This window comes from Klebsiella sp. I138 (genome assembly GCF_051131765.1).
Lineage (GTDB): Bacteria > Pseudomonadota > Gammaproteobacteria > Enterobacterales > Enterobacteriaceae > Klebsiella.
Map to the genome: position 1 here is coordinate 2813644 of NZ_CP180447.1, position 115343 is coordinate 2928986.

The 115343-nt window shown below is 55.0% G+C and carries 105 protein-coding genes, 1 other RNA gene, 1 pseudogene and 1 other annotated feature (2 of these 108 only partly in view); of the genes and pseudogenes, 52 read left to right on the forward strand and 55 right to left on the reverse strand.

Annotated elements, in window-relative coordinates:
• Positions 1–193, forward strand: partial view of an SPFH domain-containing protein gene (locus ACMYSK_RS13130; protein ID WP_434635949.1) — the 3' end only. It extends 725 nt beyond the left edge of the window; only the last 193 of its 918 coding nucleotides appear in the window; its start codon lies off the left edge, out of view; the stop codon is at positions 191–193.
• Positions 190–654, forward strand: coding sequence for an NfeD family protein (locus ACMYSK_RS13135; protein ID WP_434635950.1), 465 nt, complete (start codon positions 190–192; stop codon positions 652–654). The genes ACMYSK_RS13130 and ACMYSK_RS13135 overlap by 4 nt, the downstream gene beginning before the upstream one ends.
• Here the strand turns inward: ACMYSK_RS13135 and cueR are convergent.
• On the reverse strand, positions 651–1061 hold the full coding sequence (cueR, locus tag ACMYSK_RS13140; protein WP_434635951.1) for a Cu(I)-responsive transcriptional regulator: 411 nt from the start codon (positions 1059–1061) through the stop codon (positions 651–653). The genes ACMYSK_RS13135 and cueR overlap by 4 nt on opposite strands.
• 292 nt (positions 1062–1353) lie before the next feature.
• Between cueR and ACMYSK_RS13145 the strand changes: the two genes are divergently transcribed.
• The 5 genes from ACMYSK_RS13145 (at position 1354) to copA (ending at position 8258) form a co-directional block, all read left to right on the forward strand.
• Complete coding sequence (locus tag ACMYSK_RS13145; RefSeq protein ID WP_434635952.1) at positions 1354–2748, forward strand: MFS transporter; 1395 nt, start codon at positions 1354–1356, stop codon at positions 2746–2748.
• Between the two features lie 106 nt (positions 2749–2854).
• Positions 2855–3892: a LacI family DNA-binding transcriptional regulator gene (locus ACMYSK_RS13150; RefSeq protein WP_434635953.1), complete on the forward strand. Its 1038-nt coding sequence runs from the start codon at positions 2855–2857 to the stop codon at positions 3890–3892.
• 10 nt (positions 3893–3902) lie between these two features.
• Positions 3903–4886 (forward strand): nucleoside hydrolase, encoded by a 984-nt coding sequence (locus tag ACMYSK_RS13155; protein ID WP_434644092.1) that lies wholly within the window; start codon positions 3903–3905, stop codon positions 4884–4886.
• A 61-nt stretch (positions 4887–4947) separates the two neighbouring features.
• Positions 4948–5661 (forward strand): MgtC/SapB family protein, encoded by a 714-nt coding sequence (locus tag ACMYSK_RS13160; protein WP_434635954.1) that lies wholly within the window; start codon positions 4948–4950, stop codon positions 5659–5661.
• A 95-nt stretch (positions 5662–5756) separates the two neighbouring features.
• On the forward strand, positions 5757–8258 hold the full coding sequence (gene copA / locus ACMYSK_RS13165) for a copper-exporting P-type ATPase CopA (RefSeq protein ID WP_434635956.1): 2502 nt from the start codon (positions 5757–5759) through the stop codon (positions 8256–8258).
• Between the two features lie 93 nt (positions 8259–8351).
• On the opposite strand, the gene ACMYSK_RS13170 is transcribed toward copA, so the two are convergent.
• The 5 genes from ACMYSK_RS13170 to ACMYSK_RS13190 are packed head-to-tail and all read right to left on the reverse strand — an operon-like array spanning position 8352 to position 13673.
• Complete coding sequence (locus ACMYSK_RS13170) at positions 8352–9533, reverse strand: phospholipase D-like domain-containing protein (RefSeq protein WP_434644095.1); 1182 nt, start codon at positions 9531–9533, stop codon at positions 8352–8354.
• Between the two features lie 58 nt (positions 9534–9591).
• Positions 9592–10239, reverse strand: coding sequence for a MotA/TolQ/ExbB proton channel family protein (locus tag ACMYSK_RS13175; RefSeq protein ID WP_434635957.1), 648 nt, complete (start codon positions 10237–10239; stop codon positions 9592–9594).
• A gap of 19 nt (positions 10240–10258) precedes the next feature.
• A complete protein-coding gene (locus tag ACMYSK_RS13180) occupies positions 10259–12499 on the reverse strand; it encodes a TonB-dependent receptor family protein (protein WP_434635958.1) in 2241 nt (746 codons plus the stop codon).
• 36 nt (positions 12500–12535) lie between these two features.
• On the reverse strand, positions 12536–13264 hold the full coding sequence (locus tag ACMYSK_RS13185) for an energy transducer TonB (protein WP_434635959.1): 729 nt from the start codon (positions 13262–13264) through the stop codon (positions 12536–12538).
• Position 13265: 1 nt separating this feature from the next.
• A complete protein-coding gene (locus tag ACMYSK_RS13190; protein ID WP_434635960.1) occupies positions 13266–13673 on the reverse strand; it encodes an ExbD/TolR family protein in 408 nt (135 codons plus the stop codon).
• Positions 13674–13996: 323 nt separating this feature from the next.
• On the opposite strand from ACMYSK_RS13190, the gene ACMYSK_RS13195 reads away from it, so the two are divergent.
• Positions 13997–14791, forward strand: coding sequence for a TraB/GumN family protein (locus ACMYSK_RS13195; protein ID WP_434635961.1), 795 nt, complete (start codon positions 13997–13999; stop codon positions 14789–14791).
• Positions 14792–14992: 201 nt separating this feature from the next.
• Entirely contained in the window at positions 14993–15472 is a 480-nt protein-coding gene (gene ybaK, locus ACMYSK_RS13200) for a Cys-tRNA(Pro)/Cys-tRNA(Cys) deacylase YbaK (protein WP_434635962.1), read from the forward strand.
• Between the two features lie 149 nt (positions 15473–15621).
• Here the strand turns inward: ybaK and ushA are convergent, their stop codons facing one another.
• Entirely contained in the window at positions 15622–17274 is a 1653-nt protein-coding gene (ushA, locus tag ACMYSK_RS13205; protein WP_434635963.1) for a bifunctional UDP-sugar hydrolase/5'-nucleotidase UshA, read from the reverse strand.
• Positions 17275–17437: 163 nt separating this feature from the next.
• On the opposite strand from ushA, the gene ACMYSK_RS13210 reads away from it, so the two are divergent.
• Complete coding sequence (locus ACMYSK_RS13210) at positions 17438–18658, forward strand: MFS transporter (RefSeq protein ID WP_434635964.1); 1221 nt, start codon at positions 17438–17440, stop codon at positions 18656–18658.
• A gap of 353 nt (positions 18659–19011) precedes the next feature.
• Positions 19012–20688, forward strand: a complete 1677-nt coding sequence (gene ybaL, locus ACMYSK_RS13215) for a YbaL family putative K(+) efflux transporter (RefSeq protein WP_434635965.1) — start codon at positions 19012–19014, stop codon at positions 20686–20688.
• Positions 20689–20781: 93 nt separating this feature from the next.
• On the opposite strand, the gene ACMYSK_RS13220 is transcribed toward ybaL, so the two are convergent.
• From ACMYSK_RS13220 to ACMYSK_RS13260, 9 genes are all read right to left on the reverse strand, one after another.
• On the reverse strand, positions 20782–22086 hold the full coding sequence (locus ACMYSK_RS13220; protein ID WP_434635966.1) for an inosine/guanosine kinase: 1305 nt from the start codon (positions 22084–22086) through the stop codon (positions 20782–20784).
• Positions 22087–22149: 63 nt separating this feature from the next.
• Complete coding sequence (gene hemH, locus ACMYSK_RS13225; protein ID WP_434635967.1) at positions 22150–23112, reverse strand: ferrochelatase; 963 nt, start codon at positions 23110–23112, stop codon at positions 22150–22152.
• 127 nt (positions 23113–23239) lie between these two features.
• Positions 23240–23884, reverse strand: a complete 645-nt coding sequence (adk, locus tag ACMYSK_RS13230) for an adenylate kinase (protein WP_434635968.1) — start codon at positions 23882–23884, stop codon at positions 23240–23242.
• A 208-nt stretch (positions 23885–24092) separates the two neighbouring features.
• Positions 24093–25967: a molecular chaperone HtpG gene (gene htpG, locus ACMYSK_RS13235; RefSeq protein ID WP_434635969.1), complete on the reverse strand. Its 1875-nt coding sequence runs from the start codon at positions 25965–25967 to the stop codon at positions 24093–24095.
• A gap of 111 nt (positions 25968–26078) precedes the next feature.
• Entirely contained in the window at positions 26079–26684 is a 606-nt protein-coding gene (recR, locus tag ACMYSK_RS13240; RefSeq protein ID WP_434635970.1) for a recombination mediator RecR, read from the reverse strand.
• Positions 26684–27016, reverse strand: a complete 333-nt coding sequence (locus ACMYSK_RS13245) for a YbaB/EbfC family nucleoid-associated protein (RefSeq protein ID WP_052283815.1) — start codon at positions 27014–27016, stop codon at positions 26684–26686. Before ACMYSK_RS13245 ends, recR begins: the two co-directional genes overlap by 1 nt.
• Positions 27017–27073: 57 nt before the next feature.
• Complete coding sequence (dnaX, locus tag ACMYSK_RS13250) at positions 27074–28990, reverse strand: DNA polymerase III subunit gamma/tau (RefSeq protein ID WP_434635971.1); 1917 nt, start codon at positions 28988–28990, stop codon at positions 27074–27076.
• Positions 27680–27744, reverse strand: a sequence feature (DnaX frameshifting element). Its footprint overlaps the gene before it by 65 nt.
• A gap of 289 nt (positions 28991–29279) precedes the next feature.
• The gene (gene apt / locus ACMYSK_RS13255) at positions 29280–29831 is read right to left on the reverse strand and encodes an adenine phosphoribosyltransferase (RefSeq protein WP_004099669.1); all 552 of its coding nucleotides are present in this window, start codon (positions 29829–29831) and stop codon (positions 29280–29282) included.
• Positions 29832–29981: 150 nt separating this feature from the next.
• Positions 29982–30359 carry a DUF454 family protein gene (locus ACMYSK_RS13260; RefSeq protein ID WP_434635973.1) on the reverse strand — a complete coding sequence of 126 codons (378 nt, stop codon included), beginning with the start codon at positions 30357–30359 and terminating at the stop codon, positions 29982–29984.
• 69 nt (positions 30360–30428) lie between these two features.
• Here ACMYSK_RS13260 and priC point away from each other — a divergent pair, with 69 nt between their 5' ends.
• Positions 30429–30956 carry a primosomal replication protein N'' gene (gene priC, locus ACMYSK_RS13265; RefSeq protein WP_434635975.1) on the forward strand — a complete coding sequence of 176 codons (528 nt, stop codon included), beginning with the start codon at positions 30429–30431 and terminating at the stop codon, positions 30954–30956.
• 14 nt (positions 30957–30970) lie between these two features.
• Entirely contained in the window at positions 30971–31147 is a 177-nt protein-coding gene (gene rsmS, locus ACMYSK_RS13270) for a pleiotropic regulatory protein RsmS (protein ID WP_434635976.1), read from the forward strand.
• A 50-nt stretch (positions 31148–31197) separates the two neighbouring features.
• Here the strand turns inward: rsmS and mscK are convergent, their stop codons facing one another.
• Positions 31198–34542 (reverse strand): mechanosensitive channel MscK, encoded by a 3345-nt coding sequence (gene mscK, locus ACMYSK_RS13275; protein ID WP_434635977.1) that lies wholly within the window; start codon positions 34540–34542, stop codon positions 31198–31200.
• Between the two features lie 133 nt (positions 34543–34675).
• Positions 34676–35326 (reverse strand): multidrug efflux transporter transcriptional repressor AcrR, encoded by a 651-nt coding sequence (gene acrR / locus ACMYSK_RS13280; protein ID WP_434635978.1) that lies wholly within the window; start codon positions 35324–35326, stop codon positions 34676–34678.
• 142 nt (positions 35327–35468) lie between these two features.
• On the opposite strand from acrR, the gene acrA reads away from it, so the two are divergent.
• The 5 genes from acrA (at position 35469) to maa (ending at position 41682) form a co-directional block, all read left to right on the forward strand.
• Positions 35469–36662 carry a multidrug efflux RND transporter periplasmic adaptor subunit AcrA gene (gene acrA, locus ACMYSK_RS13285; protein ID WP_434635979.1) on the forward strand — a complete coding sequence of 398 codons (1194 nt, stop codon included), beginning with the start codon at positions 35469–35471 and terminating at the stop codon, positions 36660–36662.
• 22 nt (positions 36663–36684) lie between these two features.
• Entirely contained in the window at positions 36685–39831 is a 3147-nt protein-coding gene (gene acrB, locus ACMYSK_RS13290) for a multidrug efflux RND transporter permease subunit AcrB (protein ID WP_434635980.1), read from the forward strand.
• Between the two features lie 515 nt (positions 39832–40346).
• A complete protein-coding gene (tomB, locus tag ACMYSK_RS13295) occupies positions 40347–40721 on the forward strand; it encodes an Hha toxicity modulator TomB (protein ID WP_434635982.1) in 375 nt (124 codons plus the stop codon).
• 26 nt (positions 40722–40747) lie between these two features.
• Positions 40748–40966 (forward strand): HHA domain-containing protein, encoded by a 219-nt coding sequence (locus ACMYSK_RS13300; protein ID WP_004858783.1) that lies wholly within the window; start codon positions 40748–40750, stop codon positions 40964–40966.
• 149 nt (positions 40967–41115) lie between these two features.
• Complete coding sequence (maa, locus tag ACMYSK_RS13305; RefSeq protein ID WP_434635983.1) at positions 41116–41682, forward strand: maltose O-acetyltransferase; 567 nt, start codon at positions 41116–41118, stop codon at positions 41680–41682.
• Here maa and ACMYSK_RS13310 read toward each other — a convergent pair.
• Positions 41654–41758 (reverse strand): annotated as a pseudogene (locus ACMYSK_RS13310) (hypothetical protein); the annotation flags it as partial. The gene maa and the pseudogene ACMYSK_RS13310 overlap by 29 nt on opposite strands.
• Before the next feature lie 20 nt (positions 41759–41778).
• Between ACMYSK_RS13310 and ACMYSK_RS13315 the strand changes: the two are divergent.
• Positions 41779–42249 (forward strand): YlaC family protein, encoded by a 471-nt coding sequence (locus ACMYSK_RS13315; RefSeq protein WP_434635984.1) that lies wholly within the window; start codon positions 41779–41781, stop codon positions 42247–42249.
• On the opposite strand, the gene ACMYSK_RS13320 is transcribed toward ACMYSK_RS13315, so the two are convergent.
• On the reverse strand, positions 42224–43675 hold the full coding sequence (locus ACMYSK_RS13320; RefSeq protein ID WP_434635985.1) for a PLP-dependent aminotransferase family protein: 1452 nt from the start codon (positions 43673–43675) through the stop codon (positions 42224–42226). The genes ACMYSK_RS13315 and ACMYSK_RS13320 overlap by 26 nt on opposite strands.
• Before the next feature lie 100 nt (positions 43676–43775).
• On the opposite strand from ACMYSK_RS13320, the gene ACMYSK_RS13325 reads away from it, so the two are divergent.
• Complete coding sequence (locus ACMYSK_RS13325; protein WP_434635986.1) at positions 43776–44486, forward strand: GNAT family N-acetyltransferase; 711 nt, start codon at positions 43776–43778, stop codon at positions 44484–44486.
• Here ACMYSK_RS13325 and ykgO read toward each other — a convergent pair.
• From ykgO to ACMYSK_RS13340, 3 genes are all read right to left on the reverse strand, one after another.
• Entirely contained in the window at positions 44483–44623 is a 141-nt protein-coding gene (gene ykgO / locus ACMYSK_RS13330; protein ID WP_003859006.1) for a type B 50S ribosomal protein L36, read from the reverse strand. The genes ACMYSK_RS13325 and ykgO overlap by 4 nt on opposite strands.
• A 2-nt stretch (positions 44624–44625) precedes the next feature.
• A complete protein-coding gene (locus ACMYSK_RS13335; protein ID WP_434635987.1) occupies positions 44626–44886 on the reverse strand; it encodes a type B 50S ribosomal protein L31 in 261 nt (86 codons plus the stop codon).
• Positions 44887–45004: 118 nt separating this feature from the next.
• A complete protein-coding gene (locus ACMYSK_RS13340; protein WP_434635988.1) occupies positions 45005–46078 on the reverse strand; it encodes a LacI family DNA-binding transcriptional regulator in 1074 nt (357 codons plus the stop codon).
• Positions 46079–46346: 268 nt separating this feature from the next.
• Between ACMYSK_RS13340 and ACMYSK_RS13345 the strand changes: the two genes are divergently transcribed.
• Positions 46347–47618: a maltoporin gene (locus ACMYSK_RS13345; RefSeq protein WP_004858775.1), complete on the forward strand. Its 1272-nt coding sequence runs from the start codon at positions 46347–46349 to the stop codon at positions 47616–47618.
• 131 nt (positions 47619–47749) lie between these two features.
• On the opposite strand, the gene ACMYSK_RS13350 is transcribed toward ACMYSK_RS13345, so the two are convergent.
• The 6 genes from ACMYSK_RS13350 to ACMYSK_RS13375 form a co-directional block, all read right to left on the reverse strand.
• Positions 47750–48064: a glucose PTS transporter subunit EIIB gene (locus ACMYSK_RS13350; protein ID WP_434635989.1), complete on the reverse strand. Its 315-nt coding sequence runs from the start codon at positions 48062–48064 to the stop codon at positions 47750–47752.
• A gap of 69 nt (positions 48065–48133) precedes the next feature.
• Entirely contained in the window at positions 48134–50191 is a 2058-nt protein-coding gene (locus tag ACMYSK_RS13355; protein WP_434635990.1) for a beta-galactosidase, read from the reverse strand.
• Between the two features lie 31 nt (positions 50192–50222).
• A complete protein-coding gene (locus tag ACMYSK_RS13360) occupies positions 50223–51425 on the reverse strand; it encodes a glycoside hydrolase family 53 protein (protein WP_434635991.1) in 1203 nt (400 codons plus the stop codon).
• A 4-nt stretch (positions 51426–51429) separates the two neighbouring features.
• The gene (locus ACMYSK_RS13365; RefSeq protein ID WP_434635992.1) at positions 51430–52281 is read right to left on the reverse strand and encodes a sugar ABC transporter permease; all 852 of its coding nucleotides are present in this window, start codon (positions 52279–52281) and stop codon (positions 51430–51432) included.
• A 10-nt stretch (positions 52282–52291) separates the two neighbouring features.
• The gene (locus ACMYSK_RS13370; protein WP_434635994.1) at positions 52292–53599 is read right to left on the reverse strand and encodes a carbohydrate ABC transporter permease; all 1308 of its coding nucleotides are present in this window, start codon (positions 53597–53599) and stop codon (positions 52292–52294) included.
• Positions 53600–53719: 120 nt separating this feature from the next.
• Positions 53720–54952, reverse strand: coding sequence for a maltodextrin ABC transporter substrate-binding protein (locus ACMYSK_RS13375; RefSeq protein ID WP_434635996.1), 1233 nt, complete (start codon positions 54950–54952; stop codon positions 53720–53722).
• Positions 54953–55306: 354 nt separating this feature from the next.
• On the opposite strand from ACMYSK_RS13375, the gene ACMYSK_RS13380 reads away from it, so the two are divergent.
• Together ACMYSK_RS13380 and ACMYSK_RS13385 are read left to right on the forward strand one after the other, a co-directional pair.
• Positions 55307–56416 carry an ABC transporter ATP-binding protein gene (locus ACMYSK_RS13380; protein ID WP_434635997.1) on the forward strand — a complete coding sequence of 370 codons (1110 nt, stop codon included), beginning with the start codon at positions 55307–55309 and terminating at the stop codon, positions 56414–56416.
• A gap of 262 nt (positions 56417–56678) precedes the next feature.
• Positions 56679–58238 carry an EAL domain-containing protein gene (locus ACMYSK_RS13385; protein ID WP_434635998.1) on the forward strand — a complete coding sequence of 520 codons (1560 nt, stop codon included), beginning with the start codon at positions 56679–56681 and terminating at the stop codon, positions 58236–58238.
• 52 nt (positions 58239–58290) lie between these two features.
• Here ACMYSK_RS13385 and ACMYSK_RS13390 read toward each other — a convergent pair whose 3' ends face one another.
• Both ACMYSK_RS13390 and ACMYSK_RS13395 read right to left on the reverse strand, forming a co-directional pair.
• Positions 58291–58644 carry a DUF1428 domain-containing protein gene (locus ACMYSK_RS13390; RefSeq protein WP_434635999.1) on the reverse strand — a complete coding sequence of 118 codons (354 nt, stop codon included), beginning with the start codon at positions 58642–58644 and terminating at the stop codon, positions 58291–58293.
• Between the two features lie 62 nt (positions 58645–58706).
• The gene (locus ACMYSK_RS13395; RefSeq protein WP_434636000.1) at positions 58707–59351 is read right to left on the reverse strand and encodes a YczE/YyaS/YitT family protein; all 645 of its coding nucleotides are present in this window, start codon (positions 59349–59351) and stop codon (positions 58707–58709) included.
• Positions 59352–59438: 87 nt separating this feature from the next.
• Between ACMYSK_RS13395 and ACMYSK_RS13400 the strand changes: the two genes are divergently transcribed.
• A complete protein-coding gene (locus ACMYSK_RS13400) occupies positions 59439–60866 on the forward strand; it encodes a PLP-dependent aminotransferase family protein (protein WP_434636001.1) in 1428 nt (475 codons plus the stop codon).
• A 133-nt stretch (positions 60867–60999) separates the two neighbouring features.
• Here ACMYSK_RS13400 and ACMYSK_RS13405 read toward each other — a convergent pair whose 3' ends face one another.
• The 3 genes from ACMYSK_RS13405 to ffs form a co-directional block, all read right to left on the reverse strand.
• Entirely contained in the window at positions 61000–61215 is a 216-nt protein-coding gene (locus ACMYSK_RS13405) for a hypothetical protein (protein WP_434636002.1), read from the reverse strand.
• Entirely contained in the window at positions 61212–61469 is a 258-nt protein-coding gene (locus ACMYSK_RS13410) for a hypothetical protein (RefSeq protein WP_434636003.1), read from the reverse strand. The genes ACMYSK_RS13405 and ACMYSK_RS13410 overlap by 4 nt, the downstream gene beginning before the upstream one ends.
• Positions 61470–61857: 388 nt before the next feature.
• Positions 61858–61954: signal recognition particle sRNA small type (gene ffs, locus ACMYSK_RS13415), an RNA gene on the reverse strand.
• Between the two features lie 351 nt (positions 61955–62305).
• Here ffs and ACMYSK_RS13420 point away from each other — a divergent pair.
• Positions 62306–62713, forward strand: a complete 408-nt coding sequence (locus tag ACMYSK_RS13420) for a dTDP-glucose pyrophosphorylase (protein WP_434636004.1) — start codon at positions 62306–62308, stop codon at positions 62711–62713.
• 64 nt (positions 62714–62777) lie between these two features.
• Positions 62778–63089: an MGMT family protein gene (locus ACMYSK_RS13425; RefSeq protein WP_434636005.1), complete on the forward strand. Its 312-nt coding sequence runs from the start codon at positions 62778–62780 to the stop codon at positions 63087–63089.
• A gap of 59 nt (positions 63090–63148) precedes the next feature.
• Here the strand turns inward: ACMYSK_RS13425 and ACMYSK_RS13430 are convergent, their stop codons facing one another.
• Positions 63149–63661 (reverse strand): YbaY family lipoprotein, encoded by a 513-nt coding sequence (locus tag ACMYSK_RS13430; RefSeq protein ID WP_434636006.1) that lies wholly within the window; start codon positions 63659–63661, stop codon positions 63149–63151.
• Between the two features lie 219 nt (positions 63662–63880).
• Between ACMYSK_RS13430 and tesB the strand changes: the two genes are divergently transcribed.
• Entirely contained in the window at positions 63881–64744 is an 864-nt protein-coding gene (tesB, locus tag ACMYSK_RS13435) for an acyl-CoA thioesterase II (RefSeq protein ID WP_434636007.1), read from the forward strand.
• A gap of 65 nt (positions 64745–64809) precedes the next feature.
• Here the strand turns inward: tesB and amtB are convergent, their stop codons facing one another.
• The 5 genes from amtB to ACMYSK_RS13460 all read right to left on the reverse strand — a co-directional run bounded on the left by amtB (position 64810) and on the right by ACMYSK_RS13460 (position 70755).
• Positions 64810–66096 (reverse strand): ammonium transporter AmtB, encoded by a 1287-nt coding sequence (gene amtB, locus ACMYSK_RS13440; RefSeq protein ID WP_434636008.1) that lies wholly within the window; start codon positions 66094–66096, stop codon positions 64810–64812.
• Positions 66097–66129: 33 nt separating this feature from the next.
• On the reverse strand, positions 66130–66468 hold the full coding sequence (gene glnK, locus ACMYSK_RS13445; RefSeq protein WP_004858743.1) for a P-II family nitrogen regulator: 339 nt from the start codon (positions 66466–66468) through the stop codon (positions 66130–66132).
• A 242-nt stretch (positions 66469–66710) separates the two neighbouring features.
• On the reverse strand, positions 66711–68489 hold the full coding sequence (locus ACMYSK_RS13450) for a SmdB family multidrug efflux ABC transporter permease/ATP-binding protein (protein ID WP_434636009.1): 1779 nt from the start codon (positions 68487–68489) through the stop codon (positions 66711–66713).
• On the reverse strand, positions 68482–70254 hold the full coding sequence (locus ACMYSK_RS13455) for a SmdA family multidrug ABC transporter permease/ATP-binding protein (RefSeq protein WP_434636010.1): 1773 nt from the start codon (positions 70252–70254) through the stop codon (positions 68482–68484). Before ACMYSK_RS13455 ends, ACMYSK_RS13450 begins: the two co-directional genes overlap by 8 nt.
• A 42-nt stretch (positions 70255–70296) precedes the next feature.
• Positions 70297–70755: an Lrp/AsnC family transcriptional regulator gene (locus ACMYSK_RS13460; protein ID WP_434636011.1), complete on the reverse strand. Its 459-nt coding sequence runs from the start codon at positions 70753–70755 to the stop codon at positions 70297–70299.
• A gap of 115 nt (positions 70756–70870) precedes the next feature.
• Between ACMYSK_RS13460 and ACMYSK_RS13465 the strand changes: the two genes are divergently transcribed.
• Positions 70871–71923, forward strand: a complete 1053-nt coding sequence (locus tag ACMYSK_RS13465; protein ID WP_434636012.1) for a PLP-dependent cysteine synthase family protein — start codon at positions 70871–70873, stop codon at positions 71921–71923.
• 44 nt (positions 71924–71967) lie between these two features.
• Here the strand turns inward: ACMYSK_RS13465 and cof are convergent, their stop codons facing one another.
• Positions 71968–72786, reverse strand: a complete 819-nt coding sequence (cof, locus tag ACMYSK_RS13470) for an HMP-PP phosphatase (protein WP_434636013.1) — start codon at positions 72784–72786, stop codon at positions 71968–71970.
• 195 nt (positions 72787–72981) lie between these two features.
• Here cof and ACMYSK_RS13475 point away from each other — a divergent pair, with 195 nt between their 5' ends.
• Together ACMYSK_RS13475 and queC are read left to right on the forward strand one after the other, a co-directional pair.
• Complete coding sequence (locus ACMYSK_RS13475) at positions 72982–74682, forward strand: SgrR family transcriptional regulator (RefSeq protein ID WP_434644097.1); 1701 nt, start codon at positions 72982–72984, stop codon at positions 74680–74682.
• A 66-nt stretch (positions 74683–74748) separates the two neighbouring features.
• Entirely contained in the window at positions 74749–75444 is a 696-nt protein-coding gene (gene queC, locus ACMYSK_RS13480; protein ID WP_434636015.1) for a 7-cyano-7-deazaguanine synthase QueC, read from the forward strand.
• Between the two features lie 119 nt (positions 75445–75563).
• On the opposite strand, the gene ACMYSK_RS13485 is transcribed toward queC, so the two are convergent.
• From ACMYSK_RS13485 to bolA, 9 genes are all read right to left on the reverse strand, one after another.
• Positions 75564–75965, reverse strand: a complete 402-nt coding sequence (locus tag ACMYSK_RS13485; RefSeq protein WP_434636016.1) for a YbgC/FadM family acyl-CoA thioesterase — start codon at positions 75963–75965, stop codon at positions 75564–75566.
• A 108-nt stretch (positions 75966–76073) separates the two neighbouring features.
• Positions 76074–76430, reverse strand: coding sequence for a helix-hairpin-helix domain-containing protein (locus tag ACMYSK_RS13490; RefSeq protein ID WP_434636018.1), 357 nt, complete (start codon positions 76428–76430; stop codon positions 76074–76076).
• 148 nt (positions 76431–76578) lie between these two features.
• Entirely contained in the window at positions 76579–78453 is a 1875-nt protein-coding gene (gene ppiD, locus ACMYSK_RS13495) for a peptidylprolyl isomerase (RefSeq protein WP_434636019.1), read from the reverse strand.
• A gap of 213 nt (positions 78454–78666) precedes the next feature.
• On the reverse strand, positions 78667–78939 hold the full coding sequence (gene hupB, locus ACMYSK_RS13500) for a nucleoid-associated protein HU-beta (RefSeq protein WP_002444653.1): 273 nt from the start codon (positions 78937–78939) through the stop codon (positions 78667–78669).
• 207 nt (positions 78940–79146) lie between these two features.
• Positions 79147–81501 carry an endopeptidase La gene (gene lon / locus ACMYSK_RS13505; RefSeq protein WP_434644100.1) on the reverse strand — a complete coding sequence of 785 codons (2355 nt, stop codon included), beginning with the start codon at positions 81499–81501 and terminating at the stop codon, positions 79147–79149.
• 184 nt (positions 81502–81685) lie between these two features.
• The gene (gene clpX, locus ACMYSK_RS13510; RefSeq protein ID WP_434636020.1) at positions 81686–82960 is read right to left on the reverse strand and encodes an ATP-dependent protease ATP-binding subunit ClpX; all 1275 of its coding nucleotides are present in this window, start codon (positions 82958–82960) and stop codon (positions 81686–81688) included.
• Positions 82961–83092: 132 nt separating this feature from the next.
• Positions 83093–83716: an ATP-dependent Clp endopeptidase proteolytic subunit ClpP gene (clpP, locus tag ACMYSK_RS13515; protein ID WP_123755699.1), complete on the reverse strand. Its 624-nt coding sequence runs from the start codon at positions 83714–83716 to the stop codon at positions 83093–83095.
• Positions 83717–84076: 360 nt separating this feature from the next.
• Complete coding sequence (tig, locus tag ACMYSK_RS13520) at positions 84077–85375, reverse strand: trigger factor (RefSeq protein WP_434636021.1); 1299 nt, start codon at positions 85373–85375, stop codon at positions 84077–84079.
• A gap of 342 nt (positions 85376–85717) precedes the next feature.
• Positions 85718–86035, reverse strand: a complete 318-nt coding sequence (bolA, locus tag ACMYSK_RS13525) for a transcriptional regulator BolA (protein ID WP_434636022.1) — start codon at positions 86033–86035, stop codon at positions 85718–85720.
• Between the two features lie 427 nt (positions 86036–86462).
• On the opposite strand from bolA, the gene ACMYSK_RS13530 reads away from it, so the two are divergent.
• The 7 genes from ACMYSK_RS13530 (at position 86463) to cyoE (ending at position 93828) form a co-directional block, all read left to right on the forward strand.
• Entirely contained in the window at positions 86463–87041 is a 579-nt protein-coding gene (locus tag ACMYSK_RS13530; protein ID WP_434636023.1) for a lipoprotein, read from the forward strand.
• Between the two features lie 43 nt (positions 87042–87084).
• Entirely contained in the window at positions 87085–88560 is a 1476-nt protein-coding gene (ampG, locus tag ACMYSK_RS13535) for a muropeptide MFS transporter AmpG (RefSeq protein ID WP_434636024.1), read from the forward strand.
• A 480-nt stretch (positions 88561–89040) separates the two neighbouring features.
• Entirely contained in the window at positions 89041–89988 is a 948-nt protein-coding gene (gene cyoA / locus ACMYSK_RS13540; protein ID WP_434636025.1) for a cytochrome o ubiquinol oxidase subunit II, read from the forward strand.
• Positions 89989–90007: 19 nt separating this feature from the next.
• Positions 90008–91999, forward strand: a complete 1992-nt coding sequence (gene cyoB, locus ACMYSK_RS13545) for a cytochrome o ubiquinol oxidase subunit I (protein ID WP_434636026.1) — start codon at positions 90008–90010, stop codon at positions 91997–91999.
• A complete protein-coding gene (locus ACMYSK_RS13550) occupies positions 91989–92600 on the forward strand; it encodes a cytochrome o ubiquinol oxidase subunit III (RefSeq protein WP_041144312.1) in 612 nt (203 codons plus the stop codon). The genes cyoB and ACMYSK_RS13550 overlap by 11 nt, the downstream gene beginning before the upstream one ends.
• The gene (locus ACMYSK_RS13555) at positions 92600–92929 is read left to right on the forward strand and encodes a cytochrome o ubiquinol oxidase subunit IV (RefSeq protein ID WP_434636027.1); all 330 of its coding nucleotides are present in this window, start codon (positions 92600–92602) and stop codon (positions 92927–92929) included. Before ACMYSK_RS13550 ends, ACMYSK_RS13555 begins: the two co-directional genes overlap by 1 nt.
• An 11-nt stretch (positions 92930–92940) precedes the next feature.
• Positions 92941–93828: a heme o synthase gene (cyoE, locus tag ACMYSK_RS13560; protein ID WP_434636028.1), complete on the forward strand. Its 888-nt coding sequence runs from the start codon at positions 92941–92943 to the stop codon at positions 93826–93828.
• A gap of 51 nt (positions 93829–93879) precedes the next feature.
• Here cyoE and ACMYSK_RS13565 read toward each other — a convergent pair whose 3' ends face one another.
• Positions 93880–94638 (reverse strand): IclR family transcriptional regulator domain-containing protein, encoded by a 759-nt coding sequence (locus ACMYSK_RS13565; RefSeq protein WP_434636029.1) that lies wholly within the window; start codon positions 94636–94638, stop codon positions 93880–93882.
• A gap of 152 nt (positions 94639–94790) precedes the next feature.
• On the opposite strand from ACMYSK_RS13565, the gene ACMYSK_RS13570 reads away from it, so the two are divergent.
• The 9 genes from ACMYSK_RS13570 to ACMYSK_RS13610 all read left to right on the forward strand — a co-directional run bounded on the left by ACMYSK_RS13570 (position 94791) and on the right by ACMYSK_RS13610 (position 105745).
• Entirely contained in the window at positions 94791–95612 is an 822-nt protein-coding gene (locus ACMYSK_RS13570; RefSeq protein WP_434636030.1) for a shikimate dehydrogenase family protein, read from the forward strand.
• Positions 95609–97309, forward strand: coding sequence for an FAD-dependent oxidoreductase (locus ACMYSK_RS13575; protein WP_434636031.1), 1701 nt, complete (start codon positions 95609–95611; stop codon positions 97307–97309). Before ACMYSK_RS13570 ends, ACMYSK_RS13575 begins: the two co-directional genes overlap by 4 nt.
• Complete coding sequence (locus ACMYSK_RS13580) at positions 97299–97619, forward strand: NIPSNAP family protein (protein WP_434636032.1); 321 nt, start codon at positions 97299–97301, stop codon at positions 97617–97619. Before ACMYSK_RS13575 ends, ACMYSK_RS13580 begins: the two co-directional genes overlap by 11 nt.
• Positions 97620–97629: 10 nt before the next feature.
• Complete coding sequence (locus ACMYSK_RS13585) at positions 97630–99333, forward strand: FAD-dependent oxidoreductase (protein ID WP_434636033.1); 1704 nt, start codon at positions 97630–97632, stop codon at positions 99331–99333.
• 66 nt (positions 99334–99399) lie between these two features.
• The gene (locus ACMYSK_RS13590) at positions 99400–100218 is read left to right on the forward strand and encodes a sugar phosphate isomerase/epimerase family protein (RefSeq protein WP_434636034.1); all 819 of its coding nucleotides are present in this window, start codon (positions 99400–99402) and stop codon (positions 100216–100218) included.
• 10 nt (positions 100219–100228) lie between these two features.
• Complete coding sequence (locus ACMYSK_RS13595) at positions 100229–101587, forward strand: MFS transporter (protein ID WP_434636035.1); 1359 nt, start codon at positions 100229–100231, stop codon at positions 101585–101587.
• Complete coding sequence (locus ACMYSK_RS13600; RefSeq protein ID WP_434636036.1) at positions 101584–102603, forward strand: Gfo/Idh/MocA family protein; 1020 nt, start codon at positions 101584–101586, stop codon at positions 102601–102603. Before ACMYSK_RS13595 ends, ACMYSK_RS13600 begins: the two co-directional genes overlap by 4 nt.
• A gap of 442 nt (positions 102604–103045) precedes the next feature.
• Positions 103046–104224, forward strand: coding sequence for a Gfo/Idh/MocA family protein (locus tag ACMYSK_RS13605; RefSeq protein ID WP_434636037.1), 1179 nt, complete (start codon positions 103046–103048; stop codon positions 104222–104224).
• 156 nt (positions 104225–104380) lie between these two features.
• Positions 104381–105745 carry an MFS transporter gene (locus ACMYSK_RS13610; protein WP_434636038.1) on the forward strand — a complete coding sequence of 455 codons (1365 nt, stop codon included), beginning with the start codon at positions 104381–104383 and terminating at the stop codon, positions 105743–105745.
• 72 nt (positions 105746–105817) lie between these two features.
• Here ACMYSK_RS13610 and ACMYSK_RS13615 read toward each other — a convergent pair whose 3' ends face one another.
• Positions 105818–106309, reverse strand: coding sequence for a YajQ family cyclic di-GMP-binding protein (locus ACMYSK_RS13615; protein ID WP_434636039.1), 492 nt, complete (start codon positions 106307–106309; stop codon positions 105818–105820).
• A gap of 198 nt (positions 106310–106507) precedes the next feature.
• On the opposite strand from ACMYSK_RS13615, the gene panE reads away from it, so the two are divergent.
• Together panE and yajL are read left to right on the forward strand one after the other, a co-directional pair.
• Positions 106508–107419: a 2-dehydropantoate 2-reductase gene (gene panE / locus ACMYSK_RS13620; protein WP_434636040.1), complete on the forward strand. Its 912-nt coding sequence runs from the start codon at positions 106508–106510 to the stop codon at positions 107417–107419.
• Entirely contained in the window at positions 107382–107975 is a 594-nt protein-coding gene (gene yajL, locus ACMYSK_RS13625; protein ID WP_434636041.1) for a protein deglycase YajL, read from the forward strand. Before panE ends, yajL begins: the two co-directional genes overlap by 38 nt.
• Positions 107976–108041: 66 nt before the next feature.
• Here the strand turns inward: yajL and thiI are convergent, their stop codons facing one another.
• Positions 108042–109490 carry a tRNA uracil 4-sulfurtransferase ThiI gene (gene thiI / locus ACMYSK_RS13630; protein ID WP_434636043.1) on the reverse strand — a complete coding sequence of 483 codons (1449 nt, stop codon included), beginning with the start codon at positions 109488–109490 and terminating at the stop codon, positions 108042–108044.
• Between the two features lie 302 nt (positions 109491–109792).
• Between thiI and xseB the strand changes: the two genes are divergently transcribed.
• The 4 genes from xseB (at position 109793) to ACMYSK_RS13650 (ending at position 113856) form a co-directional block, all read left to right on the forward strand.
• On the forward strand, positions 109793–110035 hold the full coding sequence (xseB, locus tag ACMYSK_RS13635; RefSeq protein ID WP_434636044.1) for an exodeoxyribonuclease VII small subunit: 243 nt from the start codon (positions 109793–109795) through the stop codon (positions 110033–110035).
• Positions 110036–110935 (forward strand): (2E,6E)-farnesyl diphosphate synthase, encoded by a 900-nt coding sequence (ispA, locus tag ACMYSK_RS13640; protein WP_434636045.1) that lies wholly within the window; start codon positions 110036–110038, stop codon positions 110933–110935.
• A 16-nt stretch (positions 110936–110951) separates the two neighbouring features.
• Positions 110952–112814, forward strand: a complete 1863-nt coding sequence (gene dxs, locus ACMYSK_RS13645; protein ID WP_434636046.1) for a 1-deoxy-D-xylulose-5-phosphate synthase — start codon at positions 110952–110954, stop codon at positions 112812–112814.
• 67 nt (positions 112815–112881) lie between these two features.
• Positions 112882–113856, forward strand: a complete 975-nt coding sequence (locus ACMYSK_RS13650; protein ID WP_434636047.1) for an aldo/keto reductase — start codon at positions 112882–112884, stop codon at positions 113854–113856.
• A 51-nt stretch (positions 113857–113907) separates the two neighbouring features.
• On the opposite strand, the gene pgpA is transcribed toward ACMYSK_RS13650, so the two are convergent.
• Positions 113908–114375 carry a phosphatidylglycerophosphatase A gene (pgpA, locus tag ACMYSK_RS13655; RefSeq protein ID WP_434644103.1) on the reverse strand — a complete coding sequence of 156 codons (468 nt, stop codon included), beginning with the start codon at positions 114373–114375 and terminating at the stop codon, positions 113908–113910.
• 28 nt (positions 114376–114403) lie between these two features.
• Positions 114404–115343, reverse strand: the 3' portion of a protein-coding gene (thiL, locus tag ACMYSK_RS13660) for a thiamine-phosphate kinase (RefSeq protein ID WP_434636048.1). The gene runs 35 nt beyond the window's last position; only the last 940 of its 975 coding nucleotides appear in the window; the start codon falls outside the window, past its right edge; it ends in the stop codon at positions 114404–114406.

Genomic DNA, 115343 nt, shown 5'->3' on the forward strand with positions numbered 1-115343 from the left:
CATTGCCAGCGGCGACATTCAGGCGATTAACTACTTTGTTGCCCAGAAATATACCGATGCGCTGCAGAAAATTGGCTCTGCTAACAACAGCAAAGTGGTGATGATGCCGCTCGATGCCAGCAGCCTGATGGGGTCAATCGCCGGTATCAGCGAGCTTATTAAAGAAGGTTCTGGCGAACGGAAAAAATCATGATCGCGCTCATTCTCGCCCATCCGCATATTTTCTGGCTGAGCCTCGGCGGGCTGCTGCTGGCGGCGGAAATGCTGGGCGGCAATGGCTACCTGCTGTGGAGCGGCGTCGCCGGCGTGGTCACCGGGCTACTGGCCTGGGCCCTGCCTTTTGGTTGGGAGTGGCAGGGAACCTTGTTTGCCGCATTGACCCTGCTGGCCGCCTGGCTGTGGTCGCACTGGCTGCGCAGGCAGGTGGCGCGCCAGAAACCGGCTGACGCGCAGCTCAACCAGCGAGGGAAGCAGCTGATCGGCCGCGTCTTCACCCTGGAAAATGCGCTGGTCAACGGGCATGGTCACGTGCGCGTCGGAGACAGTTCATGGCCGGTGATGGCCGATGAAGATCTTGCCGCAGGCAGCCACGTTGAGGTGCTGGCCGTCGAAGGTATTACGCTGCGGATCCGGGCCGCGGCGCCGCGACGCTAAGCCTGTGCCTTGCGATGGCAGCAGCCGGATAGGTTGTCGATAATCGGGCAGTCTGCGCCGTCATCGCCGGGACAGGATTCTGCCAGCGCCAGCAGATGCGTGCGCATATTTTGCAGCTCGCTGATATGGCGTTCAATATCCGCAACTTTTTCCAGCGTTCTGCGCTTAACATCCGCACTGTGCCGCGACGGGTCGTTAAACAAAAAGATCAGTTCGCGGCACTCTTCAAGATTAAACCCGACCTGACGCGCCTGGCGCAGTAAGGTCAGCTCATCCAGATGCCGCTGGCTGTAGCTACGATAGCCATTTTCGCTACGCAGTGGCGGCGTAACCAGCCCCTTCTCCTCATAAAAACGGATTGCTTTACTGGTTAAGCCGGTTTTTTTTGCCACATCGCTGATATTCATTTTTCCTCCGCCGGTTGACCGCCTACAGAGCATCATTATAACCCACTTCCCTCCATCGCCTACCGCTCGATACCTTAGAATCCCCCTCCTTTCACCGTAGTGCGTCCGGGGCATCATTTTCTGTAACAATCGACTGTTATAAGTGATCGCTTTCGCAGTTTTGACTCTTTTAACTTTTAATTCTACGCGGGTAGATTTATTAATCTGCGAGAAAAATACAATATCTACGCGAGTAGAACACGAAGAGTTAAAACCTGCGGCTTTTGCCGACAGCTTACTTCAAGGAGTTCTTATGAACACGCATTCATCCTCTGTTCCCCTGACTGACGGCCAGCAGGCTGCCCAGGAGCGCCTGGAAACCCCTGAGGGGCGCCGCGAATTCTGGCGAGCGACATTTTCCTGCTGGTTAGGTACGACGATGGAATATGCCGATTTTGCCCTCTATGGGCTTGCCGCCGGTATTATCTTTGGCGATGTCTTTTTCCCGCATGCCACCCCTGTCATGGCGCTTCTCTCCAGCTTTGCCGCCTATTCCGTTGGTTTTATTGCTCGCCCCATCGGCGCGTTGCTGTTTGGCTGGATAGGCGACCGCCACGGGCGGAAAATTGTCATGGTCGTCACCATCGGTCTGATGGGATTCTCAACCATGTTAATCGGCTTAATACCCAGCTACGCCCAGATTGGCGTATGGGCACCGGTGTGTCTGGTTATTCTGCGATTCTCTCAAGGACTGGGGGCCGGTGCAGAACTCTCAGGCGGCACGGTGATGCTCGGTGAATACGCCCCTGTGAAGCGCCGCGGACTGGTCTCTTCCATTATTGCTCTTGGCTCCAACAGCGGCACTTTACTGGCCTCTCTGGTCTGGCTCATCGTCTTGCAAATGGACAAAGATGCTTTGCTCAGCTGGGGATGGCGTATTCCCTTCCTTTGCAGCATTCTTATCGCCGCAACGGCGCTTTTCATTCGCCGCCATATCCGTGAAACACCGGTCTTTGAGCGTCAAAAAGCGCTTCTCAAGGCCGAACGTGAAAAATCGTTGCGCCGCGGCCAGGAACTGAAACAGCACGACACCCGCAGCTTTTGGCGGCGCACCCGTGCGTTCTGGACGATGGTCGGCTTACGCATTGGTGAAAATGGCCCGTCCTACCTCGCTCAGGGCTTTATCATTGGCTATGTCGCCAAGGTTCTGATGGTTGATAAATCGGTCCCGACGGTGGCGGTATTTATCGCGTCGATTCTGGGGTTTGCCATTATTCCACTGGCGGGCTGGCTTTCCGATCGCTTCGGCAGACGCATCATCTATCGTTGGTTCTGTCTGTTACTGATCCTGTACGCGTTTCCGGCCTTTATGCTTCTCGATTCCCGCGAGCCGTGGATTGTTATCCCCACTATTATTACCGGCATGGGGCTCGCTTCGCTGGGTATTTTCGGTGTCCAGGCAGCCTGGGGCGTTGAGCTTTTTGGCGTGACAAACCGCTATACCAAAATGGCCTTCGCCAAAGAGCTGGGCTCAATTATGTCGGGTGGTACTGCGCCGCTGGTAGCTTCGGCGTTGCTCTCGTTCTACGGACACTGGTGGCCGATCGCAGTCTATTTTTCACTGATGGCCGCCATTGGTCTGGTGACGACCTTTTTCGCCCCGGAGACGCGCGGACGGGATCTCAATTTACCCGAGGATGCAATTTGAGCGAGGAGAACGATGGATGCGCGTTCTTTACCAAAGATTTTTGGGTTACAACACCTTATGCTGTGCAGAAAAGAAAATGCTCTGAACTCAACCAGGTAGGTGCCCCGTGACCCAATCACATTCACATTCACAACGCGTAACACGTTCCGATGTCGCAAAAGAGGCGGGTACATCTGTCGCTGTCGTGAGTTACGTGATTAATAACGGTCCGCGCCCGGTCGCTGAAGCGACTCGACAGCGCGTGTTGCAGGCGATTAAGAAAACCGGTTACCGGCCCAATGGTATCGCCCGCGCTCTGGCCTCGGGGAGCACGCAAACCTACGGGCTGGTGGCCCCGGACATCTCGAACCCGTTTATTGCCTCCATGGCGCACGCCCTGCAGCGTGAAGCGTTCGCTGACGGTAAAGTTCTCCTGCTGGGGGATGCAGGTGACAACAGCGGACGTGAGCGTGAACTGATCAACAACATGCTTAATCGCCAGGTCGATGGTCTGATTTATACCAGCGTTGACCGGCATCCGTATATTGAACTGATTGAGCAAAGCGGCACGCCCTGCGTGATGTTGGATCGCGTCGATGCGGGATTAAACGTCAGCGTTATTCAGGTGGATGAACAGCTGGCGGCCTGGCAGGTGACAAAACATCTTATCGATCACGGCTACCGCGATATCGGCATTATCTGCGGCCCGCGTGAAATGCTCAACACCCAGGATCGTATTCGGGGATGGCAGCTAGCGCTGGAAGAATCGTCGCTCGCAGTCACCCCGGCCTGGATTTTTTCAACCAACTATACGCGGGCTGGAGGCTACGAAGCGACAAAGCGAATGTTGCAGGGTAAGCCTCCGCGCGCGCTGTTCGCCACCAATGAGCAGCAAGCGCTCGGCTGCTTACGCGCGCTGGCAGAACACGGGCTGCGAGTTCCCCAGGATGTGGCGCTGGTCTGCTTTAACGCAACACAAGAATCGGCTTACAACGTCCCTTCTTTAACGGCCGTCCGCCAGCCCGTAGACAAAATGGCCCGGGCGGCGATAGACATGCTGAAAAACTGGGATGGGAAAGTTCGCCGCGTTGAATTTGAGTTTTATTTACGAGTGGGAGAGTCGTGTGGCTGCCAGGGACATGAAGTACAACCTGAGACAAGATGAAAATAAAACCATGCGCGTGATTATCGACTGCGATCCAGGGAATGGCGTTCCGGGTGCCAATATCGATGACGGTCTGGCACTAGCCCTGGCGATTGCCGCACCGCAAATCACCCTGGAAATGATCACTATTGTGGCAGGCAATACGCCGGTAGAAACTGGCTACGCCGTCGCCAAAGGCCTCGTCCAGCAGTTAGACATTCCCGTACCGGTCTATCGCGGCGCCGCCCGAGCCCTCAGAGAAGACCCGCAGCCCTGGCGCGAAAAACTCGATCATGGCGTGGATCGCTCTGGTTTACGCCAGCTTTGGTCGGACGTCCCCACCCCGCCTACGTACCAGGCCGTGCAGCCTCTGGCACCTCAGGCCATCGGCGAGCTAATCTGCAACCATCCCGGCGAGATAACGCTGATTGCCACCGGGCCACTCACAAATGTAGCGATGGCGCTGCAACTCTATCCCGAAATCGTTCATAAGGTTAAAAACATCGTGATCATGGGAGGAGTGTTCAACGTTGCGGGCTATATAAAGGACACAAACTTTGGTTTGGATCCTGAAGCAGCACACGGTGTACTTACCAGCGGTGCGCCTATCACACTGGTTCCGATGGATGTCACCACGAAAACGCAAATGCTCCATAGCGATCTGGATCGTCTGACGGCGGTAAAAAACGCGCTGAGTTGTTATCTGGCCCAGACTATTCGTCCGTGGATCACCTACTCGATGCAGACCCGCAACCTGCCCGGCTGTTGGATCCATGATGCTTTAACCGTTGCCTGGTTACTTGATCCGACTATGGCGACGACGACAGAAGATTACCTCGACGTCTCCCTGGAAGGTATGACTCGCGGTATGACCTGCCGCTATGGGCGTGACGGTCTGCGCCTGGACGTCGGCATTCCCGAGCCGCAAGGCGCGACAATACGCATTCTCGAAACTATCGATAACAACCATCTTCTGGCGCTGCTCGAACACTATATTCACCGGTACAGCGCCTGACATTCCAGCGCTGGCAAGAGGAATATCAGGTGCTTCGCGGGCAGTTTTTTGCGGAGGAAAAATGAATACGTTGGCGGTCATCTTATCCGGCGCAGGGGAATCTATTTTTATTACGCTATGCAAAATTGGCGTGGCTTTTATTCTTGGCGGCATCATTGGCCTGGAGAGAGAATCAAAAGGTAAACCGGTTGGCTTTAAAACCTGCGTGATTATTTCCGTGGCCAGCTGCGTCCTGACGATCGTCTCGATCCAATCAGCAGAGTATTACGCTGAGATCTCCGCCAATATCCGGAGCGACCCGATGCGCCTGGCGGCACAAATCATCAGCGGCGTCGGATTTCTCGGCGCGGGCGTGATCCTCCACCGCCGGGATGATGCAATATCCGGGCTGACGACAGCGGCAATAGTATGGGCTTCCGCAGGAGTAGGCATTACCAGCGGCGCCGGTTTTTATCTTCATGCCCTTCTCGCCACGGGATTATTCCTGCTGGCAATCAAGCTCAGTTATCTCGTCATCTTTTTACAAACTAAAAATCAGTCACCCGGTAAAGTGAAAATACGCATCATTCTTGATGAAAAATCTGGTCTGAAAACCCTAATAGAGGGTATTACCCAGCAAAAAAACATTATCGAAACCATCACGATTCGCGATGTCAAAAAAGGAAAAATAGAGGTCAACCTCAAAGTGATCGTTAGAAAAAAAATGACCTTACCCGAACTGTACAGCCACCTTTCCTCTCTGGAACATGTCTGCGCGATTGCGCTGGAACACTAATAACACCCACCTCAAACAAACGCCTTGACCTTCCCCTTGCTGGAAGGTTTAACCTTTATCACAGTTAGCTCATCCACGTAATAAAGGAGTTTGTTATGTCACAAACTATCGACCTGACGCTCGACGGCCTTAGCTGCGGTCACTGCGTCAAACGCGTCAAAGAGAGTCTGGAACAGCGCCCTGACGTTGAACAGGCAGATGTCACCATCACCGAAGCACACGTGACCGGTAGCGCCAGCGCTGAGGCGTTAATCGACACTATCCAGAAAGCCGGATATGGCGCGGAGCTCAGCCACCCAAAGGCTAAACCGCTGGCAGAATCAACAATCCCGTCGGAAGCACTGACAGCGGCCTCTCCTGAGCTTCCGGCAGCCCATGACGAAGATGACAGTCAACAGCTGCTGATCAACGGCATGAGCTGCGCCAGCTGTGTCTCCCGGGTACAAAACGCGCTCGCCGCGGTGCCGGGAGTGGTACAGGCACGGGTCAACCTGGCGGAACGCACTGCGCTGATTATGGGCAGCGCGTCCGCCGCAGAATTAGTTCAGGCGGTGGAGAAGGCAGGCTACGGCGCAGAAGCGATCGAAGATGACCTGGAACGCCGCGAACGTCAGCAGGAAACCGCCATCGCCACCATGAAGCGCTTTCGCTGGCAGGCGATTGTCGCCCTGCTGGTGGGTGTGCCGGTCATGGTCTGGGGGATGATCGGCGACAACATGATGGTCAGCGATGATAACCGTTCGCTGTGGCTGGTTATCGGTCTGATTACCCTGGCGGTGATGGTCTTTGCCGGTGGCCATTTCTATCGTAGCGCATGGAAAAGCCTGAAAAATGGCACCGCCACCATGGATACGCTGGTAGCGCTGGGAACCGGGGTGGCATGGCTCTATTCCATGAGCGTTAACCTGTGGCCGCAGTGGTTCCCGATGGAGGCCCGGCATCTCTACTATGAAGCCAGCGCAATGATTATCGGCCTGATTAACCTCGGTCATATGCTGGAAGCCCGCGCCCGCCAGCGCTCCTCAAAAGCACTGGAAAAACTGCTCGACCTGACGCCGCCGTCGGCGCGGGTTGTCACCGAGGAGGGTGAAAAAAGCGTACCGCTGGCCGAGGTTCAGCCGGGAATGACCCTGCGTTTGACCACCGGTGACCGGGTTCCGGTTGATGGCGTCATAAGCCAGGGAGAAGCCTGGCTGGATGAAGCCATGCTGACCGGCGAGCCGATTCCACAACAGAAAACAGATGGCGACACGCTCCATGCGGGCACCGTAGTCCAGGACGGCAGCGTACTGTTTACCGCCAGTGCCGTCGGCAGCCAGACGACCCTTGCCCGGATTATCCGCATGGTGCGTCAGGCGCAAAGCAGCAAACCGGAAATCGGCCAGCTGGCGGATAAAATCTCCGCCATCTTCGTGCCCGCCGTAGTGGCTATCGCTCTGTTCAGCGCCGCAATCTGGTACTTCTTCGGGCCGGCACCGCAAATTGTCTACACTCTGGTGATCGCCACCACGGTGCTGATTATCGCCTGCCCTTGTGCTCTGGGCCTGGCAACGCCAATGTCGATAATCTCCGGCGTCGGTCGCGCGGCGGAATATGGCGTACTGGTTCGCGACGCCGATGCGCTCCAGCGTGCCAGCCAGTTGGATACGATTGTCTTTGATAAAACGGGCACCCTGACCGAAGGTAAACCGCAGGTTGTGGCGGTGAAAACCTTCGCCGGCGCCGATGAAGCCACCGTGCTGCGCCTTGCCGCCGCGCTGGAACAAGGCTCCAGCCACCCGTTGGCGCGGGCAATTATTGAGAAAGCCGCCGATAGCCAGCTGCCGATAGTCAACAACTTCCGCACTCTTCGCGGGCTGGGCGTGAGCGGCGAGGCCGAAGGCCATACTCTGCTGCTCGGCAACCAGGCGCTGCTCAATGAGCAAAAAATCGCCACCGCGGCCGTGGAAAGTGAAATCGCTATTCAGGCATCGCAGGGAACGACGCCGGTGCTGTTGGCAGTCGACGGTCAGGCTGCTGCGCTATTCGCCATTCGCGACCCATTGCGTAGCGACAGCGTCACCGCACTGGCTCGTCTGCACCGCCAGGGCTATCGTCTGGTGATGTTAACCGGGGATAACCCAACGACCGCCAACGCTATTGCTAAAGAGGCGGGCATCGATGAAGTTATCGCCGGCGTGCTGCCGGACGGCAAAGCCGATGCGATTAAACGTCTACAAAGCCAGGGGCATCAGGTGGCAATGGTCGGTGACGGCATCAACGATGCGCCGGCGCTGGCCCAGGCCGATGTCGGGATTGCGATGGGCGGCGGGAGCGACGTTGCCATTGAGACGGCGGCCATCACCCTGATGCGCCATAGTCTGAACGGCGTGGCGGATGCGCTGGCGATTTCTAAAGCCACGCTGCGCAACATGAAGCAGAACCTGCTGGGCGCCTTTGTTTACAACGCCCTGGGGATCCCGATTGCGGCCGGGATCTTATGGCCGTTAACCGGGACCCTGCTTAACCCGGTGGTAGCCGGAGCAGCCATGGCGCTTTCATCGATTACCGTAGTCAGCAACGCAAACCGGCTCCTGCGCTTTAAGCCGAAATCATAAACCGGGAAGTATCCCGGAACACAGTCATCCTGTATTCCGGGCTACCTGACCGCAATGACCCTGTAGCCCGGTCAGCCAACGCTACCGGGGGATTTAGTGCTCACGGCCCGGATGCGGAGTCGGATAATCAAAATCAATCTTTATCGGCTCCGCATAACGGCTGTTCCACAGCTGGTCGTAGAGCGCGTCTATTCGCTGCGCCATTTGCACATTATTCAGCACCAGCTCAAGGTTGCGCGAATTATCGAAGTATCCCCCACTCCAGTTACTGGTGCCGACCCACGCCGTCGCACCATCGATGGTCATCAACTTGCTGTGAACCACCCTGGCATACGGGATAAACCCAAGGCTGGCAGGAGGAATCGTCACCACCTTCAGCTGAACATTAGGCACCAGAGAGAGGCTCTTTAACCAGAATACATCCGGTTTTTTCAGATTCCAGTCGGCGACCATCAGTTCAACCTGCACCCCGCGAGCTGCCGCGCTACGCAAGGCGTTATCAACAGGAGCATAAAAAGGACGGCTCCCCTTTTCCCCCCACGATAGCGGCGCGTAGTCCATCACCTGTACCCGGATCCGCGACTTCGCGTTATCCAGCAGGCGCGGGAGTTCAACTTGTGAATCAATGACCCCTCGCGGGTTATAATCGCGCGGGCTGGCCACCAGATAATTCCCGTGCGGAACCGAATCAGGAGCCTGCCAGGCCAACTTCGGCACCGGCTTATCCTCCGCAAGCAGGGCCTGTGCCTGCCAGTCCTGCTCGAAAATAGCCTGAATTTGCCGTACCGTTTGCGCATCGCTGATGCGTAAACCGGTTTCCTGAATCTGTTCCAGCGCACGCCAGTCAAAATTCTGGCTTCCCACAAAGGCTTCTTTGCCATCCACCAGCAAATATTTGGCGTGGACAATACCGCCGGTCAACTGGTGAAACGGAATAATACGCAGTTCAAGGTTCGGGATCGTTTTCAGCGCGGCCAGCGTGTCTGGCGTTGAAAGATCAACGCCCTTCTTCTCCATCAGAAAGCGAATTTTCACCCCGCGCGCTCCGGCGGCCCGCAGATGCTTCAGCACGCCGTCTAGCAAAGAGCCTTTTTCATTCGCCACATAAAACTGCGCCAGATCGATATGGCTCTGCGCCGCGTCAAACATCTGCTGCCAGACCTCTGCCGCATTGCGCAGGTCATTATCCTGTAGCGTGGTTTCCTGCGGGGCGTTGTACACCAGTTCGTAGCCCGGTATGGAGAATTCCGCCAGCGCCGGCAGACTTAACAACATCCAGCCGCCCGCCAGCCCGTTAATCAGGCGGCCTCCCGGCCGCGCACGTCGACGATGCTCAGGCATAGCGCTGCGCCTCGCTGCCTTCCCAGCGGCGGTTACCCTGCTCCGGGCGGCTGACCGGACTTCCGGCACGAATAAGCAGCACCTTCAACAGTTCATTAATGCGCTCCATACGGCTCTGCAGGTAGTTATTGCCCATCAGACACAGCAGCGCTATCGCGATCCCCAGCCCCGTCGCGTACAGCGCGGTACCCATTCCGGCGGAAACCATGCTGGCATCAGAAACACCAGAAGCAGAGAGTGCCTTAAAAGTATCCATAATCCCCAGAATCGTCCCCAGCAGCCCCAACAGCGGCGCGGCGGTCACCACGGTTTCAAGCATCCACAGCCCTCGCGACATCTGCGGTTTACTCAACAGATACTGAGCGTCAATCAGGTCGCTCATCGCTTCCCGGTCTTCCGCCACCAGCTTTTTCTCCAGCACTGGCTGAATAATGGTCAACGGCAGGCTATTGCGCCCGGTCAGCGATGCCGGCAGGTCCGCCACGCGGCGGATGTCCGGCGTCAGCGCTTTCTCAAAGCGCAGAGCCTGTCGCTGAGCCCACGAAAAGTAGAGTCCGCGTTCAACCAGTATCACGACGGCGATCGCCAGCGCAGCATACATGACGTAGAAAATAAGGTCGTGAATCAGATTGGCATCCATCAAAGTGCCCTCCGGTTAGTTAAAAGGTTGCTTCCAGCGAAACGCTAAAGGTGCGCTCTTCGCCGACGTTGTAATAGGGGGTGCTGGCCTTCACGCCGTCGTAAGGCGCCGCGTTAAAGGTCGTCGAACGTACTGAGGTCAGATACTCTTTATCGAACAAGTTATCGATGCCAAAACGTAGGGTGGCGCTTTTAACAATCTTTTTGTCCACCGGCAGATGAACGCCCGCGGCGACGTCAAATACCGTGCGACCACCGATTTTTTCGTCGTTGGTCAAATCGCCGTAGAACGAACTGACATATTTGCCACCGAAGCTGCCGTAATAGAGGCCATCGTCATAGCCCAGCGACATGTTGATCATATTTTTCGGTACGTTAGGCACCGTTTTGCCCGCCGTTGGCAGCGGATTACCACCGTTGCTGACAATGTCGTCCTGCTGTTCGGAATGGGTATAGGTATAAGAGGTGTAGTAGTTGAAGTTGTACGGCAGCTTACCGCTCCACTCCAGCTCCATGCCTTTACTTTCGACGCTACCGATATTCATCATTTCGTAGTCACCGTCAGCGTTGGTGGTCGAAATCTGACGGTCGGTATAGCGCATATAGAAAAGCGTCGCGCTCATTAGCATATCTTCACGCTGGAAACGCCAGCCCAGTTCATGGTTCCAGCTCAGCTCTGGTTTGGTGCTGATGGAGTCGCCCACGTTGTAGAGCACATAGTTGGGCGGCGTACGCATGTTGCGGGTCAGGTTGTAGAACAGCTGGTTTTCCATATCCGGCTTATAGCTGATGCTAAAGTTCGGCAGAAATTCATGGTAGGTGGCCTTACGCTTTTCCGGGGCGTTATACAGGCTGCCTTTGTTATCACCAATACGTTCAACGTACTGATATGCAAGCCCTCCCACCAGCGTCCAGTCAGGTGTGACAAACCAGGTATCCTGCAGCCATACTTTTTGCGCCGGAGTAATGGTGTACTGGTTACGACCCTGCACCGTGTTGCCGTTGGCATCTTTTACCTGATCGGATCCTCCAGGTGTGCCGGAGACGTTCGCGGGGTTGCCATCATCCTGAATGCCGATAAACGGCTGAGTCTGCGACTGGCGCGCACGCTCATACCAGTAGCCGACATCGAGGCTGTGCTCGTCGTTAATATCCCACTTCAATTTCGTGGTGACGCCCGGTCGCCAGGTCTGAGTCCATGAAGGCCGATAGTAAGTATTGGAGCTTAAGTTGCTCAGATCGTACTGCCCGGCTTTATCGGAGGTGTTAGAGAGCACCGAGGCCGTTTGACCGGTAAAGCTACCGCCGTTACCCCAGTAGTAATAGGGCTGAACGGTCAATGCGAGGTTATCGCGCAGCTGCAATCGCTGTGAGAAAGAGAGTGTGAAGGTTTCAAACGGGTTACGGTTGAGCTTGTAGTATTTGCTCAGTTGACCTTTGTTGTTATAGACCGGCGTGGTCGAGTAATCCTGACGCGGATCTTCTTCGAACTGCGCTTTGCTTAAGGTATTGTAATTGCTGTTATCCTGACGGTTATACTTCATGATCAGATTACTGCTGTTGCCGTTACCATCCTCGTACAACGAGTTCATTTCGAACTTATCGGAATAGTTACGCCCTTCCCCACGCCATTTTTTGGCTTCAGTGTGCGAGTAAGAGAGCCAGTTGCTGAAACCGTTATACTCACCGGTTTCCAGACGGGCGAAAGTTTTACTGAGATTATGGCTGCCCAGAGTTTGCTTGACGAAGCCGCCGAACGCCTTTGACGGGCGCTTAGTGACGAGGCCGATGTTACCGCCGCTGGAGCCGATATGCGGACCGTCAGCTTCGGAAGAGCCCTGGGTGACAAAGATCTGCTCAAGGTTTTCCGCATCACCTAACAGGTTGGGATAAACCGCGTAGTTACCCGAGTCGTTAATCGGAATGCCGTCCATCGACAGGCCGATTTGATCCGAGTTCATCCCACGCATGGTGTAGTCGATACCGCTCAGGCCACTGGCATCATTGCTGTTGACGTTCATCCCCGGCGTATACTTGAGCATGTCGATGGCATTGCTGGCACCGGGCGCTTTCTCCATCGCTTCTTTCGTCAGGGTGGAGCGCGCTTTACTGCTGTCTTCCTGCACCATCAAACCGCCGCCGAGCGATTGCCCTTTGACGTTAATCTCACCAACATCGCTGCTTTCCGCTGCCAGCGTTGAACCCGATAACACTGCCGATACCACAGCTAACGCAATCCCAGAGTAATTAAACTTTTTCATTTCTTTTCCTATCAAAAACAAATGATTAAATAGGCTTTATGGCGCCTGATAATTAAACGTCGCGGTAAATTTTTTGGTTCTTTGTCCGGCAAAAGCTTCTTCAGGGAAGGGCTTCAGCTGGCTGATACTTTGTAAGGAGCTGAGCGCAGCGCGATTGAGCAACATGCTCGGGGCCTTGTTGGCAATACCGGAGGCCAGCACCCTGCCGCTGCGGTCAACTTCCAGCCAGACCTCAACATTGCCCTGCGGGCGCTCCAGCGAAGCCTGCCGGCCGCTCGGGTAGCGTTTACGCTGCTCCAGCTCACGGCGCAGCGCCTGCAGATAGCCGTTTTCCACCGCCTGCGCGTTGGCTTTCGGCGCCGGGGGAGCCGGCTGCGTAGCGGGTTGGCTCACCGGGCTGCGTACGACGGCGGGCTGCGGTGCCACACGCGTCTGCGGCTTCGGGGCTTTCTCCTGAACCGGTTTTGGCTTTGACTTCGGCTTCACAACCGGTTTGGCCTGGATGATGGGTTCCGGGGCAGGAACGATGGGTTCAGCTATCGGCTCCGGCTCAGGTTGAGGTTCCGGCGGTGGTTCAGGCTGCGGCTCCGGGACGGGCTCTGGCTGCGGTGGTTCGGGTTCGGCCAGCGAGAGTTCCATCACTGCATCGTCGTAATGCGGTTTCACCTGCAGGACCGCCTGCTGACTGACGAACAGTAAACATCCGGCGATGACTAATGCGGGTAGCCAGCTAACAAGGTGACGTGAACGATAAAGCAGATACATATCACTGCTTCCGTGTCGCGATAGAAATGGAAAAGAAACCGCCCTGACGCAAGGTATCCATCACCGCAACCAGGCGTTCCACTGCGACCTCTTTATCGCTGTTCACGATGATGGTGGTGGTTTGGTTTTCCTGCTGCTGTTGCTTAAGGGTATTGACCAGGGCATCAAGGACCAGCGCCTGACCATCAAGCTGCAGCTGGTCACCGGCACCGAGGGTGATAATGGCTTTTTTCTGCGGTTTAAGCTGCTGGGCGCTGCTGGCCGATGGCAGCTGGGTTTTCAGGCCTAAAGCCGGGATCACATTCAGGCTAATCAGGACAAAGAAAACCAGTAAAAACATCATCACATCGATCATCGGGATCAGTTCGATATGGGCTTTATTCTTTTTAGGCTCACTCCAGTTACGCATGACACTTCCCCCCCAAAAATTGAAGGGGCCAATATAGAAGCACTTTGTTTATTTTTCGTTACAGTTTTTTTATTTTATTATCACAATTTACTTTATTTTGAGAAAAAACTCCCATTCCTCAGCGCATGATCAAAAGTCATCTTGTTGATATAAATAGACAAAATTATCAAAACGTCGTTGCGGAAATAAACAGACAAAACGAAGCTGTTATTTTTATAACACCGATAAGAATCTTTCCGCTGTTGACGCAGGCCTGCTGTTGGCTGCCCTTGCGCCACTCTTTCCCACACGCTAGCATGAACGCTTCACACTACGGAGCGCGTATGGGCCTGTTAAACCGGATTAAAATGCTGTGGCGAGCCGCCGTCGGCTCGTCTTATTCCTGGCCTGCATTGGATATTACCCTTCCCGGAGAGCGCTATCTGCATCTGGTCGGCAGTATCCATATGGGCACCCGCGATATGTCTCCCCCTCCCGCCAGACTGCTGAAAAAGATTCAGCAGGCCGACGCCCTCATCGTCGAGGCTGATATTACCGGGAACGAAACGCCCTTCAGTAGCCTGCCCGTCAATCCTCCCTTAAGCGAACGTTTAACCCCGGAGCAGATCGTCGAGCTGGAAGCGCGTGCCGCTGAGCTCGGGCTGTCGACCTCGCTGTTTGACAGCCAGCCGCTCTGGCAGGTCGCGATGGTCTTGCAGGCAACGCAGGCCCAAAAGCTGGGGTTACGCCCGGATTACGGTATCGATTATCAACTGCTGATGGCCGCACGTGAGAGCCACGTACCGGTGATGGAGCTCGAAGGAACCGAGAGCCAGATAGCGCTGCTGCGCGATCTCCCGGATGGCGGGCTGGCACTGCTGGAAGATACGCTAACCCACTGGCGCACAAACGCACGTCTTTTGCAGGTGATGATCGGCTGGTGGCTTGAGCAGCCGCCCGCCAAAGGGGCGACCACGTTACCCACGACTTTTAGCCAGTCGCTGTACGATGTGCTCATGCACCAGCGTAACCAGGCGTGGCGAGAGACGCTGCTGGCGCTGCCACCGGGGCGCTATGTTGTCGCCGTCGGGGCGCTGCATTTATACGGTGAAGGGAATCTGCCTGATATGCTGACGTAAAAAAATGGCCAATATTTCTATTGGCCCGTCAAAGAGGAATTTCATCATTATTATTATCCCGGAATTTGCATTCCGGATCGTTCGATTGTCGCTCAAAGTGACCATCACTGCCAATACTATTGCGCAAGATGGTACTATTTTTTACACATTCAACAGGCGTATGCTGACTGCACGTAAGATCGGTTGGTAAGAAGGATAAGTATGACTCCCGCCGTTAAGTTACTCGAAAAAAACAAAATCGCTTTTAAGATCCACAGCTACGATCACGATCCCAGCGAAACCAACTTCGGTGATGAAGTGGTGCGTAAACTGGGGCTGAACGCAGATCAGGTTTACAAGACGCTGCTGGTCGCGGTCAACGGGGATATGAAGCATCTGGCCGTAGCGGTGACGCCCGTTGCCGGGCAGCTGGATTTGAAAAAGGTGGCCAAAGCCCTGGGGGCAAAGAAGGTGGATATGGCCGATCCCATGGTAGCCCAACGTACGACGGGCTACCTGGTCGGCGGAATCAGCCCACTTGGGCAGAAGAAACGGCTACCCACGCTGATTGATGCTCCGGCGCAGGCATTTGACGCTATCTATATTTCTGGCGGCAAGCGCGGGCTGGATATTGAGCTGGCAGCCAGCGATTTAGCAAAAATTCTCGATGCCAAATTCGCCGACATCGCCCGCCGCGATTAACCTGCAGTCAGCGCCCATGAACCGATAATCAGTGCTGGCACATGCGCCCCTCCCCGGAGGCGGCGCGATGCGCCTGTCCGGGCTACAGGCTACCATTCTGCCTGTACGTAGCCCGGTCAGCGGAGCGTCACCGGGGAGCGCCTCACGCGTTACTGCCAGCTCACCTCGCCTTTCGGCTCATAAGCGGCCGCGTCCAGCGGTGAATTCTTCTGGATATACTCTTTCAGCACTTCGGCATCGATAAAACCGGTGTTCACATAACCCGGTTTGCTGTCGATAAGCGGATAGCCGTCACCACCTGTGCCGTTGAAGCTCAACGTCGCCATACGGTAGGTCTTCGCCGGATCGACCGCTTCGCCTTTGATTTTCAAATCATTCAGCTTGCCGTCTTTCGCCACAAAGCTGACGTTGGCGAACTGCGGATAGGCGCCGGAGTCCGGTTTCATCTGCGCCACGGCGGTCAGATATTCCGTCACTTCCTTGCCGCTCATGTCGACATACACCAACACGTTTCCGAACGGCTGCACCTTCATCACATCCTTATAGGTAATGTCCCCGGCTTCGATGGAGTCACGAATACCGCCGCCGCTCATCACGGCAAAATCAGCATTACTGCGCGCCATTTGCGCCGCCAGCAGCAAACGGCCCATATTGGTCTGAACAAAACGAACCTTGCTACGATCGCCTTCAAGATGCCCGTTCACGCTGCCAATCTTGACCTGCAGCTGCGCTTTGCCTTTATTCTGGAACGGCGTCAGCAGCGACAGCATCTGCGGGTTTTCCGGGATTTGCGGCGTATAGAGCACGCGCTCGCTCTGACCGTTATCGTAGGTCACTTTCTTCTTCAGGTTGACCGGGATCAGCTGATAGTGCACCAGCTTCATCTCACCGTTACGGAACTCAAAATCCGCGCGGCCGACGTATTTTCCCCACTCATGGGCCTGAACAATCCAGATCCCGTTTTGTTTGTCCGGTGCGCACGGCGTGCCCGGTACGTAATCAACCTGTTTTTTATTCTCTGATGCCATACAAACCGGATCCTGCGAATGCCCACCGACGATCATCGCCAGCGATCCCGCGGGCAGGCTGCGCGCCATTTCGACATCACCCGGGGCGTTAGAGCCATGATTACCGTTGTCATAGTGGCCCATGTGGGTGGTTGCCAGAATCACATCCGGTTTTTCGTTCTGCTGCAGCTCCTGGATAACCAGTTTGGCCTCGTCCGCCGGTTTGCGGAATTCGATATCGGTGAAATACTCCGGGTTGCCTATCTTCGCCGTGTCATCGGTGGTTAAGCCAATGACGGCAATTTTTAATCCCCCGCGTTTAAACAGCGCCCACGGTTTAAACAGACGCTCGCCGGTGCTTTTTTGGTAAATATTGGCGGAGAGGAACGGGAACTTAGACAGTTTTTCTTGCTGGCGCAGCACGCTGAGCGGGTTATCAAACTCGTGGTTGCCCACCGCCATCGCATCATAACCAATCAGGTTCATGCCGCGAAAATCAGGCTCTGCATCCAGTAAATCCGATTCCGGCACGCCGGTATTAATATCCCCACCGGATAACAGCAACACGCTGCCACCCTCAGCGGCAACGTCTTTGCGAATACCGTCCACCAGCGTTTTTTGCGCCGCCAAACCGTATTCGCCGTAATCATTACGCCAGAAATGACCATGGTGGTCGTTGGTATGCAGGATAGTGATTTTATAGGTTTTGTCCTGCTCATAAGCTTGTACAGATAAACTTCCCAGCGACAACGCGGCGAATAGCCCCAGCGCCACCGCCCGTTTTAAAAAATGCATTTTTCTCTCCCTGACTCAATAAACAAGTGTCGAAAGTATAGCGAGTTACGCCGTCAGACAAATATGTTTTCCGAATTGAGACTTCCTTCAAACCTGAGTGGCAGGTATGTTAGTCAGATAATAATTCCACCTGCATCCACAATAACATTCTCTAAGTGATCCTATGGCGACGAATCAGACCGTTCAACCCTTATCCGGCCCCGCTGCTGCGCCGCAAAAAGCACGCACTTCGTTTGGTATTCTGGGCGCAATCAGCCTTTCCCATTTACTGAACGATATGATCCAGTCGCTGATTCTGGCGATTTACCCGCTGCTACAGTCTGAGTTTTCTCTGACCTTCGTACAGATTGGGATGATCACCCTCACCTTCCAGCTGGCCTCCTCGCTGCTGCAACCGGTGGTCGGCTACTGGACCGATAAACACTCTATGCCATGGTCGCTGCCAGTCGGCATGTGCTTCACTCTCTGCGGCCTGGTTTTACTGGCGCTGGCGGGTAGTTTCGGCATGGTCCTGCTCGCCGCCGCGCTGGTGGGTACCGGCTCTTCGGTGTTCCACCCGGAATCTTCGCGCGTGGCGCGTATGGCCTCCGGCGGCCGTCACGGGCTGGCGCAGTCACTGTTCCAGGTCGGCGGTAACTTTGGTAGCTCTCTGGGTCCACTGCTGGCGGCAGTGATTATCGCCCCTTACGGCAAAGGCAACGTTGCGTGGTTCGTCCTGGCCGCGCTGCTGGCCATCGTCGTGCTGTCACAAATCAGCCGCTGGTATGCCGCTCAGCATCGGATGAATAAGGGTAAACCTAAGACCGTCGTCGCCAGTCCGCTGCCGAAAAATAAGGTTATCCTTGCAATTGGCATCCTGCTGATGCTGATTTTCTCGAAATATTTCTATATGGCGAGCATCAGCAGCTATTACACCTTTTATCTGATGCATAAATTCGGATTGTCGATCCAGAATGCGCAGATCCATCTGTTTATTTTCCTGTTTGCCGTTGCCGCAGGAACGGTGATTGGTGGGCCTGTTGGCGATAAGATTGGGCGTAAATATGTAATTTGGGGCTCTATCCTCGGTGTTGCACCCTTTACCCTTGTTTTACCGTATGCCACGCTGGAATGGACGGGGATTTTGACCATGATTATTGGATTTATCCTCGCATCGGCATTTTCAGCCATCCTGGTCTATGCCCAGGAGCTGTTACCGGGGCGTATCGGCATGGTTTCCGGCCTGTTTTTCGGTTTCGCATTTGGCATGGGAGGCCTCGGAGCCGCTGTGCTGGGGCTGTTAGCGGACCATACCAGTATTGAGCTGGTCTATAAAATCTGTGCTTTCCTGCCACTTCTCGGCATATTGACGATATTCCTTCCTGACAATCGCCAAAAGTCCTGATTATCCGGCGGCTAAAGTGAAACTTTGGTCGCCGCAATCCCTTACCCCATCAGCACTCCTTCCCATTACCTGCCGTTGTTTTCCTATCTGTGCTTTTTTGCGGGCTAATTCCAGTTTTCTGCATAATTCAACAATTATTCATAAACAAAACAGCTAAAACTGTCATAAACTATTACTCGGTTTTTTAGGTTTATACGCAAAATCATTCGGGTTAGTTCAAAGCAGCGGGCGAGTCACTCCCCAGGCGCATAGTTCCCCTATACGACTGAGATAAACGCGCAAAGCGGACGCCGAGGCGCCTGATGGATGCAGTGCCTGAAAATGGATTGGCTCACCACATGCAAGGAGACGGAATGCACCACGCAACACCGCTTATCACCACCATTGTCGGTGGGCTCGTACTCGCTTTTATTTTCGGCATGATAGCCAATAAGCTGCGTATTTCGCCATTGGTGGGATATTTATTAGCCGGCGTGTTATCCGGACCCTTTACTCCCGGCTTCGTTGCCGATACTAAGCTGGCACCGGAACTGGCAGAGCTGGGCGTCATATTGCTGATGTTTGGCGTCGGTCTGCACTTCTCCTTAAAGGATTTGATGGCGGTAAAGTCGATCGCCATTCCCGGAGCGATTGCCCAGATAGCCGTGGCAACGCTGCTGGGTATGGCGCTTTCCGCCCTGCTGGGCTGGTCGCTGATGACCGGCATCGTATTTGGCCTGTGTCTCTCTACCGCCAGTACCGTGGTGCTGCTGCGCGCGTTAGAAGAACGGCAGCTTATTGATAGCCAGCGAGGGCAAATCGCCATCGGTTGGTTGATCGTCGAAGATTTGGTGATGGTTCTGACGCTGGTTCTGCTGCCGGCCGTCGCCGGTATGACGGAGAAAGGCGATGTGGGCCTGGCGTCGCTGGCGGTCGATATGGGGATCACCATCGGTAAAGTGATCGCCTTTATCGCCATTATGATGCTGGTAGGCCGTCGCCTGGTACCGTGGATTATGTCCCGCAGCGCCGCCACCGGCTCCCGGGAACTGTTTACCCTGTCGGTTCTGGCCCTGGCTCTCGGGATCGCCTTCGGTGCCGTTGAACTGTTCGATGTCTCGTTTGCGCTCGGCGCATTTTTCGCCGGAATGGTGCTGAATGAATCTGAACTCAGCCACCGCGCCGCGCACGATACGCTGCCGCTGCGCGATGCGTTCGCCGTGTTGTTCTTTGTCTCAGTCGGTATGCTGTTCGACCCGATGATCCTGCTGGAGCAGCCGCTGGCGGTGCTGGCTACGCTGGCCATCATTATTTTCGGTAAGTCGGTGGTCGCCTTTTTCCTTGTGCGAATGTTTGGCCACTCGCCGCGCACCGCGCTGACCATCGCCGCCAGCCTTGCGCAGATCGGTGAGTTCGCCTTTATTCTTGCCGGGCTCGGAATGGCGCTGAATCTGCTGCCGCAGGCCGGGCAAAATCTGGTCCTGGCCGGGGCGATTATTTCAATCATGCTAAACCCGGTACTTTTCGCTCTGCTGGAAAAATACCTCGATAAAACCGAAACGCTGGATGAGCAAACTTTCGAAGAAGTGCTTGAAGAAGAGAAGCAGATTCCTGTCGATATTTGCAACCACGCGCTGCTGGTGGGCTTTGGTCGCGTCGGCAGCCTGATGGGCGAGAAGCTGATGGCGAAGGGGATCCCGCTGGTGGTTATCGAAACGTCGCGTACCCGTGTCGATGAGCTACGCGCACGCGGCATTCGGGCGGTGCTGGGCAATGCGGCAAATGAAGAGATCATGAATCTGGCGCATCTGGACTGCGCCCGCTGGCTGCTGCTGACCATTCCTAACGGCTATGAGGCAGGAGAAATCGTCGCATCCGCCCGTGAGAAATGCCCGAATATTGAGATTATCGCCCGGGCGCACTATGACGATGAAGTGGATTATATTACCGAACGCGGGGCAAATCAGGTGGTGATGGGCGAGCGCGAAATCGCCCGTGCGATGCTGCTGTTGCTGGAAACGCCGCCGGCGGGTGAAGTGGTCACCGGGTAATTCCGCGCCGGATGGAGCCTCTTAAGCATCACGAGGCTCCACTGCGCTTTTCATTGCTACCGTTTGCCCCTCTCACGAGGGGAACACGTGGGATTAACGCTCCCAGTATGCCTCTTCCAGGCTATCTTCTCGCTCCGGCAGACCGCGGGTTAAACGCGGAGAATGCTGATTCAATACCTGATAGCTCACGCGGTTCGCGTATTTACACACCTGCGCCAGCGACGAGTAGGTCAGCCACTTGCATTTGTGCTTGCTGGAGTTCGGGACGTTATTCCGGTGATAGTTATTGGCGGTGATATCATGCAGCAGCGCCGCCAGCGCACCGTCGCCTGCGCCGTTGGTATTCATGATTTTCTCAGGGCCGCCCATATACGGCGCGATATGCGAGTAAATCCGCAGGGGATTCGCGCAATCCTGATGACGCATTGCACGGCTGAACTCAAACTGGTTGAATTCGGCAATCGCCCCCGGCAGCAGCGGATGCTGAGTTTTACGTTTGGCATCCTCTTCCGTGAAGCTGGCCATATACAGACCCGCAGGCCCGGCGGTACACAGCACCAGATCGACCCACTCCAGCGCCTTATCTGAGGCCAGTAGCGGATCGGACAGTCCGGTCAGCGCTTCGGCCTCCTCTTCGTTCATCGCCAGAATGGAGACGTGCTCCTTAAGGAACTGCTGCCACCATTGCGGGTTGTCGGCAATCACATACTTCGTTCCCAGCGTCAGCACCACGGGCACATCATGCTTTTTGGCATATTCGATGGCTTTCATCGTCGCATCCGGCATCGGTTCGCCGGGCTTGCAGCGCACCAGATACGAGGTCAGTACCAGCGCAGAAGCACCGGCAATCACCTCTTCCGGAATACTTTCCGGGCGCAGCTTATTCATATGGCCCGGACTGATAGCAAAGGTTCGTTCGCCCGTATCGCTAATCAGGGTAAAACAGCGGCCGATTGCTCCGTCCACTCCTTGCAGATAGTTCAGATCAGTACGGCTTGAGGTATTGCACAGATAACGATAGGCGTACCCGCCGATTTCGATGTTACTGCACATGACGCCCAGCAATACCGAACGGTCATCCGCCAGCACGGAATAGTTGTGCATGGTATTGCCAATAGTGCCACCGGCAAACTGGTGGGTAATCAAATTATCCCGCACCAGCTCCTGATAGAGCGCCTCGGCAATATCATCGTCAATAACCAGGGAATGGCCGGCACTCAAGCCGTAGCGCACGATAAACGCCTCATCTACTTTCGCTTCGATATCGACCAGCGTTTGATCGATACCGACCACCCACGCGACGTTAGATTCATTTTCAGGCTGCGTCTGTTGCAACAGCGGATCGCGGGCATTCACAGGGAAGTAGTGTTTGGATTTACGTTTACCGGGAAATTTCATAGTGGCGATTTAGTGACAGGGAACAAGCGGGGAATAATAGCATATTCCCCCTGCTGCACACGATTAGCGATAAGGCGCCGTCAGCTTCACCATCATTTCAATATGTGCCTCGTCCGCGTTGAGCGCCGGGATATATTCATACTTCTGCCCGCCGGCCTCGAGGAAGATTTCCCGGTTCTGAACGGCAATCTCCTCCAGCGTTTCCAGACAATCCGCCGCAAAGCCCGGGCAGATGACCTGAATATGCTTCACGCCTTTCTCACCTGACATTTTCAATGTTTCGTCGGTATAAGGCGTCAGCCACGGCTCGCGGCCAAAGCGCGACTGGAAGGTCATCATGACGCGATCCGGCGAAAGCCCCAGCGCTGAAACCAGCTCACGGGTGGTATCACGGCAGCGCTGCGGGTAATCATCCCCTTCGTGGGCAAAACGCTGAGGAATACCGTGATATGAGAGCAGCAGTACATCCGGTTCACCGTGTATGGCAAACGACGCGCGAACGCTGGCGGCCAGCGCAGCGATGTAGCTGGCGTCGTCGGCATAATCGCGAATAAAGGAAACGCCGGGGATCGCCCGTTTTTTAGCGAGGATCCTCGCCAGCTCATCCCACACCGCCGCGACGGTAGAGCAGGAGTATTGCGGATACAGCGGCAGCACCACGATATGGTCAACGTCCTGCGCCAGCAGTTCGTCCACCGCGCTTTCCAGCGCAGGCGAGCCGTAGCTCATACCTAAGACAACCGGCGTATCGGGTAGACGGGCGGCCAGCGCCTGCTGCTGTCGACGGCTGTAAACCATCAGCGGCGAGCCCTCTTCCATCCACACGGACTGATAAAGTTTCGCCACCCTCGGGGCGCGCAGGGGCAGTATCACACCGCGCAGAAGCGGCCACCACAGCAGCCGGGGCGTATCAACCACCCGCTTATCGCTGAGAAATTGTCGCAGATAGCGCTTCACCGCGTCGGGCGTGGGCGCATCGGGAGTGCCTAAGTTGGCTAACAAGATACCTGTTTTCGTCTGATGCATTACCGCCTCTTAACCATTTGAATCGCTGACAATTGTAGCTGAAATGGCGCTAAACGGAACCAATCAAAGAAAAAGGTAGAATGAGAGGTGTTCTCATCCTGCCACGGCAGGATGAGAACCAACGGGATTAACCGAGGATTTTTTCCAGTTCAGCACGCACTTCGGAAACGGCTTTAGTACCGTCCACCTTCGCGTATTGCGTGTTGCCCGCTTCAGCTTCTTTCTGATAGTAACCGATCAGCGGAGCCGTCATCTGATGATATTCCACCAGACGCTTACGTACGGTCTCTTCCTGGTCATCTTTACGGGTGCTCAGCTCTTCGCCGGTCACGTCGTCTTTACCTTCAACCTTCGGCGGGTTGAATTTGATGTGGTAAACGCGACCGGAAGCCGCGTGCACGCGACGCCCAATGATACGGTCAACGATCAGGTCATCCGGTACAGCAAATTCCAGGACGTAGTCAACGGCGATGCCCGCTTCTTTCATGGCATCAGCCTGCGGAATCGTGCGCGGGAAACCGTCGAGCAGGAAACCGTTACGGCAATCTTCCTGAGTGATACGCTCTTTAACCAGCGCAATAACCAGTTCATCGGTTACCAGCTTGCCGGCGTCCATAATATCTTTCGCCTGTTTACCCAGCTCGGAGCCAGATTTTACCGCGGCACGCAGCATGTCACCGGTAGAGATTTGCGGAATTCCGTATTTCTCCATGATGAACTGAGCCTGAGTTCCTTTACCCGCGCCCGGAGCGCCAAGCAGAATAATACGCATTACGAAAATCCCCTCAAAAGTCGATTCAATTTTTCAAAAACGCTAAACCATACCACCAGAACGCAGATGGCTCAAGGAAGGCGAAGCGGCTGAAACGGTTAATGGAGGGTTTATTTTGCCTGAAAGGCGGATTTTAGGCGATCGGAGGGGCGTCCTCACCGGCCCATGCGCTTTACGGGCGGGCCGGTGAGGACAAACAACAAAAAGATTAGGAAGCCAGCAGCTGGTTCATGCGGCGAATAAACTGGTTAGGATCTTCCAGCGTACCGCGCTCAGCCAGCAGGGCCTGATCGAGCAGCAGCTCAACCCATTCGCTGAACCGGGCCTCGTCCTGCGTATCCGCCGTGCGTTTGACCAGCGGATGGGTCGGGTTCAGTTCAAAGATATACTTCACTTCCGGCGCAGACTGGCCCGCAGCGGCAAACAGCTTCGCCATCTGGGTGCTCATTTCGTCCGCATCGGTAGTGACAATTGCTGGCGTATCGGTCAGACGGTGCGTCAGACGGACCTCTTTCACCCGTTCGCCCAGCAGGGTTTTCACGCGATCGACAAACGGCTCCAGCGCCTTCTCCGCTTCTTTAGTGCTTTCGTCGACTTCATCCGCCAGCTTATCCAGCGACTCATCGACTTTCGCCACCGACTGGAACGCTTTACCATCGAATTCGGTCAGGTAGCTCATCATCCACTCGTCGATACGATCCGACAGCAGCAGCACTTCGATGCCTTTCTTACGCAGCAGCTCAAGGTGCGGGCTGCTCTTCGCAGCGGCATAGCTGTCTGCGGTGATGTAGTAAATCTTCTCCTGCCCTTCTTTCATGCGGGAGACATACTCGTCCAGCGACACGGTCTGCGCGGAAGAATCGGTATGGGTGGAGGCAAAACGCAGCAGCTTCGCGATAGTCTGCTGATTTGCACTGTCTTCCGCCGGGCCTTCCTTCAGTGCCAGACCAAACTGCTGCCAGAAGGTCTGATATTTTTCTGCATCCTCTTTTGCCAGTTTTTCCAGCATCTGCAGCGCGCGTTTGGTCAGTGCGGAACGCAGATTACGGGTAACGTTGCTGTCCTGCAGAATCTCACGCGATACGTTCAGCGGCAGATCGTTGGAGTCAACGAGGCCGCGAACAAAGCGCAGGTAGTTCGGCATAAACTGCTCGGCTTCATCCATGATAAAGACGCGCTGAACGTATAGCTTCAGGCCGTGTTTGTGATCGCGGTTCCACATATCCCACGGTGCCTGGGACGGGATGTACAGCAGGCTGGTGTACTCCTGCTTCCCTTCCACGCGGTTGTGGCTCCAGGTCAGCGGGTCGCTGTAGTCGTGCGCAATATGCTTATAGAACTCGTTGTATTCGTCGTCTTTAATTTCCGACTTATTACGGGTCCACAGCGCCTGGGCCTTGTTGATTTTCTCCCAGGAGATAACGGTTTCGCCATCAACTTCTTCGCGTTTTTCAATCTCTACCGGCAGCGCGATATGATCGGAGTATTTGCTGATGATCGAACGCACACGCCAGTCATTGAGGAAATCATCTTCACCTTCACGCAGGTGCAGAGTAATTTCGGTGCCGCGATCGGCTTTGGTGATATCGGCAACGGTGTAGTCGCCTTCGCCGGCAGATTCCCAGAACACGCCATTTTCCGCGCTATCGCCCGCAGCGCGAGTGCGCACGGTAACTTTATCCGCCACGATAAACGCTGAGTAGAAACCAACGCCAAACTGGCCGATCAGCTGGCTGTCTTTCGCCTGATCGGAACCCATCGACTCGAGGAAGGATTTCGTCCCGGACTTTGCAATTGTCCCGAGATGATCGATCACTTCTTCGCGGTTCATCCCGATACCGTTATCGGCGATGGTCAACGTGCGATTGTCTTTGTCAAAAGAGACGCGCACGCGCAGCTCGCCGTCGCCTTCATACAGATCCGGCTGGGACAGTGCGCGGAAACGCAGCTTGTCGGCCGCATCGGAGGCGTTAGAAATAAGCTCACGCAGGAAAATTTCTTTATTGGAATAAAGAGAATGGATCATCAGGTGCAGAAGCTGTTTTACTTCTGACTGAAAACCACGAGTTTCTTGTCCTTTCATCTAAATCAACCTCAACAATGCCATTGTTAATGGTAAAAAAACCGTTGAAGGGGAAATGGGGACGGGAGGGGATATTTTCAAGCGGAGGCCCCAAAAAGCGCCTCCGTTTGGTTAAAAACGAATCTTGTGTCGCCCGGCGAGAGAATGCGACAGCGTGGTGCCGTCAACCATCTCCAGTTCACCACCTACCGGCACGCCGTGGGCGATACGGCTGGCTTCTACGCCATACTGAGCGCAAAGCTCGGCAATGTAGTTCGCGGTTGCTTCCCCTTCCACCGTCGGGTTGGTGGCGAGGATCACTTCCTGCATCGATTCGTCGCGCAGTCGCTGCTCCAGACGATCGAGCCCGATATCATCCGGCCCGATGCCGTCAAGCGGCGACAGATGGCCCATCAGGACAAAGTAGCGACCGGAAAACTGCCCGGTCTGCTCAATGGCGTAGATGTCCGCAGGGCTTTCCACTACGCAGAGCTGCCCGTTTTCACGACGCCGCGGGTTGCTGCAAATATTGCACACTTCCTGCTCGGTGAAAGTGCGGCAATCGGCACAGTGGCCGATTTCCGACATCGCGCGCGTCAGTGACTGCGCCAGACGCATCCCGCCGCTACGATCGCGCTGAAGAAGCGTAAACGCCATGCGCTGCGCTGACTTCGGACCCACGCCCGGCAGGCAGCGCAATGCTTCCATAAGCTGAGTTAACAGCGGGCTGGTTTGCATCAGAACGGCATCTTAAAGCCAGGCGGCAGCTGCATACCGGAGGAGACGGAAGCCATCTTCTCTTTCTGGGTCTCGTCAATACGGCGTGCCGCATCGTTGAACGCCGCAGCCACGAGGTCTTCCAGCATATCTTTGTCGTCTTCCAGCAGGCTCGGATCAATCTCCACGCGACGGCAGTTATGGGCGCCGTTGATGGTCACTTTAACCAGACCAGCACCGGATTCGCCGGTCACTTCCAGCTGCGCGATCTCTTCCTGCATTTTCTGCATTTTGTCTTGCATCTGCTGGGCCTGTTTCATCAGGTTACCCAGGCCGCCTTTTCCACCAAACATAGGCTTCTCTCTCAGTAAGTCATCGTTAAGGATGCTGACCGCAAGTCAAACTTGCAATCAAATGGGGCGAATACTCTCTTCATCCAGATCTGCATCGAAAAACCGGCGCAGCGTCTGAATGTTGTTATCCGCAATAATCGCTTCGCGCGCTTGCGCGAGCTTCTCTTCATAAATTGCCTGCCGCCACTCCAGCGGCGTGCGCATCGCAGGATTATCGTCTTCCACGATGGTCAATTCAACCGGTGAACCGTACAACACGCCCAGCGCTTCGGCCAGCTTTTGCTGTGCGCCAGCAGAATTGAGATGCCGCTGGCTCGGGCGCAGATGCAGACAGACACGGTTACCGTCCTGCTCTTTCCACGCGTTTAGCGCCACCTGCTCTACCAGTTTCGGCACCGCAAGCTGGTTAACCTCTGCCGCCCAGCCGTCGCGCTCAACCGCTTCAAGCGCCAGCTTGGCCGCCAGCTCAGGCGTTTTTTCATGCTCCAGCGCTTTCTTCAGCGCTTTCGGCGTCGCGACCTCTTCTTTCACCGTTTCGACAATCGTCGTCGCTTTCCAGCGATAGGCTTCTTTTTTGGCCGGAACTTTTTCCTGTACCGCCGCGGCGGCAGGACGAGCCTGCACGCGCTCGGTTATCGAACTCAGACGCTCCAGCGCAGCGTTATTCACCGGCCGCGCGCGGGATGCGGCTGCCGGTTCACTCTTTTTTGGGGTGGGTGCTCCCTGATTACGCTGTAGCTGACTGCGTGCCGCCAGTACCTGACTGGTGGTCTGCGGCAAATTCGGCGGCGGTTGCTGAGCGACCGGCGGAGCGGATGCCTGGGCCGCCGACATCGGCGCAGCCGGGGTCGCCTGCACCGGCTTCACCTCGGGTTCCGGCAGCGGCGCTTGCGGATGGAATGCCAGCGCACGCAGCAGCGTCATTTCCACACCCATACGCCGATCCGGCGCATACGGCAGCTCTTTGCGGCCAATCAGGAGTGTCTGATAGTACAATTGTACATCGGCGGGCGGCACGGTGCGCGCAAGTTCACGCATCCGCAGCTCCACCGCAGCCATATCGGCACCCAGCGCCGAGGGAGAGAGCTGAACCATCGCAATCCGGTGCAGCAGGCTCTGCATTTCAACCAGCAGCGCTTCCCACTCAACGCCGCGGGAGGCCGCTTCGTTCACGCCGGCCATGACGCGTTCGCCATCAGCCGCCACCAGCGCTTCAATCAACGAAAGCGCCTGATCGTCGTCGAGGGTGCCGAGCATGGAACTGACCGACTCAGCCGTCAGACGGCCATCGCCGCTGGCAATCGCCTGATCGGTCAGGCTTAAGGCATCGCGCAGGCTACCGTCCGCTGCGCGCGACAGCAGTTGCAGCGCGCGGGATTCAAAGGCAATCTGCTCTTCGCCGAGAATATGTTCAAGCTGATGACGGATCTGTTCGACATCCAGCGCCTTCAGATGAAACTGCAGGCAGCGCGACAGGATCGTCACCGGCAGCTTCTGCGGATCGGTGGTTGCCAGCAGGAATTTGACGTGCGCAGGCGGCTCCTCGAGCGTTTTTAATAACGCGTTGAAGCTGTGGCGCGACAGCATGTGGACTTCGTCGATCAGATAGACCTTAAAGCGACCACGAGCCGGTGCATACTGGACGTTATCCAGCAGGTCACGGGTGTCTTCGACTTTGGTACGGGAAGCGGCATCGATCTCAATCAGATCGACAAAGCGCCCCTGTTCTATTTCGCGGCAATTATCGCAAACGCCGCACGGCGTGGCGGTAATGCCGGTTTCACAGTTCAACCCTTTTGCGAGCAAACGTGCGATGGAGGTTTTCCCCACGCCGCGGGTGCCGGAAAAGAGATAAGCGTGATGAATGCGCCCTAACGATAAGCCGTTCGCCAGTGCGGTCAGCACATGTTCCTGGCCGACGACGTCAGCAAAGGTTTGTGGGCGCCATTTACGGGCTAAGACCTGATAACTCATGGGCTGGCTCTGAAACGCTGGAAGGTGAAATCACGAGGGGGTCATGCTATCACAGCCCCGCCCGATCGGCGAGGCTATGTATCTGGAAATGCTTCGAGCCTGTCCCCGTAGACGTCATTGGCGCAGGCAGTTTGAACACGGACAGCGCTTCGATCCCGGAGCGTACACGCAGTACGTGAGGATTGACTCGCCACCGGCCCCACTGAAGGGCGTTCAAAATACTTCCGTATTTCGTCGAGCATTAGCCAGGTTCAACATGACAAGCAAAATAGTCTAACGCGCCAGGCTCTTAGTGGCCCGGGAAAGGAACCAGGCTATAGCAATTGATGCCTAATTTTTCCAGACGCTGCTCGCCACCCAGATCGAACAGATTGATAATGAAGGCCGCATCATGCACTTCACCGCCCAGACGACGGATCAGCTTCACGGTTGCGTCAATGGTGCCGCCGGTCGCCAGCAGATCGTCAACGACGAGAACTTTATCGCCCTCTTTGATCGCGTCGACATGAATTTCCAGCTGATCGGTGCCGTATTCGAGCTCGTAGCTCTCGGCAATGGTTTCACGCGGCAGCTTACGGGGCTTACGTACCGGCACAAAGCCCACACCCAACGCCAGCGCAACCGGGGCGCCAAACAGGAAACCACGCGCTTCGGTCCCAACCACCTTGGTAATACCCGCGTCTTTATAACGCTCGGCCAGAAGTTCAATGCTGAGCGCATAGGCTTTCGGGTCTTCCAGTAAGCTGGTGACATCACGGAAAAGGATGCCAGGCTTCGGGTAGTCCTGGATGCTTTGGATGCTGTTCTTCAGATATTCAAGCTGCTGTGCTGTTGCGGTCATAAGTTTATGCCTGATTAAAACAGTGTTACTCACGGGCGTACAAAATGGGCCAAAGAAACATTTGTTCAACCTTTGACCAGGCATGCCCGCGCTCGAAAACGCCAGAATTTACTGTCTGTCAGCGACAATTGCAACCTTCATTATTGCGCATCAGTGCTTTTGTTGCTTTGCATCAACCACCGGAATGCGCCACATAAATATCAGCAGGCAGGCCAGAATCACCAGCAGCAAAATACGAACCCACGTAAGCTTAACCAGCCACAGTGACAAGGCAAAGGTCAGCAGGATCATCACTATCGCCCGCGGCTTTGCGCCGGGCGGCATCGCGCGGTATTGCTGCCAGTGGCGAAGATAGCCGCCAAACCAGGAGCGATACAGCAGCCAGTGGTGAAAGCGCGGTGATGAACGGGCAAAACACCAGGCCGCAAGCAGAATAAACGGCGTGGTGGGCAATAAAGGCAAAAAGACGCCCAGCGTCCCCAGCGCTACCGCCAGCCAGCCAATGATGATTAAAATAATACGTGGCATAATGCGAATCGTTATCAAGCAGATATGGCTACTGTAGCACAGTTGTTTATCAGGGTAGGGAGGAGTTATTTGAAAACAACCCGGCTTTTACAAACGCTGGAAAATCAGCTGGCCCAGCTGGCGGCAGAGGTTGCACCGCTGGCTCATCATGCTACGCTCAGCGCCCGTTTCGACCGCCAGCTGTTCCGCACTCGCAGCACGTTGATGCAGGCTTATCTCGATGAGGCCCGGCAGAATTTTGCCGATCTACAACAGGCCGTCGCCAGTCAGCAGCTTCCGCAGGTTGCCTGGCTGGCGGAGCGGCTGGTTGCACAAATCGCCGCCCTCAGCAGAGAGTCGGCAACCTGGTCGCTACGCAGTTGGGACAGCGCCTCGCCCGGGCTGAACCGCTGGCAGCGGCGGCGACTACAGCATCAGGAATATGAGCGCCGCCTGCTGGCGATGCGAAACGATCGCCAGCGTCAGTTGGCTCAGGCGACCACGTTTGAAGAACAGCAGCGGCTGGCGAAAGAGGTGGACGTCTGTGCCGGGCGTTTAGCACGCTGTCGCGATGCGCTGGAAAAAATAGAAGGCGTGCTGGCACGCATAACGCGCTAACAGAGGGAATAACGATGTCGCTGGACAATGCCCCGGATGAGGTCAAACTGGCCGTCGATTTGATTATGCTGCTCGAAGAAAACCAGGTGTCGGCGCAAACCGTGCTGGGCGCACTGGAGATAATCAAACGCGACTATGAAAACAAACTAAACCGTGTCGGGCAGGCGCCAGATGAGGCAGATAAAACCTAGCTGACAGAGTGTGTTAAACGGGGCGGCTCATCGGCCGCCCCGGCAGAGTATTAACCGATAGATACAGAGGAGTCGTCCCCTTTGACCTCGCGCTTCAGTTCCGTCACCTCATCACCTTTTTCGTTACGCAGATGGACTTCCAGCTGGTTGAAGGCGATGTTGATATTGTTTTCGCGGCACAGACGGTCAATCGCGCGGTTCAGTTCATCAACGGTGTAACTGCGATCGCGCAGTTCACGCACGTATAAACGCAGCTCGTGATCCAGCGTGCTGGCGCCAAAGGTGGTGAAGAATACCGATGGCGCAGGCTCCTGCATCACTTTAGGGTGCGAATGAGCAGCCTGCAGCAGGACTTCCTTTACCTTATCCAGATCGGAACCGTATGCCACGCCGATGCGGATCACCACACGGGTTACGGTGTCGGACAGTGACCAGTTGATCAGGCGCTCGGTGACGAACGCTTTGTTCGGGATGATCACCTCTTTACGGTCAAAGTCGGTAATGGTAGTCGCGCGAATGCGGATCTTGCTGACGGTGCCGGAGAAGGTACCAATCGTCACCGTATCGCCGATACGTACCGGGCGTTCGAAGAGGATAATCAGGCCGGAAACGAAGTTACCGAAAATTTCCTGCAAACCGAAACCCAGACCAACCGACAGCGCGGCCGCCAGCCACTGCAATTTGTCCCACGAGACGCCCAGCGCCCCAAATACCGTCATCGCACTGATTGCGATGATCGCGTAGTTCAGAATCGACGTAATGGCGTAAGAGGTCCCCTGCCGCATATTGAGCCGGGAAAGAATCAGCACTTCAAGCAGGCCCGGCAGGTTGCGAATCAGCGCCCAGGCAACCATGGAAGCAACAATCGCAAACAGCAGGCTGCCCATCGTCACGCTTTTCACCACGTTAGCGCCTGCTTCGGTCACGCTGTAGTGCCAAAGCGTAATGCTGTCGAGATAGGCGAATACGGTGATCAGATCGGACCAAATTGCCCAGAATACGACGCCAAACAGCGCGACCATCACCAACATGGTGATACGCAGCGTTTGCTGGTTAACCTGTTCCAGCGCAATCGTCGGCTCTTCCTGCGGTTCAGCTCCTTCGGCACCTTCTTTAACCATATGCTGACGACGCGCCAGCGCACGTCGCCAGGCAATGCGCCGCGCGGCAACGCTCAGCCCGCGCAGCACGGTCTGATACAGCAGGTTCCACAGCATCACCAGGTAGACGGTTTCAATCCAGCGACCGGCCAGACGCAGCGTGGTATAGAAGTAGCCGGTTGCCGTCAGCACCATCAGCGCAACAGGCACGATGGAGAGGACGGTAACGGTAAGAAGACGCAAGCTGTGCGACTCCTTATCACGCCAGCTTTCGCGACACATCGGCCACACCAGCACGGCGATCAGCAGCAGGTTCAGGAAGATAACGAACTGGCCCAGCACATCATCCATCAGATTCAGCGGCGACAGTTCGGAGACGACCGACCAGAAATTTAGCGGCAGCAGCGCAAGGCTGACGCGCACAATCTGCCGGCGCCAGTGGCTGGTCAGCTGCGGCGGCATATTAAAGTGGCTGACCGCCACGCCGTCTTTTTCCAGCACCTTCCAGCACAGGCCAAACACCAGCCAGAACAGCGCCAGTTTTTTACTGTATGCCCACAGCAGTTCGCTGATATTCAGCTGCATGGTCAGCAAAATCAGCCCTACCGCCAAAATCAACAGCACGACCGGCAATGCGCGAATCAGGTCAATTAGAATCGCTTTTGGCGTATGGAGCTGGGTGTCGTTACGCAGCTGCCCGACCTGCGAGGCCAGCCGGGCCTGATAGTTACGCAGCCACTGCAGGCGCCAGCGAATCAGACCGGCTATCAGCAGTAGCGGCAGACCGGCAAGGAAAGCCACAAACACCGCAGGCCACGCTTTTTCCCAGTTTACGGTGATTTTCATCGCCTTAAACTGACCTTTCAGCGCTTGCGGGAAGGATTTAATCCAGTCCCAGTCCATCGGTTTGTTGCTGTTCACCCAGAAAATCTGCTGGGTCAGAATGGCTTTCAGGTTGCTGGAGACGCTCATTAACTGCTGCTGGTTGATCTGCAGGTTAATCGCCATCATCAGCTGATTGCCGAGCTGTTTATTAAACTGGTCGAGCAATTCGCGACGCATATCCACGACGTCCAGCAGGGCATCATGCACATCCGGGGTCACTTCATTACTGTGCCCCTCTTCCAGTTTGGCGACGAAGGCATCGCTCTGGAACAGCGCATCACGCTGCTGGTTGACCTCAAATTGTTCAAGGCGCAGATCGGCAATACGGTTGGTCATATCTTCCAGCTCGTCCGCCGACGGGAGCGTCTGCTGCTGCTGGTAGAGAATGCGTGACAACAACAGGCTCCCTCTGAGGACCGAGATCTGCTCTTTGATATCTCGTTCAGATTGCAGCGCCCTATCGAGCCAGTTTTTCACCTTAATATTGCGCTGCACCAGCTGATTGCCGTTCTCGGTCGCCGCGATGAGCTTCTGGCTCAGCTGATGGTTAATATCCACTTCTTGCTTCACCAGCGGGTTGTTCTGGATCCGCGTCGTCTCATCCGGCGTAACCGCTTCCTGAGCGGTCTTTTCCGTCAGCGTCAGCCGCTTGCTGTTCACGGCATCCTGCAACAGCTGCAGCTGATGTTCGAGACGGTTACTGTTGGCACTGACGTAATCACGCTGCTTTTGCAGCGTATCCTGCAGCACGGTGTTACCTTCGAGGCTCTTACGCTGTTGCTCAATTTGCGCATTCAGCAGCGCCTGCTGCGCCAGCAGTAATCCTTGCTGACTTGGGCGCAGAGCTTCGTCACCAATCGTGGTGCCGTTGAGATGGTTACGTATCTGCTGGAGCTGCTGGGAAGCCGAATACATCGCATTTTGCACGCGTTCCGGCTGCGTTTGCAGCGAAACCAGCTGGCTGTTGTAGGTCGCCAGATCGTTCTGGGCGGTTTGCAGGTCGTCCAGCGTCTGAGAGACGCGTGATTCCAGCTGGCGCAAGGAGAGAGTGCTAAGCGTTTTCCGCGTAGCCTCATCATCGGGCACCTCGCTTAACGCATTCAGGCTATCGACCGCCTGGCGCATCTTCGCCGGCGCCTGCTCGACCTGCTGTCGCAGCTGGGTCGTTTCCGACTTAATCCGCTCAATTTTATCGAGTGCTTCAAGCGTCTGAACCAGGTCTTGCTGGACCAGTTTATCCTGTGGCGTCAGTTCTTTTTGCTTATTGAGCGTATTAAGTTGATTCTGAACGTCAGATCGATCCGGAACATCAGCAGCCTGGGCTTGATTAACGCTAAGGCAGCCGAAAAATAACAGCAGTACAATTACAAAAGCGGAAGTGGCATTTTGCCAACGGATAGTATGCAGCATAGTGTTAACATGAGTGGTTGCAAAAGCCGGAGAATACCGGGGGTCGTCGCAGCGCGCAGAATAGCACTTCTGCAATCGCACGAATAGCCGCGGATATTAGCAAAATCTCACCTTTTTTATTTCGCAGGGATCGTTAATTCGCAATCCCCACAGGATCCCGGAGCGAAGGGCAAAACTGATACATTTCGAGAAGAATGGCAACATAGTCGCGCGCTTCTTTTTTAAGATCGAATGAATCTGGCGCAAAGAGCCAGTTTTCCATCAGGCCGGAGAGGTAGCTGCGCATTAAAATCGCCGCCCGACGGGTTAACAAATTGGCCGGCAGCATGTTAGCCGCGATACATTCGTTTAGCGTGTGTTCGATGCGTTCGTAGCTCTCAAGACATAAGCTGCGCTGTGCTTTCTGGACCACCGCCATCTCACCGACAAACTCGCATTTATGGAAGATAATCTCCATCATGAGTCGTCGACGTTCTTCTGTCACCGTGGCTTCAAGAACATGGACTAAGATCCCCCTGACAACTGACAGTGGATCGTTGGGGAATTTTGCCCGATACTCAACTTCAAGATCGCTAATACTTGCGTCCGACAGCACCCATATTTCATTAAATAAATCTGATTTATTCTTGAAATGCCAGTAGATAGCCCCCCTCGTTACCCCGGCAGCTTTTGCAATTGCTGCTAACGAGGTAGATGATACGCCTTGCTGCGAAAACAAACGCAGAGCAACATCCAGAATGTGTTGCCGGGTTTCAAGTGCCTGTTGTTTGGTTTTTCGTGCCATAGGTCGATGAGTTTACAGAGGTTACGTTTACATACATTTGTGAATGTATGTACCATAGCATGACCATAATAGAAACACAGTAGTGGGTTTGTGGTCGTTTGAGCCACTGAACAATTTGAAATTGGACACTCGAGGTTTACATATGAACAAAAACAGAGGGTTAACGCCTCTGGCGGTCGTTCTGATGCTCTCAGGCAGCTTAGCGCTAACAGGATGTGACGACAAACCGGCTCAGCAAGGAGCCCAGCATATGCCGGAAGTCGGTATTGTGACGCTCAAATCCGCACCTCTGCAAATCACCACTGAGCTACCGGGCCGTACCAGTGCCTACCGTATTGCAGAAGTTCGTCCTCAAGTAAGTGGCATTATTCTGAAACGTAACTTTACGGAAGGTAGCGACATCCAGGCCGGCGTGTCCCTTTATCAGATAGATCCAGCGACCTACCAGGCCAGCTATGAGAGTGCAAAAGGCGACTTAGCCAAAGCACAGGCTGCGGCCAATATCGCGCAGCTGACGGTCAAACGTTATCAGAAACTGCTCGGCACGAAATACATCAGTCAACAAGACTATGATACTGCCGTCGCCGACGCACAGCAGAGCAATGCTGCCGTTGTGGCCGCGAAAGCCGCTGTGGAAACCGCGCGTATTAACCTGGCCTATACCAAAGTGACCTCGCCGATCAGCGGTCGCATTGGTAAATCTGCCGTCACCGAAGGTGCACTGGTACAGAATGGTCAGGCAACTGCGCTGGCAACCGTTCAGCAGCTGGACCCTATCTATGTTGACGTGACCCAGTCGAGCAACGATTTCCTGCGCCTGAAACAAGAGCTGGCAGACGGAAAGCTGAAACAAGAAAACGGCAAAGCCAAAGTCGAACTGGTCACCAGCGACGGGCTGAAGTATCCGCAGGGCGGTACGCTGGAGTTTTCTGATGTCACCGTCGATCAGACTACCGGTTCTATCACGTTACGCGCCATCTTCCCGAACCCGGATCACACCCTGTTACCGGGGATGTTCGTCCGCGCTCGTCTGCAGGAAGGGACCAACCCGGATGCACTGCTGGTTCCACAGCAGGGTGTAACCCGCACGCCGCGTGGTGATGCCAGCGTCATGGTCGTTGGCGAAGGTGACAAAGTCGAAGTTCGTCAGGTCACTGCAACGCAGGCGATTGGCGATAAATGGCTGGTCACCAGCGGAGTGAAATCCGGCGATCGCGTGATTGTTACCGGACTGCAAAAAGTTAAACCAGGCGTGCAGGTTAAAGCGCAGGAAGTAGCCTCTGACGATCAACAGCAAGTTGCCAGCAACGCGCAGTCAGAACAAACCAAGTCTTAACTTAAACAGGAGCCGTTAAGACATGCCTAATTTCTTTATCGATCGCCCCATATTCGCATGGGTGATCGCCATAATCATCATGCTAGCCGGGGGACTTGCGATCCTGAAGCTGCCTGTCGCGCAATATCCAACGATTGCGCCACCGGCGGTCTCAATCACCGCAACCTACCCAGGTGCTGATGCGAAAACGGTGCAGGATACCGTTACGCAGGTTATCGAACAGAACATGAACGGTATCGATAACCTGATGTACATGTCCTCCAACAGTGACTCAACCGGTACGGTACAGATCACCCTGACCTTCCAGTCTGGTACGGATGCGGATATCGCGCAGGTACAGGTGCAGAACAAACTGCAGCTCGCCATGCCGCTGCTGCCGCAGGAAGTTCAGCAACAGGGCGTGAGCGTGGAGAAATCCTCCAGCAGCTTCCTGATGGTTGTCGGCGTTATCAACACCAATGGCACCATGACGCAGGAGGATATTTCCGACTACGTGGGCGCCAACATGAAAGATGCGATCAGCCGTACGTCTGGCGTGGGTGACGTTCAGCTGTTTGGTTCCCAGTACGCGATGCGTATCTGGATGGATCCAAACAAACTGAACAACTTCCAGCTGACGCCGGTCGATGTGATCAGCGCGATTAAAGCGCAGAACGCCCAGGTTGCAGCCGGTCAGTTAGGCGGTACGCCGCCGGTGAAAGGCCAGCAGCTGAACGCCTCTATCATCGCGCAGACCCGTCTGAAATCCGCTGACGAATTCAGTAATATTCTGCTGAAAGTGAACCAGGATGGTTCGCAGGTTCGTCTGCGTGACGTGGCAAAAGTTGAGCTGGGTGGTGAAAACTATGACATCGTCGCGAAGTTTAATAACCAGCCGGCTTCCGGCCTGGGGATCAAACTGGCGACCGGTGCTAACGCCCTGGATACGGCTAACGCGATTCGTGCTGAACTGGCGAAAATGGAGCCGTACTTCCCGTCAGGCCTGAAGATTGTCTACCCGTATGACACCACGCCGTTCGTGAAAATCTCGATTCATGAAGTGGTTAAAACGCTGGTTGAAGCAATCATCCTGGTATTCCTGGTAATGTATCTGTTCCTGCAGAACTTCCGCGCGACGTTGATTCCAACCATCGCGGTACCGGTCGTCCTGCTGGGTACTTTCGCCATACTGGCTATTTTTGGCTTCTCGATAAACACCCTGACCATGTTTGGTATGGTGCTTGCGATAGGCCTGCTCGTCGATGACGCCATCGTGGTGGTGGAAAACGTCGAGCGTGTGATGGCAGAAGAAGGCCTGCCACCGAAGGAAGCAACCCGCAAATCCATGGGCCAGATTCAGGGCGCACTGGTCGGTATCGCGATGGTGCTTTCTGCGGTATTTATCCCGATGGCCTTCTTCGGTGGTTCAACGGGTGCGATTTACCGTCAGTTCTCCATCACCATTGTTTCGGCGATGGCGCTGTCGGTACTGGTTGCATTGATCCTGACCCCGGCGCTGTGCGCCACGATGTTGAAACCTATCGCGAAAGGCGGTCATGGCGAGCACAAAGGCTTCTTTGGCTGGTTTAACCGCATGTTCGATAAGAGCACGCACCATTACACCGATAGCGTAGGTAACATTCTGCGCAGTACCGGTCGTTACCTGGTGCTGTATCTGATCATCGTTGTCGGTATGGCCTGGCTGTTCGTACGTCTGCCAAGCTCGTTCCTGCCGGATGAAGATCAGGGCGTATTCCTGAGCATGGCGCAGCTTCCAGCGGGTGCCACGCAGGAACGTACGCAGAAAGTGCTCGATGAAATGACGGACTACTATCTCACCAAAGAGAAGGACAACGTCGAATCCGTGTTTGCCGTTAACGGCTTTGGCTTCGCCGGTCGCGGTCAGAACACCGGTATCGCGTTCGTCTCGCTGAAAGACTGGAGCGAACGTCCGGGCAAAGAGAACAAGGTTGAAGCCATTACCGGTCGTGCGATGGCCCGTTTCTCGCAGATTAAAGATGCGATGGTCTTCGCCTTTAACCTGCCGGCTATCGTCGAACTGGGTACCGCTACCGGCTTTGACTTCCAGCTGATCGACCAGGGCGGTTTAGGTCATGAAAAACTGACCCAGGCACGTAACCAGCTGTTCGGTGAAGTTGCGAAACACCCTGACCTGCTGGTCGGCGTTCGTCCGAACGGCCTGGAAGATACGCCGCAGTTTAAGGTGGATATCGACCAGGAGAAAGCGCAGGCGCTGGGCGTCTCTATCAGCGACATCAACACCACGCTGGGCGCAGCCTGGGGCGGTAGCTACGTCAATGACTTCATCGACCGCGGCCGCGTGAAGAAAGTGTACGTCATGTCCGAAGCGAAATACCGTATGCTGCCGGAAGATATTGGCAACTGGTATGTTCGCGGCAGCGATGGGCAGATGGTGCCGTTCTCCGCCTTCTCCACTTCGCACTGGGAGTACGGTTCACCGCGTCTGGAACGCTATAACGGTCTGCCATCGATGGAAATCCTCGGTCAGGCGGCTCCGGGTAGAAGTACCGGTGAAGCGATGACGATGATGGAAGAGCTGGCTCGCAAACTGCCTTCAGGTATCGGCTACGACTGGACGGGTATGTCATATCAGGAACGTCTGTCCGGTAACCAGGCACCAGCGCTGTATGCCATCTCGCTTATCGTGGTATTCCTGTGTCTGGCGGCGCTGTATGAAAGCTGGTCGATACCGTTCTCGGTTATGCTGGTCGTCCCACTGGGGGTTATCGGTGCACTGCTGGCGGCGACGTTCCGTGGTCTGACGAACGACGTTTACTTCCAGGTGGGCCTGTTGACCACCATCGGCCTGTCGGCGAAGAACGCGATACTTATCGTTGAATTCGCCAAAGACCTGATGGATAAAGAAGGCAAGGGGCTGATTGAAGCAACCCTGGAAGCGGTACGTATGCGTCTTCGTCCAATCCTGATGACCTCACTGGCGTTTATCCTCGGGGTAATGCCGCTGGTTATCAGCTCCGGCGCAGGCTCCGGCGCACAGAACGCCGTAGGTACCGGCGTAATGGGCGGGATGGTGACGGCAACGGTTCTGGCTATCTTCTTTGTTCCGGTCTTCTTCGTGGTGGTTCGCCGCCGCTTCAGTAAGAAAACGGAAGACATTGAGCACAGCCATCCGACTGGGCATCATTAATCTCTCCACTCAGGGCCGCATTCGCGGCCCTTTTTTTCGGTTTCGCGCAGGTGAATTTCGGATTCTTTGAGGAATTTTGTTGGATAGCGCATATTGATGCGCACGCATTGCTACGGTTTACTTTGCTTCCTGATATACAATTTTCGCCAGGAAGCTTTACTTTGTTTTTTATCGGATTATTCTTTTGCAGCTTAACTAAGAATAATCTTAACCCTAAAGTTTTCCGGGTTTGGGTTCTGCTACCAAAGAAAAGCGCCTGCTAAATCAATGATCCATAAGCTTTGCTTTCGTTAAATCATCGTCTTGAAATGTCGTGGTATAATTAGTTCAGATATTTTTAAGATAATTTAACGGCGATAATTGTAATTTTTCGTAATAGCACGGTGAAATCTTTTTGAGAGTGGATTATAGTTAAATCAACAGGATTACAATGTATGTGTCAGGTCTGTTAGTCGTGTTCATCCCACAACGGTGCTTGTTAGTCGTCGTTTAAACCACTCAAAAGGGGATGTGTTATGGACGAATACTCGCCAAAAAGACATGATATCGCACAGCTTCGATTTCTTTGTGAAACCCTGTATCATGACTGCCTTGCAAACCTGGAAGAGAGCAACCACGGGTGGGTGAATGACCCGACGTCGGCTGTGAATCTTCAACTTAATGAATTGATCGAGCACATTGCCGCGTTCGCACTTAATTATAAAATTAAGTACACTGAGGATAATAAACTGATTGCTCAGCTGGACGAATACCTGGATGACACTTTTATGTTGTTCAGTAGCTATGGCATTAACACGGCCGATCTACAGAAATGGCGCAAATCGGGAAATCGGTTATTCCGATGTTTTGTCAACGCCAGCCGGGAAAACCCGGCAAGTCTTTCTTGTTAGTATTATTACAATCAAAAGGTGAAGTTATGTCTGGTGAACCATTAACCAAAACAGACTATTTGATGCGCTTACGTCGCTGTCAGACAATTGATACGCTGGAACGCGTAATTGAAAAAAACAAATATGAACTTTCCGACAATGAACTGGCGGTATTTTACTCAGCGGCCGATCATCGTCTTGCTGAATTGACCATGAATAAGCTTTACGACAAAATCCCAACGTCGGTGTGGAAATTCATTCGCTAATTCGTTTGATGTGTCAATAAAATGGTTAACCGAGCCCCTCCCCCACTCTGAGTATAATTGTGATATTACTCTCATAAGTCAGAAAAGTGCGTTCGTGAAACCGGTTTCTTTTTTTTATACTGTGATGCCAACCCTATCAGGAATGCATCATGAGTGAAGAGAAACGTAAAATGATCGCCGGTGAGCTGTATCAGGCAGGAGATGCCACGTTACGGGCAGATCGCCTGCGTGCCAGGCAGTTGCTGCATCGCTACAACCACTCGGCTCCGGACGAACGAGACTGGCGGAAAATATGCCTGGCGGAGCTCTTTGGTCAGGCGGGCGATGCTTATATTGAACCCACTTTCCGCTGTGATTATGGTTACAATATTTTCCTCGGCGCTAATTTCTACGCAAACTTTGATTGCGTAATGCTTGATGTTTGTCCGATTCATATCGGCGATAACTGCATGTTAGCACCCGGTGTCCATATCTATACCGCCACTCATCCATTAGATGCCGCCGAACGCAACAGCGGTAAAGAATACGGTAAGCCCGTCACTATCGGTCATAATGTGTGGATTGGCGGCCGGGCGGTGATTAACCCAGGGATAACTGTCGGCGATAATGCGGTGATTGCTTCCGGGGCCGTGGTAGTCAAGGATGTTCCGGCAAATGCAGTAGTCGGTGGCAACCCGGCGCAAATCATCAAGATGCTGACAGCGGAAAACCCGTAACTGTTATGCTTTTCTGCAACTGATCTGTTACTTCCCTGAGAGATTCCCGCAACATAAAATAGCCTTCAGGCTGGGCAGTAGAATTCGGGGATCAAGATGACAGAAATACAGCAACTGCTGACAAACACCATTGATGAGCTCAATGTGAAAGAGAAGCGCGACAACCGTCCGCGCTTTAGCATCAGTTTTATTCGCAATCATCCGTGGCTGTTCGTCGCGATGTACGCCGCATTCCTGGCGACGTTCGTCGTGATGCTGACGTCAGAAACGCTGGCAGATTCGGTATGGCTGCTGGTGGTGCTGTTCGTCTTGTTAAACGGTTTCTTCTTTTTTGACGTCTATCCGCGCTATCGCTATGAAGATATCGACGTGCTGGATTTTCGCGTCTGCTACAACGGGGAGTGGTATAACACGCGTTACGTTCCGGAGCAGCTGATCGAACGGATTATGCAATCCCCCCGCGTAGACGGCGAACAAAAGACCCAGCTGCAAAAAATGGTCGCCACCAAAGGCGAGCTTTCGTTCTACGATGTCTTTAGCCTTACCCGCGCCGATATCGTCCGATAAGGCGATTCAACGTCCGTACTGCTGAACCAAAATGCGAGGCGGACGTATTGCCATATCCCAGTACGAGCCCGCTTCGCGCGCGATGTGGATCCAGGTAAAACCGGCTTAACGCCGCCGGAGCCTGCTGATACTGCCGCGCCTGCTCGACCACCGCACCATCGTCTATCCCGTCGATAGCGACCGTCAGGTGCAGGCCACCTTCACCGCCAAGAATATCAAAAGGCGGCGTCAGCTCCGCTGTCAGCACCTCGCATAACTGTATCTGCCGCCGGCGATATAAACGCCGCATCGCCGCCAGATGGCGCGCATAGTGCCCCTCTTCAATAAATAGCGCCAGCGCTCGTTGTTCAGCCCGGTGGCCGCCGCGGAGCAGCGATCCAACCACCCCTTGCGCCGCATCCGCCAGCGCAGGAGGCATCACCACGAACCCAATACGCAGTGCCGGAAACAGCGTTTTGCTGAACGTGCCGAGATACACCACCGGCGCTTGTTTTATCATCCCGAGCATCGCCGGGACGGGCTCACCGCTGTAGCGGAACTCGCTATCGTAATCGTCCTCAATAACCCACGCATCATGCTGCCGGGCATACTCCAGTAGCGCCAGGCGTCTGCCAGCGCTCATCACCGCTCCGCAGGGGTACTGGTGTGAAGGAGAGGTAAATATCAACCTTGGCGCAGGCCCTTCGCTCGTATCCTGGCGCATCCCCTCACTATCCACCGGCATCCCTTTTAGCCGCAAGCCAGCGTTAAGGAACACACTTTTCGCACCTGGATAGCCCGGTTCTTCAACCCACGCCGTGTCACCCGCCACGCTCAGCAGATGAGTACAGAGATTCACCCCTTCAAGTGCGCCTTCGGTAATCACTATTTGTCGAGCATCACAGCGGATCCCGCGAGTTAACGCCAGATGACGAACAATCGCTTCCCGCAGAGCAGGCTCGCCGGCCGCCTCTCCGTAGCCCAGCAGCGAGCGCCCCTCTTCGCGCAACACCCTGTCGAGCAACCGTCGCCAGACCGGTAAGGGAAAATAGTTAATCGCCGGCGTACCCGGGGTAAACGCCAGCGTCGGTGAATCGCGACGGGTACCGGGCGGTAACGCCAGCAGCCGCTCAGGCAATGCAATAGCAAACGGCAACGTCTCGCGCTCACCTGAAGCCATCAGCGTCGCTACATGCGTTCCCTGACGGCTACGCTGTAAATAACCCTCCATGGCCAGCTGATCCAACGCCCCGTTAATCGTATTACGCGACAGATTGAGGCGTTCCGCGACAGCCCGTGAGCCAGGTAGCCGACTGCCGCCCGCCAGCGTCCCCTGCAAGATGGCCTCGCGTAGCGCGCGATACAGCGTGCGCTGTAGGGTTTCATGGCCCCGGCGGGACAGGGAATGTTCCAGTAGCGTGAAAAAGGCATCGTCAGGGATATTCATCGCACCTCCTCGTGGCACTATAAAAACATACTCCAGTGGCCCTTTTTATGGAACCAGTAAAACGTTAGTCTCAGCCCATGCCCCTATCAAAGGAAATCCCATGAATCAGCACAATGCCTTCGGTCAACCCGTTGGTCAGGCCCTGCCTGACTGGCAGCCGCGCCCCTTTCCTGAACGACAAATTCTTCAGGGACGCTACTGCCGCCTTGAGCCATTAACCCGTGCTCACGCCAGCGCTCTCTTTGCCGCGCATTTGCTGGCTCCGGATACGCGCAGTTGGACGTGGCTGCTGCGCGAACCGGACACCTGCGTTGAGGACTTTAGCGCCTGGGTCGCCAGCGTGGAAAACCTCAGCGACCCGGTTCATTTTGCCGTGATAGATGAACAGACCGACCAGCCCGTTGGCTCACTGGCGCTGATGCGTATCGATGCTAAAAATGGCGCGATCGAAGTCGGGCATGTGCACTTCTCACCGCTGCTGAGCCGGACCGCAATGGCGACAGAAGCCCAGTGGCTGCTGATGCGCTACGCCTTCGATACGCTCGGCTATCGTCGCTATGAATGGAAATGTAACAGTCTGAATGAGCCTTCACGCCGGGCGGCGCTGCGGCTGGGGTTTCACTGTGAGGGGCGTTTTCGTCAGGCGTTGGTGATAAAGGGCCACAACCGCGACACCGACTGGTTTTCGATAATTGACAGCGAGTGGCCGCTGATTGATAAAGCGATGCAGCAGTGGCTGGCCGTCGGGAACTTTTATCCCGATGGCCAGCAGCGCGAGACGCTGGAGAGCTTCCGTACGCGCACCGATTAGCGTCTCTTTTTGCGTCCCTGCACGGCTTTAAAACGAGGATTGCTCTTGCAGATGACGTACAGTCGCCCTTTCCGTTTGACGATCTGACAGTCCGGGTGGCGCTGCTTTGCACTGCGCAACGAGTTGAGTACCTGCATCCTTAGTTCCTTTTAGCATCAATAAAGCCGCCGAAACGCTGGCGGAAACGCGCAGTACTGCCTTCGCTGTTGAAGGCTTTCTGCTTACCGGTGTAATACGGGTGCGATTTTGACGACACATCGAGGGTGACGTACGGATAGGTCACCCCATCCAACTCAATCACGCGCTCGGTCTTGATCGTCGAACCCACTTTAAAATATTCATTCACGCTGGTGTCATGGAACACAACGGTACGATAATGCGGATGGATATTGTCTTTCATGATAACCTCTGTTGATACGTTATAACATAACATCAAGGTTACGCCGCAAAAATGCAAAGATCAACCATGAGAAGTAAAAGGAATAAAAAGACGAGCGGCACAAACCGCCCGTGAGGGATTAAGGATTCAGCTGATGAGCCAGTGCACGCAGCTGTTCAGCTATCGCCTGTAGGTTTTTTCCCTGATCCGTTTTTGGCCCGGTGGAATGACGTACAACCAACCGCGCAGGCAAAATCGAAGAGGTATGCGAGGTTTCGCTATCGCCGCTATCAAGAATACGGCGCACGGCCTCTTTCCCCTGTAAATCAAGATCCAGCGAAACGGTCGTCAGCGCCGGATAGAAGAATGAGCTTTCGTAGGTATCATCGTAGCCGATCACCGATTTTTCTCCGGGAATCGGGACCTGGTGCTGATGAAACGCACTCAATACCCCCAGCGCCATCTGATCGTTCCCCACCAGCACGGCGGTAAATTTCGGCGTCTCTCGCAGCATCTGCAGCGCGCCCGCATAGCCGCTTTGGGCATCCCAGTTACCGCGGATCACCGTGACTGGCCGCAGGCCATAGCTTTCCATCGTTTCCATCCAGCTCTTCAGGCGCAATTTTGCCGAAACTGAACTTTCAGGACCGGCCAGCAGCGCAATGTCCCGATGGCCCATTTCATACAGATATTTGACGCTCGCACGGGTCCCGTCTGCCGGGTTAAACGAAACGTTAAACACGGAGCTGTAGGGATCAACATCAAGGAAGAGACATACGATGTCATCATTGTCAGCAGCGATTTTCTGGGCCTGTTCGGTCTCCAGAGGCACGTTGATGATGACCTTATCAACTAGCTGAGACTTCAGCTCATTGATGGATTCCTGAATGCTTTGATTGACGCTCTCATCAATCATGGAAATAAGCACCTGATAACCTTCCACGTTCGCATAGCGTTTTACCGCCGCGGCGACCTGAGAAGGTGCATGCAGCGACAGTGAAATCGTCACCAGACCAACGGTCCGACTTTGCTTGCCTACCAGCTGCTGAGCCAGGCGATTAGGGACATATCGTAACAGCTCTATGGATTTCTCCACCTTGTGACGCGTGGCTTCGGATACATTGGCAGATTTATTGAGCACCCTGGACACGGTCTGATAGGAGACGCCTGCATGACGAGCGACATCTTCTAAGGTTGCGCTTTTAGACTTCATGGTCCGGTTCCTTATGTTGTTATCCCTGGATTGTAACAGGGGCCATTTAAAAAAACGCGCCCCGCAACTTTCCCTTACTAAAAACAAACAATAAAAGTATTACGCTCACAATACATCAAATTGTGAATAGACTCACTGACCGTAACAAATTACGCCATTTTATTTGCACTTAGTCACACTATCGCGATCATTAAATTGCCTGAAGTTACATTTAGGCATTTCATGACACCGTTAATGTGAACGTAATACAAATAATAAGAGGATAGACATGAACACTACGCTGCGCACAGTATCTGTTGCGTTGGCCGCTGCGCTGATTTCACCATCCGTGCTTGCGGCTTCCGCCTCTGTTCCTGGGATTGATTTTCATGGTTATATGCGTGCCGGAGTTGGGGTCTCCGGGGATGGTAGTCTGGCCGAATGGCAAAAAAACAAAATTGGCCGCCTCGGTAACGAATCCGATACCTACGGTGAGCTGGAGCTGGGTTCTGAGGTGTACAAAAAGGACGATGTCAGCTTCTATCTCGATAGCATGGTCAGCATGGTCTCTGACGGCTCTAATGATAACGAAACAACCCTCAATGACGATGCGCAGTTTGGCCTGCGCCAGTTAAACCTGCAAATCAAAGGCCTGATCCCCGGCGATCCTAATGCGGTGATTTGGGGTGGCAAGCGCTACTACCAGCGTCACGATCTGCACATCATTGATACCAAATACTGGAACATCTCCGGATCCGGTGCCGGGATCGAAAACTACACCTTAGGCCCTGGCGCCGTTTCACTCGCCTGGATCCGCGGTGACGCAAACGACGTCGATTATCGCGTCGATGGCGACAGCAACGTCAATATTAACTATGTCGATCTGCGCTATGCGGGTTGGAAACCATGGTCCGGCGCATGGACCGAATTCGGTATCGACTACGCGATGCCAAATACCACCAAGAAGCAGGATAGCTACGGCGGGCTGTACGATGCCGATAACGGCGTGATGCTGACCGGTGAAATTAGCCAGGATATGCTGGGCGGCTATAACAAGCTGGTTCTGCAGTATGCGAATAAAGGGCTGGCCCAGAACATGGTTTCCCAGGGCGGCGGTTGGTACGACATGTGGAACTACGTTAACGACGCCACCGGCTATCGCGTGATCAACACCGGCTTGATTCCGATTACCGATAAATTCTCGATTAACCATGTGCTGACCTGGGGCTCCGCCGACGATATCACCGACTACACCAACAAAACGCGCTTACTCTCTCTGGTCGCACGCGGACAGTACCAGTTCACGGAGTATGTACGTCTGATTGGCGAAGTGGGTGGCTTCTACCAGAAAGACAGCTACAAGAACAATACCGACTATAAACAAGCCGGCGAGAAATACACGATTGCGCTGGGTCTGGCCGATGGCCCGGACTTTATGTCCCGCCCGGAATTACGTATTTTTGCCTCCTATCTCAATGATTCTGAAAATGGTAAACCGTTTGAAGATCAAACCGCCAGCAATACGTGGAACTTTGGTGTCCAGGTCGAAGCCTGGTGGTAAGAGTATAGTCGTTATCTGAACGTGTTTTATCTCCAGCTGTAAGGTCGTAATTACCCTCCGGTAATGATTATTGCCATTGCTTTCTTTGTCTTATTTCAGGGATAACTCAATATTGAGTTATCCCTTTTTCTTTATTTACGGCTGGTAAAATGTTCATCTAATAGCTGGCGTAGGGTATCGGACTGCTTGCCAAAAATAGCATGAACCTGTTGCCCAAGAATAATAACACCGAGCGCCCCTTGCTGCTGTAGCGCCTGAGAATCTACGATTGCCAGATTATTAACCGTGACCCGCAAACGCGTAATACAGGCATCAACATTCACAATATTCCCCTCACCGCCGAACGCACTAATTAAATCCTGTATCTGTTGTTTTTCCACATCGCTCAACGGCACCGGCGGGCGGGGCTGGGAGAAATAATGCAGAAAGGATTTTAAACTCACCATAATTCACTCCTGATAATATCAAGGTAAAAAAAAGCCTGCTCGCGGGAGCAGGCTCGGATAAAACAGCAATTACGCTTTACGACTGAGGATACGGCAGTCCCACGGCGTTAAGGTCAGCGGCGCGCTGATGCTCTCCCCCGATAAACTGTCCTGATAGCCCTGCGGCAGGTTTACGCTGTGCTGAAGTGCGCTGTAGTTTTGCAAGAATACGTAGGTGGTTTCACCATCAGTACGTGCCGTGGCCACCACCGCCGGCGGAAGATCGCTCTCGATAGCCCGCGGCAGCGCCAGCTCCCGGCTGATGGCTGCGAAGAAATCGCGCTGGAAGGCCAGATCGTTGCGCGAGGCCACGTGCCAGGCTTTTCCCTTACCAAAGTGATTTACGGTAACCGCCGGGCGGCCCGCATAGAAATCATCACGATAGGTTGCCAGCGGCTGGGCGCTTTCGGTGTGAATCAGCTCGCACAGGTGGCGCACCTGATAAGGTCCCTGCAATCCGCCTTCATTGCCTGCCAGACCCTGAACCAGATTCCGCTCGCCGTCATTCAGACAATCAATCTCTTCCGCCCAAATCCCCAGCAGGTTGCGCAGAGGCCCCGGGAAGCCGCCGAGATGGCAAAGATCGGACTCATTGACGATCCCTGTCCAGTAGGTTGTCACCAGATGGCCGCCGCTGGCAACAAACGCTTCGGCGCGCGCGGCAAACCCGTCACGAACCATATACAGCATCGGCGCAATCACCAGTTGATAGGCGCTCAGGTCACCATCGGCATCGATGATATCGACCGCAATGCCCTGCTCCCAGAATGGCCGGTAGTGTTCGTTGACGGTATTTTCATACTCCATACCGAGATTCCGCGGGCCCTGCGCATCATCCATCGCCCAGCGGTTTTGCTGATCAAAAATGATAGCCACTTTAGCATCGGTACGACAGCCAACCACGCCCGGCAGGCGACTGAGCATGTCACCCAACTGGCTCACCTCGCGACCAACGCGGGTATCCAGGTGCCCGACGTGGTCAATGACCGCACCGTGGAATTTCTCCACCGAGCCGCGGCTCTTACGCCACTGGAAGTACTGAACCGAATCCGCTCCGTGGGCGATAGCCTGCATAGAGGAGAGGATATGCATCCCCGGTTTTTTCAATTTGCTGGTCGGCTGCCAGTTGGTGGCACTCGGCGTGGATTCCATCAGCACGAACGGCTTGCCGCCTTTCAGGCTGCGCATCATGTCATGGTACATGGCGGTGTAGCAGGCCAGCGTGGTTTCATCTTTGTCGCGATGCCACATCGGGTAGCTATCCCAGGAGATGAAGTCCAGCGCCTGCGCCAGCTGCCAGTAGTCGTAATCGTAGAAATACTCCATGAAGTTAGTCGTCACCGGCAGGTCGGCATTCGCCGCCTTCAGCGGAGCAATTTCATGGCGACAGAAGTCCGTAACCTGCGCCGTGCTAAAGCGGCGCCAGTCGAGGTTCAGCCCGTGAATGGATACTTCGCCCTGCGGCGCCGGCGATTCAATCTGCGACCAGTCGGTGTAAGTGTGGCTCCAGAAGGTGCTCCACCAGGCGTGGTTGAGGTTATCCAGCGTTTGATAGCGCGCCTTTAGCCAGTCACGAAAGCGCTCCTGGCAGCGTTCGCAGTGACAATCTCCGCCATATTCATTGGAGATGTGCCAGCCGAGAACCGCCGGATGCTGCGCATAGCGTTCTGCAAGCAGACTATTGATTTTAAATATTTTATCCCGGTAAACCGGTGACGTCATACAGTGATTGTGCCGCCCGCCGTGCAGCGCAGGTACGCGGTCACGCCCCACCCGCAGCACCTGCGGATAAGCCTGCGACATCCAGGCCGGGCGTGCGCCGCTTGGGGTAGCCAGAAATACGTGAATACCGGCGGCGTACAGCTTATCCAGAATGCTGTCCAGCCAGCCAAATTCAAATACGCCTTCCTGAGGTTCAAGTTTTGCCCAGCTAAAAATCCCCACCGACATGACATTGCATTTAGCCTGCTGCATCATGGCAATATCTTGATCGATAATACCGGGATAATTCTCCCACTGCTCCGGGTTATAGTCAGCGCCATGCAATAGTGCATTGACCTTCGGACTCAAAGGCGCAAATTTATTCATAATAAACATCCTGAAGTTTAAAACTTAACGATTAATTAAATACTTTTGCTGAAGGTAAAACTTTCCCCTGGCAATCAAACAGCGCCTGATTTTCCCGGGCATTACCCTGCTTCCATTCATCGTGGATATATTTCATTCCCGCCGGCGTGGCCCAGGTATTTCCCGGCACGGCAATCCAGGTCGGCTCCCAATAAAAAATACCTTTCCCACGCTGGTTGGGCACGTCGGCAACGGCCTGCATTAAATCGTGAATATAATTATATTGCCCCTGCACCGTTGCCGGATAACCGCCCTCTTTTTCTTCTTTAGCCTGGAAACTGTTTTCCGCGTTATCGCAGTTTTCCAGGGTATAGGCATAGGCGGCTTCCACGACAATTACATCTTTGTTATAGCGCTTGCTGATATCATCCATATTCGCTTTCAGCGCGCTAATCGGGCCGTTCCAGTAGGTATACATCGACAGGCCAATAATGTCGTAAGGCACATTGCGTTTGCTGATTTCATCAAACCACCAGCGGAAGGTATCGTTCTTAGTCCCTTCCGCCAGATGCAGCATAATCTTCACCTGCTCGCCATTCTTCAGATTCTCTTTCAGGCCATCGATGGCCGCATTCAGCAGGCCCGCCAGACGGTCAAATTCACCGCCACCCTGCCCCCAGCTTTTGCCTTCCGGCCACAGCATGCCGCCATTTATCTCATTGCCAATCTGCACCATATCCGGCAGCACGCCTTCCTGCTTAAAGCGGGCGATAGTGTCACGGGTATAATCGTGAATGGCCGTTTTCAACTGGGGGTAATCCATTTTTTCCCAGGCTTTCGGTTTGTACTGCTTACCCGGATCGGTCCAGAAATCACTGTAATGGAAATCCAGCAGCAGCTTCATGCCCTGTGCTTTTGCCCGTTTAGCCAGCGCCAACGTCGCCGCCAGATCGTTATCACCACCGCCGTAGCCCTGACCCTGTGCATCTTTTGGGTCGACCCACAGGCGCAGGCGGACATAGTTCACGCCATCGGCTTTCAAAATGGCAATAGGGTCCTGCAACTGGTTGTTGTGGTTATAAAACTTTGCCCCGTGCTTTTCCACGTCCAGCAACGTGGAGATATCTGCGCCTTTAATAAAATCCGCAGGCATCGCGTTAAATGCGCGCGTTTGCAACGCCTCGGCAGCCAGAACAGAAGTGGAAAAACTGCATGCCAGACAAACAGCAAGCCACGCGGGTGTTAATCTTTTCATGGGGTTATCCTTTTGTACTGCCAGAGGTCAGGCCGGAAACAAAGTATTTTTGTAATGCCAGGTAAAGAATCGCTACCGGAACGGCAATCAGCACCGCTCCCGCCGCGTAAGTGGTGTAGCTGGCGCCCATTTTTTGCGCCACCAGGTTATACAAACCGATCGGCAGCGTGTACTTGTCCGGTGTCCGCAGGATGGTGCTCGACAAAATAAAGTCACCCAGCGGACCGGTGAATGAAAACAGCGCCACCACCGCGAGGATCGGTTTCGACAGCGGCATGATGATTTCAAAGAAGATGCGGAAGCTGCTGGCACCGTCCATTCGCGCCGATTCATCCAGATCTTTTGGGATCGCATCGAGATAACCTTTCATCAACCAGGTATTCATCGGGATCATGCCGCCGACGTAGATCAGGACCAGCGCCAGATGGCTGTTGATCAGCCCCAGCAACTGAGAAAGGACGAAGATCGCAATCAGTGCGGAGAACTGCGGGATCATCTGCAGCAGCAGGAACAGCATCAGCCCGTTCTGCCGCCCTTTAAAACGAAAGCGGGAAAAGGCATAGGCGGTAAAACTGACGCTGATTAAGGTCAGCGCCATGGTCATGAAGCTGATTTTCATCGAGTTCCAGTACCAGGTCAGATAGTTCACGTTGCCGTTAAACAGGTCTGCGTAGTGCTGGAATGAGAGGTTCTCTGGAATAATCGAGGTGCTGAGCAGACTGTTTCCGGCATTCAGCGACGCACCAACCGTCCAGACCAGCGGATAGATAATCACCACCGAGACCAGGGTAACAATCAGCCAGGTGAGTGACAGGCGAATCCACTTTTCGCGTTTAATACTGGGTGATTTAGCCATGTTGCTTCCCTTACGCCATGTCGTCATTTTTGAAGGATTTCGTGGCGCGGAACTGCCACAGAGCCAGGCCGACGACAAAAATCGACAGCAGAATAGTAATGGTCGCCGCAATGGCATATTGCGAAGATGACATGGTCAGTTTGTAGATCCACGACACCAGAATGTCCGTCCCGCCGGCATTTGACCCTGCCACCGCCGGGCCGCCGTTGTTGAACAGATAGATGATGTTGAAGTTATTAAAGTTGAAGGTGTACTGAGTGATAATGATCGGTGCGATCGAGTACAGCACCAGCGGCAGCGTGATGGTGCGCAGACGCGTCCAGGCGCTGGCGCCGTCCATGGTCGCGGCTTCATAAAGATCGTCCGGAATCGCCTGTAACACACCGGTCGTCATGGCGAACACGAACGGAAAGCCCAGCCAGGTTTGCATCATAATCAGCGCGGTTTTGGTCCAGAATGGATCGGTCAGCCACGCCTTTGGACCAATGCCGAAGAACGACAGGATCGCGTTGTTGATCACCCCAAACGAGTCGTTAAACATCCCCGCAAACACCAGGATGGTGACAAAACCCGGCACCGCCCATGGCAGGATAAAAATGGTGCGAATCATTGGCTTAAAACGCAGATCTTTCTGGTTCACCAGAATTGCCAGCAGCACGCCGACGGTGCATTGCAGGGTCGTGGCCAGCAGCGTCCATACCACCGTCCACTGCAGCACATCAAAGAAGGTCGAACGCCAGATAGAGAGCGTGAAAATATTGATGAAGTTTTTAAACCCCACCCAGTCCACCAGCTTCGCCGGCGGGGTGTGGTAAAGGTTGTAGTTGGTAAAAGCGATGGCAAAGCCAAAGAGAATCGGGAAGATGACGACGAACACCAGCAGAATAAAGCCGGGGCTAATCATCAGATAGGGGAACCCCTGATTTAACAGCATCTGGTACTGTTTGCGCACGCTGTTCAGCGCCACGCCTTCATCACGCTTTTTACCGTTAACCCAGGCATCGCGCAGCGAAAGATAATAGATAAGCAGGCCGAAAGCGACGATCAGAACGCTGATGATCCCTTCCGCCAGCAGGAAAATGGAGTTATCCCGCGGCACTTCTTCGCCCAGGGTGTAGAGCCCCCACAGGCCTTCCTGCAGGAAGTCATAAAAAACGCCCATAAAACTACTCAGCAGCACCAGGAAGACGAGCCCCTTCAGCCACTGGCGATGATAAAACTGGCCAAAACCCGGCACGATAGCCAGCAGCAAGCCGCACCACGCATGGCGGCCTGCGCCGCGCGACTCGGCAATATTTTCGCTGGGATTGATAATCACACACCACTCCTTCTGAAAACGGGAGGTCCTCCTCCCGCTTCTTTACATCTATGCCCTGATAATCCGGGTGACAGGTCAGCGGCCAACGCGCCTGTCACCTTAAAATGACGGACATCGCGATTACTGGTTGCTGGCCTGCATAGCCTCGATCTGCATCTTGATCTGTTTCTCGGCGTTATCGAGCGCTGCCTGCGGTGTCTGCTTCCCGGTCAGGCTCAGCTCCAGTGCCGCATTCGCCGGCCCCCACACTTCCCCCATTTCCGGAATACCCGGCATCGCCGTGGCGCGAGCGGATTGCACCGCTACCGCACTGGCTTTCTCGTCATTCTTGATCAGCGGATCGTCAATCATCGCCTTCAGCGCCGGGATTTCGCCGGTTGCCACATAGCGCGCTTTCACGTACTGAGGCTGGTTGATGAACTCAATAAACTGCTGCGCCAGCGCTTTGTCTTTGCTCCAGGTCGATACCACGTAGCCTTTGACGCCAAGGAACGAGCTCATCGGTTTGCCGTCTGGCAGCATCGGCAGTGGCGCCACGCCGTAGTTAATCCCTGCCGCTTCGTACGGCTGAAAAGCCCACGGACCGTTGATTACCGCCGCCGCCTTCTTCTCAGTGAACAACGAATCGATGGCATTCAGCCCGTTATCACCGAGGATCCCTGCCGGGAAGACCTTGTCGCTATAGAATTTTTTCAGGAAGGTGACGGCTTCAACTGCGCCTGGTTTATTCAGACCAACGTCCTGCGGGTTGAAACCGCCCTTGTCATTTTTACCGAAGATATAGCCGCCCATCGGGCCAATGGCGCCCCAGCTGTAATAAATCTGATCGAACTTCGCCAGCAGGCCATATTTGTTCTGCGCCCGCTGCGCTTTCGAATAGTCAAACCACGCCTGCAGGCTATCCAGCGGCTTAGCGATCAGGTCTTTGTTGTAAATCAGTACCAGGGTTTCCACGGCTTTCGGGACGCCATACAATACGTTATCCATCCGGAAGGCATTGATCGACGCCGGGGTAAAGACCTCCTGCTTAGCCTGATCCAGGGTCAACGGCGACAGCAGCCCCTGCACCACCGCACCGCCGAGCTGGTCGTTCGGGATCACCAGAACATCCGGGCCAATACCGGCAGGGCCATCAAGGCGCAGCTTTTCCAGCTGCTGTGCATAAGGCATCTCCTGCACGTTGACCTTTACGTCGTACTGTTTTTCAAAATCCCCGATCGCAGCTTTGATGCCCTCGGATTTTTTGATGTCTTCCCAGACATTCAGCTGACCGGCGGCGTGAGCCTGCAGGCTGACAAGCTGTCCGGCAGCCAGTGTAGTGAGGATAAGTGCAGCAAGAGTGTTCTTTTTCATTATCAACCTCATGTGAAGGTATAACAATTTATTGGTTTTTATTTGATGATTTCATTTATCCCTGACCTTAAATCAGCTGATAAATGGCGACTTACAACGTTAAAACCAGATTTTCATGATTTGTTATACGCTACGCTTTGAATGCGTATAAAACTACATGAAGCTACCAGTTGTGTGATCATGATTGCAGAAATGAAACTTCGAGGTAGGGCGCAAAAATACTGGAAGTTATAGTCATAGCATGATTTCAGTGCTGTTGAGCATTGTTCAGCCAGGTTGTTACACGTAATACAAAAAACCGCTGCAACCCTAATCCCAACGGCAAATAACGACTACTAACTCCGGGGAATGTTGATGTCCAATATACGACTGAGGAATGTCACCAAACGGTTTGGCACTACCGTGACGCTGCATCAGGTCAATCTTGATATTGAAGACGGTGAATTTGCGGTCTTTGTCGGGCCATCCGGCTGTGGGAAATCAACCCTGCTGCGCATGATTGCCGGGCTTGAGGAGGTCAGCGATGGCGAGGTGCTAATCGGTGATGAGGTGATGAATGACGTGGTACCTGCCCACCGCGGTGTGGCCATGGTCTTCCAGTCCTATGCGCTCTACCCGCACATGACGGTGGCGGAAAATATGGGCTATGGCCTGAAGGTCAATAAGGTGCCGAAAGACGAAATTCGTCGTCAGGTTGAAATGGTGGCCAAAACCCTACAGCTGACCCAACTGCTGGATCGAAAACCTAAACAGCTCTCCGGCGGCCAGCGTCAGCGCGTCGCCATCGGCCGCGCCATCGTGCGCAACCCGCGGGTGTTTATGTTTGATGAGCCACTCTCTAACCTGGATGCGGAACTGCGCGTCGAGATGCGTCTGCATATTGCCAAGCTGCACCATGAGCTGAAAACGACCATGGTGTATGTCACCCACGATCAGGTAGAAGCCATGACCCTGGCCGATAAAATTGTGGTGATGAACTACGGCAAGGTCGAGCAGATGGGCTCACCAATGTCGCTGTACTACAACCCGGTCAACCGGTTTGTCGCCGGCTTTATCGGCTCGCCAAAAATGAATTTCCTGCCCGCTACGGTCACCGCCTGGCAGCCGGGGCAGCTCACCGTGCAGATGGCGCAGCACCACAGCCTGACGCTGAATATCACCACGTCGCCTTTGCAATCAGGAGATGCGGTAACGCTGGGGATTCGCCCGGAACACCTGTCGACCGATGTTCGCAGCGGTACGGTGGTAGAGTTTCAGTGTGAAGTGGTTGAGCGTCTGGGGAACAACACCTATCTGTTCGGCCAGTGCTATGGCCATGATAACGTCAAAATCCTGCTGCCCGGCGATGTCCATTTCCGCCCGTGGCAAAAAATCGACGTCGCCTTCGACGACCACTTCTGCATGGTCTTTGATGAAAACGATCTGCGCATCAGCGCCGATATTACCGCGCCGGATGCCCATTAAAAAAACATCTGGCTGTCATGATTGCGCTTTAAACTGAATCTGGATGCTGATAGCGCCTGCTATTGGCATTCCTGCTCCAGCCCTCGTTTTAATCCGCACCGTTCTTTGCCTCGAACGCTGCGGATCATCCACTGTTAGCCCGATATCAGCGTCATGCCTGATTCGGGCATTTTTTAAATCCAATAAAAATTACCGCTCATCTGCGACCTTTCTCCGCTATCGGATATACTCATCAAACCCCCAATAACATAAGGATATGCGCATGACGACCCGGCATCTGGTGAGTCTGGTTACCGGGGTATTGATACTTGCCGTAATTGTACCAATAGCGTTAAGCATCTGGCTGGCGACAAACCAGGCAAAAATGCTGTTTTATACCGAACTGGATAACTACTCTTCGCGGGTCGTGGCCCGAATTCAACAGGTGGCGAGCCAGGCAAGAGAGGCGCTACAGGAGGCCGATGCCCAAAGCGCGATAACCTGCAGTCCACAGCACCTGCTCGCGATGCGCCGTATCGCTTATACCCATCGTTATGTACAGGAAGTCCTGTGGGTAAAGGATTCGGTTCCGCAGTGCTCTTCTCTCGAAGATCACAGTACGCCCGTCACCTTCCCTGAACCCGACCACATCACCGCCGACGGCTATCGCGCCTGGCTTACCTCGGTTAACGACATCGGGCTGAAGCACAAGATGACGGCGCTAGGTAGCAAGCATCACATCGTGATGATCGACCCGGCCTCATTTATCGATATTATTCCGCTCGGGCAGGAAAATATTCATGCGATTCTGTTCGGCATTAAATTCAAGCAGATTATAACCAGTAGCGAGCCCCTCGATCCGATAGTCTGGGAGCGAATCTGGAAGCTGGACAGCCAGACGCTCACCTTAGACAATACCGTTTATCGCCTTCACCGGATCCCCGAACTGGGGCTGGCTATTGCCACCTGGTCATCCACGCTGCCGCTGCAGGAAAAATTTCGCCATCAGCTGATGCTGTGGCTCCCTCTCGGTCTGTTTATCAGCCTGCTGGCCTCATTTTTGCTGCTGCGGCTGCTGCGAACCTTGCGCTCACCGCGCTATGGCATGCTGGATGCGCTGCACTCAGACGCGATTCGGGTCCATTACCAGCCTATTGTTTCACTCAAGGATGGCAAAATCGTCGGCGCCGAAGCGTTAGCCCGCTGGCAGCAGCCTGACGGCAGCTTTTTATCGCCGGAAATATTTATTCCGCTTGCCGAAGAAACCGGGCTGATTACCCATTTAACTGAAGATATCGTGCGGAAAATTTTTGCCGACCTCGGCCCCTGGTTACACACTCGTCCGGAACTCCACATCTCGATTAATTTGTCCGTTGACGATCTCCGCTCGCCGACCCTGCCAGCCCTGCTGGCAGAACAGCTTCGCCAGTGGAACATCGCGCCGGCGCAAATTGCGCTTGAGCTGACGGAACGCGGCTTTGTCGATCCCGACACGACTCTGCCGGTGATCGCCCGCTATCGTCAACTGGGGCACAGCATCTCAATCGATGATTTTGGTACCGGCTATTCCAGCCTGAGCTACCTGCAAAAACTCGATGTCGATACCCTGAAAATTGACAAATCCTTCGTCGATACCCTCGAATATAAGCCGCTGACGCCGCACATCATCAAAATGGCAAAAGCACTTCATCTGGCGACCATTGCCGAAGGGGTTGAAACATCAGAGCAGCGTGACTGGTTATGCCACCACGATGTGCTTTACGCCCAGGGCTGGCTGTACAGCCCGGCATTACCAAAGGAAAAGTTTATTCTGTGGGCGGAAAATAATCTTAAAGGGCATTGAGCCAGAATCGATAACTGCCATCCCCACCGGCAGCGGGGACGGCGAGGATGAATTACTCATCTAACAGCGGCGCGAAGCCGCCGAAAATCATCCTTTTACCATCAAACGGCATGCTCTCGCCTAACGCCTTCATCCGCGGGTCGGCCATCATGCTGGCATTCGCTGCGTCGCGTACCTCTTTTGACGGATATTCGATCCAGCTGAATACGACCTCTTCCTCGCTCTCCGCTTTCACCGCCATGCGAAAATCGGTGAGCTTACCGTCCGGCACATCGTCCGCCCAGCACTCCACCACGCGTAACGCACCAAATTCTTTAAACAGCGGTGCGGCCTTTGCTGCCAGTTCGCGATAGGCCTCCTTATTTTTCGCGGGCACGGCAACGACAAAACCATCAACATACTTCATGAGCATCATCTCCGAAGTGAGCAGTGCGACCGGCAAATCCGGCCGCATCTGTATGGCTAAGTTTAGCCCTCATCCCGGATGAGGGGATCACATCGGGAGGCAACCTCATCCGAAGCGGTAAGCGTTTTACGTGCCGTCGGCTGGCGAAACCAGGGCAAGCACAGCTGAATGAGCGGCCCGATAGTTAGCGCATACAGCACGGTTCCGACACCAAACGTCCCGCCCAGCGCCCAGCCAACCACCAGGACTGAGACTTCGATAGCGGTACGGATCCCTCGCAAAGACCACCCCGTACGGGCATGCAAACCGGTCATCAGTCCATCACGTGGTCCCGGGCCAAACCCGGCGCCAATATACATCCCCGTCGCCAGCGCATTGAGCACAATGGCGCCGATCAGCATCAGGCTGCGCACCACCAGCGACTCCAGCGGCGGCAGGACGGCCAGGGTCGCATTTGCCGCCAGCCCCAGGACAATCACATTACTGACCGTCCCCAGCCCCGGCATCTGACGTAGGGGGATCCACAGCAGCAGTACTGCGGCACCGGTCAGAATCATCACCGTGCCAAAATCGAGGTCAAACAGCTTACCGATGCCCAGATGAAAAACATCCCACGGATCGGCGCCCAAATTGGCATGCACAAATAACGCGGTCGATACGCCGTACAAAACGAGACCAATATAAAGCTGCACTAATCGACGTAACATTTTTTACCTCAGGAGGATTGCGGACCTCTCCATCATCAGCAAAAATGGATTGATAATTAATGACCAGTTTATGAAAAGTGGATCGCTATGGTTGCTCGTCGCTTTGGTACACAATCCCTGGTACGTCTGCTGGGTCACTGGCAAGAGTCTTCTTCGCGAACGCCGCTGTGGCGCCAGCTGGCAGAGGCCCTGCGTCTGCTGATTCTTGATGGTCGCCTGACGCTGGAAACGCGCCTCCCCGGCGAGCGTGAACTGGCCACGGCTTTGAACGTCAGCCGCACCACTATTGCCAGCGCGCTCGGCCAGCTGCGTGAAGAGGGTTATCTTTATAGCCGCCAGGGCAGCGGCTCTCGTATCGCACTGCCGGAACGGCCGGACACAGCGACGGAAGTGGCCTTCAGTCCATCATCGGTCAATCTGGCTACCGCTGCCCTGAACGCCGGGCCTGAAATTCACCAGGCCTATCAGCAAGCGCTGACAATGATGCCGCAGCATCTCTCCAGTACCGGTTACGATCAGCACGGACTGCGGATTCTGCGGGAAGCGATAGCTCGCCGTTACAGTGAGCGAGGTCTGACGACCCGCAGCGATGAAGTGATGATCGTCAACGGAGCCCTGAGCGCGTTTGCGCTGGTATTACGCCTGTTGACCGGGCCAGGCGATCGCGTGGTGGTTGATGCCCCGACCTATCCCATGGCTATCAGCGCAATTCAGGGCGCCTCCTGCCGGCCGGTCGGCGTTGCCCTGCCGCAACAGGGCTGGGACTGCGACGGGCTGGCGGCAACTATTGCGCAAACTGCACCGCGGCTGGCGTGGCTGATGCCCGATTTTCACAATCCTACCGGCCGCTGTATGGATAGCGCCACTCGTCAGCGGGTGGCCGATATTGCGGCGCAAACGCGTACGACGCTGGTGGTTGATGAGACGATGGTGGATTTATGGTACAACGCCCCGCCGCCGCCGCCGCTGGCGACCTTCAACGCCGATGCACCAGTTATCACCATTGGCTCTGCCGGGAAGAGTTTCTGGGGGGGATTGCGTATCGGCTGGATCCGCGCCTCCTCACGTACTATTGCCTCGTTAGTTCAGGCGCGGGATTCACTCGACCTGGGCACTCCGCTTCTGGAGCAACTGGCCTGTAGCTGGTTACTGGAAAATGAGAAGGCTTTGCTTCCGGCACGCAGGGAGATGTTGGCCGCGCGCCGCGATATGTGCGGCGCACTCATGACGGAATACTTTCCTCACTGGCGCTTTACATCACCAGAGGGCGGGCTCTCTTTTTGGGTTGAATTGCCGGGAATGCTGGCGACGCTCTTCTCGGCGCGAGCGGAAAGTCAGGGGATTCATATTGGAACCGGAACGCGCTTCGGCCTGGCCGGCGCCTTCGATCGCTATTTGCGCTTGCCTTTCACCCTGGCGGACGAAGAGTTACGCAGCGCGTTTACGACCTTACAACCGATCTGGGCAGGTCTTGCGCAACAGAATGAAAATACGCGAATGCGTAAGATAATATAATAAAATATCGACGGGCTGGATTCAGCCCGTCAAAAATCATCATCCATGACGCATATGAGATGTTTTTTATAAATTGCGCTGTAATGATGTCATTGCTATATGTCAGCCCGATGACATCAATGAATTAATTTCATTAATGCTGGCGTGGAATAGGAAAACTTTTTAAAGAGATAATAAAACCATCTTCATCTTTTTTTATTTTTGCGCCGGTATCACACCAGTCGGAGGCAATGCGAAAAAACTCATCACTACCGATATTCCAGTTGAGGCGAACATGCTTAACATACCCTGAACGTAACATGTCGCAGGCTTCGCTATAGTTGCTGGCTGTAGAGAATTGTTGTTTCATTTTTTCTTCTTAAGAATTTTTCTTAACGCTTTGATTTCTTTAGGGGTTAGTGGAGAAGCTTCCTCTTCGGTATGCTGACTATCAACATCCTCTTCCGAAACCCCCGCCTCATCTGCCGAATCTGCTATTCCAAAAGCCAGCAGCAGCAGTTTCTCCGTTGCAGTACCCAGATTTTCGTTATTTACTTCCGCGTAGTGACGCAGCTTTTCTTTTAACTCTGCATCAATCTTTACGTTTAACACTACTGTGGTCATCGTCACGCTTCCCGTGCAATAAATTTATCATAATTAATACACGAAGTTAACAAACTGATCCAGACATATATTTTCAGCTGGCTACCAGGCAATAAATGCCCATAGATAATCTGCCTGTTATTTGTGACATGAAAATGACAAAAATATTTCATTATTATTTCAGAATTATGACATATATTTATAAAGCATAAAAAAGAGGGGTTTTTAGAGAAAATACCGACAGCAGTCGTCATGCAGAGAAGAGCAGCTATTCATCCAGCTGCCACGTTTCAGGCCAGAGCAGTCGGGCGCAACGGAGCATTAGGCATCAACAAAAGGCGATTTTTTTCTGAATACTGGAAGGTTTGAAATAAAAGAAGAAACAGGGATCCCCAGAATTGGGTGGGGGCCCTGCCAGCTACATCCCGGCACACACGTCGTCTGCTCTGGCTGCTTCCTTCCGGATCTGACCTGGTAAACAGAGTAGCGTTGCGGGAGAACCAACAGAGCCCCCATTGAGAGCGTCGTTATCCAACGCGCAGGCGCATTATCCCTACTGCACCAGTGAATTGCAAGCTCACCCCGGTCAGATGCTGGTTTATTGTGCAAAGCCGTGGCGAATGCGTGTAAAACGGCGTCGACACCAGCCGCCAGCCCCTGCGGCCCCTTAGTTTTTGACTACGCGCGGGCGACAGGAAAGCGCAGCCCGCTACACAATGATAAGTTTCGATACAATCCTTCTGGACTAAATCAAGGGATTGCGAGCGTTATCTCAGCACATTTCCTGGTCGCCATCCATACTTCATCTCATGCCAGCGTACTCTTTTTAATCAATATCTTACATCAATGGTAATGGAATGAGTGAATCACCGCGTTTAACCACAACCCTCGCAATGCCAGAGATAGACGGCGTAACCCTCTCATTTAAAGGTTTGAATTTCCTGCGCCCGGAGCTAATGCTCGATTTCGTCAGCGTCAGCTCCGGTACCCTGCTGGCTATCACCCCGGTTGCCCTGCTCTATTCCACGGTCGGCGTCCTTCAGCGCATTGATTTACGCAAGCTGCCGATTGAAGTCAGCGGTCGTATCATCTACCCGATCTCCTCACAGCAGCTTCCTTCCCTGCGGGCAAAACTGATTATCAACGCCCAGTCCCGGCGCCTGAAGTTTTTTGAAAGTCTGGTGGCTATCAGCCCACATGACAATATCCACGGGATGCAGATTCTCGGCCTCTCGCTCGAATTCACCATCGTGAAACCGGTATAGCCCTGCGCTGTACAGGCACTCGGCCAGCGCTTATCCTGAGCCTTTCCCGGTAACAGGACGCACGATGGATTCTCACGACACATTCCCCCGACGAGTCTGGCAAATTGTGGCCTCAATTCCGGAAGGCTACGTTGCCACCTATGGTGATATCGCAAGACTGGCGGGCTCCCCCCGCGCAGCGCGTCAGGTAGGCGGCGTGCTCAGACGCCTGCCTGAAGGCTCTACGCTACCCTGGCACCGGGTAGTCAACCGCCACGGCGACATTTCCCTGACCGGCCCGGATTTACAACGCCAGCGCCAGGCGCTGCTGGCAGAAGGGGTACCGGTATCCGGTAGCGGCCATATCGATCTGCAACACTATCGCTGGATTTACTAAAGATAAAAAAATGCCCCATGAAGGGGCATGCAGGGTTAACTGTGCAACCACCTGGCCGCTTACTGTGCGGCTGGTTCGCTGCTGCTGGCAACCGGAACGGCCGTATGCTGTACCGGCACCAGAATCAGGTCGGCGCGATTGCCACCGTTATTCACCACCGTCTGTACGGTATCGGTGATAAACATCAGCTGGCCGTTAACCGTAATGGCCGAACTCAGCAAAATACGCGCGTTCGGCTTAATATCCGCCTGGTTGTACGGCAGGACAAAGTTATACGGCGGCTGTTTCCCTTCGGTACGAACGGTTTTCTGCGCCAGCACACGCGACGGTGCATCGGCCAACGACGCATCTGACAAGGTCAAGGTCAGTACCGCATCCGGCGGTAGGGCGACTTTCTGCCGGATGGAAATAGTCCCGGAAACATTAGGCTGTTGCTGCGAGGACGTCAGTGATGCGATGCCATACGGATCGGGGGCAGCCGCGTTATTGGCAGTCGTTGTGCCGTGATTATTCGCGCAGGCGGTCAATGCGGTTGCAACGGCTAAAGCACTTAACATATAGGCAAATTTCATTATGTTCTCCTTTTCATCCCTTTATACACAGGAGCATGTCCTACCGATTGATAAGCAGGAACATCAGTATCGTGCATAAGTGTGGCATAGATCTCAGTTCTCTTCCTGCAAATGAGCCTTTATTCAGATTATTACACCCATCGGACCACTTGCGATTCCAGGTTATACTTGGCCTCAATACGCGCTGCGCTAAGCAGTTATCATTGATTGAGGGTATATATGAGTCAGGCACTAACCAATCTGCTGGCATTGTTGAATCTGGAAAAAATTGAAGAAGGGTTATTCCGCGGGCAGAGCGAAGATCTGGGGTTGCGTCAGGTTTTTGGCGGCCAGGTCGTCGGTCAGGCGCTGTACGCAGCCAAAGAAACCGTGCCTGCCGAGCGCCTGATCCACTCATTCCACAGCTACTTCCTGCGCCCTGGCGATAGCCAAAAGCCCATTATTTATGACGTCGAAGTGCTGCGTGATGGCAATAGCTTCAGCGCCCGCCGGGTTGCCGCGATTCAAAACGGCAAACCGATTTTCTATATGACCGCCTCTTTCCAGGCTCCGGAGCCGGGCTACGAACATCAAAAGTCGATGCCTGCGGCCCCGGCGCCGGACTCGCTGCCTTCAGAAACCGATATTGCCCGCAAGCTGGCTCACCTGTTGCCGCCGCAGGTCAAAGATAAGTTCCTCAGCGACAAGCCGCTGGAAATTCGTCCGGTTGAATTTCATAACCCGTTAAAAGGCCATGCGGCAGAACCAACGCGCCAGGTATGGATGCGCGCAAACGGAGCCGTCCCGCAAGACATCCGCATCCATCAATATCTGCTGAGCTACGCCTCGGACTTTAACTTCCTGCCGGTCGCACTGCAGCCGCACGGCGTCGGTTTCCTGGAACCTGGAATGCAGGTTGCCACTATCGATCACTCGATGTGGTTCCATCGCCCGTTCAACATTAACGAGTGGCTGCTGTACAGCGTTGAGAGCACCTCCGCATCCAGCGCCCGGGGTTTTGTGCGCGGCGAGTTTTATACTCAGGACGGTATTCTGGTGGCTTCAACGGTACAGGAAGGGGTGATGCGCAACCGGAATGCATAAGGCGCAATAGCATAAAAAAAGCCTCCCGCGGGAGGCTTTGCTGCTACTGGAGATAACACAAGGATTCAGGCGTTGTAGGCGTTTTCGCCGTGGCTGTTGACGTCCAGACCTTCGCGTTCCTGCTCTTCAGGTACGCGCAGACCCACGGTCATATCCGCCACTTTATAGCCGATATAGGCGACGATCCCGGACCAGACGATAGTGATGGCGATACTTTCCAGCTGCACCAGCAGCTGATGGCCCATGGTGACGCCTTCTGCGTAACCCACGCCGCCCAGAGAAGTTGCGGCAAAGATACCGGTCAGAATACAGCCCACGATACCGCACACGCCGTGTACACCGAAAACGTCGCACGGGTCATCAACACGCAACCAGCGTTTCAGAACCGTAACGCCCCACAGACCTGCCAGACCGGCCGCGATACCCACAATCAGTGAACCGCCTACGCCGATGTAACCACACGCTGGCGTGATACCGACCAGACCGGCAATCGCCCCAGAACAGGCACCTAACAGAGACGGTTTACCGCGGGTCGCCCATTCACCGAAGGTCCATGCCAGGATTGCAGCAGCGGTTGCCACAACGGTGTTGACGAAAGCCAGGGCCGCAATTTCGTTCGCCGCGCTCGCTGAGCCGGCGTTAAAGCCGAACCAGCCTACATAGAGGATTGCCGTGCCGGTAAAGACCATCGGCAGGTTGTGCGGTTTGAACGCTTCTTTGCCAAAGCCTACGCGTTTGCCCATCATATAAGCACCCACCAGTCCGGCAACCGCGGCGTTGATGTGTACTACGGTGCCGCCGGCAAAATCCAGTGCGCCGTGCGTCGCCAGCAGGCCACCGCCCCACACCATATGCGCAATCGGCACATAGGACAACGTCATCCACACCACCACGAAAATCAACACCGCAGAGAAGCGAATACGCTCAGCCAGTGCGCCCACAATCAGGCCAACGGTGATACAGGCGAAGGAGCCCTGGAAAGCAACATGAATGTACTGATAGAAGGTCCCCATCAGGGCTTTCAGCTCAATCTTTTTCAGTAATACCCAGTCGAAGTTACCGAAGAAGCTGCCGCCGGTACCAAACGCCAGCGTGTAGCCGTAAACCACCCACAGTACGCATACCAGAGCGAAGGTGACGATGACCTGGGTCAGCATAGACAGCACGTTTTTACCGCGAATCAGACCACCGTAGAACAGCGCGATGCCTGGAATGGTCATAAACAGCACCAGCGCGGTGCAAATCATCATAAAGGCGTTGTCGGCTTTATCTGCCACCGCCGGTGCGGCCATCGCCAGCCCCGGAAGCAGTGCCAGCGCACCCAGACCCGTTTTCATTGTTGCTATTTTCATTTTCTCGATCCCCATCACTGTGTGGTCTGGACGTTACAGTGCCGCTTCGTCGGCTTCGCCGGTGCGGATGCGAATAACGCGTTGCAACTCGGCGACGAAAATTTTGCCATCGCCAATTTTTCCGGTGTAGGCCGCTTTACTAATGACATCAACGACCTCATCAAGCTGATCGTCGGCAATCGCGACATCAATTTTCACCTTTGGCAGAAAATTGACGCTGTATTCGGCACCACGGTACAGCTCGGCGTGACCTTTCTGACGGCCAAACCCTTTTACCTCAGTGACCGTCAGGCCCTGAATGCCGATGGAAGATAACGCTTCACGCACATCTTCCAGTTTGAATGGTTTGATTACCACGGTAACCAGCTTCATAAGTCCCCTCCGCTCAGAATTCGTAATGGCAGCAGCTAACACACAGGGAATAAAGCAAGGGCTATGCCAGAAATGAAAAAGGACCGCATAGCGGCCCTTTTAACGAAAAAAATGCAAGAACGGAGCATGAAGATGGCGGAAAAACAGCGGCAGAGAACAAAATTGCACCATTTCAGTGCGTACGGCGTTGCATTTTTGCACCACGCTAAACCGCGCCAGCACAGCTGCCTGCTTATAGTGCATCAGGCAATAAGCGACTCTTCCTGGGCACTGGCGGCCAGCTCCTCACCGGCCAGCTGTAGCTGATACATTTGCCAGTAGCGCCCTTTTGCTGCCAGCAGCTGCTGATGGTTGCCGCGCTCGACGGCCTGCCCGCGGTGAAGCACCAGGATAGTATCAGCCTCAACGATCGTCGACAGGCGATGCGCAATCACCACCAGCGTGGTGTGCTGACGAACTTTTGCCAGCGCTTGCTGAATCGCCTGTTCAGTGCCGGAATCAATATTCGCCGTCGCCTCATCGAGAATCAGTATCTGCGGGGTATCCACCAGCACCCGCGCCAGCGCCAGCAGCTGCTTCTGCCCTACGGAGAGATTATTCCCCTGTTCGCCCAGCGGGGTGTAAATCCCCTCACTCAGCCCGCGCGCCAGTTCCGCCAGCTGCACGGATTCCAGCGCCTCCCAGACCTGTGCCTCGCTGATATCGCGACCAAGGGTAACGTTGGCATAGAAGGTATCCGCCAGCACAACCGGATCCTGCTGCACCATGGCGACGCCCTGACGCAACGCGCTGTGGCTCAACGACGCGAGCGGACGCCCGTCAAGACGGATCTCCCCCCGGGTCAGCGGGTAGTAGCCCATCATCAGGCTGGCAAGCGTGCTTTTACCGCTGCCGGTATGACCGACCAGCGCGACAAAACCACGGGACGGGATATCCAGGTTAATGTCCTGCAGCACCAGACGATCGCCACGGTACGCAAAAGAGAGATCTTCAATCGACACCCGGCCACTGCGCAATGGCGCATTATCCTGCCCCCACGCCTGACGCGGACGATCCATCAGCTCGAAGACTCGCTCGCCGGCGACAACCGCCTGCTGGAGCATCGACTGCTGGGTCGTCAGCTCAATCAGCGGCTCATTCAGACGCCCCAGATAGCTGATAAAGGCGTACAGTACCCCGACTTCAATTGTCCCTGCCGGACTGAACCCAAACAGCATTAAAAGCCCGCAAAGCACCAGCGTTGAGAACAGGCTCAGCAGCGGACGCAACAGGAAACCATCGAGGCGCAGGGTTTGCATACGCGCCAGATAGTGAGCGTAGCTGGCTTCACGCATCCGCTCGCCGAACCGCGCCTGTTGGCGGAACTGCTGGATAACGCCCATGCCATTAATCACTTCATTAAAGCCGTCATTGATATCCGCCAGCCAGGCGCGTACCCGGCGCACAATTGGCGTGCTGTAGCGCTGATAAATCATCATGACAATCAGCACCGCCGGGAAGATAGTCAGCGCCACCAGCGCCATACGCCAGTCAAGGCTGAACATCGCCACCAGCATGGCGCCAATCAGCGCCGCACTGCGCAGCACCGTCGCGACCACCGTGACATACAGATCGCGGATCACTTCCGTGTCGTTAGTCACGCGGGAAATCAGCTGCCCGACCGGCTGGGTATCGAACTCGCTGAGCGGCTGGCGCAGCGCCGCATCCATCACATCGCTACGCAGCTGCTGCACCACGCCAACGGCGGCACGGTTAAACAGCAACGACTGGTTATAGTGCAGGGTTGCCGCGAGGATCTGTAGGCCAAGATAGGCCACGGCAAGACCGCAGACCAGCTTCAGCGGCACTGAGTTCTTCGCCACCATATTATCGATAAAATAGCTGATCAGCAGCGGGCCGCTGACTTCAGCAGCGGCGGCGATCCACATCATCACCACGGCAATAATCAGCGGCTTACGCCACGGAGAACCGTAGGCCAGCAGGCGTTTTAAGGTGGGCCAGAGCTCGGAAAAACTACGCATCGGCGGCCTCCTCGTTTTCCTGCGGCGCATCGTCCAGCGCCGCTTCCAGCTGTTGATAGCGATACATATCGCGATACCAGCCGGGCTGTGCCGCCAGCCCGTCGTGACGACCGCGCTGGGCGACATGACCATGCTGCATCACCAGAATTTCACTGGCTTCGGTTAATGCCGACAGGCGGTGAGCGCTGATTATGACCGTTCGCCCCTCTCCCCACTGCCGCAGGTTATGTAATATTTGATGCTCCGTCCGGCCATCCACCGCCGACAGCGCATCGTCAAGAATCAAAATCTCCGCCTCCAGCAGCAGCGCACGGGCAATGGAAATACGCTGTTTTTGCCCGCCGGACAACATCACGCCGCGCTCGCCCACTTCCGTTTCATATCCCTGAGGCAGACGCAGAATATCGTCATGTACGCTGGCAAGCCGCGCCACATGTTCAATTTGCTCTGGCGTCGCATCGGGCCTGCCGAGCGCGATGTTGTTGGCGACGGTGTCAGAAAACAGGAACGGCGTCTGGTTCACTACCGCCAGCCGGGCGCGCCAGCTGTCGAGTTGCAGCCGCGTCAGCGGGATATCATGGAAGCGAATATCTCCCTGCGTGACGTCAAAGTGGCGTTGAATCAGCGCCAGAATGGTACTTTTCCCTGAACCTGTAGGCCCGCAAATGCCCAGCATTTGCCCGGGCTGGAGCACAAAGTTCACCTTCTCCAGCGAGGCTTTATTCGCCTGTGGATAGATAAATTCACGGATGGCGACGCTAAGCGCACCGCGCCCTTCCGGGGCAATTTCGCTGCCATCATCGACGGCCGGCGCCTCATCAAGCATTGTGCGGATCCGACTATAAGCCGCACTGCCGCGCTCCACGATGTTAAACATCCATGCCAGGGCCAGCATTGGCCAAATCATCAAACCGAGATACATCACGAAGCTGGTCAGTTGGCCAAGGGTCATGCTGCCCTGCAGCACCATCCAGCTTCCTCCGCCGATGGCCAGCAGGTTGGCCGTGCCAATCGCGATATAAATCGTTGGGTCGAAGCGCGCATCAATGCGCGCCACGCGCATGTTTTTCCTTCCGGTATCCGCGGCATCAGCAGCAAACTGCGCCGACTGCCGGTCTTCAAGACCAAAAGCCTTAATCATGCGGATGCTGGTCAGGCTTTCCTGAGTGCGATCGTTCAGGCTGGAGAACGCCGCCTGCGCGACGCGGAAACGTTCATGAAGCGCATCGCCGTTACGCTTAATCACCAGCGCCATTACCGGCATTGGCAGCAGCGCCAGTAGCGTGAGCTGCCAGCTGATTTGCGTTGACATCACGATCAGAACCGCACAGCCCATCACCATAGAGTCCACCAGCGTCAGCACCCCTTCCCCCGCGGCAAAGACCACCCGATCAACATCGTTGGTTGCGCGCGCGATCAGGTCACCGGTGCGGTGGCGCAGATAGAAGGCCGGATGCTGGCGGCTGAGCTGACGATAAAAGTCCTCCCGGAGCTCTACGGCCAGCTGATAAGAGGCGCCAAAAAGCAGCACGCGCCAGACATAGCGCAGCAGATAGACCATCACCGCGATCAGGACTAACGTGCCGATCCACATCCACACCTTCTCTGCGGTGTAATGTTGTCGGGTAACGCCGTCGACCACGATCCCCACCACCTTCGGCGGGATCAGCTGTAAAACGGCGATAATGGCCAGCAAGATAATGGCACCGAGATAACGGCGCCACTCCCGGCGGAAGTACCAGCTAAGTTGAGCAAATAATCGCAAGCAGTTAAATCCTGAGTGTATAAATCGTCGCGGCAAGCGCCGTTAATCAATAGGTAAGGCAGTGGTGTATTTTATCTGTTCCATCGCGAAACTCGAAGTGACATCAGACAGCCCCGGAACGCTGTTCACCAACCGTTTATAAAAATCATCGTAGCGTTTCATATCCGCTACCTGCACCCGTAGCAGGTAATCATACTCTCCCGCCATACGCCAGAAGCCGAGGACTTCCGCCATTTGCGTGACCTCGCTGACAAAGCGACAGTACCAGTCGCTGCTGTGATGCTGGGTCTTAATCAGCACAAACGCCGTCAAACCGAGGCCGAGTTTCTCCGCATCCAGCAGCGCCACGCGCCCGAGCAGGATGCCGTCATCCTCAAGCCGCTTCAGCCGTTTCCAGCAGGGCGTGGTGGTCAGATTAACGGCATCAGCCAGCGCCTGCAAAGAGAGGGTGCAGTCAGTTTGCAGCAAAGAAAGCAGCTTACGGTCAATTTTATCTAACACAGGGCACCTCTGGAGAAAATTTTGCTCCTTTTATTGTAATTGAAAGGCTAAATAGCAACAATTTTTCCTCACACTTCCGCTAAGCTGGGCACAAAATGACAAACAGGAAATGACGATGAATAGCGCCTGGGTAAAACACGCAATCAGTGAAATCAACGCCGATTATCAGCGATCTGCCGATACGCATCTTATTCGCCTGGCGCTACCCGGATTTCCGGGTATTCAGATCTACCTGAAGGATGAGAGCACCCATCCTACCGGCAGCCTGAAGCACCGCCTGGCGCGTTCTCTGTTCCTCTACGGCCTGTGTAATGGCTGGATTAAAGAAGGGACGACGATTATCGAAGCCTCTTCCGGCTCGACGGCGGTTTCGGAAGCCTACTTTGCCCGTCTGCTAGGCCTGCCGTTTATCGCCGTCATGCCTTCCTGCACGGCAAAACGCAAAATTGAGCAGATTGAGTTTTATGGCGGACGTTGCCACTTCGTCGAGAGCGCGTGTGAAATCTATGCTGCATCCGAGAGACTGGCTCGCGAACTGAACGGCCATTATATGGATCAGTTCACTTTCGCCGAACGGGCAACGGACTGGCGCGGCAATAACAATATTGCCGACAGCATTTTCCGGCAGATGACCCATGAGCCGCATCCGCAGCCCTCTTACATTGTGATGAGCGCGGGAACCGGTGGGACATCGGCCACCATTGGCCGCTATATCCGCTGTCAGGGATATGATACTCAGCTGCTGGTCGTTGATCCGCAAAACTCGGTCTTCCTCGATTACTGGCAGAGTCGTGATGCCGGCCTGCGCAGCGCGGTCGGAAGTAAAATTGAAGGTATTGGCCGCCCGCGCGTCGAGCCGTCATTTATCCCTGATGTTGTCGATGAAATGCTGCGGGTACCGGACGCAGCCAGCGTCGCCACCGCTCTGTGGCTGGAAACGCTGCTGGGGCGTAAAGTCGGCGCCTCTACCGGTACTAACATGTGGGGCGTGCTTGAGCTTGCCGTGCGTATGCGCGCTGAGGGTCGAACCGGCTCAATCGTCACCCTGCTGTGCGATAGCGGCGAACGCTATCTGGAAAGCTATTACAACCCGCAGTGGGTAGCAAACCAGATCGGGGACATCACGCCGTGGCAGGCAAAAATCGCGGCGCTGATAAATACGCAATAAAAAAAGCCAGACGCAGTGGCGCCTGGCTTGCTGGAAGGGTCTGTTTATTCGGGGGAATAAGGAAGATCGGGATTATCCAGCCAATGTGTTAAAAAGTGAGAGACCGCCTCATGACGGCAGTCTCCGATAACCGGTAAATGCGGCAGTTCAGCTTTGAGCTGCGGCATGGCGTTGCCCATAATGACCCCGCGACCGACGCTGCCGAGCATCTCGCGGTCATTCATGGCGTCGCCAAACGCCATACAATCCTGCATGGTCAGGCCAAGATGCTGGCTAAGTACCCCCAACGCAGCACCTTTATTACAGCCATTCGGCAATACTTCCAGACATTCAAACGCGGAGAAGCAAATGTGCGCGCGATCCCCAAGCGCCTCAGCGAGCTGAACATTAAGCCGCAGGAGATCTGCGTGATCGCCGCAGAAGCAAACCTTGGTGACGTTATCCACCGGCATTCGTTTTGGATCGAATATCTGGTACTGGAAGCCGCTGAAAATATGCGCTTTCAGCAGATCAGGCATCTCCTGGCCGGTATACCAGCCCCCGTCATTAAAGACGTGCATGCTGGCCGCTGTGTCCCAGCGACGGTGGAGCACCGCTTCCGCTACGCCAGGATCGAGATCGCTACGATGCAGCTCTTCTCCGTCCAGCGCATGAATCCGCGTACCGTTGCCGGTAATTAAATAGGCATCCAGTGAGAATTCACCGATAACATGGCGCATTTCCAGCGCGTGGCGCCCCGTGGCAAAGGTCAGGGTAATGTCACGATCGCGCAGGCGCTTCAGCGTTGAGAGCGTTGACGTTCCCAGACGATGGTCCGGCAGCAGCAGCGTACCGTCCATATCAAATGCAGCGAGTCTTGCCATGTTCCGCTCCCAAAAGCGCGATGAGTTTTACTTGAGTTCCAGTATTGCCTGAGATATACGGAAGTAATAGTGAATAGATAAATTTTATTGTTCCGGGTTTATAATCGACCGCTTGCGCTGTCATGAAGGGGCGCAGCGCCGGGACGGGTCGGGTAACCGCAGCCAACGCAGAGGCAGGTTGAAGGATAAAGTGTGATGAGATTGCTGAATCGACTAAACCAGTACCAGCGCCTGTGGCTCCCCTCCTCCGGTGCGCCGCAGCAGGTAACCGTTGGTGAACTGGCCGAACGCTGCTTTTGCAGCGAGCGCCATATCCGAACGCTGTTACGCCAGGCCCAGGAGGCCGGCTGGTTAAGCTGGCAGGCCAGCTCCGGGCGCGGGAAGCGCGGCACCCTGATTTTTCACACCACGCCAGAAGCCTTACGTAATGAGATGATGGAACTGGCGCTGAGCAACGGGCAGCAGAAAAACGCGCTGGAGCTGGCTCAGCTGGCAACGGCGGAGCTGAAGGCGCTGCTGTCGCCTTTTCTGGGCGGCCAGTGGCAAAATAATACGCCCACTCTGCGTATTCCCTACTATCGTCCACTTGAGGCGTTACAGCCCGGTTTTTTACCTGGCCGCGCGGAGCAGCATCTTGCCGGGCAAATTTTTTCCGGGCTGACGCGCTTCGATGCACAGAGTACCTCTCCGGTCGGCGATTTAGCCCATCACTGGCAGGTCTCACCGGACGGCCTGCGCTGGCAGTTTTATATTCGCTCAACGCTGTTCTGGCATAACGGCGATCCGATAGAAACGCCGCAGCTCCAGCGGCGGCTCCTGATGCTGCTAAAGCTACCTGCCCTACGCACGCTATTTACCAGCATCAGTCAAATTAATGTCACGCACGCACAGTGTCTGACTATTATCCTGCATCGTCCGGATTACTGGCTGCCGTTTCGCCTTGCCAGCTACTGCAGCGTGCTGGCGCACCCCGACGATCCGACGATCGGCAGCGGTCCGTTCCGCCTGAAGCTGTTCAGCCCTGAGCTGGTACGGCTGGAAAATCACCCGCGCTATCATCTGAGCCACCCGCTGATTCAGGCGGTAGAGTACTGGATCACGCCTCAGCTGTTTGAACAGAATCTGGGTACCAGCTGTCGACACCCGGTACAAATTACGATTGGTGACCCGGACGAGTTAACCAATCTTCGTCAGGTCAGCAATAGTATCAGCCTCGGTTTTTGCTACCTGACTTTGCACCACAGCCCTCGACTCAGTAAAGACCAGGCGCAGCGTCTGATATCGCTTATTCACCGCTCCTCGCTGCTGAAGACACTTCCACTCGATGAAGATTTGATTACCCCCAGCAACGAGGTGCTGCCCGGATGGACAATTCCTCAGGGGCCGGAGAATCAGGATGTCCCTCTACCCAAACGGCTTACGCTGTTGTATCACCTGCCTGTCGAACTGCATACGATGGCAGAACAGCTTCGCCTCCGACTTGCCGACCTCGGCTGCGAACTGAAGCTAATTTTTCACAATGCAAAAAACTGGCACGGTTGCCAGGAGCTGGTACAAGCGGATTTAGTCATGGGCGATAGGCTGATCGGTGAAGCGCCGGAATACACGCTGGAGCAGTGGCTTCGCTGCGACACGATGTGGCCCAATTTACTGACCGGAGCACAATATGCCCATCTGCAGGCAACCCTGGATGCTGTTCAGGCACAGCCGGATGAACGCAGTCGCTATGAAGCATTGCGCAATGTCTTCAACAATCTGATGGACGATGCCATCATGACGCCGCTGTTTAATTACAATTATCGGATCAGCGCCCCGCCAGGGGTCAACGGCCTGCGGCTTAATGCCCGAGGTTGGTTTGATTTCACCAGCGCCTGGCTACCGCCATCGCCGCCGTGATGGCGCTGGTCGCCGCGCTCATCAGGCGCTACCATATCGCTCTCACTTTGATTGCCAGGAATTGCCATGAAACGCGCCGTAGTTGTCTTCAGCGGAGGACAAGATTCAACAACCTGCCTGGTGCAGGCTCTGCAACAGTATGATGAAGTGCACTGCGTCACTTTTGATTATGGCCAACGCCACCGCGCGGAAATTGACGTCGCTCGTGAGCTCGCGCTGAAGCTAGGAGCAGTTGCCCATAAGGTGCTGGACGTGACGCTGCTCAACGAGCTTGCCGTCAGCAGCCTGACCCGCGATAACATTCCGGTCCCGGACTACGAGCCAGAGGCCAGCGGTATCCCGAATACTTTCGTGCCGGGGCGTAATATCCTGTTTTTAACCCTGACGGCTATTTATGCCTACCAGGTTAAGGCGGAAGCCATTATTACCGGCGTCTGCGAAACCGATTTCTCCGGCTACCCTGACTGTCGCGATGAGTTTGTCAAAGCGCTTCACCACGCGGTGAGCCTGGGCATGGCAAAAGATATTCGCTTCGAAACGCCGCTGATGTGGCTTAACAAAGCCGAGACATGGGCCTTAGCCGATTACTGGAGCCAGTTAGACCTGGTGCGCCGTGAAACCCTGACCTGCTATAACGGCATTAAAGGCGATGGTTGCGGGCAGTGCGCAGCCTGTAATCTACGTGCCAACGGGCTAAGTCAGTACCTGGCCGATCGGCCAGGTATTATGGCGGCGATGAAGCAGAAGACCCGGCTCCAATAACTGCTTATTTCCCGGTGCCGCTACGCTGACCGGGCTACAGGCTCACCGCCGTCTGCGGTCCGGTAGCCCGGACGGGTGCGCAGCACCGCCTCCGGGACATTCGCCGCAAAGATAGTCAGTTAGCACTGCTCTATCTGTTCCAGCTTCTCGCGCAGCTCACCTTCAAGCGGCAGTGCCTTCTGCGTTTTTAAATCAATGCAGACAAAGGTAATCACCGCATCCGCCACGACTTCACCTTCAGGATTGAGGGTGACCGTCTGGTTTAGGGTACCGCTTTTGCCATTGAGCTGCTGCAAGTGGCTGGTGACGGTTAATACATCCCCCAGCACCGCCGGACGGCGATAGTTGATATTAATGTTCACCACGACAAAAGCGATGTTGCGCGCGGTCATCCACTGGAACGCGGCGCTGTTCTCCAGGCCATCCCAGCGCGCCTCTTCAAGAAACTCAAGGTAGCGAGCATTGTTAACGTGCTGATAAACATCAAGGTGATATCCGCGAACTTTGATTTGTGTCTGCATAGCGCAAATGCCTTAGTCTTATTGTCATATTGAGGTCAGAGGTCACACCACTTGCGTGACCTCTTTAGTCTGGCAAAGATTTGCAGCTGTGCAAGCCTGGAAAGTAAATTACAGCATCAGATGCGATAGATTTCGTTCGACCAGAGAGTGCCCCATTCCCGGTACCTGCCTGAGATCGTCGACGGTTTTAAACGGCCCGTACTCTTCGCGATAGCTGACAATGGCCTGCGCTTTCTTCAGACCAACGCCATTCATCGCCTGAACCAACTCTTCCGCACTGGCGCTATTGATGCTGACCCGGGTTTTCCCCTCCGCCGTGTCTGGCTTGTCAGGCACCTTCACCAGCACAGGCTGCTCCCCTGCCTTTGAGGTTACCGGGGCTTTATCGTTGGCTGATACAGCCTGACTTTCCGCCGCACAAAGCAGCAGGGCTGCGGCAATCATCGTTTTAACACCTCTTTTCATGCTGTGTTCTCCTTGTGTGTAGACAGCGAGGCCACGATAGCGAGCGCAGAAAAGGAGTACAAAAGACAAAAAGCAGAAATGGAAAAGGCCGCGAAAGCGGCCTTTGAGAATTACATCACGTTACTGACTTTTGCGAAGCGTCGCGAAACTATTGCTGCTGGTCGATAGCATCGCCAAGCTTAATTTTCGCAGACTTACGCAGGTTGCTCATCAGCGCTTCGAAAGCGATCTGGGCATTGTTCTGCGTGATGCCTTGAACCATGGCTGCTTTCTGCGCTTCCGGCATGTCGCCTGCTTTAACGCCATCCAGCGCCAGCAGAACCACGTTACCTTTGATGTCACTACCGATACCGTAGCCAGGTTTACCTTCCTGCGGCAGTGGCAGAGCAAACGCCGCCTGGCTTAATGGATCCTGACCGGTACGTGTCAACGTCTGCGCAGGACCAAAGCTTAAACCAGCCGCTTTCATCGCTTCGTCACCTTTGCCATCTTTAAGCGCTGCCAGCAGTTTGTCTGCATCCAGCTTCGCCTGCTGTTCAGCTTTGGTGTGTTTCACGATATCGATAACCTGTGCTTTCACGTCTGCCAGCGGTTTCACCGCTTCCGCTTTGTGCTCGCTGATGCGCAGAACAAATGCGCGATCGCCATCAACAGTGATGATATCGGAGTTGCTGCCCGGCGTACCGTTCTCACCCACCAGGCCACCGTTGAAGATAGCATCGGAAACCGGTTTAAAGTTCAGCTCTTCCGGCAGATTATCACGCCCAAACCAGCCGGTTTCGGTGACTTTCACATTTGCAGCCTGCGCAGCGCCTGCCAGAGATTCGTTATCATTGCTGGCTGCGTCGCTGACTTTCTGCTGCAACGCGTAGTAGGCATCCAGCGCTTTTTCCTGCTTCACTTTCGACGCGATATCATCACGAACTTCAGTCAGAGGTTTCACTTTCGCCGGCTGAACATCGTCAAGACGCACCACCAGGAACCCGACAGACGATTTGATCACGCCAGAAAGCTGGCCTTTTTCTTTCAGACCGGCATTTTTCAGCTCCGGTACCGTTGCAGCATCTTCCATCCAGCCCATATCGCCGCCGTTGCGGGCAGAGATAATGTCGGTAGATTTTTCTTTCGCCAACGTGGCGAAATCGGTCCCTTTCTTCAGTTCATCCAGGACGGCCTGAGCATCTGCTTCGGTCTTCGTCTGAATCACGCTGTAGCGGTTACGCTGCGGCTGCGTGAACTGATCCTGATGCTGGTCATACCATGACTGAATTTCTTCGTCAGAGGCGTTCTCCTGCATGCCAGCCGCATCCATTTTGATGTAGCTCACGCGGAACTGCTCCGGCGCCATGAAACGGGCCTGGTTCTGCTGGTAGTAAGCTTCGACTTCCGCATCGGTCACCGTCTGCTTCGCCGCCAGGGCGTTCACATCGATGGTGGCTTCGCGCACTATGCGCTGCTGGGATACCAGCGCCGCCAGTTGGTCGGACTCACCGGAGAGCATGAAGTCAGTACCCGCGATGGCATTGATCAGCTGCTGCGTTGTCAGCTGGTTGCGCAGCGCCTGAGCGTACTGGTCGGTGGTCATGCCCATTTGATTCACGATACCGCTAAAACGTTCGTTATCGAACTTGCCGTTGGTCTGGAAAGCCTGGGTCTGGAAAATCGCCTGCTTGACCTGAGCATCGCTGACGCTCAGCCCGAGCTCGCGGGCATACTGGTCAAGCAGCGACTCGTCAATCAGACGGTTCAGCACCTGCTGACGCATGGTTTTCATGTAGTTTTCGTTGGCCGCCAGTTCAGAAAACTGATCGCCAAGCTGCTGCTGCATACGGTTACGTTCGCTGGCAACGGCATTTTCAAACTGTGAGCGACCAATTTCCTGGTCGTTAACTTTCGCGGCATAATTGTTACTGCCGCCAATCAGGTAACCACTCACCCCGGTCAATATGAACGAGACAATGATGATACCGAAAATAATCTTGAGCACGACGCTATTGGCGGCCGTGCGTAGGTTGTCCATCATGGTGTAACAACGCTCCGCTGTAGATGACTTTAGCTCGCGCAGCATAGCACGTGATGGCTGCCGCGCGTGAGGGCCTATTTTGACAAGAAAATGGGGTGATTGTCAGCCCACAAGTGCGTACAAACACAGATAAAGTCGGGTTTCGGACAAATAAAAAAGGCACATCTCGCGATGCGCCCTTGTACTTCGTCACATTCCCTGATGGGAAGCCGATCAGTTTACCGCGTCTTTCAGCGCTTTACCGGCACGGAAACCCGGCACTTTGGCAGCAGCGATGGTAATTTCTTTACCTGTTTGCGGGTTGCGACCAGTACGGGCAGCGCGCTCTTTCACAGCAAAGGTACCAAACCCGACCAGCGCAACGTCATCCCCAGCCTGCAGAGATTCAGTAACAGAAGCAATTAAAGCATCTAACGCACGTCCGGCTGCAGCTTTAGAAATGTCCGCACCCGCAGCAATTTTGTCAATCAGTTGAGATTTATTCACTGTTCTCTTCCTCTCTTTATAATTTATATCGCACCAGAATCCTTCGTGGTGCGACCGCGCAGCAGTTATATCAGGACTGTCATGCCCTTACAACAGAGTTGTAGATGACCCCCTGCCAGCGATCTAAGTTAGCTACACAAAAAAAGGCTGGCAAGTACGAATTGACTTCCCAGCCCCACTTTTCTTAGCGCTATTTGCGCGAAATCACTATTTTGCCGTGACGACCTGCATACCGAACGGTTCGTTCTGCAACGCAAGTGTCAGAACTTCCTCAATTCGTTTCACCGGATGGATATCTAAATCGGCAATAACGTTATCTGGAATTTCTTCAAGGTCACGTTTATTTTCATCAGGAATCAGAACAGTCTTAATACCGCCGCGATGTGCCGCCAGCAGTTTTTCCTTCAGACCGCCGATTGGCAGCACCTGGCCACGCAGGGTAATTTCCCCCGTCATCGCAACGTCAGCACGAACCGGATTCCCCGTCAGGCAGGACACCAGCGCAGTGCACATGGCGATACCGGCGCTCGGACCATCTTTCGGCGTCGCCCCTTCCGGTACGTGAACGTGAATATCACGTTTCTCGTAGAAATCCGGATTAATCCCCAGTTTATCCGCACGTGAACGGACCACGGTCAGCGCAGCCTGAATAGACTCCTGCATCACTTCACCCAGCGAACCGGTGTAGGTCAGTTTGCCTTTCCCCGGCACGCAGGCGGTTTCAATGGTCAGCAGATCGCCGCCCACTTCCGTCCACGCCAGACCGGTAACCTGGCCGACGCGATTTTCGCTATCCGCACGACCGTAGTCATAGCGCTGTACGCCAAGGAAATCATGCAGGTTATCGCCATTAATCGTGATGTGCTTCAGGGACTTATCCAGCAGCAGCTGTTTAACCGCCTTGCGGCACAGTTTGGAGATTTCACGCTCCAGCCCACGCACGCCCGCTTCGCGGGTGTAGTAGCGAATAATCCCGACGATCGCGCTGTCCTCAACGGTCAGCTCGCCTTTTTTCAGCGCATTGCGCTCGATCTGCTTCGACAGCAGATGGCGTTTTGCGATGTTCAGTTTTTCATCTTCGGTGTAACCGGACAGACGAATCACTTCCATACGGTCCAGCAGCGGTGCCGGAATGTTCATGGAGTTAGAGGTCGCCACAAACATGACATCGCTGAGATCGTAGTCCACTTCCAGATAGTGGTCGTTAAAGGCCACGTTCTGTTCAGGATCCAGGACTTCCAGCAGCGCTGAAGCCGGATCGCCGCGCATGTCGGAGGACATTTTATCGATCTCATCAAGCAGGAACAGCGGGTTTTTTACCCCCACTTTCGCCATTTTCTGGATCAGCTTGCCCGGCATTGAGCCAATATAGGTACGGCGGTGACCGCGGATTTCCGCTTCGTCACGCACGCCGCCCAGCGCCATACGCACGTACTTACGTCCGGTCGCTTTGGCGATGGACTGGCCCAGAGAGGTTTTACCCACCCCCGGCGGCCCGACCAGGCACAGGATCGGCCCTTTCAGCTTGTTCACGCGGCTCTGCACTGCGAGATACTCAAGGATACGATCCTTCACGCGCTCCAGACCATAGTGGTCGGTATCGAGGATCTCCTGAGCCTGACGCAGATCTTTTTTGACCTTGCTACGAGCACTCCACGGCACCTGCACCATCCAGTCGATGTAGCCACGTACGACGGTCGCTTCGGCCGACATCGGCGACATCATCTTCAGCTTTTGCAGTTCCGCTTCGGTTTTTTCTTTTGCCTCTTTCGGCATTTTTGCCGCGTCGATCTTGCGCTTCAGCGCTTCGTTCTCGTCCGGGGCATCGTCCATCTCGCCAAGTTCTTTCTGGATGGCCTTCATCTGCTCATTCAGATAGTACTCACGCTGAGACTTTTCCATCTGCTTTTTGACACGGTTGCGAATACGCTTCTCAACCTGCAGCAGATCGATTTCCGATTCCATCATCGCCATCAGATATTCCAGACGTTCGTTAATGTCGGACATCTCGAGGACGGACTGCTTATCTGCCAGCTTCAGCGGCATGTGGGCAGCGATGGTATCAGCCAGACGTGCAGGATCGTCGATGCTATTGAGCGACGTCAGCACTTCCGGTGGGATTTTCTTGTTCAGTTTGATATAGCCTTCAAACTGACCAATCGCGGTACGAACCAGCACTTCCTGCTCGCGTTCGTCGATCGCTGGCGATTCGAGGTACTCCGCTTTCGCTGAAAAATGCTCACCGTTATCCGATAATGCTGAAATACGCGCGCGCTGCAGGCCTTCAACCAGCACTTTGACGGTGCCATCAGGCAGCTTCAGCATCTGTAAAATTGACGCCACGGTCCCGACGGTGAAAAGATCATTTACACCCGGCTCATCCGTCGAAGCTTCTTTCTGCGCAACCAGCATGATTTTTTTATCATGGTCCATAGCCGCTTCAAGACAACGGATAGATTTTTCCCGCCCTACAAACAGGGGTATGACCATGTGCGGATAAACCACCACATCGCGCAACGGCAATACGGGGATTTCAATGCGTTCAGAACGCTCAGGATTCATAGAGCTCTCTCTTAGTTTAAAGTCCGCCAGGTAGCCAGCGGCACGACTCGTCATCGCGTCGCCGTTAATATGTAATCCAGTATATGGGGATGTATTCCACACATTCAACGGCGGGAATGCAGGAAAAATAAAAGGGGAGATAAAATCCCCCCTTTTTGTTTAACTGCTTGAGCAAGTTGGCTAATTATTCACCAGATGCCTGCTGTGCTTCCGGTTTTCCGTAGATCAGCAGCGGCTTGCTTTGCCCTTCGATAACCGAAGCGTCGATAACCACTTTTTCCACGTCTTCCATCGATGGAAGATCGTACATGGTATCGAGCAGCGCCGCTTCAACGATAGAACGCAGGCCACGGGCGCCGGTTTTACGCGCCATCGCTTTTTTGGCGATAGCATCCAGCGCTTCATCACGGAACTCCAGCTCAGCCCCTTCCAGATTGAACAATGCCTGATACTGTTTGGTCAGGGCATTTTTCGGCTCTTTCAGGATCTGAATCAGCGCTTCTTCGCTCAGCTCATTCAGCGTGGCAACAACCGGAAGACGACCGATAAACTCAGGAATCAGGCCAAACTTGATCAGATCTTCCGGCTCAACCTGAGACAGCAGCTCGCCTTCGCTCGCTTTGTCAGATTTGGCTTTCACCGTCGCACCGAAACCAATACCCGAACCGGTTTCAACGCGATGAGAAATGACCTTATCCAGGCCGGCAAACGCGCCGCCGCAGATAAACAGAATCTTGGAGGTATCAACCTGCAAGAACTCCTGCTGCGGATGCTTGCGCCCGCCCTGCGGTGGTACCGCGGCAACGGTGCCTTCGATAAGCTTCAGCAGCGCCTGCTGCACGCCTTCGCCAGAGACATCGCGGGTAATCGACGGGTTATCCGATTTACGGGAAATTTTGTCGATTTCATCGATATATACGATACCGCGCTGCGCTTTCTGCACGTCATAGTCGCATTTCTGCAGCAGCTTCTGAATGATGTTTTCAACGTCCTCACCAACATAACCCGCTTCGGTCAGGGTGGTGGCGTCAGCCATGGTGAACGGAACATCCAGCAGGCGCGCCAGCGTTTCCGCCAGCAGCGTTTTACCGGAACCCGTCGGCCCGATCAGCAGAATGTTACTTTTGCCCAGCTCAACGCCGTTGCTGGTGTCACCATTGCGCAGGCGTTTGTAGTGGTTGTATACCGCAACGGCCAGCACTTTTTTCGCCGGTTCCTGGCCGATAACATAATCGTCCAGGTGGTGGCGGATTTCGTGCGGAGTCGGCAGCGCACTGCGCTCGCGATGCGGTGCGACTTCTTTAATCTCTTCGCGAATGATGTCGTTACATAAATCAACGCATTCGTCGCAGATATACACGGATGGCCCGGCGATCAGCTTACGCACTTCATGCTGGCTTTTGCCGCAAAAAGAGCAATACAACAGTTTGCCCGAACCATCTTTGCGTTTATCTGTCATGAGTCCAAACCTCTTATTAAGTTCTTTGTGCCGCACACGACGACGCAAATGCCATTCTCAGGCGCAAGTCGCTTATCAGCGTTGTGCCGCCCTACTTCAGACAAGTATAGCGGCACCCTTACGCCAGGGGCATCAATTACGATGGGTCAAAATGGAATCGACCAGGCCGTATTCCACCGCTTCAGAGGCGGAAAGGAAACGATCACGCTCGGTGTCGGTCTCAATCTGCTCCAGGGATTTACCCGTATGGTGTGCCATCAGTTCATTCATCCGACCCTTCACTTTCAGGATCTCCCGGGCGTGAATTTCGATATCCGTCGCCTGGCCCTGATAGCCGCCCAGCGGCTGGTGGATCATCACGCGAGAGTTCGGCAGGCAGAAACGCTTGCCTTTTGCCCCTGCGGTTAACAGGAAGGCGCCCATTGAACACGCCTGGCCCATACAGATGGTGCTCACGTCAGGCTTGATGAACTGCATGGTGTCGTAAATTGACATCCCGGCGGTGATCACCCCGCCCGGAGAGTTAATGTATAAATAAATGTCTTTTTCCGGGTTTTCTGCTTCCAGAAAAAGCATCTGCGCCACGATCAGGTTCGCCATGTGGTCTTCCACCTGGCCGGTCAGAAAGATGACGCGTTCCTTGAGCAGACGGGAATAGATATCAAAAGAACGTTCACCGCGCGAGGTCTGTTCAATGACCATCGGCACCAGGGCCATATGGGGTGCAAAGTTATCTCGTTCGCCACTGTATGACATTTCCGTCTCCTGGATTAATTTTGAATAAACCTGCCGCACTGATTGTAACCTTATGGACGGATTATCAGCCAGAGTCTTCTGTCCGTCATCATTCAAATTACCTGAATATCGGCCTTATGCCTGCAGGCTGAACGAATCGGGAAAGACACGCTTCGTCATTATGCATGATTTCACGTGTGCAGTTTCGTCTCCTCGTAATGGGGACGATGCAATCATAATTCAAGCATAACAAGCTTTTGTCGTAACGCTATCATTGATATCGCGTTTTCGCACTCATCCTGAAGCTATTGCTGCGATAAAAAAAAACCCGCCGCCTTCCGGCAACGGGTTTGACCTGAACCTTAAACCGCGTGGGCGAAATTACGCCTGCTGGTTCATCAGTTCATTGAAGGTCGTGGCTTTTTCAGACACTTTCGCTTTTGCCAGAACGGCTTCAACAGCCTGCTCTTCCAGCGCAACGTTACGCATGTTGTCCATCAGTTCGTTGTTTTTGCTGTAGAACTCAACAACTTCTTTCGGATCTTCGTAAGCGGAAGCCATCTCTTCGATCAGGCCTTTTACGCGTTCGTCGTCAGCTTTCAGCTCGTTGGTACGAATCACTTCGCCCAGCAGCAGACCAACAACAACGCGGCGCTTAGCCTGCTCTTCGAACAGTTCGCGCGGCAGTTCCAGCGCCTGGTTCTCATTGCCACCGAAACGCTGAGCAGCCTGGCGACGCAGAACGTCGATTTCGCTGTCGATCAGTGCAGCCGGTACGTCGATGTCGTTGGCTTTAACCAGACCTTCGATCGCCTGAGACTTCACGCGGTTACGCACGGCGCCTTTCAGCTCGCGATCCATGTTTTTACGCACTTCAGCGCGCAGACCTTCTACGGAACCATCTTCAACGCCGAAACGTTTGATGAATTCAGCAGTCAGTTCCGGCAGTTCACGTTCTTCAACTTTTTTCAGGTTGATGACGAACTTAGCCGCTTTACCTTTCAGGTTTTCTGCGTGGTATTCTTCCGGGAAGGTCACATCGATAGTGAACTCTTCGCCAGCTTTGTGGCCTTTGATACCGTCTTCAAAGCCCGGGATCATACGACCCTGGCCCATCGCCAGTACGAAGTCAGACGCTTTGCCGCCTTCGAACTCTTCACCGTCAACAGAACCGGAGAAGTCGATGGTTACGCGGTCTTCTGCTTCAACTGCACCGTCTTTGTCTTTCCAGTTAGCCTGCTGCTTACGCAGAGTGTCCAGCATGGTGTCGACGTCGGCTTCGGTCACTTCAACAACCGGTTTTTCAACTTCGATTGATTCCAGACCCTGCAGCTCAACTTCCGGATAAACTTCGAACTCTACCGCGTAGGTGAAGTCTTCACCCAGCTTGTATTCGCCCGGAACATAGTTCGGTGCGCCAGCCGGATTGATTTTCTCTTTGATGATCGCGTCAACGAAGTGACGGCTCATCAGGTCGCCCAGCACGTCCTGGCGAACGGATGCGCCATAACGCTGAGCAACAACATTCATCGGCACTTTCCCTTTACGGAAGCCGTCAATGCGAACTTTTTTCGCCACGTTGACCAGCTCGCTTTTGACAGCATTCTCGATGCTGTCAGCGGCGATAGTAATCGTTACACGGCGCCCAAGGCCCTGAGTGGTTTCAACTGAAACTTGCATCTTGTTACCTCAAAAAAATCACAGTGCTCGGTCAACTCTGGAAGCGCGTGTACGTTGCTTCGCAGAACCGGGATGCCCTCTTCAATCAGAAACACATTCCCTGTCGTCAGAATCATCCCGAAGACATTCATATAAGACGCGGCATTATAGCGGCATCACTTTTGTGAGTCGAGAACGGTTGTCGCCCACTGCTGCGGCATTTTTCACATTTCCCGCGCAAATTTGCCTTTAAAAGCACCCGCAGAGCACATTTTCAGACAAAACAAAACGGCCCGCAGGCCGTTTTTTGATAAATCTTCACGCAACATACTGGAAAAGCTCCAGCGGTTGCAAATACGATTTCTAGGCGATACTTCCCGCACCGCGACAAGCAGGAGACGCAAAGACGGTATCCTGCAGTCCTTCCCATTCTTTAATCGTATAGGTATGCAGCGCCAGCGCATGCACGGTGCTCGACAGCTCCTCGGTCAACGTACCGTAGATCATACGGTGACGATTAAGGAAACGCTCGCCGGTGAAACGATCGCTCACCAACACCACTTTAAAATGACTTTCAGAGCCCGCTGGGACATTGTGGCGATAACTTTCATCCACGACTTCGAGATACACGGGGTCGAACGCTGCCCTAAGTTTTGCTTCGATCTGTTCACGTATCATCATGAATTTTCTCCTCCGACAACGCTGAGATGCCGCCATTCCTTTTAAATGTTAGCCGCTTTTACCGCTTCCATTAGGTGAAAACAACAAAAAATTAGCATTCATCTGATATTTTCATTCAAAAGTATCAAGTTTACTCACTGTCTCCCCCAGAACGTCCGCCCGGATCGCGATAAAAATGGGGGGCGGCGATAAAATGCACAACGCGATGAATTTACATGCGTTGCCACTTCCCCTCGCCGTTGGCGATGTTATGATGGCGGTAATTTTCCTCAATGACCCTAAATAAATTCGAGCGACGGAAAGGCTGCAAACGGGAGAGTCCTCAGGAACTTGCTGAAGCGAGTGACGAGGGTGAACAAAAGCCGCTAACGCAACTGCCGCTTGAAGTATGCCGGGTATAACCACACCATGCGCTGAGACCCTGAACATGTTTAAGAAAATTCTTTTCCCGCTGGTCGCGATGTTTATGCTGGCAGGATGCGCGACGCCGCCGACCACCATTGATGTATCGCCGAAAATGAGCCTGCCGCAGCAGGACCCAAGCCTGATGGGCGTCACCGTCAGCATTAACGGTGCCGATCAGCGTCCGGATCAGGCGCTGGCGAAAGTGACCCGCGATAACCAACAGGTTACGCTGACCGCCTCCCGCGATCTGCGCTTCCTGCTGCAGGAAGTCCTTGAGAAACAAATGACAGCGCGCGGTTATATGATTGGGCCAAACGGCGCCGTCGATCTGCAAATCATCGTGAACAAACTGTATGCCGACGTTTCCCAGGGTAGCGTGCGATACAACATCGCCACCAAGGCGGATATCGCGATTATCGCCACCGCAGCAAACGGCACTAAGATGACCAAAAACTATCGCGCAAGCTACTCTGTGGAAGGCGCCTTCCAGGCTTCCAACCAGAATATTGCCAATGCGGTAAACAGCGTCCTGACCGATACCATCGCCGATATGGCGCAGGACACCAGCATTCATGATTTCATCAAGCAAAACGCGCGTTGATCGTTCGCAAACCCGGCCTCGCGCCGGGTTTGCGCTATAAGCTATGTCCAACAACTACTTACGCATTTTTCAGCAGCCTAAATCAGCCATTTTGCTGATCCTTGGGTTTGCTTCCGGTTTGCCTCTTGCTCTGACCTCCGGCACGCTCCAGGCGTGGATGACCGTTGAGAATATCGATTTGAAAACGATCGGTTTTTTCTCGCTGGTCGGTCAGGCTTACGTCTTTAAATTTCTCTGGTCGCCGTTAATGGACCGCTACACGCCGCCGTTCCTTGGCCGGCGTCGCGGCTGGCTGCTGACCACCCAGTTCCTGCTGCTTATCGCCATTGCCGCTATGGGGTTTCTCGAGCCCGCCAGCCAGCTCCGCTGGATGGCCGCATTAGCGGTGGTTATCGCCTTCTGTTCCGCATCACAGGACATCGTCTTCGACGCATGGAAAACCGATGTGCTGCCGGCAGAGGAGCGCGGCGCGGGGGCGGCCATCAGCGTACTGGGCTATCGCCTTGGGATGCTGGTGTCCGGGGGGTTGGCGCTATGGCTGGCTGACCGCTGGCTCGGCTGGCAGGGAATGTACTGGCTGATGGCCGTATTGCTGATTCCCTGCATTATCGCCACATTGCTGGCCCCGGAGCCGAGCGATGTCATTCCGGTACCAAAAAGCCTCGAACAGGCGGTCGCCGAACCGCTGCGCGATTTCTTCGGGCGCAATAACGCCTGGCTGATCCTGCTGCTAATCGTCCTTTATAAGCTCGGCGATGCCTTTGCGATGAGTCTGACCACCACGTTTTTGATTCGCGGAGTCGGTTTTGATGCCGGCGAGGTCGGAATGGTCAATAAAACGCTGGGGCTTTTCGCGACGATTGTTGGCGCGCTCTACGGTGGCGTATTAATGCAGCGCCTTACCCTGTTTCGCGCGCTGCTGATTTTCGGGATATTACAGGGCGTATCCAATGCCGGTTACTGGCTGCTGTCGATTACCGATAAGCATCTTTACTCGATGGCCACGGCGGTCTTTTTCGAAAACCTGTGTGGCGGTATGGGCACGGCGGCCTTTGTCGCACTATTAATGACGCTGTGTAATAAATCGTTTTCCGCTACCCAGTTTGCTTTGCTGTCTGCACTGTCGGCAGTCGGGCGCGTGTATGTCGGGCCCATTGCGGGTTGGTTCGTTGAAGCCCACGGCTGGCCAACTTTTTATCTGTTCTCCGTCTTTGCCGCTATCCCAGGGATTATGCTGCTGCTGGTCTGCCGACAAACGCTGGAGCACACTCAGCGCACCGGCAGCTTTATACCACGCACGCACTATCCGCAGGCCTATGCGCTGGCGCTGCTTATCCTGGCGGCAGGCTCGCTGATGCTGGGGGTATGGCTGGTGTTGCTGGTGCTCAATGCCCTCGACTACACCGCTTTTTCCTTCCTGCCAGGCATGCTTGAAATAGCGGCACTCACGGCTATCGCCGGCATTCTGCTCGGGAGTCTGCTTGATTATCTGGCCTTGCGGAAGACAGCGCTGATTTAATGGGCAGTTACGATGTTATTAGCCGTTGCAATCACTGAACGTAATTATAACGGCTTATTAACGATTTTATATTGTTCCTTTTTCATTTGTTGTTTTGTGCGCTTTAAATTTTTGGAAATTATCGACAACTTTTATTCAAAACATTAAATAATTTAACCGATTCAGCAAAAGTGATTTAATATCCCTGCGTTACAATGTCTTTTATTTGATAATTAATTGTTAATTAGTTGTGTTATTTTCCGTGTGTTTATACTCATTATCCCATAAGCCCACTCATTCTTATCCCTTTCGTTATGGTTCCTGCAAATACCGGGCTTTGCAAGCATCAGCAACACACTCAGTTACATATGTGACAAAGCAAGCAGAACCCACTAACACGGAACTGACACAGCTCCAATCATGTTTACAGTAATGCAACCTTCCCGTAAAATGCCCGCACACTTTAAGCGCCACCAGATTCCGTGGAATTGAGGTCGTTCAATGAGACTTAGGAAATACAATAAAAGTTTGGGATGGATGTCATTAATCGCAGGTACTGTATTACTCAGTGGTTGTGATGCTGCGCTCCTTGACCCAAAAGGACAGATTGGACTGGAGCAACGTTCTCTGATACTGACGGCCTTTGGCCTGATGATGATTGTCGTTATTCCCGCCGTCTTAATGGCAGTAGGATTTGCCTGGAAGTATCGTGCAAGCAATAAAGATGCGAAGTATAGCCCGAACTGGTCACACTCCAACAAAGTTGAAGCAGTGGTCTGGACGGTTCCTATTCTGATCATCCTGTTCCTGGCCGTTCTGACCTGGAAAACCACTCACGCACTTGAGCCAAGCAAACCGCTTGCTCACGAAGAGAAACCGATCGTCATCGAAGTTGTTTCGATGGACTGGAAATGGTTCTTTATCTATCCGGAACAGGGTATTGCTACCGTCAACGAAATCGCCTTCCCGGCGAACGTACCGGTACACTTTAAAGTGACCTCTAATTCCGTGATGAACTCGTTCTTTATCCCACGTTTAGGCAGCCAGATTTACGCAATGGCCGGGATGCAGACTCAGCTGCACCTCATCGCGAATGAAACTGGCACTTATGACGGTATCTCCGCCAGCTATAGCGGCCCGGGCTTCTCTGGAATGAAGTTCAAAGCTATCGCCACGCCGGATCGTGCATCCTTCGATCAGTGGGTAGCGAAAGCAAAACAGTCTTCGAACACCATGGATTCCATGGCTGCCTTCGAAAAAGTGGCTGCGCCTAGCGAATACAACAAAGTGGAATACTTCTCTAACGTGAAGCCAGATTTGTTTAAAGACGTTATCGGCAAATTCATGTCTCACGGCAAGAGTATGGACATGTCCCAACCTGAAGGCGAGCACGCAGCGCACGAAGGAATGGAAGGCATGGACATGAGCCACGCGGAAACCGCTCACTAAGGGACCGAGGAAGAAAACGATGTTCGGAAAACTAACACTGGATGCAGTCCCCTATCACGAACCAATTATCGTGATTACGGTCGCTGCAATCATCATCGGGGGACTGGCGCTTCTGGCGGCAATCACTTACTTCGGTAAGTGGTCCTACCTGTGGAAAGAGTGGCTGACTTCGGTCGACCACAAAAGACTCGGTATCATGTATGTCATCGTAGCAATCGTCATGTTGCTGCGTGGCTTTGCTGACGCCGTTATGATGCGTAGCCAGCAGGTGCTGGCCTCGGCCGGGGATGCGGGCTTCCTGCCTCCTCATCACTACGATCAGATCTTTACCGCCCACGGCGTTATCATGATCTTCTTCGTAGCGATGCCGTTTGTTATCGGTCTGATGAACCTTGTGGTTCCGCTGCAGATCGGTGCGCGCGACGTGGCGTTCCCGTTCCTGAACAACCTGAGCTTCTGGTTCACCGTTGTGGGCGTGATTCTGGTTAACCTGTCTCTGGGCGTCGGTGAGTTCGCACAGACCGGTTGGCTGGCCTATCCGCCGCTTTCGGGAATCGAGTACAGTCCGGGCGTTGGGGTCGATTACTGGATCTGGGCGCTTCAGCTCTCCGGTATCGGGACAACCTTAACCGGTATTAACTTCTTTGTGACCATTATCAAGATGCGTGCCCCTGGCATGACGATGTTCAAGATGCCCGTGTTCGCCTGGGCATCTCTGTGCGCCAACATCCTGATTATCGCCTCCTTCCCAATTCTGACCGTCACCGTCGCGCTGCTGACCCTGGACCGCTACCTGGGCACCCATTTCTTTACCAATGATATGGGTGGCAACATGATGATGTACATCAACCTGATTTGGGCCTGGGGCCACCCGGAAGTGTATATCCTGGTTCTGCCGGTCTTCGGGGTGTTCTCCGAAATCGCCGCAACCTTCTCGCGTAAGCGTCTGTTCGGCTATACCTCGCTGGTATGGGCAACCATTTGTATTACCGTTCTGTCGTTCATCGTTTGGCTGCACCACTTCTTCACCATGGGTGCCGGTGCGAACGTAAACGCCTTCTTCGGTATTACAACCATGATTATCGCCATCCCGACCGGGGTGAAGATCTTCAACTGGCTGTTCACTATGTACCAGGGACGTATCGTCCTGAACTCTGCCATGCTGTGGACAATCGGTTTCATCGTCACCTTCTCGGTCGGCGGCATGACCGGTGTACTGCTGGCGGTACCGGGCGCAGACTTCGTGCTGCACAACAGCCTGTTCCTGATTGCCCACTTCCATAACGTCATTATCGGTGGTGTGGTATTCGGTTGCTTCGCCGGTCTGACCTACTGGTGGCCCAAAGCCTTCGGCTTTACGCTGAACGAAACCTGGGGCGTACGTGCGTTCTGGTTCTGGATCATCGGCTTCTTCGTAGCGTTTATGCCGCTGTACGTGCTGGGCTTCATGGGGATGACTCGTCGTCTGAGCCAGCAAATCGATCCGCAGTTCCACCCGATGCTGGTTGTTGCAGCATGCGGTGCGGCGCTGATCGCTTGCGGTATCCTGTGCCAGCTGATTCAGTTCTACGTGTCCATCCGCGATCGCGATCAAAACCGCGACCTGACCGGTGACCCGTGGGGCGGCCGTACTCTGGAGTGGGCAACCTCTTCTCCTCCGCCGTTCTATAACTTTGCTATCGTTCCGAACGTCCACGAGCGCGATGCGTTCTGGGAAATGAAAGAAAAAGGCGAAGCGTACAAGAAACCTGCTGGCTATGAAGAGATTCATATGCCAAAAAACAGCGGCGCAGGCATTGTTATTGCTGCCTTTGCTACGGTGTTTGGTTTCGCAATGATCTGGCATATCTGGTGGATGGCGATTGTTGGCTTTGTCGGCATCGTTGTGACCTGGATTATTAAGAGCTTTGACGAAGACGTGGATTACTACGTGCCGGTTGCAGAAGTCGAAAAACTGGAAGGTCAGCATTTCGATGAAATTAACAAAGCGGGGCTGAAAAATGGCAACTGATACTCTTGCGCATAACGCCCACGGACACGACCACGGGCATCACGATACAGGGCCGATGAAGGTATTCGGCTTCTGGATCTACCTGATGAGCGACTGCATTATCTTCGCTACCCTGTTCGCCACTTATGCCGTTCTGGTGAACGGCACGGCTGGCGGGCCGACCGGTAAAGATATTTTTGAACTGCCGTTCGTTCTGGTTGAAACTGCTCTGCTGCTGTTCAGCTCCATCACCTACGGCATGGCGGCTATCGCCATGTACAAAAACAACAAGAGCCAGGTTGTTTCCTGGCTGGCGCTGACCTTCCTCTTCGGGGCAGGGTTCATCGCGATGGAACTCTATGAATTCCATCACCTGATTGTTGAAGGTATGGGTCCGGATCGCAGCGGCTTCCTGTCAGCGTTCTTTGCGCTGGTAGGCACGCACGGTCTGCACGTCACCTCCGGTCTGATCTGGATGGCGGTGCTGATGTTCCAGGTTTCGCGTCGCGGCCTGACCCCAACTAACCGTACCCGTATCATGTGCCTGAGCCTGTTCTGGCACTTCCTGGACGTGGTGTGGATCTGCGTGTTCTCGGTTGTTTATCTGATGGGGGCAATGTAATGAGTCATTCTAGCGATCATAACGGCGCTTCTCACGGCAGCGTAAAGAGCTACATGACGGGATTCATCCTGTCGATCATTCTGACGGTCATTCCGTTTGCTATGGTTATGAGTGGCTCCGCATCGCATGCGGCTATTCTGGGTACCATCCTGGTCACCGCTGTTGTGCAGATTCTGGTACACCTGGTGTACTTCCTGCACATGAACAGCAAATCTGACGAAGGTTGGAACCTGACCGCGTTTGTCTTCACCGTAATCATCATTGCTATCGTTGTTGTGGGTTCCATCTGGATTATGTGGAACCTGAACTACAACATGATGATGCACTAAGAGCGGCAAGTATGTTTAAGCAATACCTGCAAGTAACGAAACCTGGCATCATTTTTGGCAACCTGATCTCCGTGATCGGCGGTTTCCTGTTGGCCTCCAAGGGCCACATCGACTATCCGCTGTTTGCATGGACGCTCCTTGGGGTGTCCCTGGTGGTCGCCTCGGGTTGTGTATTCAACAACTACATCGACCGTGACATCGATCGTAAGATGGAACGGACGAAAAACCGGGTGCTGGTCAAAGGGCTGATCTCGCCACAAGTTTCGCTGGTATACGCCACCTTGCTGGGTATTGCTGGCTTCATGCTTCTGTGGTTTGGCGCTAACCCTCTGGCCTGCTGGCTGGGGGTGATGGGGTTCGTGGTTTATGTCGGCGTCTACAGCCTGTACATGAAGCGCCACTCCGTCTACGGCACACTGATTGGTTCTCTCTCTGGCGCTGCGCCGCCGGTGATTGGCTACTGCGCGGTGACCGGTAATTTTGATAGCGGTGCAGCGATTCTGCTGGCTATTTTCAGCCTGTGGCAAATGCCCCACTCTTACGCCATCGCGATTTTCCGCTTCAAGGATTATCAGACGGCGAATATTCCGGTTCTGCCGGTAGTGAAAGGCATTTCCGTGGCGAAAAACCACATTACGCTGTACATCGTGGCCTTTGCTGTCGCCACACTGATGCTCTCGCTGGGCGGCTACGCCGGGTATAAATACCTGGTCGTTGCAGCCGCGGTGAGCGTCTGGTGGTTGGGGATGGCGCTGCGCGGTTACAAAGTGGCGGATGATAAAGTCTGGGCGCGTAAGCTGTTCGTCTTTTCTATCGTCGCGATTACCGCGCTGTCGGTAATGATGTCCGTCGACTTCATGGTGCCAAACTCGCACAATCTGCTGGCCTACGTCGGATAAGATTGTTGCTCTGACAAACCCCGCTCCGGCGGGGTTTTTTATTGCCTGGATTCACCCCACCAGCATCGCCTGCGCACTGTAGAGCAGGTCCAGATGATCGCGACACAGCGCATCAAGCGAGGTCCGTGACTGGTGCGAGGTCAGGCTCAGCGCCCCCCAGTACATCCCTTCCCTGTCGGACAAGGGAACCGCCAGAACCAGCATTCCAATTTCAAACTCCTGCTCGATAGTGGCAAACCCCTGGCGTCGAACCAGTGCAATTCTCTCCATCAGCATGGCCACATCCGTCACCGTATAGGGCGTACGCTGTTCACGCTTGATGCGCCGCAGAATCGCTTCGCACTCGGCCTCCGGCAGCGAGGCCAGCCAGAGCCGCCCGCCAGCGGTACAGAAAATCGGCACTCGCTCCCCTAGCCTCACCGAGGTTGAGTTAAACGGGGTATGTTTACTGCGCGCGATATACACCAGCTCATCTTCATCAATCACTCCCACCGAAGCATGCTCTTCCGTCCGGCTGGCAATGTACTCAACGATGGGCCTGACCATACGCGGAAACTGCGCCGAATCGACATATGCCTGCCCAAGACGCAGCGCTTTTGGCGTCAGCCAGTAATAACGACCGTCGGTCTGCACATAGCGCTCGTGCAGTAGCGTCAGAAGAAAACGCCTGGCGGCGCTCTGCGTCAGACCGCTCATTTTCGCCGCCTGGGGCACGGAGAGCCGGGGGAAATCTTTGGAAAAAAGCTGGATCAGCGCCAGCCCTTTTTGCAGACCGACAATCAAATCGCGCGGATGAATGGTGTTTTGCATATTAGCTCACATTTCTGCAACATTGCCCTCGGTTTACTGCGATTATCGCAGTGGTGGTGCGATTAACAACCAATATGTCCGAATTCTGCGTTGTCGCTCTCAGCTTCCACTGAAATACTTTCACAACATTCATTTAACAAATGAGGTTTGAAATGGTCAGTGGATTCACACAGGTCGTTGCCGTTATCGGCCATCCGATTACCCAGGTTAAATCACCGGAGAACTTCAACCGCTACTTCGCCGACCAGCAAATGGACAGCGTGATGATCCCGGTCGATATCGCCCCGGAGGCCGTTGCTGATTATTTGCAAGCGTTACGTGGGTGGCAGAACATGAGCGGCGTACTGGTCACCGTGCCACACAAACAGCGCGCCGCTGCGCTGGTTGATGAGTTAACGCCGCGCGCCCGCCATCTCAACGCGGTGAATGTCGTTCGCAAGCTGGCAGATGGCCGCCTGCAGGGCGATATGCTGGACGGTGTTGGATTCTCACTCGCCGCCGCGGTCCACGGTTTTCAGGCGCAAGGGAAAACGGCGCTGCTCTCCGGCTGCGGCGGCGTCGGCAGCGCCATCGCGTGGGGGCTGTGCGAAGCCGGTATCCGTCAGCTGGCGTTGCATGACCAGAATCCGACAACGTTACAGCTGCTGCATAACCGCCTCTCAACCCATTTTCCCCAGGTCCATCTCACTCCCCTGCCCGACACCCTGAACGGCCTTGATTTACTGGTAAACGGCTCCCCGGCCGGGATGGCGAACTTCGATCCGCTGCCGCTGCCGCAGGCTTTACTGGAAACACTCGACCCGGCTACTCACGTCGCAGACGTTGTAACGGCTCCGGCAATCACGCCGCTGCTGGCTTTCGCGCAGACGCGCGGCTGCGTGGTACAAACCGGCCCGGAAATGGCGCTGGCGCAGATGAAACTCATGGGGCAGTTCATCGGGGCTATCCCGCAGGAACAAGGGGCTGCGGCATGAAAAGCTGGGATGTGATAGTCATCGGCAGCGGCGCCGGCGGGTTTGCCGCCGCCGTCACGGCCTGCTGCAAAGGACTGTCGGTGCTGATGCTGGAAAAGGCACCGCAGTTTGGCGGTACCTCGGCTATTTCCGGCGGAGCGGTATGGATCAACGATACCGACCAGGCCCGGGCGCAGGGAAAAAGCGGCGATCAGGCGCAGATCAAAACCTATCTGAAAACCATTATCGGTGAACAGAACTATCGTCCGGATATCGTCGATGCATTTGTCACCTCCGGGCGCGAGGCGCTGGCGTTTCTCGAAAAAGAGGGGGCGGTAAAGTACAGTCTGCGCCCGCTCTCACCGGACTACTATCCTGATGAGCCCGGCGCCGTTGACAGCGGACGCGCGCTGGAGGTCGTGGAGTATGACGGGCGCCAGCTCGGCGACCGCTTTCGCGATCTGCGCGCTCCCCCGCCGGGCATGTTGTTATTTGGCGGCATGATGGTCAACCGCGTCGACATCCAGCATTTTTTGGATATGCGTCGTTCGCTGCGATCGTTATCACACTGCGCGAAGCTGCTGCTGCGTTACGGCCGCGACCGCATCAGACACTCCCGCGGCACCCGGCTGGCGATGGGGAACGCCCTGATAGCCCGCATGGCCACCGTCGCGCTGCGCAAAGGTATGACGCTGCGGCTGAACGTCAACGTTCTGTCCCTGGTGGAGCAAGACGGTACCGTCACCGGCGTCACCATTGAGCATAACGGGCAGCAGGAGACGCTACTGGCTCGTCGTGGCGTCGTGCTGGCCGCCGGTGGGTTTGCCGCCGGGCAACTGGCAGCGCAATACCGCCCGCATACCCGCGAGCACTACTCCATGTCGCCCGCCGCCAACGATGGGGCTGCATTCCGCCTCACCGGCGCGCTCGGCGCCTGTGAAGGAGCCGACCTGCCGTCCAACTTTTTCTGGGCGCCGGTCTCGGTGCTGCACCACGCCGACGGGCGCGAAGAGCGTTTCCCGCACCTGGTCACCGACCGGGCCAAGCCGGGCGTCATCGCCGTCAACCAACAGGCGGTACGTTTCGTCAATGAATCTAACTCGTATCACCATTTCGCCAGCGCCATGCAAAACCGGCGTGAAAACGCCCCTTGCTTCCTGATTTGCGATGCCCTGGCGATGAAACGCTACGGCCTGGGTCTTGCGCGCCCCGCTCCGGTCAACAACGATACGTTGATAAAAGCCGGCTACCTGCATCAGGCGGACTCCCTTGCCCAGCTGGCTCAGCAACTGGGACTTGACCCGCAAGCGCTCGCCGGAACGGTTGACCGCTACAACCGCGGCGCCGCGCAGGGAGAAGATCCTGAGTTCGCCAAAGGCGGCAACAGCTACAACCGCGCGATGGGCGATCCGGGCCATCAGCCGAACGCCTGCAATGCCCCGCTGCTGAACGCTCCATTTTATGCCATCACCCTGTACACCGGTGATTTAGGCACATCGCGCGGACTGGTCACCACCGAATATGCCCAGGTCATCAACCAGCAACATCAGCCGATTAAAGGCCTTTATGCCGTGGGTAACGATATGGACTCGATAATGGCGGGCACCTATCCCGGTCCCGGTATTACGCTCGGACCGGCGCTGACCTTCGGCTATCTCTCTGCCAGCCATATGGCACAACAACCTCCCCCCTCAACAGGAGAACACCATGATCTATGAAAAACGCACCTACACCATCAACCCGCTGAAAATGGCCGACTGGCTGGCGCTGTACAAAAGCGATGCTTACGCCGTCCAGACCGAACATCTCGGTAAGCTGATCGGTTTTTTCTTCACCGAAATCGGCGTGGTTAATCAGGTTGTACATATCTGGGCTTATGAAAGTCTCGACGATCGCCTGGTTCGTCGGGCACGCATGGCGCAGGACGAACGCTGGCTGACCTTCTCGCGTAAAAACCGCGAACTGGCGGCCGTTGAACGGCTGGAGTCGGTCCTGCTGCGTCCTGTTGATTTTTCACCACTGCAATAGGGGACCGACGATGAGCGGGCATAAAAAGGTGGATGTGCTGGTCGTCGGTTCCGGCGCGGCGGGGCTTTCTGCCGCGGTGACCGCCGCCCTCAACGGAGCCAGCGTCCTGTTGGCCGAAAAAGAGTCGGTGATCGGCGGCACCAGCGCCTGGTCGGGCGGCTGGCTGTGGATACCGCACAACCCACTGGCCCGCGAAGAGGGCATTCTGGAGGAGGCGGAAGCACCGCTAACCTATCTGCGGCACGAAATGGGTGGTCAGCCGGCTGATGCCCGTCTGCTCACGTTCTTGCAGCAGGGTCCGGAGATGATCGACTTCTTCCGTCGTCATACGGCGGTGCAGTTTCTCTCCGGCAGTAAGATGCCTGATTTTCACATGTCGCCGGGATACACCCAGGGTGGGCGTTCAGTGACGGCGCAGCCGTTTGACGGGCGCTTGCTCGGCGACTGGCTGCACCGCTTGCGCCCCCCCCTGGAAACCATCAGCCTTGCCGGCATGGGCATCGCCGGCGGTAGCGATATGGCACACTTTTTTAACGCCACCCGCTCCCCAGGATCGGCGCTGTACGCCGTCCGGCGCCTTCTGCGTCACGGCTGGCAACGAATGCGCGCCGGCCGCGGCCAGCATCTGGTCAACGGTAACGCGCTGATGGGGCGCCTGCTGCGTTCGGCGCTCGACGCCGGGGTTAATATTCAGCTGAATGCCCCTGTCGACCGTCTGCTGACGTCACCTGATGGTGTTCGCGGCGCAATACTGCGCAGCGATGAAGGCGATATTGAGGTTCACGCCGACGCCGTGATCCTTGCCTGCGGCGGCTTCCCGCACGATCGCCAGCGTCTGGCACAGCAGGTTCCGCATGCCGCAGGCGGTTACGGCCATTTCTCTGCCGCGCCGCCGGGCAATCAGGGAGAAGGTATTCGGCTCGGGGAATCGGTCGGCGGTCAGTTTGATGCCTCGCTCAAGCATGCAATGGCCTGGGCGCCGGTCTCCCGCGTTACCCTCGCCAGCGGCCTGCAACTGGTTTTTCCGCATCTGGTGGAACGCGCGAAGCCGGGGTTTATTGCCGTGCTGCCTAACGGAAAGCGTTTTACCAACGAGGCCGACTCTTATCACGACTTTGTTGCCGCGCTGCTGGCCGCAACGCCGCCGGGAGAGTCGCCGCGAGCATGGCTGCTGGCCGACAGCCAAACGCTGCGCCGCTATGGCCTGGGCCACGCGCGACCGTTTCCGTTTTCACCCGAGGCGTGGCGGCGCACGGGCTATCTCCACTCCGCGCCTACGCTGGCGGAGCTGGCGGAAAAATGCGCCATCGATCCCGAACAGTTAGCAGAGACGGTGGCGCACTTTAATCACTGCGCCGCGCAAGGAGAAGACCCGGAGTTTCAGCGCGGCGCCTCGGCCTACAACCGGGCGCAGGGAGATGCAAGCCATCCGCATCATCCGACGCTGGGCCCGCTGCGCCATGCGCCCTTTTATGCCGTGCGTATTTTACCGGGGTCGCTGGGCTCATTTGGCGGACTGAAAACGGATGAACAGGCACGCGTGCTGGATGCACACCAGCGGCCAATCGCTGGCCTCTACGCCATTGGCAATGATATGTCGAGCGTGATGCAGGGGTACTACCCCAGCGGCGGTATTACGCTCGGTCCGGCCATGACCTTCGGCTATCTGGTGGGGAAAACGCTGGCCGCCAGGATAACAAAAGCAACATCGTAACCGACATCTTCCCAGGGACGGCAGTACACATAACAACAATCACCTGCAACTGTACCGGAGTCTTTTATGAACATGCGAACCCTGTCACTCGCCGCGCTCACCGTGCTCGACGTTCCCCCACCGGAACAGGTGCGGATTGCGGCACAAACCGGCTTTACCCACGTCGGCCTGCGCCTGCTTCCTGCCACACCGACCGATCCTGACTACGATATGCTCGGTGATACCGCCGCCGTTCGCGAAACTCTCGCGGCGCTGAAGGAGACCGGCATTGGCGTATCCGATGTCGAAATCATCCGTTTGACGAGCGACTTTTCGCTCAATGCACGCCTGTATTGTTTTCTTGAAACCGCCGCGCGCCTGGGAGCCCGGCAGGTACTGGTGGCCGGGAACGATGACCAGCCGACCCGCTGTGCGGCAAATCTGGCTGCGCTTGCCGAAGCCGGCCAGGCGTACGGGTTAACCATGAATCTGGAGCCGATGCCCTGGACCCAGATGCGTACTATCGCCGACGCCAGGACGCTGATTTCCGCCAGCGGACGCTCAGACATCGGGATTCTGATTGACGCTATCCACTTCTGGCGCGCGGGGGAATCGCTGGCGAGCCTTGCCGAGCTGCCCGCGGAGTGCCTCAACTATATGCAACTGTGCGACGCTCCGGCGCAAACTCCCGATAACGACCAGGAGCTTATTCGTCAGGCCCGCGCCGCACGGAAGGTTCCGGGTGAAGGTGGCCTGGATCTACACGGTTTGATGTCCGCGCTGCCGGCTACGCTGCCGGTATCGCTGGAAGTCCCGTTAAGCGGCGCCCAGGGCGCTTTGCCAGCGCTCAACCGCGCACGGTTACTGTTTAACGCCGCGCAGTCTTATCTGCGCGCTTGCGCATAAGGAAAACCCGATGGCTCAGACTCAACGCCTGGATGTCAGAGAGTTAATCAACGGCAATCCGCTCAGCCGTTTTCAGAAAATGGTGGTTTTCTTAGGCTTTTGCGTGATTGCGCTCGATGGTTTTGATATTGCAATTATGGGGTTTATCGCGCCGACGTTGAAACACGAATGGGGCGTAACCAACTATGAACTCGGCTTCGTCATTAGTGCCGCGCTGATTGGCCTGGCGCTGGGAGCCATGCTCTCCGGCCCGCTCGCCGACTGGCTGGGACGAAAAAAAATCATCGTGAACAGCGTCTTTTTCTTTGGTTTCTGGACTATCGTCACCGCCTTTTCGCAGAACATCGAACAGATGATTTTCTTCCGTTTTATGACCGGACTAGGGCTCGGCGCGGCGATGCCCAATATCGGCACGCTGGTATCGGAATATGCCCCCGAGCGTCAGCGCTCATTTCTGATTACGGTGATTTTTTGCGGATTTACCTTTGGTGCGGCGGCCGGGGGATTTTCCGCCTCGTGGCTAATCCCGCAATTTGGCTGGCATTCGCTGATGGCGCTTGGCGGTATTCTTCCGCTGCTCTTCGCTCCGCTGCTGATCTGGCTGCTGCCGGAATCGGTACGCTTTTTAGTGGTCAAACGCGCACCGGCGGCACGAATCAGGGCGATCCTGCAACGGCTCTACCCGGGGCAAATTGCTGATAATGCCGAATTCACGCTTCCGGCGCAGCCCATCAGCACCAACGCCATGCGTCTTGTACTCTCCCGCCAGTACCGTCTCGGTTCACTGATGTTATGGCTGGTCTATTTTATGGGGCTGTTTCTGGTATACATCCTCGGCAGCTGGCTCCCGACGCTGGTGAAAGAGGTCGGGCTGACCGTCAGCCAGGCGGCGGTGATGACGGCAATTTATCAGGCCGGCGGCACCGTGGGCTCGCTGTTTGCCGGCTGGCTAATGGACCGCATTAATCCCCACCGGGCGCTGGGGCTGATTTATGCCATCGGCGGACTGTTTACCATGGCCATGGGCTATGCCGCCGCCAGTTTTGCCCTGCTGTGCCTGCTGGCCTTCGTCAGCGGCGCCTGCCTGAACGGCGCGAATACCGGCATGAACGCGCTCTCTGCCCGCTATTATCCGACCCAGGCGCGCGCCACTGGCTCCAGTTGGATGCACGGCGTGGGCAGGATGGGCGCCATCCTCAGCGCCTTTGCCGGGGCGGAAATGATGGCGCTGAATCTCAGCTTCGAAAGCGTCTTTTTAATCCTCGGGATCCCGGCGGCGTTGACCGTAGTAGGACTAATGGTAAAAGGGCTGTTTGCTGCCGATGCCGAAGCCGTATCCCCCTCCCCCTCACTGAGGAGCCTGTCGTGAGTAAAATTCGTCTTGCCGTCATTGGCGCCGGCGCCATCGGGCGCAAACATATTGCGGTCATTCGTGCGAACCCCCAGGCGGAGCTGGTGGCCCTGGCCGATCCTTCACCGCAGGCGCAGTCGCTCGCGCAATCGCTGGGTGCCGCCTGGTATGGCAGCGTTGAATCCCTGCTCGATACGGAACGGCCACAGGGCGTGATTAACGCCACGCCTAATATTCTGCACGTGCCCTGTGCTCTGGCCTGCATTGAACGAGGGATCCCGGTGCTGGTCGAGAAACCCGTAGCCGACTCACCGGAGCGCGCCCGGGAGCTGGTCGATGCCGCGGCCCGCCATCGGGTTCCGGTGCTGGTGGGCCACCACCGACGGCATAACGCGCTGATCGCCGCAGCGAAGGCGCTGATCGACAGTGGCGAGCTCGGTCAAATCGTCACCGTCTCCGCGCACTGGATACTGCAAAAGCCGGATGATTATTTTGATATCGCCTGGCGACGCGAGCCCGGCGCCGGGCCGCTGCTGGTCAACCTGGTCCATGACATAGACCTGATGCGCTATCTGTTTGGCGAAATTGAACAGGTGCAGGCCTTGACTGCTCATGCCGTACGCCGGTTCAGCAATGAAGACAGCGCGGTGGTTAATCTTCGCTTTACCAGCGGCGCGTTAGGCAGCGCCGTGCTGACCGACTGCGGCGTTGGCCCCTGGAGCTGGGAGATGAACTCAGGGGAAAATGCGCTCTATGCCCACACGCCGGAAAACTGTTATTTAATCTCTGGCACCCGCGGCGCGCTGGCGATCCCGCAAATGCAATGGTGGCGCTATGGCGAGGCGCGCGGCTGGCTTCATCCCCTGCTGAGCGACAGGCTTAGCGTCGAGGCCGTCGATCCGTTCACCCTGCAGCTTGACCACTTCTTACAGGTTATCGCAGGCGAGGTACAACCGCTGATCGATGCCGCCGATGCGCTGCGCTCGCTGGAGATCATCGCAGCCATTCAGCGAGAGGCTGGCCGCGCGGCATAAATACGCCCCGGCGCAACACCGCGTTGCGCCGGCTCGGGTGTTTTACTTTATCGATAAAAAAGAAAACAAATTTCATTTAAACTAAAATGAAATATATAATCCAATAACTTTACCTCTCCACTTCGAGTCCTCGCTTTCCCCAGGCCTGAATCACTCATAAGAATACGGTTAATCATCTAATTTAATACGCTTTTAGGCAAATCATCGTTCATCAGGCAAATATTGCCCGATAAGGAAAATCTTGATGATTTTTCGATCTTTCTCGCATAAATAAAAATTTAATTTCATATAATGAACAAAATGAAATAAAACTTTTAAACATGCTTAACCACGCTTCAGGCAGCCATTTTGTCGGCAGGACTGACGCCATAGTCCAGGTTCGCTTCCTGACGCAGGCAGCGTATCCCATCAGACATCCGTAGTTTCTATCAAGGAGAACACCATGTTAAACGGCATGAAACCCCTGTCCCGCTCCCTGCGCTGGGGAATGGTCGGTGGCGGAGCAACCAGCCAGATCGGCTACAGCCACCGCTCTGCCGCGCTGCGCGACAATGTCTTTAGCTTGCTGGCAGGCGCTTTTGATATTGATGCCGAACGCGGACGCCAGTTTGGTGAGCAGCTCGGGATTGCCCCGGAGCGCTGCTATGCCGATTATCAAACGCTGTTTCGCGAAGAGGCGCAGCGTCCCGATGGTATTGAAGTTGTCTCGGTCACCACGCCGAATAATACCCACTTCGCCATTACCAAAGCAGCGCTGGAAGCCGGATTACACGTCATCTGTGAAAAACCGCTCTGTTTTACCGCCGCCGAGGCTCAGGAGCTGCTGGAGCTGAGCAGAAAGCAGAACAAAATTGTCGGCGTCACCTACGGCTATGCCGGGTATCAGATGATTCAGCAGGCACGGCAGATGATTGCTGACGGGCTGCTCGGGCAGATTCGCATTATCAATATGCAGTTTGCTCACGGTTTTCATAATGAAGCCGTCGAACTGCAAGCTGAGTCGACCCGCTGGCGCGTCACGCCGAAGTATGCCGGGCCAAGCTATGTGCTGGGCGATCTGGCTACGCATCCGCTCTTTGTCGCTGAAACGATGGTGCCCCACCTCAACATTCGCCGCCTGATGTGCTCCCGACAGAGTTTTGTTCAATCACGCGCCCCGCTGGAAGATAACGCCTTTGTACTGATGGAATACGACAACGGCGCCGTCGGCTCGATGTGGACCAGCGCGGTAAACAGTGGCGCAATGCACTCCCAGAAGGTGCGGGTTGTCGGAGAGAAAGCCAGTATCGAGTGGTGGGACGAGCGTCCAAACCAGCTCAGCTACGAGATACAAGGTGAGCCGGCGCGGGTGCTTGAGCGCGGCATGCCGTATCTCAGCGCCGCAGCCCTGGCCGACGATCGTATCGGAGGCGGACACCCGGAGGGGCTGTTTGAGGCATGGGCGAACCTGTACCGCCGCTATGCCATTGCCATCGACGCAATGGACAGAGACGATCGCGCGTTTCTGGATAACTTCTGGTATCCGGACGTTGAGGCGGGGCTGCACGGAGTGTACTGGGTAGAACAGTGCGTGAAATCCGCCGACTCTGGCAGCCAATGGGTCGACTTTAATTTACAATAAATGCGACAGGCCAGTGGAGCCTTCTCCACTGGTTTCTTTATTTTCCCCGCGCCGACCTCATCATGCAACAGAGTCGTAATATCTGTTAAACAAACATTTATTTACGCTTCTCGCTGCCACCACTACACTAGTCGCAGTTTTTAGATTGAGGTGGTAATGAACGATAATAAAATGACGCCAGGTGAACTGCGCGCAACCTGGGGTCTGGGGACCGTATTCTCGCTGCGTATGCTCGGCATGTTTATGGTTCTGCCGGTTCTGACCACCTATGGTATGGCGTTACAGGGCGCCAGCGAGGCGCTCATTGGCCTGGCCATTGGTATCTATGGCCTTGCTCAGGCCGTATTTCAAATCCCGTTTGGCCTGCTTTCCGACCGTATTGGCCGTAAACCTCTGATTGTCGGTGGTCTGTTAATCTTCGTTATCGGCAGCGTCATCGCCGCCTTGAGCGATTCCATCTGGGGTATTATTCTCGGCCGCGCCCTGCAGGGTTCCGGCGCCATTGCCGCAGCGGTTATGGCACTACTCTCTGATTTAACTCGTGAACAGAACCGCACCAAAGCGATGGCCTTTATCGGCGTCAGCTTCGGCGTCACCTTCGCGATCGCCATGGTGCTGGGGCCGATTATCACCCACCAGTTGGGCCTGCATGCGCTGTTCTGGATGATATCCATCCTGGCAACAATCGGCATCCTGCTGACGCTGTGGGTGGTACCAAATAGCCACAATCACGTGCTGAACCGTGAGTCCGGCATGGTGAAAGGCTGTTTCAGCAAAGTGCTGGCCGAGCCAAAGCTTCTTAAGCTCAACTTCGGCATTATGTGCCTGCATATCATGCTGATGTCCACCTTTGTTGCCCTGCCGGGCCAGCTGGAGGCCGCCGGTTTCCCCGCCGCCGAACACTGGAAAATTTACCTGGTCACCATGCTGATTTCGTTTGTCTCGGTGGTACCTTTTATCATCTACGCTGAAGTAAAGCGTAAGATGAAACATGTCTTTTTGTTCTGCGTCGCCCTCCTGCTGGTTGCCGAAATCGTGCTGTGGGGCGCGGGCGGTTATTTCTGGGAGCTGGTCGCGGGCGTTCAGCTGTTCTTCCTTGCCTTTAACCTGCTGGAAGCTCTGCTTCCCTCTTTAATCAGTAAAGAGTCGCCGGCGGGCTATAAAGGTACCGCCATGGGCATCTATTCGACCAGCCAGTTCCTTGGCGTGGCGATTGGCGGCGCGCTCGGCGGCTGGGTGGATGGTTTCTTTGATTCACAGACCGTGTTCCTGCTCGGTGCACTGCTGGCGATGCTGTGGCTGCTGGTCGCCGGGACGATGAGCGAACCACCGTACGTCAGCAGCCTGCGGGTCGAAATTCCTGATGATGTGGTTGCCGATAGCGCGCTGCAAGAGCGATTGCAGGCGAAGGATGGGGTAAAACAGGTACTGGTGGTGGCCGACGAGCGTTCGGTGTATATCAAAATCGACAGCAAGGTGACCAACCGCTTCGAAATTGAGCAGGCCATCAAAGGGGTATAAAAAAAGCGGGGAAATCCCCGCTTTTTTATTGGCTGACGTTTACAGATGATACGCCAGCGCTGACTCTTCGGCTTAGTCGCGGAAGTTTTTGAACTGGAACGGCTGACCCAGGTCGCCGCCGCGCACCAGTGCCATAACCGCCTGCAGATCGTCACGCGCCTTACCCGTAACGCGAATTTCTTCACCCTGGATTTGCGCCTGCACCTTCAGCTTGCTGTCTTTGATGAGCTTGACGATTTTTTTCTGCATCGCACTCTCAATCCCCTGCTTCAGCTTCGCATCGACAAACCAGGTTTTACCGCTGTGCACGAACTCTTCCGGCACTTCGATAGAACTGCCTTCAATGCCGCGTTTTAACAGCTTCGCCCGCAGAATATCCAGCAGCTGGTTAATCTGGAAATCAGATTCGCTGAGGACCTTGATGGTCTCGTTTTTTTCGTTCAGCTCAAAGCTCGCTTCAACGTTACGAAAATCAAAACGCGACTCCACTTCACGGGTCGCATTCTCTACGGCGTTTCGAACTTCCTGAAGATCGACTTCAGAGACAATATCGAAAGATGGCATCTTTTCCTCTCCTTCTGTTTCTTTTGCGTTGCATAATACCCGCAACGCGACATAACTCAACTGGTTATCCCGCAGGCATGGCCGATGTTCTGATACTCAATGGAGGCAAAACCGCAGACGTGTGGGCTGCGGCCGGAAGCACAACGAGTATATACTTTAGCTATAAATGCCTGGGGGTGTCGCAGGTGAGGAGGAAGAATGAAAGTAACCGTACTTGGATGCGGTGCGCTTGGGCAGCTGTGGCTAACCGCGTTATGCAAACACGGACATGACGTTCAGGGCTGGTTACGCGTCCCGCAGCCCTTTTGTAGCGTCAATCTGATTGAGACGGACGGAACGATTTTTAATGAGTCATTAACCGCCAACGATCCTGATTTTCTTGCCAGTAGCGACCTGCTGCTGGTGACGTTAAAAGCCTGGCAGGTCTCCACTGCGGTAAAAAACCTGGCGCCAACCCTTCCCGCTTCGTCGCCCATCCTGCTTATCCATAACGGGATGGGGACCGTCGATGAGCTCAAAGGCGTGCAGCAGCCGCTGCTGCTGGCCTCCACCACTCAGGCCGCGCGCCGCGACGGCAACGTGATTGTTCACGTCGCCAACGGCACCACCCATATTGGCCCGGCGAAGAGCTATCCGCAGGATTACAGCTATCTTGCCGATATTCTGCAAAGCGTCCTGCCGGACGTCGCCTGGCACAATAATATCTACCCGGCAACCTGGAGCAAGCTGGCGGTCAACTGCGTGATTAACCCGCTGACGGCGCTGAAAGATTGCCGCAATGGCGATTTACGCGCCTGTCCGCAGGAAGTTGATGCCATTTGCCGTGAGGTTGCCTCGGTCATGGAGCGCGAAGGTATTCATACTTCGCCGGAAAACCTGTTATTTTATGTTCATCAGGTAATTGAAAGTACGGCAGAAAATATCTCCTCGATGTTGCAGGATATCCGCGCACAACGGCATACGGAAATCGACTACATCACCGGTTTTCTGCTCAAGCGCGCCCGCACTCATGGCCTTGCCGTACCGGAAAACGCCCGTCTGTTTGAACTGGTAAAGCGTAAGGAGAATGAATATGAGCGCGTCGGCACTGATTTGCCTCGCCCCTGGTAGCGAAGAGACCGAAGCGGTCACCACAATGGATTTACTGGTTCGCGGCGGCGTGCAGGTCACCGCCGCCAGCGTGGCCAGCGACGGCAGTCTGACCATCGTCTGCTCGCGCGGCGTCAAGCTGCTGGCGGATGCTCCGCTGGTAGAGGTCGCCGACGGCGATTATGACATTATCGTTCTTCCGGGCGGGATAAAAGGCGCTGAGTACTTCCGCGACAGCCCGCTTCTGGTGGAAACGGTCCGCCAGTTTCATCTTTCCGGGCGTATTGTGGCCGCTATCTGCGCAGCCGCCGCGACCGTGCTGGTCCCGCATAACCTTTTCCCCATTGGCAATATGACCGGTTTTCCGGCTCTTAAGGATCGCATTCCTGAAGAACAGTGGCAGGATAAACGCGTCGTGTGGGACCCACGGGTCAACTTGCTCACCAGCCAGGGGCCGGGAACGTCGATTGATTTTGCGCTCAAAATGATCGATTTACTGGTCGGGCGTGAAAAAGCCCATGAGGTCGCGTCACAGTTGGTGATGGCGGCGGGGATTTATAACTACTACGAAGCCTGATTTGCCGATAAAGTCGCCCGGATAAGGCCAGATTGCCGCTATCCGGGTTACTTTTATCTTCGCGATTTACGGACGATAAACCTTCACGTTCTCAAAGCCCTGTTCACGCAGGTACAGCGCTTGCAGGCGGCTCATCACGCCACGTTCGCACCACAGCAGCCAGGTTTTACTCTGGTCGAGATTGCCGAACTGGGTGCTCAGCTTGTAGAACGGCAGCGACACGACCTCTACGCCTTCGATCTTCAGCGGCTTTTCATCCTGCTCGTCGACGGAACGAATATCCAGAATGGCTTCATTCGGACCAAACCCGGTCACGGTTTCAACTTCAACCACGTCCTGCTGGGTCTGCTGAGCGATATCGCGGATATCCACGTTATTCGCTTCCGCCACCACTTTATCGAGGATGCTAAAGTCGAAGTTTTCTTCTTCGGCCTCAATCTTCGCCTTCACCGCTTTCACGGTCGGGCTCTTCGAAATCACGCCGCAATATTCCGGCATGGTGCGGGCAAAATCTTCGGTACCGATTTCACGGGCCAGGTTAATGATGTGCTCTTTATCGTGCGAAATCAGCGGACGCAGAATCAGCGTGTCGGAGACATTGTCGATCAGACGCAGGTTGGTCAAGGTCTGGCTGGATACCTGGCCCAGCGCTTCGCCGGTCACCAGCGCCTGTACGCCGTAGCGCTCGGCCACTTGCGATGCCGCGCGAACCATCATGCGCTTGAGCACAACGCCCATCTGGCCATCGTCAACTTTTTCGAGGATCTCCCCCACTACCGGCTCGAAGTTAATTGCCACGAAGCGGACGCGGTGCGAGCTGCCGAAGCGGTTCCACAGGTAGTGCGCCACCTGACGAACGCCAATTTCATGCGCGGCGCCGCCCAGATTAAAGAAGCAGTAGTGCACGCGGCAACCGCGACGCATCAGCATGTAGCTGGATACGCCGGAATCGAAGCCGCCGGAAATCAGCGACAGCACGTCTTCCTGCGTCCCAATCGGGAAACCGCCGATGCCTTCATAGCGCCCTTTAACCAGCAGCAGGCGATCGTTTTCAATTTCCAGATTGACCGTAATGTCCGGGTTTGTCAGCTTCACGCGCGCCGTTTCAATGTGCTGGTTCAGACCACCACCGACGTAGCGTTCCACTTCGATAGAGGTAAACTCATGCTTACCGCGACGTTTTACGCGCACGCAGAAAGTCTTGCCTTCCAGCGCTTCACGCCACAGCGGCAGCGTTTTCTCAAAAATATCGTGCAGCGAAGTAAACGGAACGTCTTCGACTTCCAGAATATGGTGGATACCGGGAATTCGGGTCAGCGCATCGCGAATAGCCGGACGCTGATTTTCGTCTTTCGCGCGAACTTCGATATGATCCCAATGACGCACGACGGCAAGCGTCTCATCATAGTTTTTGAGAACGTTACGAATGTTCCCGGTTAAGATCTTAATGAAGCGCAATCTCACGGATTGGCTTTTGATGGTGATTTCCGGGAACAATTTAATGATAAACTTCATGGCGACAATAGTTCGTTGGCAAGCCCGACGGGGCTTTAAGCAAAAGTTGTACTGCAGTGCACCGCGGTGCCTGCATCCAGGGAGCGCAGTATATCACCATTGATTACATTGCGCCTCGCATTGCGCGTTTTACCTAAAATCCTTCAGGATGCACCGGCCCGACGGGGGCAAAACAAACTTGCCAGCCGCCAGTTTGCACGCTTTCGGCAACGATTCCACGAAAGGATAACGTGTATATTTGCTTAACCACGTGACTTCGTTACCATATTGGTGTCGCGACATTACAAGAGTCTATATTCACTATGCCAAAGAAAAATGAGACCCCGGCCAGCTTTGAAACCGCCCTGGGCGAGCTGGAGCAGATTGTTAATCGTCTGGAAAGCGGTGCGCTGCCGTTAGAAGAGGCGCTCAGCGAATTTGAGCGCGGCGTGCAGCTCGCGCGCCAGGGTCAGGCCAGGCTGCAACAGGCCGAGCAGCGCGTTCAGATTCTGCTGGCCGACAGCGAGGATAGCCCGCTGACGCCTTTTACACCGGACGCTGAATAAATGGACTTCTCGCAACAACTACACACTTGTGTTGAGCAGGCCAACGACGCGCTACGCCGTTTCCTCGCTCCGCTGCCTTTTCAGAACACTCCACTGGTTGAAGCCATGCAGTACGGCGCATTATTAGGCGGCAAACGCCTGCGCCCGTTCCTGGTTTATGCCACCGGCGACATGTTCGGCGTTAGCCGTACAACGCTGGATGCCCCGGCCGCCGCCGTCGAATGCATCCATGCTTATTCTCTGATGCATGACGATCTGCCCGCCATGGATGACGACGACCTGCGTCGTGGTTTGCCGACCTGCCACATTAAATTTGGCGAAGCGAACGCAATTCTTGCCGGAGATGCTCTACAAACGCTGGCATTTTCTATACTGAGTGATGCGCCGATGCCTGAAGTACCGGACAGCGATCGACTGGCCATGGTTTCGACGCTGGCTCACGCCAGCGGCGTCGCCGGAATGTGCGGTGGGCAGGCGCTGGATCTTGAAGCCGAAGGTCATCAGGTTGACCTGCAGGCGCTGGAGCGTATTCATCGCCATAAAACCGGCGCGCTGATATCCGCAGCGGTGCGCATGGGCGCGTTGAGCGCGGGCGAACGCGGCCGGGCGGCCCTGCCGGCGCTCGATCGCTTTGCGCAGAATATCGGTCTTGCCTTCCAGGTCCAGGATGACATTCTTGACGTGGTAGGGGATACTGCGACCCTTGGCAAACGTCAGGGCGCCGACCAGCAGTTAGGCAAAAGCACTTATCCTGCGCTTCTGGGACTTGAGCAAGCTCGCAAAAAAGCGCATGACCTGATTGAAGACGCCCGTCAGTCGCTCAACGAACTGGCCGCGCAATCTCTGGATACTACGGCACTGGAAGCGCTCGCGAATTACATAATTCAGCGCGATAAATAAACAATAAGAGTCTCTGATGAGTTTTGATATTGCCAAATACCCGACCCTGGCGCTGGTGGATTCCACCCAGGAGTTGCGTTTGTTGCCGAAAGATAGCCTGCCGAAACTGTGCGACGAACTGCGGCGTTACCTGCTGGACAGCGTCAGCCGTTCCAGCGGGCATTTTGCCTCCGGCCTCGGCACGGTCGAATTGACCGTGGCGCTTCACTATGTCTATAACACGCCTTTTGACCGTTTAATCTGGGACGTGGGCCACCAGGCCTATCCGCATAAAATTCTGACCGGGCGCCGCGATAAAATCGGTACCATTCGTCAGAAAGGCGGTCTACATCCGTTCCCGTGGCGCGGTGAGAGCGAATATGACGTCCTGAGCGTCGGCCACTCATCAACGTCTATTTCTGCTGGCATCGGGGTGGCGATTGCCGCTGCGAAAGAAGACAAGCAGCGGCGCGCGGTGTGCGTCATCGGCGATGGCGCCATTACGGCGGGCATGGCGTTTGAGGCCATGAACCATGCTGGCGATATCAAACCCGACCTGCTGGTGGTACTGAATGACAACGAAATGTCGATCTCAGAGAACGTCGGCGCGCTGAACAACCATCTGGCGCAGCTGCTCTCCGGCAAGCTGTACTCATCCCTGCGCGAAGGCGGCAAGAAAGTCTTCTCCGGCGTGCCGCCGATTAAAGAGCTGCTCAAACGCACCGAAGAACATCTCAAAGGGATGGTCGTTCCCGGAACCCTGTTTGAAGAGCTGGGCTTTAACTATATCGGCCCGGTTGACGGTCACGACGTGCTCGGTCTGGTCAATACTCTGAAAAATATGCGCGACCTGAAAGGGCCGCAGTTCCTGCATATTATGACCAAAAAGGGTCGTGGCTATGAGCCCGCGGAAAAAGACCCGATTACCTTCCACGCGGTGCCGAAGTTTGACCACACCAGCGGCGTCCTGCCAAAAAGCAGCGGCGGCCTGCCTTCTTATTCGAAAATTTTTGGCGACTGGCTGTGCGAAACCGCAGCAAAAGACAGCAAGCTGATGGCCGTTACGCCAGCGATGCGCGAAGGTTCAGGCATGGTCGACTTTTCGAAGAAATATCCTGACCAGTATTTCGATGTGGCGATTGCGGAACAGCATGCGGTGACGTTCGCCGCCGGTCTGGCAATCGGTGACTATAAGCCGGTGGTAGCGATTTATTCGACCTTCCTGCAGCGCGCTTACGATCAGGTAATTCACGATGTCGCCATTCAGAAGCTACCGGTGCTATTTGCTATCGACCGCGCGGGTATCGTTGGCGCTGACGGGCAGACGCACCAGGGCGCATTCGATCTCTCCTTCCTGCGCTGCATCCCGGAAATGGTGATCATGACGCCAAGCGATGAGAACGAGTGCCGCCAGATGCTTTACACCGGCTATCACTACAATGAAGGGCCGAGCGCAGTTCGCTACCCTCGCGGCACCGGCACCGGCGCTGCGCTGGAGCCGCTGGCTTCGCTACCGATCGGTAAAGGCGTGGTGAAACGCACCGGCGAAAAAGTGGCTATTCTCAACTTCGGTACTCTGCTGCCGGAGGCGGCGCAGGTTGCCGACAAGCTCAACGCCACGCTGGTCGATATGCGCTTTGTGAAGCCGCTTGATGATGCCCTGATTTTGCAGCTTGCCAGCGAACACGATGTGCTGGTGACTCTCGAAGAGAACGCCATTATGGGCGGCGCAGGCAGCGGTGTGAATGAGCTGCTGATGGCCCGTCGCCGCGCGGTTCCGGTGCTGAATATCGGCCTGCCGGACTTCTTTATTCCCCAGGGGACACAGGAAGAAGTCCGCGCCGACCTCGGGCTTGATGCCGCCGGTATTGAAGCTAAAATCACGGCCTGGCTGGCCTGAGTCCTCTCCGCTAACGGCGCCTGCTATGCTTAAAGGATACCCTTTATGCTCATAGCAGGAGCCGTTCATGCAATACATCACACCTGAAGCAACCCACCTGCGGGTTTCCCGACTTTGTCTCGGCTGTATGACCTTTGGTGAGCCAGATCGGGGTAAACACGCCTGGACCCTCCCCGAAGACAGCAGCCGCCCGCTGATTCAGCGCGCGCTGGAGGGCGGTATTAACTTCTTCGATACCGCAAACAGCTACTCTGACGGCAGCAGCGAAGAGATTGTTGGCCGCGCGCTGCGCGATTTTGCCCGCCGCGACGAGGTGGTAGTAGCAACGAAGGTCTATCACCAGGTCGGCGATCTGCCGGAAGGCCTTTCGCGTGCACAAATCTTACGTTCCATCGACGATAGCCTGAAGCGGCTGGGGATGGAGTATGTTGACCTGCTACAGATCCACCGTTGGGATTACACCACGCCGATTGAAGAAACGCTGGAAGCGCTGAATGAAGTCGTTAAAGCGGGCAAAGCGCGCTATATCGGCGCATCATCGATGCACGCCCGGCAGTTTGCACAGGCGCTGCAGCTGCAGGAAAGCAACGGCTGGGCGCGCTTTGTCACCATGCAGGATCATTACAACCTGATCTACCGCGAGGAAGAGAACGAAATGCTGCCGCTGTGCCATCGTGCGGGTGTGTCGGTCATTCCATGGAGTCCGCTGGCACGTGGCCGCCTCACCCGCCCATGGGGCGAAACGACCGCGCGTCTGGTCTCTGATGAGTTTGGTAAATCGCTCTACAGCGCCACCGATGAAAACGATGAGCAAATTGCGCAGAACCTTGCTGAAGTGGCGGAAGAGCTCGGCGTCAATCGCGCACAGGTCGCGCTGGCCTGGCTGCTGAGCAAACCCGGCGTCGCCGCCCCGATCGTCGGAGCCTCAAGACAGGAGCAGCTCGACGACCTGCTTGGCGCGGTGGATTTAACGCTGACGCCCGGGCAGATTGAAAAGCTGGAAGCGCCGTATAAACCGCACCCGATTGTCGGTTTTAAATAGCATGTCGCCCGGGCCTCACGCCCGGGCGAAGACGCTCACCGGAGAGGATACTTAGAAAAGGCCGATCGGCCAGTGGTGACCCATCAGATACAGCACGCCTGCGGAAATCACCCCGGCGACGATATCATCGACCATGATCCCCATGCCGCCGTGGATATTGCGGTCAAACCAGCGAATTGGCCACGGCTTCCACATATCAAAAATACGGAAGATCACAAACCCGGCGGCCACCCATTGCCAGTCGAGCGTCGGCAGCGCCATCAGGGTTATCCACATGCCGACAAACTCGTCCCAGACGATGCTGCCGTGGTCGTGGGTCCCCATATCTTTCGCCGTACGGTGGCAAATATACACCCCGATACAGATGCCCATCATCACCGCCAGCGAATAGAGCTGCCAGGGGAGAAAGGTCAACAGATACCAGAACGGAATCGCTGCCAGCGATCCCATCGTGCCGGGCACGACGGGGCTCAATCCACTACCAAAGCCGGTCGCCAGCAAATGCCACGGATTGCGCATATTCAGGCGGCTTTTTGCCACATCTTTACTACGCACCAAAGTGATCGTACCCCTGTAAATCCAGCTGAACCGGCTTACCGGACTGCATAAGCTGCAAACCATCCGCCTCGGCACAGACCTGCCCGATGCAGGTAAAGCGCGCGCCGAGCTGGCCGATAGCCACATCAAGCGCGCCGCGGTTAAGTTCCGGCACGGTAAAGCACAGTTCGTAGTCTTCACCGCCAGACAGCGCCCAGCGCAGTGCCTGCTCCGTCTCAACCTGGCGCAGCATTGCATCAGACAGCGGCATCGCATCGAGATCGATACGCGCACCGCAGCCGCTGGCCTTCAGAATATGGCCCAGATCGGAGATCAGCCCGTCGGAAAGATCGATGGCCGAGCTAGCCAGATCGCGCAGCGCCTGCCCCTGCAGCACACGCGGCATCGGACGCAGATGGCGCGCCAACAGATAGTCGGCGTCGGCAGCTGACTCTACCACCAGACGATCCTGCAAAATAGCCAATCCTGCGGCGCTGTCGCCGGGCGTGCCGGTGACATAAATCCAGTCGCCGGGTTTCGCCCCGGAACGCTTCAGAGCGCGCCCTGGCGGAACAAACCCGTGAATCCCCAGGGTCATCGACAGCGGACCGCGGGTCGTATCACCGCCGATCAGCTGCATATCGTAATAGTTGAGCTGCATGAACAGGCTGTCGCTGAACGACGCCAGCCACGCTTCATCCGCTTGCGGTAAGGTCAGCGCCAGCGTCAGCCACGCCGGTTCGGCGCCCATCGCAGCGAGGTCGCTCAGATTGACCGCCAGCGCCTTGTAGGCGAGGTCGGCAGGATCGATATCAGGTAAGAAATGGTTGCCCGCCACCAGGGTGTCGGTGCTGATTGCCAGCGTTTTTTTCTCAGGAACGTTCAGGAGAGCGCAGTCGTCGCCGATGCCGGTTTCCACATCGAGACGCATGCTTTTTACGCGATCAAAA

What these genes read in the sequence shown, in the direction of transcription:
- ACMYSK_RS13135 (WP_434635950.1), top strand. Translation starts at nt 190, where the DNA reads ATGATCGCGCTCATTCTCGCCCATCCGCATATTTTCTGGCTGAGCCTC.
- cueR (WP_434635951.1), bottom strand. Translation starts at nt 1,061, where the DNA reads ATGAATATCAGCGATGTGGCAAAAAAAACCGGCTTAACCAGTAAAGCA.
- ACMYSK_RS13145 (WP_434635952.1), top strand. Translation starts at nt 1,354, where the DNA reads ATGAACACGCATTCATCCTCTGTTCCCCTGACTGACGGCCAGCAGGCT.
- ACMYSK_RS13155 (WP_434644092.1), top strand. Translation starts at nt 3,903, where the DNA reads ATGCGCGTGATTATCGACTGCGATCCAGGGAATGGCGTTCCGGGTGCC.
- ACMYSK_RS13160 (WP_434635954.1), top strand. Translation starts at nt 4,948, where the DNA reads ATGAATACGTTGGCGGTCATCTTATCCGGCGCAGGGGAATCTATTTTT.
- copA (WP_434635956.1), top strand. Translation starts at nt 5,757, where the DNA reads ATGTCACAAACTATCGACCTGACGCTCGACGGCCTTAGCTGCGGTCAC.
- ACMYSK_RS13170 (WP_434644095.1), bottom strand. Translation starts at nt 9,533, where the DNA reads ATGTTGTTAAGTCTGCCGGCGCTGGCGGAATTCTCCATACCGGGCTAC.
- ACMYSK_RS13175 (WP_434635957.1), bottom strand. Translation starts at nt 10,239, where the DNA reads ATGGATGCCAATCTGATTCACGACCTTATTTTCTACGTCATGTATGCT.
- ACMYSK_RS13180 (WP_434635958.1), bottom strand. Translation starts at nt 12,499, where the DNA reads ATGAAAAAGTTTAATTACTCTGGGATTGCGTTAGCTGTGGTATCGGCA.
- ACMYSK_RS13185 (WP_434635959.1), bottom strand. Translation starts at nt 13,264, where the DNA reads ATGTATCTGCTTTATCGTTCACGTCACCTTGTTAGCTGGCTACCCGCA.
- ACMYSK_RS13190 (WP_434635960.1), bottom strand. Translation starts at nt 13,673, where the DNA reads ATGCGTAACTGGAGTGAGCCTAAAAAGAATAAAGCCCATATCGAACTG.
- ACMYSK_RS13195 (WP_434635961.1), top strand. Translation starts at nt 13,997, where the DNA reads ATGGGCCTGTTAAACCGGATTAAAATGCTGTGGCGAGCCGCCGTCGGC.
- ybaK (WP_434635962.1), top strand. Translation starts at nt 14,993, where the DNA reads ATGACTCCCGCCGTTAAGTTACTCGAAAAAAACAAAATCGCTTTTAAG.
- ushA (WP_434635963.1), bottom strand. Translation starts at nt 17,274, where the DNA reads ATGCATTTTTTAAAACGGGCGGTGGCGCTGGGGCTATTCGCCGCGTTG.
- ACMYSK_RS13210 (WP_434635964.1), top strand. Translation starts at nt 17,438, where the DNA reads ATGGCGACGAATCAGACCGTTCAACCCTTATCCGGCCCCGCTGCTGCG.
- ybaL (WP_434635965.1), top strand. Translation starts at nt 19,012, where the DNA reads ATGCACCACGCAACACCGCTTATCACCACCATTGTCGGTGGGCTCGTA.
- ACMYSK_RS13220 (WP_434635966.1), bottom strand. Translation starts at nt 22,086, where the DNA reads ATGAAATTTCCCGGTAAACGTAAATCCAAACACTACTTCCCTGTGAAT.
- hemH (WP_434635967.1), bottom strand. Translation starts at nt 23,112, where the DNA reads ATGCATCAGACGAAAACAGGTATCTTGTTAGCCAACTTAGGCACTCCC.
- adk (WP_434635968.1), bottom strand. Translation starts at nt 23,884, where the DNA reads ATGCGTATTATTCTGCTTGGCGCTCCGGGCGCGGGTAAAGGAACTCAG.
- htpG (WP_434635969.1), bottom strand. Translation starts at nt 25,967, where the DNA reads ATGAAAGGACAAGAAACTCGTGGTTTTCAGTCAGAAGTAAAACAGCTT.
- recR (WP_434635970.1), bottom strand. Translation starts at nt 26,684, where the DNA reads ATGCAAACCAGCCCGCTGTTAACTCAGCTTATGGAAGCATTGCGCTGC.
- ACMYSK_RS13245 (WP_052283815.1), bottom strand. Translation starts at nt 27,016, where the DNA reads ATGTTTGGTGGAAAAGGCGGCCTGGGTAACCTGATGAAACAGGCCCAG.
- dnaX (WP_434635971.1), bottom strand. Translation starts at nt 28,990, where the DNA reads ATGAGTTATCAGGTCTTAGCCCGTAAATGGCGCCCACAAACCTTTGCT.
- apt (WP_004099669.1), bottom strand. Translation starts at nt 29,831, where the DNA reads ATGACCGCAACAGCACAGCAGCTTGAATATCTGAAGAACAGCATCCAA.
- ACMYSK_RS13260 (WP_434635973.1), bottom strand. Translation starts at nt 30,359, where the DNA reads ATGCCACGTATTATTTTAATCATCATTGGCTGGCTGGCGGTAGCGCTG.
- rsmS (WP_434635976.1), top strand. Translation starts at nt 30,971, where the DNA reads ATGTCGCTGGACAATGCCCCGGATGAGGTCAAACTGGCCGTCGATTTG.
- mscK (WP_434635977.1), bottom strand. Translation starts at nt 34,542, where the DNA reads ATGCTGCATACTATCCGTTGGCAAAATGCCACTTCCGCTTTTGTAATT.
- acrR (WP_434635978.1), bottom strand. Translation starts at nt 35,326, where the DNA reads ATGGCACGAAAAACCAAACAACAGGCACTTGAAACCCGGCAACACATT.
- acrA (WP_434635979.1), top strand. Translation starts at nt 35,469, where the DNA reads ATGAACAAAAACAGAGGGTTAACGCCTCTGGCGGTCGTTCTGATGCTC.
- acrB (WP_434635980.1), top strand. Translation starts at nt 36,685, where the DNA reads ATGCCTAATTTCTTTATCGATCGCCCCATATTCGCATGGGTGATCGCC.
- tomB (WP_434635982.1), top strand. Translation starts at nt 40,347, where the DNA reads ATGGACGAATACTCGCCAAAAAGACATGATATCGCACAGCTTCGATTT.
- ACMYSK_RS13300 (WP_004858783.1), top strand. Translation starts at nt 40,748, where the DNA reads ATGTCTGGTGAACCATTAACCAAAACAGACTATTTGATGCGCTTACGT.
- maa (WP_434635983.1), top strand. Translation starts at nt 41,116, where the DNA reads ATGAGTGAAGAGAAACGTAAAATGATCGCCGGTGAGCTGTATCAGGCA.
- ACMYSK_RS13315 (WP_434635984.1), top strand. Translation starts at nt 41,779, where the DNA reads ATGACAGAAATACAGCAACTGCTGACAAACACCATTGATGAGCTCAAT.
- ACMYSK_RS13320 (WP_434635985.1), bottom strand. Translation starts at nt 43,675, where the DNA reads ATGAATATCCCTGACGATGCCTTTTTCACGCTACTGGAACATTCCCTG.
- ACMYSK_RS13325 (WP_434635986.1), top strand. Translation starts at nt 43,776, where the DNA reads ATGAATCAGCACAATGCCTTCGGTCAACCCGTTGGTCAGGCCCTGCCT.
- ykgO (WP_003859006.1), bottom strand. Translation starts at nt 44,623, where the DNA reads ATGCAGGTACTCAACTCGTTGCGCAGTGCAAAGCAGCGCCACCCGGAC.
- ACMYSK_RS13335 (WP_434635987.1), bottom strand. Translation starts at nt 44,886, where the DNA reads ATGAAAGACAATATCCATCCGCATTATCGTACCGTTGTGTTCCATGAC.
- ACMYSK_RS13340 (WP_434635988.1), bottom strand. Translation starts at nt 46,078, where the DNA reads ATGAAGTCTAAAAGCGCAACCTTAGAAGATGTCGCTCGTCATGCAGGC.
- ACMYSK_RS13345 (WP_004858775.1), top strand. Translation starts at nt 46,347, where the DNA reads ATGAACACTACGCTGCGCACAGTATCTGTTGCGTTGGCCGCTGCGCTG.
- ACMYSK_RS13350 (WP_434635989.1), bottom strand. Translation starts at nt 48,064, where the DNA reads ATGGTGAGTTTAAAATCCTTTCTGCATTATTTCTCCCAGCCCCGCCCG.
- ACMYSK_RS13355 (WP_434635990.1), bottom strand. Translation starts at nt 50,191, where the DNA reads ATGAATAAATTTGCGCCTTTGAGTCCGAAGGTCAATGCACTATTGCAT.
- ACMYSK_RS13360 (WP_434635991.1), bottom strand. Translation starts at nt 51,425, where the DNA reads ATGAAAAGATTAACACCCGCGTGGCTTGCTGTTTGTCTGGCATGCAGT.
- ACMYSK_RS13365 (WP_434635992.1), bottom strand. Translation starts at nt 52,281, where the DNA reads ATGGCTAAATCACCCAGTATTAAACGCGAAAAGTGGATTCGCCTGTCA.
- ACMYSK_RS13375 (WP_434635996.1), bottom strand. Translation starts at nt 54,952, where the DNA reads ATGAAAAAGAACACTCTTGCTGCACTTATCCTCACTACACTGGCTGCC.
- ACMYSK_RS13380 (WP_434635997.1), top strand. Translation starts at nt 55,307, where the DNA reads ATGTCCAATATACGACTGAGGAATGTCACCAAACGGTTTGGCACTACC.
- ACMYSK_RS13385 (WP_434635998.1), top strand. Translation starts at nt 56,679, where the DNA reads ATGACGACCCGGCATCTGGTGAGTCTGGTTACCGGGGTATTGATACTT.
- ACMYSK_RS13390 (WP_434635999.1), bottom strand. Translation starts at nt 58,644, where the DNA reads ATGAAGTATGTTGATGGTTTTGTCGTTGCCGTGCCCGCGAAAAATAAG.
- ACMYSK_RS13395 (WP_434636000.1), bottom strand. Translation starts at nt 59,351, where the DNA reads ATGTTACGTCGATTAGTGCAGCTTTATATTGGTCTCGTTTTGTACGGC.
- ACMYSK_RS13400 (WP_434636001.1), top strand. Translation starts at nt 59,439, where the DNA reads ATGGTTGCTCGTCGCTTTGGTACACAATCCCTGGTACGTCTGCTGGGT.
- ACMYSK_RS13405 (WP_434636002.1), bottom strand. Translation starts at nt 61,215, where the DNA reads ATGAAACAACAATTCTCTACAGCCAGCAACTATAGCGAAGCCTGCGAC.
- ACMYSK_RS13410 (WP_434636003.1), bottom strand. Translation starts at nt 61,469, where the DNA reads ATGACCACAGTAGTGTTAAACGTAAAGATTGATGCAGAGTTAAAAGAA.
- ACMYSK_RS13420 (WP_434636004.1), top strand. Translation starts at nt 62,306, where the DNA reads ATGAGTGAATCACCGCGTTTAACCACAACCCTCGCAATGCCAGAGATA.
- ACMYSK_RS13425 (WP_434636005.1), top strand. Translation starts at nt 62,778, where the DNA reads ATGGATTCTCACGACACATTCCCCCGACGAGTCTGGCAAATTGTGGCC.
- ACMYSK_RS13430 (WP_434636006.1), bottom strand. Translation starts at nt 63,661, where the DNA reads ATGAAATTTGCCTATATGTTAAGTGCTTTAGCCGTTGCAACCGCATTG.
- tesB (WP_434636007.1), top strand. Translation starts at nt 63,881, where the DNA reads ATGAGTCAGGCACTAACCAATCTGCTGGCATTGTTGAATCTGGAAAAA.
- amtB (WP_434636008.1), bottom strand. Translation starts at nt 66,096, where the DNA reads ATGAAAATAGCAACAATGAAAACGGGTCTGGGTGCGCTGGCACTGCTT.
- glnK (WP_004858743.1), bottom strand. Translation starts at nt 66,468, where the DNA reads ATGAAGCTGGTTACCGTGGTAATCAAACCATTCAAACTGGAAGATGTG.
- ACMYSK_RS13450 (WP_434636009.1), bottom strand. Translation starts at nt 68,489, where the DNA reads ATGCGTAGTTTTTCCGAGCTCTGGCCCACCTTAAAACGCCTGCTGGCC.
- ACMYSK_RS13465 (WP_434636012.1), top strand. Translation starts at nt 70,871, where the DNA reads ATGAATAGCGCCTGGGTAAAACACGCAATCAGTGAAATCAACGCCGAT.
- cof (WP_434636013.1), bottom strand. Translation starts at nt 72,786, where the DNA reads ATGGCAAGACTCGCTGCATTTGATATGGACGGTACGCTGCTGCTGCCG.
- ACMYSK_RS13475 (WP_434644097.1), top strand. Translation starts at nt 72,982, where the DNA reads ATGAGATTGCTGAATCGACTAAACCAGTACCAGCGCCTGTGGCTCCCC.
- queC (WP_434636015.1), top strand. Translation starts at nt 74,749, where the DNA reads ATGAAACGCGCCGTAGTTGTCTTCAGCGGAGGACAAGATTCAACAACC.
- ACMYSK_RS13485 (WP_434636016.1), bottom strand. Translation starts at nt 75,965, where the DNA reads ATGCAGACACAAATCAAAGTTCGCGGATATCACCTTGATGTTTATCAG.
- ACMYSK_RS13490 (WP_434636018.1), bottom strand. Translation starts at nt 76,430, where the DNA reads ATGAAAAGAGGTGTTAAAACGATGATTGCCGCAGCCCTGCTGCTTTGT.
- ppiD (WP_434636019.1), bottom strand. Translation starts at nt 78,453, where the DNA reads ATGATGGACAACCTACGCACGGCCGCCAATAGCGTCGTGCTCAAGATT.
- lon (WP_434644100.1), bottom strand. Translation starts at nt 81,501, where the DNA reads ATGAATCCTGAGCGTTCTGAACGCATTGAAATCCCCGTATTGCCGTTG.
- clpX (WP_434636020.1), bottom strand. Translation starts at nt 82,960, where the DNA reads ATGACAGATAAACGCAAAGATGGTTCGGGCAAACTGTTGTATTGCTCT.
- clpP (WP_123755699.1), bottom strand. Translation starts at nt 83,716, where the DNA reads ATGTCATACAGTGGCGAACGAGATAACTTTGCACCCCATATGGCCCTG.
- tig (WP_434636021.1), bottom strand. Translation starts at nt 85,375, where the DNA reads ATGCAAGTTTCAGTTGAAACCACTCAGGGCCTTGGGCGCCGTGTAACG.
- bolA (WP_434636022.1), bottom strand. Translation starts at nt 86,035, where the DNA reads ATGATGATACGTGAACAGATCGAAGCAAAACTTAGGGCAGCGTTCGAC.
- ACMYSK_RS13530 (WP_434636023.1), top strand. Translation starts at nt 86,463, where the DNA reads ATGTTTAAGAAAATTCTTTTCCCGCTGGTCGCGATGTTTATGCTGGCA.
- ampG (WP_434636024.1), top strand. Translation starts at nt 87,085, where the DNA reads ATGTCCAACAACTACTTACGCATTTTTCAGCAGCCTAAATCAGCCATT.
- cyoA (WP_434636025.1), top strand. Translation starts at nt 89,041, where the DNA reads ATGAGACTTAGGAAATACAATAAAAGTTTGGGATGGATGTCATTAATC.
- cyoB (WP_434636026.1), top strand. Translation starts at nt 90,008, where the DNA reads ATGTTCGGAAAACTAACACTGGATGCAGTCCCCTATCACGAACCAATT.
- ACMYSK_RS13550 (WP_041144312.1), top strand. Translation starts at nt 91,989, where the DNA reads ATGGCAACTGATACTCTTGCGCATAACGCCCACGGACACGACCACGGG.
- ACMYSK_RS13555 (WP_434636027.1), top strand. Translation starts at nt 92,600, where the DNA reads ATGAGTCATTCTAGCGATCATAACGGCGCTTCTCACGGCAGCGTAAAG.
- cyoE (WP_434636028.1), top strand. Translation starts at nt 92,941, where the DNA reads ATGTTTAAGCAATACCTGCAAGTAACGAAACCTGGCATCATTTTTGGC.
- ACMYSK_RS13565 (WP_434636029.1), bottom strand. Translation starts at nt 94,638, where the DNA reads ATGCAAAACACCATTCATCCGCGCGATTTGATTGTCGGTCTGCAAAAA.
- ACMYSK_RS13570 (WP_434636030.1), top strand. Translation starts at nt 94,791, where the DNA reads ATGGTCAGTGGATTCACACAGGTCGTTGCCGTTATCGGCCATCCGATT.
- ACMYSK_RS13575 (WP_434636031.1), top strand. Translation starts at nt 95,609, where the DNA reads ATGAAAAGCTGGGATGTGATAGTCATCGGCAGCGGCGCCGGCGGGTTT.
- ACMYSK_RS13580 (WP_434636032.1), top strand. Translation starts at nt 97,299, where the DNA reads ATGATCTATGAAAAACGCACCTACACCATCAACCCGCTGAAAATGGCC.
- ACMYSK_RS13585 (WP_434636033.1), top strand. Translation starts at nt 97,630, where the DNA reads ATGAGCGGGCATAAAAAGGTGGATGTGCTGGTCGTCGGTTCCGGCGCG.
- ACMYSK_RS13590 (WP_434636034.1), top strand. Translation starts at nt 99,400, where the DNA reads ATGAACATGCGAACCCTGTCACTCGCCGCGCTCACCGTGCTCGACGTT.
- ACMYSK_RS13595 (WP_434636035.1), top strand. Translation starts at nt 100,229, where the DNA reads ATGGCTCAGACTCAACGCCTGGATGTCAGAGAGTTAATCAACGGCAAT.
- ACMYSK_RS13605 (WP_434636037.1), top strand. Translation starts at nt 103,046, where the DNA reads ATGTTAAACGGCATGAAACCCCTGTCCCGCTCCCTGCGCTGGGGAATG.
- ACMYSK_RS13610 (WP_434636038.1), top strand. Translation starts at nt 104,381, where the DNA reads ATGAACGATAATAAAATGACGCCAGGTGAACTGCGCGCAACCTGGGGT.
- ACMYSK_RS13615 (WP_434636039.1), bottom strand. Translation starts at nt 106,309, where the DNA reads ATGCCATCTTTCGATATTGTCTCTGAAGTCGATCTTCAGGAAGTTCGA.
- panE (WP_434636040.1), top strand. Translation starts at nt 106,508, where the DNA reads ATGAAAGTAACCGTACTTGGATGCGGTGCGCTTGGGCAGCTGTGGCTA.
- yajL (WP_434636041.1), top strand. Translation starts at nt 107,382, where the DNA reads ATGAGCGCGTCGGCACTGATTTGCCTCGCCCCTGGTAGCGAAGAGACC.
- thiI (WP_434636043.1), bottom strand. Translation starts at nt 109,490, where the DNA reads ATGAAGTTTATCATTAAATTGTTCCCGGAAATCACCATCAAAAGCCAA.
- xseB (WP_434636044.1), top strand. Translation starts at nt 109,793, where the DNA reads ATGCCAAAGAAAAATGAGACCCCGGCCAGCTTTGAAACCGCCCTGGGC.
- ispA (WP_434636045.1), top strand. Translation starts at nt 110,036, where the DNA reads ATGGACTTCTCGCAACAACTACACACTTGTGTTGAGCAGGCCAACGAC.
- dxs (WP_434636046.1), top strand. Translation starts at nt 110,952, where the DNA reads ATGAGTTTTGATATTGCCAAATACCCGACCCTGGCGCTGGTGGATTCC.
- ACMYSK_RS13650 (WP_434636047.1), top strand. Translation starts at nt 112,882, where the DNA reads ATGCAATACATCACACCTGAAGCAACCCACCTGCGGGTTTCCCGACTT.
- pgpA (WP_434644103.1), bottom strand. Translation starts at nt 114,375, where the DNA reads ATGCGCAATCCGTGGCATTTGCTGGCGACCGGCTTTGGTAGTGGATTG.